Annotated in this window: 106 protein-coding genes and 2 tRNA genes (2 of these 108 cut by a window edge); 63 read left to right on the forward strand and 45 right to left on the reverse strand. The window is 63.1% G+C overall.

All coding sequences use genetic code 11. The annotated features are described in order from the left end of the window. From KVT37_RS06130 to kdsA, 5 genes are all read left to right on the forward strand, one after another. On the forward strand, positions 1-382 hold the end of the coding sequence (locus tag KVT37_RS06130; protein WP_217570628.1) for a bifunctional 2',3'-cyclic-nucleotide 2'-phosphodiesterase/3'-nucleotidase. It extends 1,607 nt beyond the left edge of the window; the window shows 382 of its 1,989 coding nt (coding positions 1,608-1,989); the start codon falls outside the window, past its left edge; it ends in the stop codon at positions 380-382. A 185-nt stretch (positions 383-567) separates the two neighbouring features. After that, positions 568-696 carry a hypothetical protein gene (locus KVT37_RS33770; protein WP_306796737.1) on the forward strand — a complete coding sequence of 43 codons (129 nt, stop codon included), beginning with the start codon at positions 568-570 and terminating at the stop codon, positions 694-696. A 102-nt stretch (positions 697-798) separates the two neighbouring features. After that, positions 799-1,089 (forward strand): Dabb family protein, encoded by a 291-nt coding sequence (locus KVT37_RS06140; protein WP_217570630.1) that lies wholly within the window; start codon positions 799-801, stop codon positions 1,087-1,089. Positions 1,090-1,157: 68 nt separating this feature from the next. Next, positions 1,158-2,033 (forward strand): VOC family protein, encoded by an 876-nt coding sequence (locus tag KVT37_RS06145; RefSeq protein WP_217570632.1) that lies wholly within the window; start codon positions 1,158-1,160, stop codon positions 2,031-2,033. Then, the gene (gene kdsA / locus KVT37_RS06150; RefSeq protein WP_217570634.1) at positions 2,030-2,875 is read left to right on the forward strand and encodes a 3-deoxy-8-phosphooctulonate synthase; all 846 of its coding nucleotides are present in this window, start codon (positions 2,030-2,032) and stop codon (positions 2,873-2,875) included. Before KVT37_RS06145 ends, kdsA begins: the two co-directional genes overlap by 4 nt. 12 nt (positions 2,876-2,887) lie before the next feature. Here the strand turns inward: kdsA and KVT37_RS06155 are convergent, their stop codons facing one another. Continuing rightward, complete coding sequence (locus KVT37_RS06155; protein ID WP_217570636.1) at positions 2,888-3,604, reverse strand: hypothetical protein; 717 nt, start codon at positions 3,602-3,604, stop codon at positions 2,888-2,890. A 108-nt stretch (positions 3,605-3,712) separates the two neighbouring features. On the opposite strand from KVT37_RS06155, the gene KVT37_RS06160 reads away from it, so the two are divergent. Next, a complete protein-coding gene (locus KVT37_RS06160; protein WP_217570638.1) occupies positions 3,713-3,919 on the forward strand; it encodes a dodecin family protein in 207 nt (68 codons plus the stop codon). Positions 3,920-3,989: 70 nt separating this feature from the next. Beyond that, the gene (locus KVT37_RS06165; RefSeq protein WP_217570640.1) at positions 3,990-4,355 is read left to right on the forward strand and encodes a PRC-barrel domain-containing protein; all 366 of its coding nucleotides are present in this window, start codon (positions 3,990-3,992) and stop codon (positions 4,353-4,355) included. A 62-nt stretch (positions 4,356-4,417) separates the two neighbouring features. Here the strand turns inward: KVT37_RS06165 and KVT37_RS33775 are convergent, their stop codons facing one another. Further along, a complete protein-coding gene (locus KVT37_RS33775) occupies positions 4,418-4,540 on the reverse strand; it encodes a hypothetical protein (protein ID WP_306796738.1) in 123 nt (40 codons plus the stop codon). A 200-nt stretch (positions 4,541-4,740) separates the two neighbouring features. Here KVT37_RS33775 and eno point away from each other — a divergent pair, with 200 nt between their 5' ends. The 14 genes from eno (at position 4,741) to KVT37_RS06235 (ending at position 16,490) form a co-directional block, all read left to right on the forward strand. Beyond that, the gene (eno, locus tag KVT37_RS06170) at positions 4,741-6,015 is read left to right on the forward strand and encodes a phosphopyruvate hydratase (protein WP_217570642.1); all 1,275 of its coding nucleotides are present in this window, start codon (positions 4,741-4,743) and stop codon (positions 6,013-6,015) included. Positions 6,016-6,170: 155 nt separating this feature from the next. Beyond that, entirely contained in the window at positions 6,171-6,494 is a 324-nt protein-coding gene (locus tag KVT37_RS06175) for a septum formation initiator family protein (RefSeq protein ID WP_217570644.1), read from the forward strand. Between the two features lie 175 nt (positions 6,495-6,669). Continuing rightward, positions 6,670-7,707 (forward strand): pyruvate dehydrogenase (acetyl-transferring) E1 component subunit alpha, encoded by a 1,038-nt coding sequence (pdhA, locus tag KVT37_RS06180; protein WP_217570646.1) that lies wholly within the window; start codon positions 6,670-6,672, stop codon positions 7,705-7,707. A 15-nt stretch (positions 7,708-7,722) separates the two neighbouring features. Continuing rightward, a complete protein-coding gene (locus KVT37_RS06185) occupies positions 7,723-9,114 on the forward strand; it encodes a pyruvate dehydrogenase complex E1 component subunit beta (RefSeq protein WP_217570648.1) in 1,392 nt (463 codons plus the stop codon). Between the two features lie 12 nt (positions 9,115-9,126). Next, entirely contained in the window at positions 9,127-9,414 is a 288-nt protein-coding gene (locus KVT37_RS06190; RefSeq protein ID WP_112129182.1) for a hypothetical protein, read from the forward strand. A 3-nt stretch (positions 9,415-9,417) separates the two neighbouring features. Further along, positions 9,418-10,779: a pyruvate dehydrogenase complex dihydrolipoamide acetyltransferase gene (locus KVT37_RS06195; protein ID WP_217570650.1), complete on the forward strand. Its 1,362-nt coding sequence runs from the start codon at positions 9,418-9,420 to the stop codon at positions 10,777-10,779. A 14-nt stretch (positions 10,780-10,793) separates the two neighbouring features. Continuing rightward, entirely contained in the window at positions 10,794-11,219 is a 426-nt protein-coding gene (locus tag KVT37_RS06200) for a hypothetical protein (RefSeq protein ID WP_217570653.1), read from the forward strand. Continuing rightward, the gene (locus KVT37_RS06205) at positions 11,216-11,854 is read left to right on the forward strand and encodes an SGNH/GDSL hydrolase family protein (RefSeq protein ID WP_217570655.1); all 639 of its coding nucleotides are present in this window, start codon (positions 11,216-11,218) and stop codon (positions 11,852-11,854) included. Before KVT37_RS06200 ends, KVT37_RS06205 begins: the two co-directional genes overlap by 4 nt. Before the next feature lie 27 nt (positions 11,855-11,881). Then, positions 11,882-13,330 carry a dihydrolipoyl dehydrogenase gene (lpdA, locus tag KVT37_RS06210; protein ID WP_217570656.1) on the forward strand — a complete coding sequence of 483 codons (1,449 nt, stop codon included), beginning with the start codon at positions 11,882-11,884 and terminating at the stop codon, positions 13,328-13,330. 102 nt (positions 13,331-13,432) lie between these two features. Further along, a complete protein-coding gene (locus KVT37_RS06215) occupies positions 13,433-13,690 on the forward strand; it encodes a GlsB/YeaQ/YmgE family stress response membrane protein (RefSeq protein ID WP_042642286.1) in 258 nt (85 codons plus the stop codon). Between the two features lie 122 nt (positions 13,691-13,812). Continuing rightward, positions 13,813-14,778, forward strand: a complete 966-nt coding sequence (gene lipA, locus KVT37_RS06220; RefSeq protein ID WP_217570658.1) for a lipoyl synthase — start codon at positions 13,813-13,815, stop codon at positions 14,776-14,778. A 6-nt stretch (positions 14,779-14,784) separates the two neighbouring features. Beyond that, positions 14,785-15,237, forward strand: a complete 453-nt coding sequence (locus KVT37_RS06225) for a type II toxin-antitoxin system RatA family toxin (RefSeq protein ID WP_217570660.1) — start codon at positions 14,785-14,787, stop codon at positions 15,235-15,237. A gap of 145 nt (positions 15,238-15,382) precedes the next feature. Then, the gene (locus KVT37_RS06230; RefSeq protein ID WP_217570662.1) at positions 15,383-16,039 is read left to right on the forward strand and encodes a GYF domain-containing protein; all 657 of its coding nucleotides are present in this window, start codon (positions 15,383-15,385) and stop codon (positions 16,037-16,039) included. 127 nt (positions 16,040-16,166) lie between these two features. Beyond that, positions 16,167-16,490 (forward strand): hypothetical protein, encoded by a 324-nt coding sequence (locus KVT37_RS06235; RefSeq protein ID WP_254633830.1) that lies wholly within the window; start codon positions 16,167-16,169, stop codon positions 16,488-16,490. Positions 16,491-16,495: 5 nt separating this feature from the next. Here KVT37_RS06235 and KVT37_RS06240 read toward each other — a convergent pair whose 3' ends face one another. Together KVT37_RS06240 and KVT37_RS06245 are read right to left on the reverse strand one after the other, a co-directional pair. Beyond that, on the reverse strand, positions 16,496-16,984 hold the full coding sequence (locus KVT37_RS06240) for a CinA family protein (RefSeq protein ID WP_217570665.1): 489 nt from the start codon (positions 16,982-16,984) through the stop codon (positions 16,496-16,498). Beyond that, complete coding sequence (locus KVT37_RS06245; protein ID WP_217570667.1) at positions 16,981-18,210, reverse strand: bifunctional 2-C-methyl-D-erythritol 4-phosphate cytidylyltransferase/2-C-methyl-D-erythritol 2,4-cyclodiphosphate synthase; 1,230 nt, start codon at positions 18,208-18,210, stop codon at positions 16,981-16,983. Before KVT37_RS06245 ends, KVT37_RS06240 begins: the two co-directional genes overlap by 4 nt. 140 nt (positions 18,211-18,350) lie before the next feature. On the opposite strand from KVT37_RS06245, the gene dusB reads away from it, so the two are divergent. The 8 genes from dusB (at position 18,351) to hflX (ending at position 28,544) form a co-directional block, all read left to right on the forward strand. Next, positions 18,351-19,379 carry a tRNA dihydrouridine synthase DusB gene (dusB, locus tag KVT37_RS06250; protein ID WP_217570669.1) on the forward strand — a complete coding sequence of 343 codons (1,029 nt, stop codon included), beginning with the start codon at positions 18,351-18,353 and terminating at the stop codon, positions 19,377-19,379. Next, positions 19,376-20,518, forward strand: a complete 1,143-nt coding sequence (locus tag KVT37_RS06255) for a nitrogen regulation protein NR(II) (protein WP_217570671.1) — start codon at positions 19,376-19,378, stop codon at positions 20,516-20,518. The genes dusB and KVT37_RS06255 overlap by 4 nt, the downstream gene beginning before the upstream one ends. Then, positions 20,515-21,975, forward strand: coding sequence for a nitrogen regulation protein NR(I) (gene ntrC, locus KVT37_RS06260; protein ID WP_217570673.1), 1,461 nt, complete (start codon positions 20,515-20,517; stop codon positions 21,973-21,975). Before KVT37_RS06255 ends, ntrC begins: the two co-directional genes overlap by 4 nt. Positions 21,976-22,122: 147 nt before the next feature. Further along, positions 22,123-24,414 carry a PAS domain-containing sensor histidine kinase gene (locus KVT37_RS06265; RefSeq protein ID WP_217570675.1) on the forward strand — a complete coding sequence of 764 codons (2,292 nt, stop codon included), beginning with the start codon at positions 22,123-22,125 and terminating at the stop codon, positions 24,412-24,414. Next, positions 24,404-25,765, forward strand: a complete 1,362-nt coding sequence (locus KVT37_RS06270; RefSeq protein ID WP_217570677.1) for a sigma-54 dependent transcriptional regulator — start codon at positions 24,404-24,406, stop codon at positions 25,763-25,765. The genes KVT37_RS06265 and KVT37_RS06270 overlap by 11 nt, the downstream gene beginning before the upstream one ends. A 138-nt stretch (positions 25,766-25,903) precedes the next feature. Next, a complete protein-coding gene (locus KVT37_RS06275) occupies positions 25,904-26,767 on the forward strand; it encodes a D-amino-acid transaminase (RefSeq protein WP_217570679.1) in 864 nt (287 codons plus the stop codon). 142 nt (positions 26,768-26,909) lie between these two features. Next, the gene (hfq, locus tag KVT37_RS06280; protein ID WP_006202172.1) at positions 26,910-27,155 is read left to right on the forward strand and encodes an RNA chaperone Hfq; all 246 of its coding nucleotides are present in this window, start codon (positions 26,910-26,912) and stop codon (positions 27,153-27,155) included. After that, positions 27,156-28,544 carry a GTPase HflX gene (gene hflX, locus KVT37_RS06285; RefSeq protein WP_217570681.1) on the forward strand — a complete coding sequence of 463 codons (1,389 nt, stop codon included), beginning with the start codon at positions 27,156-27,158 and terminating at the stop codon, positions 28,542-28,544. Positions 28,545-28,551: 7 nt separating this feature from the next. Here the strand turns inward: hflX and mazG are convergent, their stop codons facing one another. Together mazG and KVT37_RS06295 are read right to left on the reverse strand one after the other, a co-directional pair. Continuing rightward, positions 28,552-29,376 carry a nucleoside triphosphate pyrophosphohydrolase gene (gene mazG, locus KVT37_RS06290; protein ID WP_217570682.1) on the reverse strand — a complete coding sequence of 275 codons (825 nt, stop codon included), beginning with the start codon at positions 29,374-29,376 and terminating at the stop codon, positions 28,552-28,554. Between the two features lie 78 nt (positions 29,377-29,454). Further along, complete coding sequence (locus KVT37_RS06295; protein WP_217570684.1) at positions 29,455-30,639, reverse strand: amino acid aminotransferase; 1,185 nt, start codon at positions 30,637-30,639, stop codon at positions 29,455-29,457. Positions 30,640-30,767: 128 nt separating this feature from the next. On the opposite strand from KVT37_RS06295, the gene KVT37_RS06300 reads away from it, so the two are divergent. The 5 genes from KVT37_RS06300 to KVT37_RS06320 all read left to right on the forward strand — a co-directional run bounded on the left by KVT37_RS06300 (position 30,768) and on the right by KVT37_RS06320 (position 34,279). Next, on the forward strand, positions 30,768-31,286 hold the full coding sequence (locus KVT37_RS06300) for a sigma-70 family RNA polymerase sigma factor (protein WP_217570686.1): 519 nt from the start codon (positions 30,768-30,770) through the stop codon (positions 31,284-31,286). Next, positions 31,283-32,056 (forward strand): anti-sigma factor, encoded by a 774-nt coding sequence (locus KVT37_RS06305; RefSeq protein WP_217570688.1) that lies wholly within the window; start codon positions 31,283-31,285, stop codon positions 32,054-32,056. The genes KVT37_RS06300 and KVT37_RS06305 overlap by 4 nt, the downstream gene beginning before the upstream one ends. Before the next feature lie 43 nt (positions 32,057-32,099). After that, the gene (locus tag KVT37_RS06310) at positions 32,100-32,816 is read left to right on the forward strand and encodes a Bax inhibitor-1/YccA family protein (RefSeq protein ID WP_217570690.1); all 717 of its coding nucleotides are present in this window, start codon (positions 32,100-32,102) and stop codon (positions 32,814-32,816) included. A gap of 173 nt (positions 32,817-32,989) precedes the next feature. Next, a complete protein-coding gene (locus tag KVT37_RS06315; RefSeq protein ID WP_217570693.1) occupies positions 32,990-33,865 on the forward strand; it encodes an aldose 1-epimerase family protein in 876 nt (291 codons plus the stop codon). Positions 33,866-33,868: 3 nt separating this feature from the next. Then, a complete protein-coding gene (locus KVT37_RS06320; RefSeq protein ID WP_217570695.1) occupies positions 33,869-34,279 on the forward strand; it encodes a hypothetical protein in 411 nt (136 codons plus the stop codon). Positions 34,280-34,451: 172 nt separating this feature from the next. Here KVT37_RS06320 and KVT37_RS06325 read toward each other — a convergent pair whose 3' ends face one another. Then, complete coding sequence (locus KVT37_RS06325) at positions 34,452-35,195, reverse strand: outer membrane protein (RefSeq protein WP_217570697.1); 744 nt, start codon at positions 35,193-35,195, stop codon at positions 34,452-34,454. 194 nt (positions 35,196-35,389) lie between these two features. Further along, entirely contained in the window at positions 35,390-36,301 is a 912-nt protein-coding gene (locus tag KVT37_RS06330; protein WP_217570937.1) for an agmatinase, read from the reverse strand. 114 nt (positions 36,302-36,415) lie between these two features. Between KVT37_RS06330 and KVT37_RS06335 the strand changes: the two genes are divergently transcribed. The 4 genes from KVT37_RS06335 to KVT37_RS06350 all read left to right on the forward strand — a co-directional run bounded on the left by KVT37_RS06335 (position 36,416) and on the right by KVT37_RS06350 (position 38,739). Then, a complete protein-coding gene (locus tag KVT37_RS06335) occupies positions 36,416-36,979 on the forward strand; it encodes a lysozyme inhibitor LprI family protein (protein WP_217570699.1) in 564 nt (187 codons plus the stop codon). Between the two features lie 46 nt (positions 36,980-37,025). Then, positions 37,026-37,352 carry a hypothetical protein gene (locus KVT37_RS06340; protein ID WP_217570701.1) on the forward strand — a complete coding sequence of 109 codons (327 nt, stop codon included), beginning with the start codon at positions 37,026-37,028 and terminating at the stop codon, positions 37,350-37,352. A 120-nt stretch (positions 37,353-37,472) separates the two neighbouring features. Beyond that, on the forward strand, positions 37,473-37,904 hold the full coding sequence (gene nudI / locus KVT37_RS06345) for a nucleoside triphosphatase NudI (RefSeq protein ID WP_217570703.1): 432 nt from the start codon (positions 37,473-37,475) through the stop codon (positions 37,902-37,904). A 16-nt stretch (positions 37,905-37,920) separates the two neighbouring features. Continuing rightward, the gene (locus KVT37_RS06350; protein ID WP_217570705.1) at positions 37,921-38,739 is read left to right on the forward strand and encodes a DUF1835 domain-containing protein; all 819 of its coding nucleotides are present in this window, start codon (positions 37,921-37,923) and stop codon (positions 38,737-38,739) included. A gap of 574 nt (positions 38,740-39,313) precedes the next feature. Here KVT37_RS06350 and KVT37_RS06355 read toward each other — a convergent pair. The 14 genes from KVT37_RS06355 to KVT37_RS06420 form a co-directional block, all read right to left on the reverse strand. Then, positions 39,314-40,243, reverse strand: coding sequence for a hypothetical protein (locus KVT37_RS06355; RefSeq protein WP_217570707.1), 930 nt, complete (start codon positions 40,241-40,243; stop codon positions 39,314-39,316). Between the two features lie 654 nt (positions 40,244-40,897). Continuing rightward, entirely contained in the window at positions 40,898-41,521 is a 624-nt protein-coding gene (locus KVT37_RS06360; RefSeq protein ID WP_217570709.1) for a M15 family metallopeptidase, read from the reverse strand. Next, positions 41,521-42,186, reverse strand: coding sequence for a hypothetical protein (locus KVT37_RS06365; RefSeq protein WP_217570711.1), 666 nt, complete (start codon positions 42,184-42,186; stop codon positions 41,521-41,523). Before KVT37_RS06365 ends, KVT37_RS06360 begins: the two co-directional genes overlap by 1 nt. Positions 42,187-42,279: 93 nt before the next feature. Next, positions 42,280-44,031 (reverse strand): hypothetical protein, encoded by a 1,752-nt coding sequence (locus KVT37_RS06370; protein ID WP_217570713.1) that lies wholly within the window; start codon positions 44,029-44,031, stop codon positions 42,280-42,282. 84 nt (positions 44,032-44,115) lie between these two features. Continuing rightward, a complete protein-coding gene (locus KVT37_RS06375; protein ID WP_217570715.1) occupies positions 44,116-44,907 on the reverse strand; it encodes a hypothetical protein in 792 nt (263 codons plus the stop codon). A 96-nt stretch (positions 44,908-45,003) separates the two neighbouring features. Then, positions 45,004-45,216, reverse strand: coding sequence for a hypothetical protein (locus KVT37_RS06380; RefSeq protein WP_217570717.1), 213 nt, complete (start codon positions 45,214-45,216; stop codon positions 45,004-45,006). Between the two features lie 281 nt (positions 45,217-45,497). Next, complete coding sequence (locus tag KVT37_RS06385) at positions 45,498-46,319, reverse strand: MBL fold metallo-hydrolase (RefSeq protein ID WP_217570719.1); 822 nt, start codon at positions 46,317-46,319, stop codon at positions 45,498-45,500. A gap of 3 nt (positions 46,320-46,322) precedes the next feature. Next, complete coding sequence (locus KVT37_RS06390; protein ID WP_217570721.1) at positions 46,323-47,117, reverse strand: TatD family hydrolase; 795 nt, start codon at positions 47,115-47,117, stop codon at positions 46,323-46,325. Then, on the reverse strand, positions 47,117-48,658 hold the full coding sequence (gene metG / locus KVT37_RS06395; protein WP_217570723.1) for a methionine--tRNA ligase: 1,542 nt from the start codon (positions 48,656-48,658) through the stop codon (positions 47,117-47,119). The genes KVT37_RS06390 and metG overlap by 1 nt, the downstream gene beginning before the upstream one ends. Before the next feature lie 132 nt (positions 48,659-48,790). Further along, on the reverse strand, positions 48,791-49,846 hold the full coding sequence (locus tag KVT37_RS06400; protein WP_217570725.1) for a DNA polymerase III subunit delta': 1,056 nt from the start codon (positions 49,844-49,846) through the stop codon (positions 48,791-48,793). Further along, a complete protein-coding gene (gene tmk / locus KVT37_RS06405; RefSeq protein ID WP_217570727.1) occupies positions 49,843-50,517 on the reverse strand; it encodes a dTMP kinase in 675 nt (224 codons plus the stop codon). Before tmk ends, KVT37_RS06400 begins: the two co-directional genes overlap by 4 nt. Positions 50,518-50,589: 72 nt before the next feature. Beyond that, positions 50,590-51,768: a D-alanyl-D-alanine carboxypeptidase family protein gene (locus KVT37_RS06410; RefSeq protein WP_217570729.1), complete on the reverse strand. Its 1,179-nt coding sequence runs from the start codon at positions 51,766-51,768 to the stop codon at positions 50,590-50,592. Positions 51,769-51,901: 133 nt separating this feature from the next. Then, positions 51,902-53,167, reverse strand: coding sequence for a septal ring lytic transglycosylase RlpA family protein (locus tag KVT37_RS06415; RefSeq protein WP_217570731.1), 1,266 nt, complete (start codon positions 53,165-53,167; stop codon positions 51,902-51,904). A 189-nt stretch (positions 53,168-53,356) separates the two neighbouring features. Beyond that, the gene (locus KVT37_RS06420) at positions 53,357-54,013 is read right to left on the reverse strand and encodes an outer membrane protein (RefSeq protein WP_217570733.1); all 657 of its coding nucleotides are present in this window, start codon (positions 54,011-54,013) and stop codon (positions 53,357-53,359) included. Between the two features lie 350 nt (positions 54,014-54,363). On the opposite strand from KVT37_RS06420, the gene KVT37_RS33980 reads away from it, so the two are divergent. The 3 genes from KVT37_RS33980 (at position 54,364) to KVT37_RS06435 (ending at position 55,960) form a co-directional block, all read left to right on the forward strand. Then, complete coding sequence (locus KVT37_RS33980; RefSeq protein ID WP_368860634.1) at positions 54,364-54,588, forward strand: tyrosine-type recombinase/integrase; 225 nt, start codon at positions 54,364-54,366, stop codon at positions 54,586-54,588. 96 nt (positions 54,589-54,684) lie between these two features. Next, positions 54,685-54,774 (forward strand) — tRNA-Ser (locus KVT37_RS06430). 280 nt (positions 54,775-55,054) lie between these two features. Next, positions 55,055-55,960: a hypothetical protein gene (locus KVT37_RS06435; protein ID WP_217570737.1), complete on the forward strand. Its 906-nt coding sequence runs from the start codon at positions 55,055-55,057 to the stop codon at positions 55,958-55,960. A 480-nt stretch (positions 55,961-56,440) separates the two neighbouring features. Here the strand turns inward: KVT37_RS06435 and KVT37_RS06440 are convergent, their stop codons facing one another. Next, positions 56,441-58,555 carry a hypothetical protein gene (locus KVT37_RS06440; RefSeq protein ID WP_217570739.1) on the reverse strand — a complete coding sequence of 705 codons (2,115 nt, stop codon included), beginning with the start codon at positions 58,553-58,555 and terminating at the stop codon, positions 56,441-56,443. 157 nt (positions 58,556-58,712) lie between these two features. On the opposite strand from KVT37_RS06440, the gene KVT37_RS06445 reads away from it, so the two are divergent. Genes KVT37_RS06445 through KVT37_RS06470 form a run of 6 tightly spaced genes read left to right on the forward strand, consistent with a single transcriptional unit; the run spans position 58,713 to position 64,249 of the window. After that, positions 58,713-59,528 (forward strand): transketolase, encoded by an 816-nt coding sequence (locus KVT37_RS06445; protein WP_217570741.1) that lies wholly within the window; start codon positions 58,713-58,715, stop codon positions 59,526-59,528. Beyond that, a complete protein-coding gene (locus KVT37_RS06450; RefSeq protein ID WP_217570743.1) occupies positions 59,525-60,439 on the forward strand; it encodes a transketolase family protein in 915 nt (304 codons plus the stop codon). Before KVT37_RS06445 ends, KVT37_RS06450 begins: the two co-directional genes overlap by 4 nt. A gap of 7 nt (positions 60,440-60,446) precedes the next feature. After that, a complete protein-coding gene (locus KVT37_RS06455; RefSeq protein ID WP_217570744.1) occupies positions 60,447-61,127 on the forward strand; it encodes a glycosyltransferase in 681 nt (226 codons plus the stop codon). Continuing rightward, positions 61,124-62,320: a DUF4915 domain-containing protein gene (locus KVT37_RS06460; protein WP_217570747.1), complete on the forward strand. Its 1,197-nt coding sequence runs from the start codon at positions 61,124-61,126 to the stop codon at positions 62,318-62,320. The genes KVT37_RS06455 and KVT37_RS06460 overlap by 4 nt, the downstream gene beginning before the upstream one ends. Beyond that, positions 62,320-63,258: a sulfotransferase gene (locus tag KVT37_RS06465; protein WP_217570749.1), complete on the forward strand. Its 939-nt coding sequence runs from the start codon at positions 62,320-62,322 to the stop codon at positions 63,256-63,258. Before KVT37_RS06460 ends, KVT37_RS06465 begins: the two co-directional genes overlap by 1 nt. A gap of 1 nt (position 63,259) precedes the next feature. Continuing rightward, positions 63,260-64,249, forward strand: coding sequence for an NAD(P)-dependent oxidoreductase (locus tag KVT37_RS06470; protein WP_217570751.1), 990 nt, complete (start codon positions 63,260-63,262; stop codon positions 64,247-64,249). An 89-nt stretch (positions 64,250-64,338) separates the two neighbouring features. On the opposite strand, the gene KVT37_RS06475 is transcribed toward KVT37_RS06470, so the two are convergent. Then, positions 64,339-64,716, reverse strand: a complete 378-nt coding sequence (locus KVT37_RS06475; protein ID WP_217570753.1) for a phospholipid-binding protein — start codon at positions 64,714-64,716, stop codon at positions 64,339-64,341. Positions 64,717-64,800: 84 nt separating this feature from the next. Then, positions 64,801-71,706, reverse strand: a complete 6,906-nt coding sequence (locus KVT37_RS06480; protein WP_217570755.1) for a hypothetical protein — start codon at positions 71,704-71,706, stop codon at positions 64,801-64,803. A gap of 510 nt (positions 71,707-72,216) precedes the next feature. Here KVT37_RS06480 and KVT37_RS06485 point away from each other — a divergent pair. The 3 genes from KVT37_RS06485 to rimO all read left to right on the forward strand — a co-directional run bounded on the left by KVT37_RS06485 (position 72,217) and on the right by rimO (position 74,911). After that, complete coding sequence (locus KVT37_RS06485; RefSeq protein ID WP_217570757.1) at positions 72,217-72,624, forward strand: DUF930 domain-containing protein; 408 nt, start codon at positions 72,217-72,219, stop codon at positions 72,622-72,624. A 187-nt stretch (positions 72,625-72,811) separates the two neighbouring features. After that, the gene (locus KVT37_RS06490; protein ID WP_217570759.1) at positions 72,812-73,471 is read left to right on the forward strand and encodes a TerC family protein; all 660 of its coding nucleotides are present in this window, start codon (positions 72,812-72,814) and stop codon (positions 73,469-73,471) included. A 126-nt stretch (positions 73,472-73,597) separates the two neighbouring features. Then, positions 73,598-74,911, forward strand: a complete 1,314-nt coding sequence (gene rimO, locus KVT37_RS06495; protein WP_217570761.1) for a 30S ribosomal protein S12 methylthiotransferase RimO — start codon at positions 73,598-73,600, stop codon at positions 74,909-74,911. Between the two features lie 95 nt (positions 74,912-75,006). On the opposite strand, the gene KVT37_RS06500 is transcribed toward rimO, so the two are convergent. The 9 genes from KVT37_RS06500 to KVT37_RS06540 form a co-directional block, all read right to left on the reverse strand. Next, positions 75,007-75,444, reverse strand: a complete 438-nt coding sequence (locus KVT37_RS06500) for a hypothetical protein (RefSeq protein WP_217570763.1) — start codon at positions 75,442-75,444, stop codon at positions 75,007-75,009. 327 nt (positions 75,445-75,771) lie between these two features. Then, positions 75,772-76,839 carry a BMP family ABC transporter substrate-binding protein gene (locus KVT37_RS06505; protein WP_217570765.1) on the reverse strand — a complete coding sequence of 356 codons (1,068 nt, stop codon included), beginning with the start codon at positions 76,837-76,839 and terminating at the stop codon, positions 75,772-75,774. Between the two features lie 51 nt (positions 76,840-76,890). Further along, on the reverse strand, positions 76,891-77,811 hold the full coding sequence (locus KVT37_RS06510; protein ID WP_217570767.1) for an ABC transporter permease: 921 nt from the start codon (positions 77,809-77,811) through the stop codon (positions 76,891-76,893). Further along, entirely contained in the window at positions 77,811-78,935 is a 1,125-nt protein-coding gene (locus tag KVT37_RS06515; protein WP_217570769.1) for an ABC transporter permease, read from the reverse strand. The genes KVT37_RS06510 and KVT37_RS06515 overlap by 1 nt, the downstream gene beginning before the upstream one ends. Beyond that, the gene (locus tag KVT37_RS06520; RefSeq protein ID WP_217570771.1) at positions 78,932-80,509 is read right to left on the reverse strand and encodes an ABC transporter ATP-binding protein; all 1,578 of its coding nucleotides are present in this window, start codon (positions 80,507-80,509) and stop codon (positions 78,932-78,934) included. Before KVT37_RS06520 ends, KVT37_RS06515 begins: the two co-directional genes overlap by 4 nt. 271 nt (positions 80,510-80,780) lie before the next feature. Further along, entirely contained in the window at positions 80,781-81,758 is a 978-nt protein-coding gene (locus tag KVT37_RS06525) for a quinone oxidoreductase (protein ID WP_217570773.1), read from the reverse strand. Positions 81,759-81,860: 102 nt separating this feature from the next. Continuing rightward, entirely contained in the window at positions 81,861-82,679 is an 819-nt protein-coding gene (gene pcsA / locus KVT37_RS06530; RefSeq protein ID WP_308642582.1) for a phosphatidylcholine synthase, read from the reverse strand. Then, positions 82,676-83,290 (reverse strand): DUF1326 domain-containing protein, encoded by a 615-nt coding sequence (locus tag KVT37_RS06535; protein WP_217570774.1) that lies wholly within the window; start codon positions 83,288-83,290, stop codon positions 82,676-82,678. Before KVT37_RS06535 ends, pcsA begins: the two co-directional genes overlap by 4 nt. Positions 83,291-83,302: 12 nt before the next feature. Continuing rightward, positions 83,303-84,193 carry a DUF2182 domain-containing protein gene (locus tag KVT37_RS06540; protein ID WP_217570941.1) on the reverse strand — a complete coding sequence of 297 codons (891 nt, stop codon included), beginning with the start codon at positions 84,191-84,193 and terminating at the stop codon, positions 83,303-83,305. Positions 84,194-84,294: 101 nt separating this feature from the next. Here KVT37_RS06540 and KVT37_RS06545 point away from each other — a divergent pair, with 101 nt between their 5' ends. Next, entirely contained in the window at positions 84,295-85,506 is a 1,212-nt protein-coding gene (locus KVT37_RS06545; protein ID WP_217570776.1) for a UbiH/UbiF family hydroxylase, read from the forward strand. A gap of 209 nt (positions 85,507-85,715) precedes the next feature. Continuing rightward, positions 85,716-86,039 carry a heat shock protein HspQ gene (hspQ, locus tag KVT37_RS06550; RefSeq protein WP_217570778.1) on the forward strand — a complete coding sequence of 108 codons (324 nt, stop codon included), beginning with the start codon at positions 85,716-85,718 and terminating at the stop codon, positions 86,037-86,039. Between the two features lie 98 nt (positions 86,040-86,137). Here hspQ and KVT37_RS06555 read toward each other — a convergent pair whose 3' ends face one another. Then, positions 86,138-86,758, reverse strand: a complete 621-nt coding sequence (locus KVT37_RS06555; protein WP_217570780.1) for an invasion associated locus B family protein — start codon at positions 86,756-86,758, stop codon at positions 86,138-86,140. Between the two features lie 294 nt (positions 86,759-87,052). On the opposite strand from KVT37_RS06555, the gene KVT37_RS06560 reads away from it, so the two are divergent. Together KVT37_RS06560 and KVT37_RS06565 are read left to right on the forward strand one after the other, a co-directional pair. Then, a complete protein-coding gene (locus KVT37_RS06560) occupies positions 87,053-88,873 on the forward strand; it encodes an extracellular solute-binding protein (protein ID WP_217570782.1) in 1,821 nt (606 codons plus the stop codon). A 38-nt stretch (positions 88,874-88,911) separates the two neighbouring features. Beyond that, positions 88,912-89,595 carry a DsbA family oxidoreductase gene (locus KVT37_RS06565; protein WP_217570784.1) on the forward strand — a complete coding sequence of 228 codons (684 nt, stop codon included), beginning with the start codon at positions 88,912-88,914 and terminating at the stop codon, positions 89,593-89,595. A 37-nt stretch (positions 89,596-89,632) separates the two neighbouring features. Here the strand turns inward: KVT37_RS06565 and KVT37_RS06570 are convergent, their stop codons facing one another. Further along, positions 89,633-90,067 (reverse strand): hypothetical protein, encoded by a 435-nt coding sequence (locus KVT37_RS06570; RefSeq protein WP_217570786.1) that lies wholly within the window; start codon positions 90,065-90,067, stop codon positions 89,633-89,635. Between the two features lie 157 nt (positions 90,068-90,224). On the opposite strand from KVT37_RS06570, the gene KVT37_RS06575 reads away from it, so the two are divergent. The 3 genes from KVT37_RS06575 to mgtE all read left to right on the forward strand — a co-directional run bounded on the left by KVT37_RS06575 (position 90,225) and on the right by mgtE (position 94,614). Next, the gene (locus tag KVT37_RS06575) at positions 90,225-90,719 is read left to right on the forward strand and encodes a DUF6252 family protein (protein ID WP_217570788.1); all 495 of its coding nucleotides are present in this window, start codon (positions 90,225-90,227) and stop codon (positions 90,717-90,719) included. 357 nt (positions 90,720-91,076) lie between these two features. Further along, a complete protein-coding gene (locus tag KVT37_RS06580) occupies positions 91,077-92,969 on the forward strand; it encodes an ABC transporter ATP-binding protein/permease (protein ID WP_217570790.1) in 1,893 nt (630 codons plus the stop codon). A gap of 280 nt (positions 92,970-93,249) precedes the next feature. Then, positions 93,250-94,614 (forward strand): magnesium transporter, encoded by a 1,365-nt coding sequence (mgtE, locus tag KVT37_RS06585; protein ID WP_217570792.1) that lies wholly within the window; start codon positions 93,250-93,252, stop codon positions 94,612-94,614. Between the two features lie 51 nt (positions 94,615-94,665). Here mgtE and gor read toward each other — a convergent pair whose 3' ends face one another. From gor to rpiA, 3 genes are all read right to left on the reverse strand, one after another. Continuing rightward, entirely contained in the window at positions 94,666-96,054 is a 1,389-nt protein-coding gene (gene gor / locus KVT37_RS06590; protein WP_217570794.1) for a glutathione-disulfide reductase, read from the reverse strand. 119 nt (positions 96,055-96,173) lie between these two features. Next, positions 96,174-96,791 (reverse strand): DUF2059 domain-containing protein, encoded by a 618-nt coding sequence (locus KVT37_RS06595; protein WP_217570796.1) that lies wholly within the window; start codon positions 96,789-96,791, stop codon positions 96,174-96,176. Beyond that, complete coding sequence (rpiA, locus tag KVT37_RS06600) at positions 96,778-97,509, reverse strand: ribose-5-phosphate isomerase RpiA (protein WP_217570798.1); 732 nt, start codon at positions 97,507-97,509, stop codon at positions 96,778-96,780. Before rpiA ends, KVT37_RS06595 begins: the two co-directional genes overlap by 14 nt. 159 nt (positions 97,510-97,668) lie before the next feature. On the opposite strand from rpiA, the gene KVT37_RS06605 reads away from it, so the two are divergent. Then, positions 97,669-98,349, forward strand: a complete 681-nt coding sequence (locus tag KVT37_RS06605) for a phosphoglycolate phosphatase (RefSeq protein ID WP_217570800.1) — start codon at positions 97,669-97,671, stop codon at positions 98,347-98,349. 127 nt (positions 98,350-98,476) lie between these two features. Beyond that, positions 98,477-98,551, forward strand: a tRNA-Val gene (locus KVT37_RS06610). 89 nt (positions 98,552-98,640) lie between these two features. Here KVT37_RS06610 and KVT37_RS06615 read toward each other — a convergent pair. From KVT37_RS06615 to KVT37_RS06625, 3 genes are all read right to left on the reverse strand, one after another. Further along, positions 98,641-98,811: a hypothetical protein gene (locus KVT37_RS06615; RefSeq protein ID WP_181164840.1), complete on the reverse strand. Its 171-nt coding sequence runs from the start codon at positions 98,809-98,811 to the stop codon at positions 98,641-98,643. A 107-nt stretch (positions 98,812-98,918) separates the two neighbouring features. Next, entirely contained in the window at positions 98,919-100,442 is a 1,524-nt protein-coding gene (locus tag KVT37_RS06620; protein ID WP_217570802.1) for an MBL fold metallo-hydrolase, read from the reverse strand. After that, the gene (locus KVT37_RS06625) at positions 100,435-104,112 is read right to left on the reverse strand and encodes a S8 family serine peptidase (RefSeq protein WP_217570804.1); all 3,678 of its coding nucleotides are present in this window, start codon (positions 104,110-104,112) and stop codon (positions 100,435-100,437) included. Before KVT37_RS06625 ends, KVT37_RS06620 begins: the two co-directional genes overlap by 8 nt. 604 nt (positions 104,113-104,716) lie before the next feature. On the opposite strand from KVT37_RS06625, the gene KVT37_RS06630 reads away from it, so the two are divergent. Beyond that, complete coding sequence (locus KVT37_RS06630) at positions 104,717-105,400, forward strand: Crp/Fnr family transcriptional regulator (protein WP_217570806.1); 684 nt, start codon at positions 104,717-104,719, stop codon at positions 105,398-105,400. A gap of 94 nt (positions 105,401-105,494) precedes the next feature. Here the strand turns inward: KVT37_RS06630 and KVT37_RS06635 are convergent, their stop codons facing one another. Together KVT37_RS06635 and KVT37_RS06640 are read right to left on the reverse strand one after the other, a co-directional pair. Continuing rightward, positions 105,495-109,802 (reverse strand): cytochrome P450, encoded by a 4,308-nt coding sequence (locus tag KVT37_RS06635; RefSeq protein ID WP_217570816.1) that lies wholly within the window; start codon positions 109,800-109,802, stop codon positions 105,495-105,497. A gap of 119 nt (positions 109,803-109,921) precedes the next feature. Next, a complete protein-coding gene (locus KVT37_RS06640; RefSeq protein WP_217570818.1) occupies positions 109,922-111,703 on the reverse strand; it encodes an adenylate/guanylate cyclase domain-containing protein in 1,782 nt (593 codons plus the stop codon). 419 nt (positions 111,704-112,122) lie between these two features. Here KVT37_RS06640 and KVT37_RS06645 point away from each other — a divergent pair, with 419 nt between their 5' ends. From KVT37_RS06645 to KVT37_RS06655, 3 genes are all read left to right on the forward strand, one after another. Beyond that, positions 112,123-112,380 carry a PepSY domain-containing protein gene (locus tag KVT37_RS06645; protein ID WP_217570820.1) on the forward strand — a complete coding sequence of 86 codons (258 nt, stop codon included), beginning with the start codon at positions 112,123-112,125 and terminating at the stop codon, positions 112,378-112,380. A gap of 88 nt (positions 112,381-112,468) precedes the next feature. After that, positions 112,469-113,197, forward strand: a complete 729-nt coding sequence (locus tag KVT37_RS06650; protein ID WP_217570822.1) for a lysozyme inhibitor LprI family protein — start codon at positions 112,469-112,471, stop codon at positions 113,195-113,197. Positions 113,198-113,300: 103 nt separating this feature from the next. Next, positions 113,301-113,777: a hypothetical protein gene (locus KVT37_RS06655; protein WP_217570823.1), complete on the forward strand. Its 477-nt coding sequence runs from the start codon at positions 113,301-113,303 to the stop codon at positions 113,775-113,777. Here KVT37_RS06655 and KVT37_RS06660 read toward each other — a convergent pair. Continuing rightward, positions 113,769-114,518, reverse strand: the end of a protein-coding gene (locus KVT37_RS06660; protein ID WP_217570825.1) for a murein L,D-transpeptidase. The gene runs 1,137 nt beyond the window's last position; 750 of the gene's 1,887 nt are visible here — the last part of the coding sequence; the start codon falls outside the window, past its right edge — the gene reads right to left on this strand; the stop codon is at positions 113,769-113,771. The genes KVT37_RS06655 and KVT37_RS06660 overlap by 9 nt on opposite strands.

Genomic DNA, 114,518 nt, shown 5'->3' on the forward strand with positions numbered 1-114,518 from the left:
CGGCGTGGCGAATGCCGGTTCCAACCGTATCACCGATCTGAAATTCGACGGCAAAGCAATTGATCCGACGGCGAAATTCGTCGTCGCCACCAACAATTACCGCGCCGGCGGCGGCGGCAATTTCCCCGACATCAATGCCTCGAAGATCATCTACGAAGCGCCGGACACCAATCGCGACGTGATCGTGCGCTTTGTCGTCAGCCAGGGCACGATCAACCCGTCGGCGGACGACAACTGGTCGTTCACGGCGCTGCCTGGAACCAGCGTCGTCTTCGAGACCGGACCGAAGGCCAAGGATTTCATCGCCGAGGTGAAATCCCTGAAGATCGAGCCTGCCGGCGATGGCGACGCTGGCTTTGCCAGATACCGCATCACGCTTTGATCCGGGCTGCCCGGCTGTCCGATCCCGGTTTCATCACGGCGCCTCACGAGCGGGTGGCTTCGCTTCGCGGGCGGGGCACCGGCTCCGTTAACGGAAAAGTCGCCCTCTCGCAAAAAGCAGTGAACTGGAAGGATAGCAGCCGCCGCCACTCTGGTTCCGCCCGCTCGCATGCGATAGTTTTAGCCATGCGTTATGTAATCGTCATCGCCGCCGTCACCTTCTTCCTGTTCTGGGACGGCCTCTACAATCATGGCCACTATCTCGACGTGACGATACGTGAGGTGTCGCACATCGTGCGTTACGTCACCGGTTAAGGTCCCGCCGGCTTCGCATGGCGGGCGCGACATCGTTGCCGGTTGACGCCCAGGCATTGCTCCCACAAAAACACCGCTGAATCGACGATCAGGGAGGCTGGATTGATCCGGCACATCGTTTTCTTCAGCGTGCGGCGCAAGGAAGATGTCGAAGCTGTGCGCTCGGGCCTGCTGGCGCTCGGCAAGATCCCGCACTCGAAGCATTTCGAGGTGACGCTCAACACCAAGGTCGATCTGTTCTCAAACGCTATCGACTTGGTTGTCTATGCCGAATTCGAGGACGAGGCAGCCCTTACCGCTTACAAGGCGCATCCGATTTATGCCGATACGACCAGCAAGGTGAAGCCGATGCGCGAGTTGCGCTATTCGGCGGATGTCGTGGCCGCCGCCTGAACCTGCGAAGCGCTCCGTCGATAGGGTACTCTTGAACCGCCGGCCGGAATGGGGCACACCGCGCCGGCATGATCAAAACGCACGCTCATCCGCTCGACCATCTGGTGTTGCCGACCGCAAGCCTGGATTTCGTGCGGGCGCGCCTGACCGCGATCGGCTTCGTCGTCGCACCGGTGGGCGTCCATCCCTTCGGCACCGAGAACGCCTGTGTCTTTCTCGCTGACGGCACCTATCTCGAGCCGCTTGCCATCGGCAACGAACAGACAGCGGACCGCGCCATAGGCGAGGGCAATGTCTTCGTCGCGCGCGACCGTCTTTACCGCCAGACCCTTGGCGATGAAGGTTTTTCCGCTGTCGTCCTCGCAACCGCCAATGCCGATGCCGATCATGCTCGCTACGTCGAAACCGGCCTGTCGGCCGGCGAGATGCTGAGCTTCTCGCGCGCCTTCACCGACGCGAACGGCAAAAGCGACACGGCTTCCTTCAAGCTGGCCTTCATATCCGACAAAGAGGCCGATGAAGCCTTCCTGTTCGCTTGCCAGCGGAACAACGCGCCGAACATCGACCGGACCGCTCTGCAGGCGCATGCCAACGGCGTGACCGGTATTCTCGAAATCATCGCCGTCAGCGACAGGCCGGCCGCGCAGATCGGATTGATCGCAACCGCCGCCGAAGCGGATGCGAGCGGTGGCGATGCGGTGCGGTTGCCGAATGCGATCCTCAACGTTCTCTCGTCTGAGGACTACGGCTTGCGCTTTGGCCTGACGGTCGCGCCGTCGCCGGATCTGCGCTTCAGCGCCATCGTTTTCTCGGTTCGCGACAGGCCCGCCGCTAGGCGCCTGCTTGCGGACAACGCGATCCGACACAACATGAGCGGCAATGATATCGTCGTTGCGCCGGCGCCCGGGCAGGGTGCCGCCTTCATCTTCCGGGAGATCCCATGAGCAAGCCCTTGGCGCCCAATGCATCGGTAACCGTCGGCAAGGTCGTCTTCGCCAACAATGCGCCGCTGTCGCTGATCGCCGGCCCGTGCCAGCTTGAATCGCGCCAGCACGCTTTCGACATGGCCGGCGCGCTGAAGGAATTGACGCAACGGCTGGGCATCGGCCTCGTCTACAAGACGAGCTACGACAAGGCCAACCGCACCTCGCTGTCGGCGACGCGCGGCGCCGGCCTCGACGCGGCGATGCCGATCTTCGACGATTTGCGCAAGGCGTTCGGCCTTCCGGTGCTGACCGACGTCCACACCGAGGAGCAGTGCGCGATCGTCGCCCCGCATGTCGATGTCCTGCAGATCCCCGCCTTCCTGTCGCGCCAGACCGACATGCTCGTCGCCGCCGCCAAGACCGGCAAGGTCATCAATGTGAAGAAGGGCCAGTTCCTCGCGCCCTGGGACATGAAGAACGTCGTCGCCAAGATCACCGGTTCCGGCAATCCGAACGTACTCACCACGGAGCGCGGCGCCTCCTTCGGCTACAATACGCTGGTCTCGGACATGCGCGCGCTGCCGATCATGGCCGAGATCGGCGCTCCGGTGATCTTCGACGCCACCCATTCGGTGCAGCAGCCGGGCGGGCAGGGCGGCTCGTCGGGCGGCGAGCGCCGCTTCGTCGCGACTCTGGCGCGCGCGGCCGTTGCCGTCGGCGTCGCCGGCGTCTTCATCGAAACCCATCAGGATCCGGACAATTCGACATCTTCCGATGGACCGAACATGGTGCCGCTGAAGGACATGCCGGCGCTGCTGGAAAGGCTGATGGCCTTCGACCGCATCGCCAAGGGGCACTAAGTCTCGCTCATGTCATTCGCCGTGACCCGCGCCAGTCATGTCAATTGCGAAGACAGCGTAGTAATTCAGCCCGGGCATCGGAGCGCTGACGGTCAGTATCCATCGCACATTGCCATGGACCCGTTCATAGATCGGCGGCCCTTTCGAGGGTAGCGCGTCCGGCGGAATCTGGAAGGCGAGGGGAATACCGGTGCTCGACCGGACCGATGTACTAGGCACGACGATCGTTTCGCGCCATTTGAGCTCGTCCTTGTAGGTCGATTTTTGCGCTCCGCTGGTACTCACGATCGGTCCACCGACCCGATAGGTGCGGATGCACTTCAGTTGCACGGTGTAGTCGCCGCTCGGAGCCAGATCGCGGCTCGAGCGCACCGTACCTTCGAAGCGCCCTCCGGGCACCGCGGTTCCAGCCATCAGTGTCGTCGTACCGAACTTGCGAAACCGCAAGGTGTCGCGGATCGCCTTCAGCAACGCGTAGAACGCGATGGCGACGAAGACGACGGGGATGAAGACAAGCGGATTGAATTCGCGATCCGTGACGTCGAAGTTGAGCGGGAGTTCGAAATACCAGACGATCAATACGCCGATCAGGCCCATGCCGCCGGCAAAGAAATATCCGGTGGACGCATTGGCGGCGTTGGCGTCGACCACCGGCGCCGGCGCCTGCATGGTCGTCTGCCGCCGATTGCGCGTGCCGCCCATCGCCACTCCCTGACGTGACAATGCCATGCCGTGCGCCGCTGTGACAATGGCGAGGCCGCATCCGCTAAGCTTGTCGTGAAGGGTGGCCGGCTATAGGCTTGGCCCCGTAACTGAGCGTCTTGGCAGGAGGAAGCCATGTCCGTTGCCCGTGTCACCGAAATCACGTCGTCGTCCAAGAAGAGCTTTCAGGATGCCATCGAGAAGGGCATCGCGCGCGCCTCAAAGACGCTGAAGAATGTCGAGGGCGCCTGGATCCAGGACCAGAAGATCGTCGTCGAGGACGGCAAGATCGCTGCCTACCGCGTCAATATGAAGGTCACCTTCATCCTTACCGACAGCTGAGCTGCAAGCCGGAACTTTCGTCCGCGCCCCTCATTGTCACCGTATCGCAACGACAAAGAGGAGCACCACCATGACCACCCCGTCCGGGCACACCGAAGCCATTGCCGCCTCGCGCGTCATCGGCACCTCCGTCTATAATGCCGAGGGCAAGAGCATCGGCAGCATCGAGGACGTCATGCTCGACAAGATGTCGAACGGCATCATGTTCGCCGTGATCGGCTTCGGCGGCTTTCTCGGCATGGGCGAGAAGTACCACGCGGTTCCGTGGGCGACCCTCGACTATGACGAGAATCAAGGCGGCTACGTCGTGCCATTCACCAAGGAGCAGCTGCAGGCCGCGCCCGCATACTCGATCAAGGAGCTGACCGGTTCCGACGGCGAAGCCGCTCGCGATGCCTCATTCCAGTACTACCATGTGAAGCCCTACTGGCATTGATGGCTGGTGGCGCGCTGAAAACGAAAGGCCCCGGGCAAAGCCGGGGCCTTCGACGTTTTGAACTACTCCGCCGCGTAGAGCGGTGACAGCTGCATTGATCTCTGCTGGGGCTTCTGGCTGTCGCAGGACGTCAGGAACGCCGCCGCGATCAGGAACAAACTCACGATACCGCTCAACTGGGACATGGCGAAACTCCTCCTGTTTCGCCCCGCGCGAACGCGACCATAGACGAGAAGACCGCGCGGCGCGCATGACTTATGATGACAGAAATTTGCGCTTCGTGAATCCCGCCCGCGGCAATAATTGCGGGCGCGCCGATTGCCTTTTGCTCCGCTTTGGCTAAGAGGGGCGCGACGCTTCAATCGATCAATCGGGGACATCGCAAATGACCGCCATCATCGACATTGTCGGGCGTGAAATCCTGGACAGCCGTGGCAATCCGACCGTCGAGGTCGACGTGGTGCTGGAGGACGGCTCGATGGGCCGCGCCGCGGTGCCGTCGGGCGCATCGACCGGCGCGCATGAGGCGGTCGAGCTGCGTGACGGCGGGCCGCGCTATCTCGGCAAGGGCGTTCAGCGCGCCGTCGAGGCCGTGAATGGCGAGCTGTTCGAGGCGATCGGCGGCATGGAGGCCGAGAACCAGATCCATATCGACCAGACGATGATCGAGCTCGACGGCACGCCGAACAAGAGCCGTCTCGGCGCCAACGCCATCCTCGGCGTGTCGCTGGCGGTCGCCAAGGCCGCGGCCGAGGCTGCCGGCCTGCCGCTCTACCGCTACGTCGGCGGCACCAAGGCGCATATCCTGCCGGTGCCGATGATGAACATCATCAATGGCGGCGCGCATGCCGACAACCCGATCGACTTCCAGGAATTCATGATCCTGCCGATCGGCGCGCCGACGCTGCGCGACGGCGTGCGTTGGGGCTCGGAGATTTTCCACACGCTGCGCAAGAAGCTCAAGGATGCCGGCCACAACACCAATGTCGGCGACGAAGGCGGCTTCGCCCCGAACCTGAAGAGCGCGCCGTCGGCGCTCGATTTCATTATGGAATCGATCGAGAAGGCCGGCTTTAAGCCGGGCGAGGACGTTGCGCTCGGTCTCGATTGCGCCGCGACCGAGTTCTTCAAGGACGGCAACTACGTCTATGAGGGCGAGAAGAAGACCCGTGATCCGAAGGCGCAGGCCAAGTATCTCGCCAAGCTCGCCTCCGACTACCCGATCATCACCATCGAGGACGGCCTTGCCGAGGACGACTGGGAAGGCTGGAAGATCCTGACCGACCTGATCGGCAAGAAGACCCAGCTCGTCGGCGACGATCTCTTCGTCACCAACACGGCGCGGCTGCGCGACGGCATCCGCATGGGCGTCGCCAACTCGATCCTGGTCAAGGTCAACCAGATCGGTTCGCTGACCGAGACGCTCGACGCCGTCGAGACCGCGCACAAGGCCGGCTACACCGCCGTCATGTCGCACCGCTCGGGCGAGACCGAGGATTCGACCATCGCCGATCTCGCGGTCGCCACCAATTGCGGGCAGATCAAGACCGGTTCGCTGTCGCGTTCCGACCGCATGGCCAAGTACAACCAGCTCATCCGTATCGAGGAAGAGCTCGGCAAGCAGGCGCGCTACGCCGGCAAGTCGGTGGTCAAAGGCTGATCAGCCTGGTCGAACGTTTCGAAAAGGGCGGGGTTATTCCCGCCCTTTTTCGTTTCCGGACATCCCGGATCGGGCCGCCTGTAACCGTCCATTAAGCACAATCGGGCGAAATACGACTCATGGTCGCTTGCGTTCGCGGCCGCGAGGGTTCGGGTATGTGGACACGTCAGCACAAGCAGAGAAACACCGGCAGGCTGATCATTCCCTCGCTCTGCGTGCTCTTCCTGGCCTATTTCGGCTTCCACGCCTATCACGGTGAATTCGGCATCTATTCCAAATACCGGCTTGAAGCCCGCAAGGTCGAATTGCAGGCGCAACTCGATGCCGTCAAGGCGCGCCGGATCGACTTCGAGCGCCGCGTGCAGCTGATGCATGAGGGCACGCTGGAGAAGGATATGCTTGACGAGCAGGCCCGAAAGGCGCTCAATCTCTCCCAACCCGACGAAATCACCATCATGCTGCCCGTCTCGACGAAATAACCGAATTTCGGTTAATCGTTGTTATTCGCAATGATTCTAATCGCTTAGATGCATGCCAGCCATGCATTTTTCAGCATGGCGCAATGCATCCTTGCATGTTAGCTTCTCGCAAATCGGTGGGGAGGCGATCGATCTCCCTGAATGTCCGCAAAGAGACGCCAACAGGGAGTGACGCATGGCCACCGCCGCCAAAAAAGCGCCCGCCAAATCCAGATCCGACAAACAGCATAATCTGTCAGCGCCCAAGCCGGCCGATTTCACCAAGGAAGACGAGCTTTCCGCCTATAGGCATATGCTCCTGATCCGCCGCTTCGAGGAGAAGGCCGGCCAGCTCTACGGCATGGGCTTCATCGGCGGCTTCTGCCACCTCTATATCGGCCAGGAGGCCGTCGTCACCGGCATGAAGATGGCGCTGATCGAAGGCGACCAGATGATCACCGCCTATCGCGACCACGGCCACATGCTGGCAATGGAGCTGTCGCCGCGCGGCGTCATGGCCGAGCTCACCGGGCGCCGCGGCGGCCTGTCGAAGGGCAAGGGCGGCTCCATGCACATGTTCTCCAAGGAGAAGCATTTCTACGGCGGCCACGGCATCGTCGGCGCGCAGGTGTCGCTCGGCACCGGCCTCGCCTTCGCCAACCGCTACCGCGACAACAAGAATGTTTCGCTGACCTATTTCGGCGACGGCGCCGCCAATCAGGGCCAGGTCTATGAAAGCTTCAACATGGCCTCGCTGTGGAAGCTGCCGGTGATCTACATCATCGAGAACAACCGCTACGCCATGGGTACTTCCGTGTCGCGCTCGTCGGCCGAGACCGATTTCTCGCATCGCGGCGCTTCCTTCAAGATCCCCGGCATTCAGGTCGACGGCATGGATGTGCGCGCCGTGAAGTCGGCGGCCGACCTCGCCACCGAATGGTGCCGTGCCGGCAACGGCCCGCTGATCCTCGAAATGCAGACCTACCGCTACCGCGGCCACTCGATGTCCGACCCGGCAAAATACCGCTCCAAGGAAGAAGTGCAGAAGATGCGCTCCGAGCACGACCCGATCGAGCAGGTCAGGGCGCGCTTGCTCGACAAGAAATGGGCGAGCGAGGACGAGCTCAAGGCCATCGACAAGGAAGTCCGCGACATCGTCGCCGACGCCGCCGAATTCGCCCAGCACGACGCGGAGCCGGATCCGTCCGAGCTCTGGACCGACATCGTACTCTAAGGAGAGGGCAAGGACATGCCGATCGAAATTCTCATGCCCGCGCTCTCGCCGACGATGGAAGAGGGCAATCTGTCCAAATGGCTGAAGAACGAGGGCGACAAGGTTGTCGCCGGTGACGTCATCGCCGAGATCGAGACCGACAAGGCGACGATGGAAGTCGAAGCCGTCGACGAAGGCACGCTCGCCAAGATCGTGGTTCCCGCCGGCACCGAAGGCGTCAAGGTCAACGCGGTGATCGCCGTGCTCGCCGTCGACGGCGAAGACGTCGACAAGGCCGGCGAAGGCATCGGCGAGGAAGAGCCTGCCAAGGCTGAAGCCGCGCCGGCGCCGGCGCCCGCTGCCGCCAAGAACGAGGCCGCGGCGCCTGTCGCCGCCGCGCCGAAGACGGAAGTCGCCGCCGATCCGGATATTCCCGCCGGCACCGAGATGGTCTCGACCACGGTGCGCGAGGCGCTCCGTGACGCCATGGCCGAGGAAATGCGCCGCGACGGCGACGTCTTCGTCATGGGCGAGGAGGTCGCCGAGTACCAGGGCGCCTATAAGATCACGCAAGGCCTGCTGCAGGAATTCGGGCCGCGCCGCGTGGTCGACACCCCGATCACCGAGCACGGTTTTGCCGGCGTCGGTGTCGGTGCCGCGATGGCGGGCTTAAAGCCGATCGTCGAGTTCATGACCTTCAACTTCGCCATGCAGGCGATCGACCAGATCATCAACTCGGCGGCCAAGACGCTCTATATGTCCGGCGGCCAGATGGGCGCGCCGATCGTCTTCCGTGGCCCGAACGGCGCGGCGGCCCGCGTCGCGGCGCAGCACTCGCAGTGCTATGCCGCCTGGTACAGCCACATTCCGGGCCTCAAAGTGGTGATGCCTTACACGGCGGCCGACGCTAAGGGTCTGCTCAAGGCGGCGATCCGCGATCCGAACCCGGTCATCTTCCTTGAGAACGAGATCCTCTACGGCCAGTCCTTCGACGTGCCGAAGCTCGATGATTTCGTGCTGCCGATCGGCAAGGCCCGCATCCACAAGAAGGGCAAGGACGTCACCATCGTCTCCTTCGGCATCGGCATGACCTATGCGGTCAAGGCCGAGGCAGAACTGCGTGGCATGGGTATCGACGCCGAGATCATCGATTTGAGGACGGTTCGCCCGCTCGACTTCGACACCATCATCGCTTCGGTGAAGAAGACCAACCGCCTGGTGGTGGTGGAAGAGGGTTTCCCGCAGAGCTCGGTCGGCGACCATATCGCCAACCAGGTCTCGCAGCGCGCCTTCGACTTCCTCGATGCGCCGGTGATCACCATCGCCGGCAAGGACGTGCCGATGCCTTACGCGGCGAACCTCGAAAAGCTGGCCTTGCCAAATGTCGGCGAAGTAGTTGAAGCAGTCAAAGCTGTCACCTATCGCTAGGAGACAACGCGGATGCCGTCTCTCTGGGTTCTGGCCGCCGTCATTGTACCTACCGTTGCAGTGGCCTTCTTGGTGCGCTCGGTAACCGGGAAGTTCGACGCGATTTTGTTGATGCTGAGCGGTGCTGCTTCGCTCGTCCTGGCAGTTGTTGCGACCGGCTCCGCGCAGGTCGATCAAACCGGTGGCATGATGAGCCTCGAAATGAGCAAAAGCAGCTTCCATTTCGGGGTCCTGCCGCCGGTATTCATCGTCGCCACGCTGACCGTCATGCGCGGCCTGTTCAAATTCATTCAGGAGTGAGCGATGCCAATCAATATCACCATGCCGGCGCTTTCGCCCACGATGGAAGAGGGCAATCTTTCCAAGTGGCTGGTCAAGGAAGGCGATAAGGTCTCGCCGGGCGACGTGATCGCCGAGATCGAGACCGACAAGGCGACGATGGAAGTCGAAGCCGTCGATGAAGGCACGGTCGCCAAGCTGGTCGTTCCCGCCGGCACCGAAGGCGTCAAGGTCAACGCCCTGATCGCCATTCTGGCCGGCGAGGGCGAGGATGCCGGCGCCGCCGCCAAGGCCGGCGGCGACGCCGCGCCCAAGGCCGAGGCACCGAAGGCCGAGGTGCCCAAGGAAGCGCCGAAGCCGGCTGCAGCCGCTGCGGCGCCCGCACCTGCCAAGGCCGAGTCCGCTCCGGTTGCGAATGGCCACGCCGGCGGCGAACGCGTCTTCGCATCGCCATTGGCCCGTCGCATCGCCAAGGATGCCGGCGTCGATGTTTCCGCCGTGACAGGCACCGGCCCGCATGGCCGCGTCGTCAAGGCCGATGTCGAGGCGGCGATCTCTTCCGGCGGCGCGAAGGCACCTGCAGCCAAGGCTCCGGCCGGCGCGCCTCCCGCAGCTCCGGCCCCTGCGCCGAAGCCGATGTCGGACGACCAGGTGCTGAAGCTGTTCGCCGAAGGCTCCTACGAGCTCGTGCCGCACGACAACATGCGCAAGACCATTGCGCGGCGTCTGGTCGAGGCGAAATCCACCATCCCGCATTTCTACCTGACGCTGGACTGCGAGCTCGACGCGCTGCTCGCGCTGCGCACGCAGTTGAATGCCGCCGCGCCGACGAAGAAGACGGAAAAAGGCGAGGCCCCGGCCTACAAGCTCTCGGTCAACGACATGGTGATCAAGGCGATGGCCATGGCGCTGATGGCGGTGCCGGATGCGAACGCGTCGTGGACCGACAGCGCCATGGTCAAACACAAGCACGCCGATGTCGGCGTCGCCGTCTCGATCCCCGGCGGCCTGATCACGCCGATCATCCGCCACGCCGATGAAAAGACGCTGTCCACCATCTCCAACGAGATGAAGGACCTTGCCAGCCGCGCCCGCAGCCGCAAGCTGAAGCCGGAAGAGTACCAGGGCGGCACGACGGCGGTGTCCAATCTCGGCATGTTCGGCATCAAGGATTTTGCCGCCGTCATCAACCCGCCGCATGCGACGATCCTGGCGGTCGGCGCGGGCGAGCAGCGGGCGGTGGTGAAGAATGGCGAGATCAAGATCGCCAACGTGATGTCGGTGACGTTGTCCACCGATCACCGTGCCGTCGACGGGGCGCTTGGCGCCGAACTCCTCGGCGCCTTCAAGCGCATGATCGAAAACCCGATGGGCATGCTGGTCTAAGAAGGGAAAAGGCGGTGCGGAAATTCTTCACCAGCCTTTTCGCCTTCGTCCTTTCCGGTTTCGCCGGCGGGCTGGTGGTTCAGGAACTGGCCGTGCTCACCGGTGCGACGGAAGAATACATTCTGGTCTTCGCGGCGACGGTGATGATCCTCATCGTCGTGACGATCGGCTTCTTTCTGGTCCAGTTCCGCGCCGAGCCGATCCGGGCGGTCGACCGGATGGCCTGGTGGCTGCTTGCTATCTTCGCGATCATCCTGGTCGCGCTCGCCGGCTGGACGTTCTCGGTGCCGGCCGAGAACCGGGCGACCGCAAGTGACCTGTCGATTATTGCCGGGCTGATCCTGCCCGGCGTCGTGGCCATCGTCGTGCAATGGCTGTTCGTGCGCTGGCGGCTAAAACGTTCTCCAGCGGGGTTTGGTAGAAGCGGGGCAAAAGCGTGAAGACAATTCTTTGCTATGGCGACTCCCTGACCTGGGGCTATGACGCCGCCAGCCTCGGTCGTCATGCGCTGGAGGACCGCTGGCCGAGCGTGCTCGGGGCTGAGCTTGGCAGCGACGTCGAGGTCATCGCCGAGGGACTGAACGGCCGCACCACGGCCTTCGACGACCATCTGGCCGGCGCCGATCGCAACGGCGCCCGCGTCCTGCCGACGATCCTGACCAGCCATGCGCCGCTCGACCTCATCGTCATCATGCTTGGCGCCAACGACATGAAGCCGTGGATCCACGGCAATCCGGTCGCCGCCAAGCAGGGCATCCAGCGCCTGATCGATATCGTGCGCGGTCATGACTACCCGTTCGACTGGGACGCGCCGCAGATCCTCATCGTCGCGCCGCCGGCGGTGACGCGCACCGACAATGCCGAGTTCAAGGAAATGTTCGCCGGCGGCGACGACGCCTCGAAGCGGCTGGCACCGCAATATTCACTGCTTGCCGACGAGGCCGGCTGCGGCTTCTTCGACGCCGGCACGGTGGCGACCACCACGCCGCTCGACGGCGTCCATCTTGATGCCGAGAACACGCGGCGCATCGGCAAGGCGCTGGCGCCACTCGTGCGAGTGATGCTGGAACTCTAACCCTCCGAAATGATCAGGGAGAAACCCGTGGCTGAATCCTACGACGTCATCATCATCGGCTCAGGCCCCGGCGGCTATGTCACGGCGGTGCGTTCCGCGCAGCTCGGCTTCAAGACGGCGATCGTCGAGCGCGAGCATCTTGGCGGCATCTGCCTCAACTGGGGCTGTATCCCGACCAAGGCGCTGCTGCGCTCGGCCGAGATCATGCATTATTCGGATCATCTCAAGGACTACGGCCTGAAGCTCGAAGGCGGCAAGGTCAGCCCCGACACGGCTGCCGTGGTCGACCGTTCGCGAAAAGTGTCGCTTAGGCTCAACACCGGCGTCGGCTTCCTGATGAAGAAGAACAAGGTCGACGTCATCTGGGGCGAGGCCAAGCTCTCCAAGCCCGGCGAGGTCGTCGTGTCCAAGACCGCGAAGAAGGCGATGGAGCCGCAGCCGCCGGTGCCGAAAGGCGTCAAGGGCGAGGGCACCTACACGGCCAAGCACATTATTCTCGCGACCGGCGCCAGGCCGCGCGCGCTGCCCGGCATCGAGCCGGACGGCAAGCTGATCTGGACCTATTTCGAAGCCATGGTGCCGAAGGAAATGCCGAAGTCGCTGCTGGTGATGGGCTCCGGCGCCATCGGCATCGAATTCGCGTCCTTCTATCGCACCATGGGGGCGGACGTGACCGTGATCGAACTCTTGCCGGCCGTGATGCCCGTCGAGGACGCCGAAGTCTCGAAGTTCGCGCAAAAACAGTTCGAGAAGCAGGGGATGAAGATCATCCTCGAAGCCAAGGTGACCAAGGTCGAAAAGGGCGCGAACTCCGTCACCGCGCATGTCGAGATGAAGGACGGCAAGGTCGAGAAGATCACCGCCGACCGCATGATCTCGGCCGTCGGCGTGCAGGGCAACATCGAAAACCTCGGCCTGGAAACGCTCGGCGTGAAGACCGACCGCGGCTGCGTCGTCGTCGACGGCTACGGCAAGACCAACGTGCCGGGCATCTATGCCATCGGCGACGTCGCCGGCCCGCCGATGCTCGCCCACAAGGCCGAGCATGAGGGCGTCATCTGCATCGAGAAAATAGCCAATGTCCCCGGCGTGCATGCCATCGACAAGCTGAAGATCCCCGGCTGCACCTATTGCAGCCCGCAGGTCGCGTCGGTAGGCCTCACCGAAGCCAAGGCCAAGGCCGAAGGCAAGGACATCCGCGTCGGCCGCTTCCCCTTCAGCGCCAACGGCAAGGCGATCGCGCTCGGCGAAGACCAGGGTTTTATTAAGACCATCTTCGACAAGAAGACCGGGCAGCTGCTCGGCGCGCATATGGTGGGCGCCGAGGTGACCGAGCTCATCCAGGGCTTCGTCGTGGCGATGAACCTGGAGACGACCGAGGAAGAGCTGATGCACACGATCTTCCCGCACCCGACGCTGTCGGAGATGATGAAGGAGAGCGTGCTCGACGCCTATGGCCGCGCTTTGAACGCGTGATAAATTGGCTGCGCGAGACTCACACGCGGCAGCCGGAGAAACCTGACGGCAAGGCAGTACGTACCCGGATGCATTTTCACCTGATCGAGGAGGAACTGGCATATGCATTTGAATGGCGTCGGCTGGATCGCAGCCATCATCGTCGGCGGCCTGGCGGGCTGGCTGGCCGAGATGGTCATGAAGAGCAACACCGGCATCTTCATGAACATCATCATGGGCATCGTCGGCGCGATCGTGCTGAACGCGATCCTGCAGGCTCTCAACATCCAGTCGTTCGGCGTCGGCTGGGTCGCTTATTTGATCACCGGCTTCATCGGCGCCTGCCTGCTGATCTTCGTGGGGCGGCTTGTTCGCCGCTGAACGGAAGCTGTTATGCGAAAACGGCCGTGGCGGCATGCGCCGGCGCGGCCTTTTTCTTTGCCGCGAAAAGTCCTAGATGACGATGGATGGCGGCTGAAAATCAAGGCCGCGAAGGGTTTGAGATGGTCACAGTCGTAGACACGATCGCCAACCGGCCGCGCCCGCGGCATCCCGAGAAGGCGCACAGGCCCGACCAGGAAGTGCTGCGCAAGCCCGACTGGATCCGCGTCAAGGCGCCGGTCTCGAAGGGCTATGCCGAGACGCGCGAGATCGTGAAGTCGCACAAGCTGGTGACGGTGTGCGAGGAGGCCGGCTGCCCGAATATCGGCGAATGCTGGGACAAGAAGCACGCCACCTTCATGATCATGGGTGAGATCTGCACGCGCGCCTGCGCCTTCTGCAATGTCGCGACCGGCATTCCGACCGCGCTCGACCCCGATGAGCCCGCGCGGGTGGGGCACGCTGTCAAGCAAATGGGCCTGAGCCACGTCGTCATCACCTCGGTCGACCGCGACGATCTCGCCGATGGCGGCGCGCAGCATTTCGCCGACGTCATCCGCGCCATCCGCGCGGCAACGCCGTCGACAACGATCGAAATCCTGACGCCCGACTTCCTGCGCAAGGACGGCGCGCTGGAGATCGTCGTTGCCGCCAAGCCCGACGTCTTCAACCACAATCTCGAAACCGTGCCCTCGAACTACCTGACGGTCCGTCCCGGCGCTCGCTATTTCCACTCGATCCGGCTCTTGCAGCGGGTCAAGGAGATCGACCCGTCGATCTTCACCAAATCCGGCATCATGGTCGGCCTCGGCGAGGAGCGGAACGAGGTGCTGCAGTTGATGGACGATCTGCGTTCGGCCAATGTCGACTTCATGACCATCGGCCAGTACCTTCAGCCCTCGAAGAAGCACCATCCGGTGATCCGCTTCATCCCGCCCGACGAGTTCAAATCCTACGAGACGGTCGGCAAGACCAAGGGCTTCCTGCTGGTGGCGTCGAGCCCGCTGACACGCTCCTCGCACCATGCCGGCGAGGATTTCGCCAGGCTGCGCGCGGCGCGCGAGGCGCAACTCGCGAAGGCCAGCTGACCTTCAATGCCGAAATTCGAGGCGACACGCCGCGTCGCGCATACAGCAGACGAGATGTTCGCGCTGGTTGCGGACATCGAGACCTACCCGCAATTCCTGCCGCTCTGCGAATCGCTCACCGTACGCTCGCGCAAGGAGCGCGACGGCCGCACCATCCTGGTTGCCGATATGAGCATCGGCTACAAGGCGATCCGCGAGACCTTTACGACGCAGGTGCTGCTCAATCCGGCCGAACACGCCATCGACGTCAAATACATCGACGGCCCGTTCAAATATCTCAGCAACATCTGGCGCTTCGATCCCGCGGCCGGTGGCTGCGAAGTGCATTTCTTCATCGATTACGAATTCAAGAGCCGTATCCTCGGCGCTGTCATGGGCACGATGTTCGACCGCGCCTTCCGCATGTTCTCGGAAGCTTTCGAGAAGCGGGCCGATGTCATCTATGGGTCGGCGGTCTAATCGAGATTAGGCCAATATAGCAACTTTGCGGAGCTACAGGGGCCCGGGGGTTTCTCACGCTATTATTGGCTCAACTACCGCGCTAGATATTCGTTGCTTTCCGGCCGATACCCGTTAAAAATGATTGCGGGCTTAGGGGGATTTTATGACCGAACAATCTGGGGAAAATTCACGACTGCCTGCAGCCGCTGGAAACATTCCGAATTCAACTTCCAGTGCTCCGCCACATCCTCTCGATGGTTCCTGGCATTTGAACATCGAAGGCAAGAATTACGGGCCATATAGCGGGCACGAAATTAGAGAATTTGCCAGAGAGGGCCGTGTAACTGGTAGCGCACAGGTGGTTCCTGTTGGCGGGACGACTTGGAAAGCCGCCAAGGACGACCCCGTTCTCCGAGGTTTCTTTGAAACCACGAAAGTCGCGGCGCCCCCTGCGAGGGCAAGTTCAGACAGCCGGGTCAGCGCCGCCGAAGGCGCGACTATTGTCCAGGTGACGAACAATCTTGGGCCACAACCGGGCTACGGCGTTGCCGGTGTCCTTCTCGACGGCGCGGCGGCCAACAAATCGGCAGGCGTCGCTCTTATCCTTTCTCTCCTCATCTGTGGTCTTGGGCAATTCTACAATGGGCAGATAGGTAAGGGCATCTTGATGTTCGTTTTGATGATCGCGCTCTGGTTTGTGCTGCTGGGGTGGATCATATGGATTTGGTCGGCCGTCGATGCCTACAAGACCGCAAAGGCAATGAACCTCCGCTATCACATGCTTCTTGCCGGGGCCGCACCGATCTCGCCAAGAGGTTGATGTGGCGTTCGATCAGGGAGATTTGACGTCCTCGACAGGTTTGTGCCCGTCCTGTTCTGGGGAAACTGTCAGCGGTGTCAGCACCTGTCCTACTTGTGGCGCGGTTCTGTCGTTGGAATGGGCAGTTTTGGACGCGAAGCAGGCCGGACTGAGAAGGCTGGCTCCGGCTATGGCGGGAAGCGATCCAGCGTCGGTGCTGGCATGGATGCTGAGCGTCATTCCATTTCTTGTCGTGCCGCCCGCGCTCGCGATCCTGATAGTCCTCTTTACGAACAGGCCCGACCCGGAACAGAAGCGATGGCTTTATACGGTCGCCGCGATCAATATTTGTCTCAGTCTCTATCTATGGTCGTGGATCGGGGACTATTTTATCGTGATGCGGGCATCGATTGCCGACTGGCTATGGTCCATTTGGCTTCCGCACTCTAATCCGACGGGCGTCCAAGCTTAAATCGGTTAGGCAGTTCCAAGCGCGCGCAGCCCGAGTTGCAGTGCGTGGCGCACCGTCTCGTGCCGGATGAATTCGCGACCCTTGTGGCCGAACAGCTGCTGTTCGGCCACAACCGGCTGTCCGGCAAGCGCAATCCCGAACCAGACAAGGCCGATCGGCTTTTCCGCCGAGCCGCCGCCCGGGCCGGCGATGCCGGTGACGGCAAGCGAGAGGCTGGCTTGCGAATGCGCCAGCGCGCCCGCTGCCATCTCCAGCACCACCTCGCGCGACACCGCGCCATGCGCTTCGAGCGTGGCGGCGGAGACGCCGAGCATCTCCATCTTGGCTTCGTTGGAATAGGTGATGAAACCGCGATCGACCACGGCGGAGGATCCGGCGATATCGGTCAGCGCGGCGATGATCAGCCCGCCGGTGCAGCTTTCGGCGGTCGCCAGCATGATGCCGCGCTGCTGGCAGGCCTGGAGCAGGGCGTTTGCGAGTTCAGCGTTGCTCATGCCGGCACCTCGCCCGGATAGACGACGCTGGCCGTGGCGATCGCCGCTATGCCTTCGCCGCGCCCGACAAAGCCGAGCTTCTCATTGGTCGTTGCTTTGATCGAAATGCGCTCTGGCGCAATGCCGAGCATGGCCGAAAGCGCTTGCGTCATTGCCGCGCGATGCGGCCCGACGCGCGGCGCCTCGCAGATCAGCGTGATGTCGGCATTGGCGATACGGCCGCCGCGCTCGCGCACCAGCTTTGCCGCGTGCTCGACGAAGATTTTTGAGGCCGCACCCTTCCATTGCGGGTCCGATGGCGGGAAATGCGTGCCGATATCGCCGGCGCCGCAGGTGGCGAGCAGCGCGTCGGTCAGCGCATGCAGCCCGACATCGGCGTCGGAGTGGCCTGAAAGTTTTCGCTCGTAGGGAATGGCGACGCCGCAGAGCGTGACATGGTCGCCTGGCTCGAACGCATGCACGTCGTAGCCGTTGCCGGTGCGAATATCCGGGAAGCGCTGCTGAGCGCTCGAGAGCCGCTGGTCGGCCAATGCAATATCCCTTGCCCAGGTGAGTTTGACGTTGTCCGGCGATCCCGGAACGATCTTGACCGGAATATGTGCCCATTCGGCGATCGCCGCATCGTCGGTGAACTCCGCCTTGCCCAGGTGATGCGCCTTTTCATGCGCGGCAAGCAGCGGCCAGAACGGAAAGCCTTGCGGCGTCTGCGCGGCATGCAGACCGGCTCTCGACACCGTCTCGTCGATCATGCCGGTCGCTGATTCCCGCTTCAGCGTGTCCGCGACGGGCAGCGCCGGCAGCGCGCCCTGGCGCTCGCCGATGGCTTCGATGGTGCGGTCGATCAGCCCGGCGTCGACGAACGGTCGCACGGCGTCATGCACCAGCACTTTTGCGGGCGCCCGGTCCCGCAGGGCGAGCAAACCGAGCCGGACGGAGGCCTGGCGCGATGGACCGCCGATAACGGTGATGAGACGGTCGGCATGCGCTCCCGCCGAGCGCTGCAACAGTTCGGCATCGTCGGCGTGGATGGCCACGACCACCGGGCCGATCATCGGATGGGAGAGGAAGATATCCAGCGTATGCGCGATCACGGCGCGGCCGCCGATGCGCTGATATTGCTTGGGACCGTCGGCCTGTCCGGCGCGCGCGCCACGGCCGGCGGCGACGATCACCACCCCGATCCCGCCGATCGTTCTCGCCGCTTGCTTTTCGCTTGCCTCGCTCATTCCGATCGGTCCTAGTCGGGGTGATGGCCGAAGGCCAGCTTTTTCCAAAATGCGCCTTAATGTGACGTCATTGCGCGTTGCACAATGCCACACTTCTGGCTAGAGAATGTGCAACGATTGAACATGCTTGGTTTTTGTGCATGGCAGAACTGACCACATTGGCATCGCCACTTGATGTCGGCGGCGTGAGAATCCGTAATCGCGTTTTCCTGGCGCCGATGTCTGGCATCACCGACGAGCCGTTCCGGCGGCGCGCCCACGCGCATGGCGCGGGCCTGGTCGTGTCGGAAATGGTGGCGAGCGGCGAGTTGGCCAAGGGGCGGGCCGGCTGCGACCTGCGCATCCGTCACTCCGGCCTGCCGGTGCATATGGTGCAGCTTGCCGGTCGTGAAGCTGCGCACATGGGCGAGGGCGCGCGAATCGCGGCAGGCGAAGGCGCCGACATCATCGACATCAACATGGGCTGCCCGGCGAAGAAGGTGACCGGAGGCTATGCCGGTTCAGCGCTGATGCGCGATCTCGACCATGCGCTGTCGCTGATCGAGGCGGTGGTCGGCGCCGTTTCGGTGCCGGTGACGGTCAAGATGCGGCTCGGCTGGGACGAGAGCGCGCTCAATGCGCCGATGCTGGCGCGGCGTGCCGAACAGGCCGGCGTCAAGATGGTGACCGTGCATGGCCGCACGCGGTGCCAATTCTACCAGGGCAAGGCCGACTGGCGCGCGATCGCGCGCGTCAAGGACGCGGTCTCGATCCCGGTGGTGGCCAATGGCGATGTCGGCTCGCCGGAAGAGGCGGCGACGATCCTCGAACAGTCCGGCGCCGATGCCGTGATGATCGGCCGCGCGCATTACGGCGCGCCATGGGTCGCGGGCGGCATTGCGACGGCCGTGGGCGGTGCAAAGACACAAGGCATTCCGCAAACGCCCCAAGAACTAATCGATTACGTCGTCTTGCATTACGAGGACATGCTTTCGCTCTACGGCGCTGAAAGCGGGCTGCGCCAGGCGCGAAAACATCTTGGCTGGTATCTCGACCGTCATGCTCCCGATGTTTGCGCCGAGCAGCGCAAACGCATCCTCACATCCTTCGAGCCGGGCGACGTCGTCGCCGAATTGCGCCGCGTGTTTGTCGACGGCGCACAATCGACCAGCCTGCGGAGCGCGGCATGAAGGCGGACGTCCCCCAGCCGACTGGCATGGCGGATGCCGCCAACATCGTGCTCAACACCATCCGCCGCCCGGTGATCATGGTCGATCCCGATGGCTTCATCACCTTCGCCAATGCGGACGCCGAGGACTTCTTCCGCTCCAGCGCGAACATGCTTGCTCGCAACACGCTGCCCAAGCTGGTGCCGTTCGGCAGCCCGCTGCTGACGCTGGTCGACCAGGTGCGCGAGCGCCGCGCGCCGGTCAACGAATACCGCGTCGACGTCTCGTCGCCACGCCTCGGCATCGAGAAGATGGTCGACCTCTATGTCGCGCCGGTGCCGGAGTTTCCGGGTTCCGTCGTCGTCATGTTCCAGGAACGGTCGATGGCCGACAAGATCGACCGCCAGATGACGCATCGCGGCGCCGCGCGCTCCGTCACCGGTCTTGCCGCCATGCTGGCGCATGAGATCAAGAACCCGCTCTCCGGCATCCGTGGCGCCGCCCAATTGCTCGAGCTTTCCGCCTCCGATGAAGACCGCGCGCTGACCCGGCTGATTACCGACGAGACCGACCGCATCGTCTCGCTGGTCGACCGCATGGAAGTGTTTTCCGACGAGCGGCCGATCGAGCGCTATCCGGTCAACATCCATGTCGTGCTCGATCATGTGAAGGCGATTGCCAAGAACGGTTTTGCCAGACGGATCAAGATCTTGGAGGAATATGATCCATCATTGCCTCCGGTCTTCGCCAACCGCGATCAGCTGATCCAGGTCTTCCTCAATCTGGTCAAGAATGCAGCCGAGGCGATCGGCGCCGATCCGCACGGCGAGATCGTGCTCTCGACGGCGTTCCGTCCGGGCATCCGCGTCTCGGTGCCTGGAACGCAGGACCGCGTCTCGCTGCCGCTGGAATTCTGCGTGCATGACAACGGCCCAGGCGTATCGGAAGACATCCTGCCGATCCTGTTCGATCCATTCATCACCACCAAGCCGAACGGCTCCGGGCTCGGGCTCGCCCTGGTCGCCAAGATCGTCGGCGAACATGGCGGCATCATCGAATGCGATTCCACGCCGCGTGGGACGACGTTCCGCATCCTGCTTCCGGCCTGGAAGGAGACCGCGCCAGGCGCCGGTGATGAAGCTGAAGGAGACCGCACATGACCGCTCGCGGCAATATTCTCGTCGCCGACGACGATGCGGCCATCCGCACCGTGCTCAATCAGGCGCTGTCGCGCGTCGGCCATGAGGTGCGCGTCACCTCGAATGCCTCGACGCTGTGGCGTTGGGTAGCGGCGGGCGAGGGCGATCTCGTCATCACCGATGTGGTGATGCCCGATGAAAACGCCTTCGACATGCTGCCGCGCATCAAGAAGGCACGGCCCGAACTGCCGGTCATCGTCATGAGCGCGCAGAACACCTTCATGACCGCCATCCGCGCCTCCGAGACCGGCGCCTACGAATATCTGCCGAAGCCCTTCGACCTGACGGAGCTGCTCAACATCGTCAACCGGGCGCTGGCCGAGCCGAAGCGGCCGAAACTCGATGCGCGGCCGGAAGATCAGCCGGAGACGATGCCGCTGGTCGGTCGCTCTGCCGCCATGCAGGACATCTACCGCATGCTGGCGCGCATGATGCAGACCGACCTCACCGTCATGATCAGCGGCGAGTCGGGCACCGGCAAGGAGCTGGTGGCGCGTGCGCTGCACGAATACGGCCGCCGCCGTGGCGGCCCGTTCGTGGCCATCAACATGGCGGCGATCCCGCGCGACCTCATCGAATCGGAACTGTTCGGCCATGAGAAGGGCGCCTTCACCGGCGCCCAGAACCGCTCCAGCGGCCGCTTCGAGCAGGCGGAGGGGGGCACGCTGTTTCTCGACGAGATCGGCGACATGCCGATGGAAGCGCAGACCAGGCTGCTGCGCGTGCTGCAGCAGGGCGAATACACCACGGTCGGCGGCCGCACGCCGATCAAGACCGACGTGCGCATCGTCGCGGCCACCAACAAGGACCTGCGCACGCTGATCAACCAAGGCCTCTTCCGCGAAGACCTGTTCTATCGCCTCAACGTTGTGCCGCTGAGATTGCCGGCGCTGCGCGAGCGTTCCGAGGACATTCCCGACCTGGTGCGGCACTTCTTCAAGCAAGGCGCCAGCGAGGGCCTGCAGACCAAGCGCATTTCGGCCGGCGGCATCGAGCTTATGAAGCGCTATCCCTGGCCGGGCAATGTGCGCGAACTGGAAAACCTGGTGCGCCGGCTGGCCGCCCTCTACTCGCAGGACGAGATTTCGTCGGAGATCATCGACTCCGAGCTGAAAACCGGCGAGAGGCCGGTCGTGCCGGACGGCGGCGCGCTCATCCCCGACGATCTGTCGATCGGTCAGGCGGTCGAGCACTTCCTGCAGCGCTATTTTGCCTCCTTCGCCGGCGAACTGCCGCCGGCCGGGCTCTACCAGCGCATTCTGACCGAGGTCGAGTATCCGCTGGTGCTGGCGTCGATGACGGCGACGCGGGGCAACCAGATCAAGGCGGCCGAGCTTTTGGGGCTCAACCGCAACACGCTGCGCAAGAAGATCCGCGAGCTTGGCGTCAACGTCTACAAATCGACCAGGCAGCCGTAACGCCACCGCGCGAATTGGCGCCTTTTGGTGAATTGGCCCTTTTTGCCGAATTGGCGGGGGAAAGATTTCCGTCCCGGCCACACTTGTTGCATAATCGCCACAATGCGTTGCATACATCCGACGCAATGACCGACTCTGTACCACGACATGGCAGCTGAGGCTCCAATCCTGAACCAACCGCTTTTCAGCCACACCGGCACGGGTGACGCCCGGCGTTTGCTGGCGCTGCCCGGCGTGGTCGCCATCCTCGGCGCGGTGATCACGGCCGCCATCTCATTTGCGATCCTGGTCGGCGCCACCCCGATCGCGCCGACCGCCGACACGACCTGGGCCCTCATCGCGGCCAATGCCGTTTTCGTCCTGTTCCTGATCGCGCTGATCGCCCGCGAGGTGCGTCGCATCGTCCTGGCGCGGCGCCACGGCAGGGCCGCCTCGCGGTTGCATGTGCGCATCGTCGCAATGTTCGCGCTGGTTGCCGCCATTCCGGCGATCATGGTGGCGATCATCGCCTCGATCACGCTCGACATCGGCCTCGACCGCTGGTTCGAAATGCGCACCAAGACGATCGTCAACTCGTCGCTGTCGATTGCCGACGCCTATGTTCAGGAGAACGCGCGCAACCTGCAGGGCACGACTTTGTCGATGGCCTACGATCTCGATGCTTCGCGCACGCTCTACGGTCTCGACCGCGGCGGTTTCCTCGATTTGCTGAACAAGGAAGCCGTTGGCCGCGGGCTGGCGCACGCCGCCCTGATCAAGCCCGACGGCTCGTTCGTCATGAACGCCAAGACCGATGCCGATTTCGCCATGCCCGAGCCTCCGTCGGGTGCTGTCGACAGCGCGGCCGACGGCAAGCCGGTGCTGATCGAGCCGCGCACCCGCAACATCATGGGCGCCATCATCAAGCTGCGCGAGATCGAAGGGCTATACCTGTACACGATCCGGCTGGTCGATCCCGACGTGATCAAGGCGCGCCAGATAGTCAGGTCCAACACCGACGAATATCGCAATCTCGAGGATAACCGCCGGACCTCGCAGGTAGCCTTTGCGCTGCCTTATCTGTCGCTGACGCTGATCATCACCCTGTCGGCGATCTGGACCGGCATTGCGGTTGCCGACCGGATCGTGCGGCCGATTCGCCAACTGATCGGCGCCGCCGACGAGGTGGCGACCGGCAATCTCGACGTTGCCGTCCCGGTGCGCCAGTCCGATGGCGACGTCGCCTCGCTCGGCGAAACCTTCAACAACATGATCCTGGAGCTCAAATCGCAACGCAACGAGCTGCTCTCGGCCAAGGATCTTATCGACGAGCGCAGGCGTTTCTCCGAGGCGGTGCTGGCCGGCGTCACCGCCGGCGTGATCGGCGTCGACCCTTACGGCATCATCACCATCGTCAACCGCTCGGCCGAAACCATGCTGGCGATTTCGGCGAATGCGGCGCTTGGCCAGAACCTTTCGGCGGTCCTGCCCCTGGTCGGCCGCGTCTTCGAGATCGGGCGGCAGTCCGGCAAGCCGGTCTATCGCGAGCAGGTGACCTTCTTCCGCACCGGCCTGGAGCGCACGTTCAATGTCCAGGTCACTGTCGAGGCCGCAGACGACGGCGAGGAAGAGAAATCCTATGTGGTCACGGTCGACGACATCACCGATCTCGTACAGGCGCAGCGTTCGTCGGCCTGGGCGGACGTGGCGCGGCGCATCGCGCATGAGATCAAGAACCCGCTGACGCCAATCCAGCTGTCGGCCGAGCGCATCAGGCGCCGCTACGGCAAGGTCATCACCGAGGACCGCGAGGTCTTCGACCAGTGCACCGACACCATCATCCGCCAGGTCGAGGACATCGGCCGCATGGTCGATGAATTCTCCGCCTTTGCCCGCATGCCAAAGCCGGAGATGAAGACGATCGATCTGCGTGAATCGCTGCGCGAGGCGTCTTTCCTGGTCGAGGTCAGCCGCTCCGACATCGCCTTCCAGCGCGACTTCGGCAACGAACCGCTGAAGGGCACATTCGACAGCCGCCTGATGGCGCAGGCCTTCGGCAACGTCATTAAGAACGCCGCCGAGGCGATCGACGGACTTGATGCGGAAAATCGTTCGGACGGCACAATCCGGATTCAGGCTGGACGCCAAGATGGCGCCATACGAATCGACGTTATCGACAACGGCAAGGGGCTGCCGCGCGAGAATCGCCAAAGGCTTCTCGAGCCCTATATGACGACGCGGGAGAAGGGCACTGGGCTTGGCCTCGCTATCGTCAAGAAGATCGTGGAAGACCATGGCGGCCGTCTCGAATTGCATGACGCGCCAGCGGATTTCCACGGCGGCCGGGGCGCGATGATCTCGATCATCCTGCCCCCGTCGACGGTCGTAACCGCGCCGCCACGCGGTGAAGGTCGAAGCGAACACGAACGAGAAACTGAAAAGGTCGGTAATGGCGTCTGACATTCTCATCGTCGATGACGAGGAAGACATCCGCGAACTTGTCGCCGGTATCCTGAGCGACGAGGGCCACGAAACCCGCACGGCACATGATGCCGACAGCGCGCTTGCGGCAATTGCCGATCGCGCGCCGCGGCTGATTTTCCTCGACATCTGGCTGCAGGGCTCACGCCTCGACGGCCTGGCACTGCTCGACGAGATCAAGACCATGCATCCGAGCATGCCGGTGGTGATGATTTCCGGTCACGGCAACATCGAAACGGCGGTGTCGGCCATCCGGCGCGGCGCCTACGACTTCATCGAGAAGCCGTTCAAGGCCGATCGCCTGATCCTGATCGCCGAACGCGCGCTGGAAACATCCAAGCTGCGGCGCGAGGTCTCCGACCTCAAGCAGCGCAGCGGCGAGACCTTCGACCTGATCGGCATGTCGTCGGCGATGAGCCAGTTGCGGCAGACGATCGAGCGCGTCGCGCCGACCAACAGCCGCGTCATGATCGTCGGTCCGTCCGGTTCGGGCAAGGAACTGACCGCGCGCGCCATCCATGCGCTGTCGTCGCGCAAGACCGGTCCGTTCGTCACGCTGAGCGCCGCCACCATCACGCCCGAGCGCATGGAGATCGAGCTGTTCGGCACCGAATCGAACGGCACCGAGCGCAAGGTGGGCGCGCTGGAAGAGGCGCATCGCGGTATCCTCTATATCGACGAAGTCGCCGATATGCCGCGCGAAACGCAAAACAAGATCCTGCGCGTGTTGGTCGAGCAGCAATTCGAACGGGTGGGCGGCACCAAGCGCGTCAAGGTCGATGTCCGCATCATTTCCTCGACCTCGCAAAATCTCGAAGCCATGATCGCCGACGGCCGCTTCCGCGAGGACCTCTACCACCGACTGGCGGTGGTTCCGGTCATGGTGCCGGGGCTCGCCGAGCGGCGTGAGGACATTCCCTATCTCGTCGACAATTTCATGAAGCAGATCGCGCGCCAGGCCGGCATCAAGCCGCGCCGCATCGGTGACGATGCGCTGGCGGTGCTGCAGGCCCATAACTGGCCGGGCAACGTTCGCCAGTTGCGCAACAATGTCGAGCGGCTGATGATTCTCGCGCGTGGCGGGGAAGCGGATGCGCCGATCACGGCGGACCTCCTGCCTTCCGAGATCGGCGACGTGATGCCACGCACGCCCAACCAATCGGACCAGCACATCATGGCCCTGCCGTTGCGCGAGGCGCGCGAGCAATTCGAGAAGGACTATTTGATCGCCCAGATCAACCGCTTCGGCGGCAACATCTCGAAGACTGCCGAGTTCATCGGCATGGAGCGCTCGGCGCTGCACCGCAAGCTGAAGTCGCTGGGTGTCTAAGGCGATCCCGGGGGAAGCGCGCGGCGGTTTTCCGCCAGCGATCGCGCGAGAACCCCAGGCTCGACTGGTCCACGCGATTGTTCATTACGGCAGCGGCGGAATCGCCTAAGAAAGCCGGACATTTCCCTGAGGATGCCTATGCCGCGCATTGCCTATGTCAACGGGCGCTATGTCGTCCATGCTCAAGCCAGCGTGCACATCGAAGACCGCGGCTACCAGTTTGCCGACGGCGTCTATGAGGTCTGCGAGGTAGCGCGCGGCCATATCGTCGACATGCCGCGCCATCTCGCCCGGCTCAAGCGCTCGCTGAAGGAGCTGTCGATCGTCTGGCCGGTCTCGGAAGGCGTCCTGCCGATGCTGTTGCGCGAGGTGGTCAATCGCAACGGCGTGGTCAACGGCCTCGTTTATGTGCAGGTGACGCGCGGCGTTGCCAGCCGTGAGTTCGTCTTTCCGGCCGCGGGCACGAGATCGGCCCTGGTCATAACCGCCAGGAAAGCCGATCCGGCCACGGCCGCGAAACGGGCGGAGACCGGCATCAAGGTCATCACGGTCCCGGAAAATCGATGGGACCGGGTCGACATCAAGAGCACGGGCCTCCTGCCCAATGTGCTTGCCAAGCAGAAGGCCAAGGAAGCCGGCGCGCAGGAAGCCTGGTTCGTCGACGCCGACGGCAACGTCAAGGAAGGCGGCTCGTCCAATGCCTGGATCGTCACGAGGGACGGCGTCCTGGTGACCCGTCCGGCCGAGCACGGCATCCTGCGCGGCATCACCCGCACGACGCTTTTCGACGTCGCCGCCAAGCTTGGCCTCAGGATCGAGGAGCGCGGTTTTTCGGTCACTGAGGCCAAGGCAGCCAGGGAAGCGTTCATCAGTTCGGCGACGACAATCGCCATGCCGGTGGTCGAAATCGACGGCGCGCCGATCGCAAATGGCCACCCTGGCTCTATGACACTTTCGTTGCGGCAAGCATTTTTTGACGTTGCGGAAAAAAGTCCAGCCTGATAACCGCACAACTGGAATGAACCTTAACTATCTCGTTCTGCTTGCCATTGTGTTGGCAAGAGGGGGTTTGCGCGCTTGACAGGTGCCGCGTAATTTGGCGCATTGGCCGCAAACCGAAGGGGATCGGCGAAAGACAAGAAAAATGGCGGAACGATCGCAAAACCTTCAGGACCTGTTCCTGAATTCAGTTCGCAAGAGCAAAAACCCACTCACCATCTTCCTCATCAATGGCGTGAAGCTGACCGGCGTGGTCACTTCGTTCGACAATTTTTGTGTGTTGTTGCGGCGTGACGGGCACTCCCAGCTCGTCTACAAGCACGCCATTTCCACGATCATGCCGAGCCAGCCGGTTCAGATGTTCGATGGCGAGGAAAGCCAGGGCGCCTGATTGGCACGTGATAAGGACGCGGACCGCAGCGTTCGCGGAAAACAAGCACATCAACTCGGGCCGGAAGCCAAGGATCCGACCCGAGCTGTTGTCATTGTGCCGGTGCTCACCCGCCAGCCGCGCGGCGACGAGGAACCCAGCCGTCCGCGTTTGACCCGCTCGGCGGATGCCCGCCACGACGAGGCGGTCGGACTTGCCAGCGCCATCGATCTCAATCCGGTCCACACGGCGGTGGTGACGGTGGCCGACCCGCGGCCGGCGACGCTGCTCGGCAGCGGCAAGGTGGCCGAATTCGCCGACATCGTGAAGGAGCGCAAGGCGGAGCTGGTCATCGTCGACCATCCGCTGACGCCGGTGCAGCAGCGCAATCTCGAAAAGGAACTGAACGCCAAGGTGCTCGACCGCACCGGGCTGATCCTCGAGATATTCGGCGAGCGGGCGCGCACCAAGGAAGGCACGCTGCAGGTCGAGCTGGCGCATCTCAACTACCAGAAGGGCCGGCTGGTGCGCAGCTGGACCCACCTCGAGCGGCAACGCGGCGGCGCCGGCTTCCTCGGCGGCCCCGGCGAAACGCAGATCGAGTCCGATCGCCGCATCCTGCAGGACAAGATCACCAAGCTGAAGCACGAGCTGGAAACGGTGCGGCGCACGCGCGACCTGCACCGCGCCAAGCGCAAGAAGGTGCCGTTCCCGGTTGTGGCGATCGTCGGCTACACCAATGCCGGCAAGTCGACGCTGTTCAATCGGCTGACCGGGGCAGGGGTGCTGGCCGAGGACATGCTGTTCGCGACGCTCGACCCCACGCTGCGGCGCGTGCGGTTGCCGCACGGCACGCCGGTCATCCTGTCGGACACGGTGGGCTTCATCTCCGACCTGCCGACGCATCTGGTCGCCGCCTTCCGGGCGACGCTGGAAGAGGTCGTCGAGGCCGATCTGGTGCTGCATCTGCGCGACATCTCCGATCCCGACACGGCGGCCCAGGCGGAAGATGTCGAGCGCATCCTCGCCGATCTCGGCGTCGACGCCTCCGACGGCAACCGCGTGGTCGAGGTCTGGAACAAGATCGACCTGCTCGACGAAGGCAATCGGGAGCGGTTGCTTGCCGAAGGCGCAGGCGGCAAGGCGCCGCCGATCGCCATATCAGCGGTGACTGGTGAAGGGCTGGACACGCTGAAAGCGCTCATCGAGACGCGCGTGTCGGGCGAGCTGGAGACGATGACGGTGACGTTGAGCCCGGCCCAGCTCGGCCAGGTCGACTGGCTCTACCGCAACGGCGATGTCGTTTCGCGCAGCGACAATGAGGACGGCAGCGTCACGCTCTCGCTGACGGCCACGCACAGCGCAAGACAGGAAATCGAGAACCGCCTGCATCGCAAGAACGGCAGCTAAACGGCTGTTATTTTGCGCTTTTGGCCTGCTGCCAGAGCGCTTCCATCTCGTCGAGTGTTGCCTTCTCCAGCGAGCCGCCCGAAGCCTCCAGGGCTTGCTCGACATAGTGGAACCGCGAGCGGAATTTCTCATTGGTGCCGTTGAGCGCCGCTTCGGCATCGAGCTTGAGGTGGCGGCCAAGGTTGACGACGGCAAACAGCATGTCGCCAAACTCGTCCTTGATCGGTCCGGTATCGCCCCCGGCGAGCGCCTCGCGCAATTCGCCGATCTCTTCCTCTATCTTGTCGAGGATCGGCGCTGCCTCGCTCCAGTCGAAGCCGACACGTGCTGCTTTTTCCTGCAATTTCAGCGCACGCGTCAGGGCAGGGAGCGCGACCGGCACGCTGTCGAGATAGCCTTTGCCGTGATCCTCGGGATCGAGCCCGCGCGCGATGCGGGCGTCGCGCTTCTCGGCCTTTTCGGTCGCCTTGATCTTCTCCCACATGCCCTTGGCCATGCCGGCGCTGCGTGCCTTTTCGTCGCCGAAGACATGCGGATGGCGGCGGATCATTTTTGTGGTGATGGCTTCGACGACATCGCCGAAAGCGAACTCGCCGATCTCCTCAGCCATCTGCGCGTGATAGACGACCTGCAGCAAAAGGTCGCCGAGTTCCTCGCGCAGATCATCGAAGTCGCCGCGTGCGATCGCATCCGCCACCTCATAGGCTTCCTCGATCGTATAGGGCGCGATGGTCGAAAAATTCTGTTCGACATCCCAGGGGCAGCCGGTCATCGGCGCCCTGAGCGCCGCCATGATCTCGATCAGCCGGGAAATGTCCTTGGAGGGCTTCATGGGTCGAGCCTATCCCGCGGCCATTGTCCGACCAATCCTGGTCGGACGCTGAAACGAGTTGTCCACAGCAGTTGGATCTCAGTCGAGCACCGAGACGACCGCCTTGGCGAGGTCGTCCATGCCGTCCTCCGGCAGGCCGGCCACGTTGATGCGGCTGTCGCCGACCATGTAGACGGCGTGCTCGGTGCGCAGGCGTTCGACTTGCGTCTCGGTCAGCCCAAGCCTCGAAAACATGCCGCGATGGTTGGCGACGAAATCGAAGCGGTCGGAGTTCGACTGCCGCCGGAGCGCGTCGGCGAAGGCGACGCGCAGGCGAAGCATGCGCAGGCGCATCTCTTCGAGCTCCGTCTCCCAGTCCTTCCTGAGGCTGGCATCTTCCAGCACCATGCGCACGGCGGCCGCGCCGTGATCCGGCGGCATCGAATAGAGCGCCCGCGCGGCCGCCAGCATCTGGCTCATCGCCACATCCGCCTGCGCGCCGTCCTTGGCCAGGATCATCGCGGCACCCACGCGGTCGCGATAGACGGCGAAATTCTTCGAGCAGCTCGAGGCGACGACCATTTCCGGCACCCTGTCGGCCAGCAGCCGCAGACCGGCGGCGTCGGCGTCCAGGCCCTCGCCAAAGCCCTGATAGGCGATGTCGACGAAAGGCAGCAGGCCACGCTCCAAAAGCACTTCGGCGACCTTGGCCCACTGCGTGGCATCGAGGTTGGCGCCGGTCGGGTTGTGGCAGCAGCCATGCAGCAGCACGACGTCGCCGGCGTTGGCCGTCCTGAGCGCCGCCAGCATTTCGTCGAAACGCACGGCGCCCGAAGCGGCGTCGAAATAGGGATAGTCGCGAACCTGGAGACCGGCGGCGCGCATCACCGGCAGATGGTTCGGCCAGGTCGGGTCGGACAACCAGACGGTGGCTCCTGCGCGCGTGCGCTGCAGAAGCTCGGCGACTAGCCTAAGTGCGCCCGAGCCGCCCGGCGCCTGGGCTGCGCGGATGCGCGAATGGTCGGCCTTCTCGCCGAAGGCAAGCTTGATCATAGCGGCGTTGAAGCCCGTATCGCCGGCAAGGCCGAGATAGGTTTTTGTGTCCTGGCTCGCCAGTAGCCGCTTCTCGGCCTCGCGCACGGCGCGCATCACCGGCGTCCTGCCGTCGATGTCCTTGTAGACGCCGACGCCGAGGTCGACTTTGTCGGGCCTTGGGTCGTTACGGTAAAGGCCGATCAGGGCCAGGATCTTGTCGGCGGGAGCTGGCTGCAGGGTCTCGAACATCGATAACACTCCAATGGCGGCGGAGTGATACGCAAATCGATGCCCTCGCGCCAGCGACGCGTAAAAGAAAATGCCCTGCCGGGGATTAAAACCTTGCCCTGCTCCGTAAACAGGGCATGAAACGGTCGATGGCACGCTTCGATATTGTCGGGCAGTTGGGGTCGCTGCGGCGCTACGCGCGCTCGCTGACGCGCGACGGCGCCGACGCCGAGGATCTCGTCCATGACGCACTGGTGCGCGCCTATGAGCGGCGCGCGACCTTTCGCTCGGGCGGCAATCTGCGCGCCTGGCTGCTGGCGATCGCCCACAACATCTTCATCGACCGCATGCGCTCGCGCCGCTCCGAGGCGGCGCGCATCGAACAGGCCGGCCTTGTCGCCGACCAGAGCATGCCGGCCTCGCAGGACCACTCGGTGCGCCTGTCGCAGGTCCGGGAGGCGTTTCTTTCGCTGCCGGAGGAACAGCGCTCCGCCCTGCATCTCGTCGCCATCGAGGGGCTTTCCTACCAGCAGGCCGCCGAAGTCATCGGCGTGCCGCTCGGAACCTTGATGTCGCGCATCGGCCGCGCGCGTGCCGCGCTGCGCGAGATGGAGGAGGGCGCGCCAAAAGCCAAGCCTCATCTCAGGATCGTGGGAGAGGATCAATGACCGCTATTGTCGACCCCGTGACCGATGCCGACCTTGACGCCTATGTCGACGATCAGCTGGATGTCGCCCGCCGCATCGAGGTCGAGGCGCACCTCGCCGCGCGTCCGGAAACGGCGGCGCGTGTGATGTCCGACCTCAGGACGCGCGACGAACTGCGCGTCGCGCTTGCCGGCCCTGTCGGCATGGCGCGCCCAGCCACCACCGAAGCGGCGCGGCGGCTGGAAAGGGCACTCGCCAGGGGGCGTATGCTTGCCGTGCTGCAGCGTGCCGCTGCCGCGGCCGTACTTGTCGCGGCGGGTTGGCTGGCCAACGGCATTTTCGGGCCGATCGCGGTGACCAAGGTGGTCGCTTCGACGCAGCCGCCGGCCTATGTCGAGGATGCGGTCCGGGCGCACCGGACGACTTTGGTGCGCGAGACGATGCCGTCGCAGCGGGAAGCGCCGGGCTACAATGCCGACGAGATCCGCTCCGCGACCGCGATCGTCATGCCCTCGCTGCCCGACGACTGGAAGATCCGCGACGTCCAAATCTACCCCTCGCAGTTCGGGCCGAGCGTCGAGGTGGCGGTCGAGACCAGGGACCTCGGCCTTGTCTCGCTGTTCGCCATCCGGCCGGGCACGTTCGATGTGGTGAAGCCGACGATCGCGCCCTCCGATGACATCTCAACTGCGTATTTCCAGATCGGCGAGGTTGCCTATGCGGTGGTCGGCCGCGGCGACGCCGGCAATCTCGACCGGGCCGCCGAAAAGCTGGCCAAAACGCTCTACTGAAAACCAACTCTCTAACTGAGAATTTCCAACGAAGGAGAACCAAATGAACAGCCCCAATCTGGGATACCGAATGGGCGCCGGCGCCCAGGCCGGAGCCGTCTACGACGAGGGGCTGCGCAAGCACATGCTGCGCGTCTACAATTACATGGGCCTCGGTCTCGTCGTCACCGGCCTCGTCGCCTTTTTCGTGGCTTCGACACCGGCGCTCTATGTGCCGATCTTCTCCAGCCCGCTGAAATGGGTGGTGATGCTGGCGCCGCTCGCCTTCGTCATGATCTTCTCGTTCAAGATGCAGACCATGTCGGCGTCGAGCGCGCAGGCGATGTTCTGGGCTTTCTGCGCCGTCATGGGCCTGTCGCTCGCATCGGTGTTCCTGGTCTTCACCTCGACCAGCATCGCGCGCACCTTCTTCATCGCCGCCACCATGTTCGGCGCCACCAGCCTTTACGGCTACACGACAAGGCGTGACCTGACGCAGTTCTCGTCCTTCCTGATCATGGGCCTGATCGGCGTGGTGATCGCCAGCCTGGTCAACCTGTTCCTCGGCTCGACCGCGCTGCAGTTCGCCATCTCGGTGATCGGCATTGCCGTCTTCGTCGGCCTCACCGCCTGGGACACGCAGACCATCAAGGAGCAGTATGCCGAGAACTTCGACGCGGAATCGCAGCAGAAGCTTGCCGTCTTCGGCGCCTTCTCGCTCTATCTGAACTTCATCAACATCTTCCAGCTGCTCTTGAATTTCACCGGCGAGCGCGAATAGCCGGACCGTAGCGGGCAACACTGCTGACCTCGGCTGGCCGGAGGGAAACCTCCGGCCTTTTTGTATTGGGCTCCGCCACCAAAAAGCGTGGCAGACTGCATGACAGCCGCTCTTGAGTTCTCGCTCCGCCTTTTGCTAGCCTGTCATCCACACCGGCCAGCCGCGAGGACGTAATGGAACAGCTGACGCTTCACGCTGACGGCATTTCGGCGACCATCGTCGGGCAGGGGGCTGAACTGGTCTCGCTGCGCGACGCCGACGGCATCGAGCTTCTGTGGCAGGCAGGTCCCGCCTGGCGCCGTCACTCGCCGGTCTTGTTTCCGATCGTTGGCCGGCTGAAGGGCGATCAATTGCGGCATCGCGGCCAAAGCTACCCGATGACGCAGCATGGCTTTGCCCGCGACCGGCGTTTTACCTGGGCGGAGCACGGGCCGACCTCCTGCACATTGGTCCTGACCGATGACGCCGAAACGCGGACGCGCTACCCGTTCGCCTTTCGCCTGGCCATCGGCTACGACCTGAAACCCCGGCAACTCGGCGTGACCTTCGAGATCACCAACACCGGCGACGAACCGCTGCCGGCCTCGGTCGGCGCGCATCCGGCGTTCAACTGGCCGCTGCTGCCGGAACTGCCCAAGGAAGCCTATCGGCTCACCTTCGCCGACGATGAGCCGGCGCCGGTCCGGCGCCTGAAGGACGGTCTGCTCCTGCCGGTCCCGCAACCGACCCCCATCGAGGGAAGGACGCTGGCGCTTTCCGAAAAACTGTTCGACGACGACGCCGTCATCCTCGACCGGCCGGCCAGCGCCAGCGTGCGCTATGCCGCAAGCCAAGGGCCGGCGATCGAGATGTCGTGGCAGGGTTTCAACGAGCTCGGCATCTGGTCCAAGCCCGGCGGCGCGCCGTTCCTGTGCATCGAGCCCTGGTATGGCATCGCCAGTCCCGTCGATTTCGACGCCGAGTTCGCCGATAAACCGGGTGTCATGCTGATCGAGCCGGGCGCCCGGCGGGTGCTGGGCTACCGGATCGGCCTCAGCCAGGAACCGTAAGGCATGGCATATGCCATCAAGGCCGAGATCAAGGACCCGCAAGCGGAGACGTTCAATTTCGCTGCCCAGAAGACCATGTATGGCGGCAAGCATATCGCCGAAGGTGATGTCGTCTTCCTCTTCGCCAGCGAGAACGAAGGCGGGCAGGGGCTTGTCGCGCGGGGCGTGGTGACATCATCTCAGTCCATCCCGAAGCGCGCCGATCTCGAACGGCAAACGCCGCGCGTCAGCATTGCCGTCCGTCGCACCGCCCGGGTGACGAAGCGGCTGGGTCGTGATGAACTCAAGCGCTTCAAGGATTGGAAGGACGGCCGGCCCGAGACCGAGCTCAACTTCAAATTCTACCGCCAGGCGACGAACAAGATCGTTGGCATCTCCGACGCGGCGGCGGCGTTTCTCGAAGGTTTCTTCTAGAGCAATTCCAGGAAAAGTGCGTAGCGGTTTTCCGTCCGGAATTGCGCAGAACAAAGACTTGGAGCGGTTCGCCGTTTCCGTGAAACGGTGAAACGCTCTAGGGCCGCTTTGTCTGCCGAAAAAGAAAGCCCGGCGCGAGGCCAGGCCAATCCAGATCGAGGCTGTCGACGGCTCAGTTGGAGAACTTGTAGCTCAGCCGCGCCATGACGACATCGGCCCGGGCTTTGACCTTGTATGTCTCGGGATTGGCTCCCGTCGAACCGTCGTCGAACACATTGGGGCCCGTGCTGGTCTTGGAGCCGAGATCGATATGCGTGTAGTCCACGCCGAGGCTGATCTTGTCGGTGAGGGCGTAGTCTATGCCCGCGCCGATCGCGTAGCCATTGTGCCAGTCATTCTGCTCGTAAGTGACAAGGGCTTCGTTGTCTCGTGCCTTGAAGCCGACTTCACCACCGGCATAGCCGCCCTTGGCATAGATCAGGACGCGGTCGAAGGCATAGCCGATCCGGCCGACCACCGTCGCGTAATGCTGGATTCGGCCAGTCTCGGTGTCGCTGTCCGGGAAGTATGGGCTGACGATGGTCTTTCTGATCCCCGTCGCCGTCCAAGAGGCTTCACCGCCCAGCACGAATTGGTTCCACTGATACTGGGCGCCGACATGCACGCCGCCCGCTATGTTCGTATCGCTGAAATCGAAACCCTCGGTTCCCGCGGGAACCAGATCCGTAAAGAAGCCGCCGTTCGGTTGCGTGACGTCGGTGGCTTTTATGTCGCCATTGGCGACGCCGATATGCGCGCCCGCATAAAACGCGCTCCAGTCATAAGTCGATCCGGCAACCGGGCCAGCCATATCCGCGGCCGAAGCGGCGGTCGCGCTAAACCCAGCCAGCGCGGCAATTGCGATAAGTCTCTTCACTGAATTCCTCCGATCCACCCAAATCCCATCGGGAACTTAAGCATAATCGAATATTTGAAAATAAGTGTGATGATTTAGCCGCACTGTCTAAAAAATCGCAGACTCTATGCAGGCATCAAACGAAACAGTAGGTGCTAATATAATTGGTGCACCGGACTTGGCCGAATGATGAAAATGAGAAGTTAGCCGAGCTTCTAAATCTGCCGGACAATGGTGCCGATCGCGTTGACGACAAGCCGCGAAGCGGTGAGGGCGGAGAGACCGTCAATGTCGGCGGGTGGATAGAACTCGACAAGGTCGAATCCCGCGATCCTCGCTCGCTTGCCGAGGCCAGCGATCAGATCGATTGTCTGCGTGTAAGTGAGGCCGCCGGGCGTGCGCGCCGCCACGCCCGGCATGATCGACGGATCGAGGCTGTCGCAATCGAGGGTGACGACGACGCGCGCTCCCTCTGGAACATGCCGAAGAGCGGCGCCGACGCCGTGCGCATGAACCTCGCGTGCTGTGACGAAGCGGCTGCCATAGCGCCGCGCCGCCTCGATTTCGGCGAGGCGTGCGCTGCCGACGCTGCGCAGGCCGACCTGCACCATGCCGGCTACGTGTGGCATCTCGCTTGCCCGCCGCATCGGGCTCGAATAGCCGTGGCGTTCGCCATGCACCTTGTCGCGCCAGTCGATATGCGCGTCGATCTGCAGGATCCAGATTGGTCCGTGACCGGCAAAGCCGGCAAGGAACGGAATGACGACGGAATCATCGCCGCCGAGCAGGATCGGCACGGCCGGCAGCGACAGAATCTCACGTGTTTTCGCCTCGATGCGGGCCCGGTTGCCGGCGTTGTCATGCATGACGGTCGAGACATCGCCGGCGTCGACGCAACAGTCGTGCTTACCGTCGAACAGTGGGCCGCCGAGATCGAAATCCCAGTGCCCGACGAGCGGGGCATCCTCCTGGCTTGCGGCCCGGATGGCGCCGGCAGCCAGGACATAGCCGCCGCTGTCCTTGCCCAGATAGGTGGTGCCGTGACCGGCGCCGAAGATCACGGCGCGGGGCAGGCGCCCGTCGGCAAGGCGATCGGGAAAGCCGAGGAAAGCAGGCCTGGCGTTCACTTCCGTATCCTTCATTGTGTTGTGTCCCACAGATGGAACGGTTTGGGGCAGGGTAGTTGCTTCAGCGCGGAGTTTTGCGACAATTCGAGTCTCGGGCGACAAAATGGGGCTACAATGATGAAAAGTATTCTGATGTTGGCGGGCTGCGGTCTGCTCCTTACCACTCTATCGCCCGCGGCGGCCGAAGAGAAAGTCCGCGCTTCGGACAAGGCAGCACTTGCGGAATGCCTGAAATATGTCGGCGATTTTCCGGGCGACGTTCCCGGAGTGAACGATACGCCCACGCCCGCCATCCATATAGACAACGCCATCAAGCTCGCCGGACACGAGCCTGCCTCGTGCATCAACTACGTGACCGAGTTGTGCTCCTTCGAGAGCGACGACGGCCGCTCACAGCTCGGATTGATCGATTGCGCCAACCGCGAAGTCGCCGTGTGGGAGGACCGTCTCAACACGACGTATGCGGCGCTGATGGCCAAGGCCGCGCCCAAGGCACGGGACGGCTATCGCAAGATGCAGCGCAGCTGGATCGCCTACCGTGACGCGCGATGCAAGGCGGAAGCATCCGCCGAGACCGTCAACATCGATCGTCAAAGCAACATCACCGTCAGTTGCGCGCTCGACGCGACGGCCAGGCAGGCGCTGATCCTCGATGATGAGCTGTCGGATCTGCAGTGATCGGGGCGGCGATGGACATTCGAAGGCTATATCGTTTTCCGGAGGTATGATGCCAAAGTTCTCGTGGCGGGCAGGGCTCGTTTGCGGCCTGTGCGCGACGCCTGTGGCCCTGCTGCTGGCGCTCTTCTCTGCCGGTTCCGGGCATGGCGACTATGTACTGGCGCGCGCGCTCTATCCGATACCCATGCTGACGACGCTGTTGACCGACAACACCATCACCGGCCTGTCTGTGGTGATGGCTCTGACACAGTTTCCTGCCTATGGAGCACTCGTTGCTCCAGGCGGTCGCACCAGATGGCTGGCGCTTGGCCTCGTGCATGTCGTTGCAGTCGCGGCTGCCTTCAGCGGGGTTCTCGACTATTTCGAGGCGTAGTGGCAACGCGGCCGATGCTGCCATGCGATGAAGAAGACCTGACTGGAGCAGGCAGGGCAGGTCGCCTTGGGCCGGTGAGCTTGCTAGAGTGGGTGATCGTCGGAATTCGGGGAGCCCGTGATGAAGCAGAGGACCATCGTCTGTCCGCTTATCGAGAATGATGGTGCCTATCTGCTTTGCAAAATGCCGAGCGACCGCGGGGTTTTTCCCGGGCAATGGGCTTTGTCCGGCGGGGGAATGGAAGCCGGCGAGAGAATCGAGGAGGCGCTTCGCCGGGAGATCCGTGAGGAGCTTGGCGACAAGCTCGAGATCGCGCAGGTAACCCCTTGGACATTTCGCGACGATGTCCGCGTCAAGACCTACGCGGATGGATCGACCGAGGAAATCTATATGATCTACCTCATCTTCGACTGCCGCGCCGCAAACCGGGCAGTTGAGCTCAACGATGAATTCGAGGCTCATGCCTGGGTCCCGGCAGGCGAATTCGGTTCCTATGACCTGAACGCCGCGACACGGATAACTTTGGCGGCAAAGGGCCTGATCCAAGCCTGAACCATGGTGCCTGCGGATGACGAAGCCTCAAAAACCTGTTGTTCACGTGGTCTTCAACATGTCGGCTGCCGGCAGCCTGCGCCAGGCTCTCGCTGACATAGGCCTGAGGGAAACCGTCATCGGCCTGCCAGACGACTTCAGCTTTGGACCCATCGACCCTCCTTCGGCCGATCTTCGCGCCCAGTGGATGGAAGACATATTGGGCTTCGAAAAGCGTCCGGACCTCGAACAAGAGGCCGATCTTTTCTGGAGCCGCGCAACGGACAGGGACATCGCCCCAGTCGCATGGGTATGTCGGCAAAACGCGATGGAGTTTGCCGGCTTCCTCGAGTTCGTTTGGCGGATCGGCGATCATCCGTTCCGAGTGGTCGACATAACCGAGGTCGAATTCGCTCCCAGGCCCGATCGTTCGGAGTCTACGACCTGGCGAGCAGGATCGTTTGGGCTTGTGCCGTCAGACAGCATTGTCAGAGCACGGCTCTTGGAACGTCAGACGACCTTGACCGGCCAGGAGCTGCAGGCTTACCGCGATTTATGGAAAAAGCTTCGTGCCGAGAACGCAGCTTTTCGCGTGGTGTCGGACCTTGGCCTGCATTCAGAGCCGATCACGTATTTCGATAGAGCGGTGGCGTCACAAGTGACAGATGATTGGCAGAAGTGCAGTCACGTGGTCGGCAAAATCCTCGTCGCTCTCTGGGACGATGGCACATACTGCGGAGATCTCACCCTCTGGTCGCGGGTCCGGGCGCTTTCGGATGAAGGCGTGTTTGAAATGGAAGGTGACGGCGTGCGGATGCGCAACAGCTCCGTGCGGCTGGCGAGCAGGGCTTTGTGACATCGCGCTTTCGGCATCTCCGCGCCATATGAGAAAAAGTCGCATAAGATAGACTATGCTCTTTCGCTGCGAAACTTTTGCGAACGGGAATAGGACTTCCCGTTGCTTGTCTCATCTGATTTGCGGACTTGCGTCAACTGGTCCAGTCACAAGTATGTGAATAGTCCACAAGGGATTAAAAATCAGCCGCACCACGGGACAAAGCGTTTTCCCGACCCTTTTCCGCCCGAGGGGCGATTAGACCGAGGCCGCGCCTTGCAGTGAGGCCGTTTGTCGTCACGCACCGAGGGTGAAAGCTTAGCTTGAGACGTTGCGGCCTTTTGTAGCGGCTTGGAATTGGCCTCGGAGATTTTGAGCCGGGAGACATTGCGCCTCCCACTTTCGTTTGGCGCTGCGAGCCCAGCCGCGCGGCGGCTGTCGTGCGCTGACACCAGCGCACGGCGGCGGCTTTCGCCGCGCTCTATTTGGCGACGGATCGCTTGTTCGGCCCGTAGCCGCTTCTGCTCAGGAAGGGCAGGGAGCTGGGCCATGCGACCGCGCAGACTTGCCGACGCCGAGGCGCGGGCAGAGTGACCTATTTGCCGCGACGACCTTTCGACAACGGGCCGCCCGTTGATACGTCGCGAGGTAGACCGTTCGGATACAGACCGGGCAGAACTATTCGCCCGTTCCGAACGGCGTTCCCGGCTTTGCCTAGCTTTTCGTGCCATACCAAGTCCCCTGTAGAGTTGCGATAGAACCACAGCCGACCAAGCGGCGTGTCCGAAAAATACGCGTTAACCGTATCGCTGTAAACCGGCTCAGAGCCGTATGGCGGGGGAAATTCTGGTTTAGGCACTCGCCCAGCAAACCTTTCTTTGCCAAGGTCAGGAGGCGTTCTGGCAGCATCCCGATCAAGGTAATACTCGACCAGATCGGACCACGGCCATTTGTCATGTCCGTGCTTTTCACGCCAGAGCCGCACGAAGCTTCCGACGAAGTGAGAAGCACTAAACGATTGCGTCGGCAATCGGAAAGTCTCTGGAAGCCCCGTTTTTTTGTTGATGACATCGGGGAAGCTATAGCTCAATTCTTTCGGAGAAAGCCCGGCATCAACATATTTCGCAGCCAACATTTCAAAGTACTTTGCGCCGAGGGCAGGGCGCTTTGACAGCGCAAATTTGGCTTGCTTTTCTAGCGCGCCTTTATCCTTCTGCACGTATTTAACGCAGTAACGGATAGCTTGTGTGGAGACTTCTTCCCATTGAGAGAAGCCATGCCTCCACATTTTATGGTTGATCCGAGTATTCAACTCGACCTCGGGCAGCTTGCCCTTTTCATAAAACAGTAACACGTGCCAGTGAGCGCGGCCCTTTTCGGAGCCGTATTCGCCAACGGCGAGATATCGAACGGAGGCCTTGCGGCGTACTTCGACCAACCAGCGTTGCACGTGTTCATAAGTCAGGAACTGCGCGGCAGGATGATCACCGCCACCATAGGTGAGGGTGACGAACCGACTTGCCATGGCAGTTCGACTTTCGGCAATGCAGCGACCAACCCAATCTTGGGATTTCTGCTTGAGGCATTGCCAACATTTACGACACCCCAATTCGGTGCCGTCGTCCAGGCGGATCGGAGAGCCGCACATTACCGACCACCCGATTTGGGGTGTTGAGTAACTGCATTAGACGACAAGGGTGCAGGAGCGGGCGCGCGCGAATAGGGATATTCGCGCGGCCCGTCAAGCCTAGCCGCAAGCCGGTTTCCTACAGCCCACTTTGAATGGAGCGGAAACCGGCTTGCTACCGTTACGCGTAACGGATACAAGGGCAGGGGCGTTACAACCAACGCCGGGGTTAATGAGGGGTTAAACATGGAACTTACACCCGTGACAGCGATGAACACCGACACGCTGTTTTGCAAGCAATGTCAGCAGGTTAAGCCAAGGCCGAGAGGGTGGCGCAGCATCAAATGCGAGCCCTGCTACAGGACGTCAAAGACCGTCCAGAACCGGGAACGTCAGGCCCGGTTCAGAGCAAGGAAGGCAGAGGCGAACAAGGTACACGTGTTCGGCTACGTGTACCGCCACCAGATGGCCGGTTTGAATGAGTTGATCACGGCCCTCGAGCGGGACCCGGACCTACAGGCCGGGCCCGCCAAGAGCGAACGCACAGGACGCTTACGCGGCGTTCGGAACTAAGAGCCGCCATCCGCGCACTTGCCAGTGTGCGGGGTCATAGAACTCCCAATCGCCGCCCCAGTCGATTTTCATCCGACCACGGGCGGCGACGCTTTTCCCGATATGGCCCAACAGGGTCCATTGCTGGCGCGTCAAATCCCATCCGAGTTTGGAGTGGACAAGATCGAACGCCATGCCGTGCTGGTGCGGCGATTTCCCGCCGACCGCCTTAGTCGTTCCGAGCGCCCGCAATTCGTCCTGGCGGTCTTTAGACCGCACGAACTCAGCAACGAACATCGGGACGCCTAGCGCCCGCAACTGGCGCTGGAAGGCATCGTAGAAGCCAAGCAGCTGCATGTTGACGCCTTCACGATCGGCGCGCATCTGTTGCGCGGCATAGCGCTCCCCCATGAGATAGGACCGATCGCGGATACTGTTGAGAGCTTCCCGGTAGCCGCCCGAAACCATCGCGGTTTCAGGGATTGGAAGATCATCCGGGTAGGCGAGGGCGAGCAGATCGCCGGGAGGCTGTTGCCCCCGCTGGACGTACAAGTCCACGGCCGACTTAGCGGCCCGGGCGCGTGCGCCCGAGCCTTTGCCGTCGTCAAAGACAGCATCATCCATCAAGGCTTCTCACCCTTGGAAACTGCCGGGCGCTGTCCGGCGTCTCCGCCTTCCGCGCCATCGACTGACCGTCCCGGCGCAGGCTGCTCCAATCGTGCTGCCGGCTCAGTTGCGCCGGCTTGTGCGTCAGGCTGTTTCGCACGTTTCGCAGCCGCTCGCTGATGAACTCCGCCGCCTGATCCACCGGCGTCTTCGAGGGAATTGGCATTCGCGTTCCTTTCTTCGAGAAGAGCCATGCGGCGTTCGAATTCCGCATCCATGGCCGCCATTCGGCTGTTGATGTTCTGCTGCATGAGGAATTCCATCCACTCAACTTCCGGGTTCCGTTCCCGGCGATTGGCGATGGTCGTGAAGGTTTCGTCCTCGACGTTTTCGTGCCAAATGGCCTCGACCTCAGGCGAGAAGTAGACCACGGGCCCCGTGCTATCGAGCACGAGCGAGCAGCCATTCCCGAGGAACTCGACCGCCGACAGGCCGGCAGGCAGCACCGTCAAGAATTCGTCCACCACGACGCCTTCGGCATCCGTGTGGAGATAGACATGCACAGGTGCCGCCGCCCGGACATCGAGGCGGATCGTGCGAACCTTATGGTCCGAGAAAAAGATTGCCTCTTTCTCGTTGTGGACCCGCCAACGCGACAGGTCGCCAAGCTTCTGAATTTCCATTTGCGTATCCTTTCAGGAGAAAATTATTCCGAAAATCAGATCTGATCGCTCCGCCTGGCTGGCCACTTTTAGCCAGCCAAGCGGAATGATTTTCTAGTCGCCCTGATTGATGCCGACTGCCGGAACGTCGTCCGCGACACCGGACGCCTTGTTGATCCGCGTCGTATCGACGTGGGTCAGGACCTTCGCGTAATCGTCCACGCTTTCCTTGAGGCGCGGGCCGAAGACGGTATTGCCTTCGATGAGCAGATCACCCTGAGTGACGCATTCGAAGGGGTCCTGAGTGGTGACGACGAACACGGACGTGTTCATGTTCGTGCACAGGTAGAAGTCCGTCCCGAGCGTCGGATTGACCGTTTCCACGGCCCAAAGGCGCTGGCGATCCTCATCAAAGGGATCGGTCGGGCCCGGACGGTAGAACTTGCCGCCGATACGCGGAGTGTTGACGTTCCAGCGATAGTTCAACGGGGCATAGCCGAAGACGCCCGTAGGCGTAGCATGCTGAACGTCCATATACCGGTTCGGCACGGCCTCGACCTTTTCAGGGTCAAGCGTGTCGCGGAGATAGTGCGGGAAGTTCGCGCCGGTATGAGCGTTCACGCCGGGAACGACCGGGTAGTGATAGAGCGGATCGGCCTGCCGCTCGAACAACTGTTCCGGCGTGATTTCCGCAACGACCATGATAATGCCGCCCGTAGGAATGCGCGGCGTTGCCACCGACATTTCAATTTGCGTGGCACCGTTCACGACCGATTCCGTCAAGTTGGCAGCGTCCGACGCGTAACGCTTGGACATGCCAAAGATGGTCGTTTCCTCGCCCAGCAAGATCGGCTGACGGAGCGCCTGTTCCGGGATGGTCAGACCGTCCATCAACATGTTGATGAGGTAATCGTCATCCAGCTCGTTGTACTGAGTACGGAGCTGCGCGAATGCCGCAGTCTGCTTCGCCAGTTCGATGTTGGAGAGCGACACGGTGATGCCGTTCGCCGCCATTTCCGCGAAGATTTGCGGGACACCGCCCGCGTTCGGAGCCGCCGTCATCTTGACCGCGAAGCCGGACCCCGTGTTCTCGGCACTCGCATACGTGGGCGTCGTGCCACCCGTTTCGCGGACCGTGCCACTGGACCCAATACCCGTGCCGGCGCCCGACACCTTGAGGCCGATACCCTTGACCGGCAACTGAGTGTTGACGACGTTCAAAGCAACGTTGCCGTCAACAAGTGCCTGATCGAAGTTGGGCACGATGTGACGGAACTGTTCGTGTCGCCAAAAGGCCGGCGCGAGGTTCTTGGCGGTGAGGGCACGGAGCGTCAAATCTGGGGACCGGTTCTTCGCCCGGAAATTCCAGATTTCGTTATACGCTTCGTGATAGGCCGTCGTGACCGTATCGCCGGTTTTCGCGTGAAGGCCCAGATAGACCTTGATATCATCCGCCGTAGCGGAGTTGAACGTTTCACGCTGGACGAACGGCTGAACGGGACCGCCCGCATACTGTTCGACGCCCTCATAGGCACGGTTCACAGCGTCCACGCTGTCGAAGCGCGTGAAGGCCGACCACGGCACCAAATACGCCTTTACCGAGACGTAGACGGCGTTCATCAGGATTTCCGCCGTTTCCATCATTTCGAAAGAGAAGCGCATGCGGCCAGACCGCACGGCATCTTCACGTAGCAGCGGGACCGCTGCGAGAGGAACCATCTTGCCAGCGGGCAGGGAGGTGATGCCGCGAGCCGTATGGATACGGTGCGACCGCTCAACCGTTATCGGCTGAGTGGACATGCGGGAGATACGGGTATAGTCGCCGTCGATTACACGAGGGCCGTTACCGCCTTTTGAGCGAGCCATTCTTTCTACCTTTCAGCTTGGTTACGACGCGCCGAAGCGCGCCAGACAGGATTTTGCGACGACGTGCGCAGGCAGCGCACGCCACTAGAACGCGCCGGAATTCAGGGGCGGCAGACCGCCCCATGTGGAGGAAGGACGAGCGTAAGGCTCGAACCGGCTACGAGGCCGGCGAGGGCGGTAAGGCTTGCCCTTGCGGAAACGCGCAATGCGCTCCGCTAAAAGCCGGTCACCGGCCTTCGCGTAATGGTCGACGTTGTAGAGAAGGTCGCGCCCGAGGGAGATACCCCCGGCGAGTGTCGAGCCGATTTCGCTATCGCCATACGCATCTTCGAACCCCGCCATGTCTGGCGTGGTCGGATCATGGCGAAGCCACCCATTGGTGAAGCTGTCCAACCAAGGAGTGTTGGAAAGCTTGCCGTCTTTCAACGGCGGCGGAGTGTAGGACGAAATAGCGGCATTACCCTTAGAGGTCGCGCCGCCCCCCGACATCGAGCCCTCAGACGGGCCGTAGATCGGGTTTCCGGTTAACTGCCCGAGGACAGTTACCGGCGGTCCGTTTTCCCATCCCCGAGATAGGGAAGCCGGGGCATTCCGAACACCAGCGCCGGAAGCAACAGGCCCGTGCCGAGAAGGAACAGTGTGTAGAAGATTTCCGGTTTCCGCGTTGAGGTTGGCGATTTGTGCGTCAAGCAACCTACTCCGTTGAGACCGTTCGGCATCTTCGAACGGGTTGAAATTGGTGAGCCAATCACCGACGCGTGATAACGCGCCGCCGACAGGATTACCCGGAGTGGTTGTTGAGGTAAAGCCCGCCGAGCCGCCGTTGCGGATAGCGGTTAGCGGGTTGAAGCCAGCGGCTTCAGCGTCACGCACCATGCGCTTATAATCGACATGGGACGTGGTTTCCTGCTTGTCCGAGCCAAAGAGCCCGGAGACAAGAGACCCGGCAGCGCCGAGTAGAGCTTCGATGAATTAGGCCGCCTCCTGTTTGTCGATCCCGACAAGGGAGAGGGCCTTGCTGGTGATTATGTCACAACCAACCAGAACAATAGCCAGCACGCCGTTTGCGAACTGATCCGCCAAAGTGCCATCAAGGCCCCATTTGGCGACGACGTAGGTAGCAAGCGCAGTGCCCGCACGCGAGGCGAGCGGGACGACGATTGACCGAAGGATGACATTTTTCATTCATGCTCCCAATTTTCGTTTGAGGTTCGAAATTGGTTCGCATGGTTTCGAGCGTTAGGCTAAGTCGCATAAGATAGATTATGGAACTATCGTATCAGGCACTGACCCGGCAATGCCATCGCTTTGCCGCTGATCACGAACCCCGCAAAACAACTCCCACGTGGCGTCTCGGCAACCACCGCGGCATAGTCCGGCGGCGCATGCATGTGGACCGCTCTGTGCAGCACTTCGCGAATTGAAAAGTCGAGCGTCGAGATGCAACGCCAACTGAGCAGTCGTCGCTATCGCGCTGACTCATAAGGGATTTCGATCACCATGCCATCATAGGCCGGCACCACATGCTCCGGCGTCTCGGCCATCACCACGGCGTAGTCCAACGGCACATGCATGTGTGTCAGCACGGCCTTCGTCGGTGCCAGTTTCTCGATCCAGCCCAGTGCCTGGCCGAGCGACAGATGGCTGGGATGGGTGTTGTATTGCAGCGCGTCGATCACCAGCATGTCGAGGCCGCGCAGGCGCTCGGCGGTGGCGTCCGGGAAGCCGCTTATGTCGGGGCAATAGGCAAGCCCGCCGATCCGGAAGCCCAGTGAAATGATGTCGCCATGGAACTGCGGCAGCGGCTCAAGGGTGAGGGCGCCCCCCTCGCCTTCGACCACCACCGGGCTCGCGTGGTCGATGATGTGGGCCTTGACGATCGGCGGATAGGAGCTGCCGAGTGGCGTCTCGAAGCAATAGCCGAACGCCTCGCGCAACCGCCGCATCGTCGGCTCATCGGCATGGATGTCGATCCGGTGCCGCTGGTCGTGAACGTAGCCGCGCAGATCGTCGATGCCGTGGATATGGTCGGCATGCGGATGGGTGTAGACGACGGCATCGATGCGCCTGACCGAAGCCATCAGCATCTGCTCGCGGAAATCCGGCCCGGTGTCGATGACGACCGTGGTGCGCGCGCCGTTCGCGGAAATTCGCTCGACCAGGGCCGCCGTGCGCATGCGCCGGTTCTTCGGATTGGCGGGATCGCAATTGCCCCAATCGCCGGTGATGCGCGGCGTGCCGGGCGATGAGCCGCAGCCAAGAACGGTAAAGCGCAGCCGGTCGCCCATATGTCAGGTTGCCGCCATGTCCGGACGCGGCATCTTGGTGAACAGCCGGAAGAAGTTTTCGGTGGTGATATCGGCGATTTCGGCCTCGCCGACGCCGATGGTTTCGGCAAGAACCTTCGCCGTGTTCGCCACATAGGCCGGTTCGTTGCGTTTTCCGCGATACGGGATCGGCGCGAGGTAGGGCGCATCGGTCTCGACCAGCAGCCGGTCGCGCGGCACGTCGGCGGCGATGGCGCGCAGCTCGGCCGAGTTCTTGAAGGTCAGGATGCCGGAGAAGGAGACGTAGCCGCCCAGCGCCACGCCGACTTCGGCCAGCCCGCGTCCGGACGAAAAACAGTGCAGAATGAAAGGGAAGGCGCCCTTCCCTGTTTCATCCTCGAGGATCGCCGCCATGTCGTCGTCGGCATCGCGCGCATGGATGACCAGTGGCAGGCCAGTCCGGCGCGCGGCCGCGATGTGGGTGCGAAAGCCTTGCGCCTGCGCATCGCGCGGCGCCTTGTCATAGTAGTAATCCAGCCCGGCCTCGCCGATCGCCACCACCTTGGGATGGCCGGACAGCCGCACCAGCTCGTCGGCGGTCACATCGAGCTCTTCCGCAGCATTGTGCGGATGAGTGCCGACCGAGCAATAGACTTCATTAAAAGTTTCAGCGATTTCAAGTATTTGCTGAAAACGCTTCACCCGCGTCGAGATCGTGACCATGCGACCGATCCCGGCGGCAAGGGCGCGGGCGACGATGGCCGCCCGTTCCTCGGCAAAGTCCGGAAAGTCGAGATGGCAATGGCTGTCGACAAGCATCAGGCGTCCTGCTCGACATAGCGCGGGAACACGCCCTCGGGTACCGGCAGCGCCGTGCCGGGCACCAACGCGTGATCGGCATGGACGTGCTCGAAAGCGCGCTTGTCGGCTGGCACGGCCAACAGGTCGAGCAGCTTGGCCGCCGATCCGGGAACGAACGGCTGGCAAAGCACCGTCACCCGCCGCACGACTTCGGCCGCTGTCCACAGCACGGTTTCCATGCGCTCCGGATTGGTTTTCTTCAGTGCCCAAGGCTCCTGCGAGGCGAAATAGCGGTCGGCTTCGGCGACGACGCCGAAGATTGCCGCCAGCGCCAGATGGATGCCCTGCTCCGCCATCGCCCGGCGCGAAACCGCCAACGCCTCGATCGCCTGGTCGAGGATCGCGGTGTCGGCCTCGGTCAGTTCGCCGCGCTTCGGCACCGCGCCGCCGCAGTTCTTGGCAATCATCGACAGCGAGCGCTGCGCCAGATTGCCGAGACCGTTGGCGAGGTCGGCGTTGGTGCGGTTGACGATCGCCTCATGGCTGTAGCTGCCGTCCTGGCCGAAGGGCACCTCGCGCAGGAAGAAATAGCGAACCCGGTCGACGCCGTAATGCTCGACCATGGTGAACGGATCGACGACGTTGCCGACCGACTTCGACATCTTCTCGCCGCGGTTGAACAGGAAGCCGTGGGCGAAGACGCGCTTCGGCAATTCGATGCCGGCCGACATTAGGAAAGCCGGCCAGTAGACCGCGTGGAAGCGCACGATGTCCTTGCCGATGATATGCGTGGCCGGCCAGTAGCGCCATTGCTCGGCCTTGGTGTCGGGATAGCCGGCGGCGGTGATGTAGTTGGTCAAGGCGTCGACCCAGACATACATCACATGCTTGTCGTCGCCCGGCACGGGCACGCCCCAATCGAAGGTGGTGCGCGAGATCGAGATATCCTTAAGGCCGGACTTCACGAAGCTCATCACCTCGTTGCGGCGTTCCACCGGGCCGACGAAATCCGGCTGGCTTTCATAGAGTGCCAGCAGCTTGTCCTGATAGGCCGACAGCCGGAAGAAATAGCTTTCCTCCTCGTTCCACTCGACCGGCGAGCCAAGTGGCTCGCGGCGCACGCCATCCTCGCCGAGCGTGGTCTCGCTTTCTTCGAAATAGGCCTCCTGCCGCACCGAATACCAGCCGCTGTAGCGGTCGAGGTAAATGTCGCCATTGGCGGCCATCGCCTTCCAGATCGCCTGGCACGATGCATAATGGCGCGGCTCGGTCGTGCGGATGAAGTCGTCATTCGAGGCGCCGAGCGTCTCGGCCATCGAGCGGAAGATTGCCGAATTGCGGTCGGCGAGCGCCAGGGGCGTGATGCCTTCCTTCTCGGCCGTCTGCTGCATCTTGAGGCCATGTTCGTCGGTGCCGGTGAGGAACAACACATCCTTGCCGTCGAGACGCTGGAAGCGAGCGAGCGCGTCGCTGGCAATCACCGTATAGGCATGACCGATATGCGGCTTGCCGTTCGGATAGAAGATCGGAGTGGTCAGGTAAAACTTTTCGCGTGACATGAATGAACCGTCATGAATGTCTGAATGTGAGTTGTGGCGGTGGATATCGCATCGGGACGGCGATTGCCATCCCGTTGCATGCCGCCAAAGTGGCCCCGGTTATACGGGCGACGGCATGCGCCAGAGGAACCGTCACATTCGCATTGCAGAATTCAGGCGGTCGATCATGGTCAAGGCGTGCTGCTTCTTGTCGAGATTGTAGGTTTCGGCCTCAGATATCGTGTTCAGCGCCTCGTGCCAAGCCTCCGACAGGGTTTTGGCCCTGGCGAGGTCGCCGGCCAGCGCCGCTTCGCTGGCCGCGGCCGAAAGCAGGTCGAGCGCGCGGCGGTTGAAGATGTCGAACTGGATCGCCTGGTCGCGTCCCGCCACGGCCTCGGCAAGGCGGTGGGCGCCGCCAATGTCCGGCTTCCGGGCCGCCACCAGCGTGTCCAGCGCGCCGGCGATCTCCAGCCCGCCATATTGGGTGAGCAGGATGGCGTTGCGGGCGCTGCCCCCTGCCCGCTCGGCAAGTGCCGCGCGCGCGGCCGGATCGTCCGGCGGCGGCGGCTCGACATTTTCCAGCACCGCCATCAGCTCGTCGGCGGCCAAAGGCGCCAGCCGCACCATCTGGCAGCGCGAGCGGATCGTCGGCAGCAGGCTGCCCGGGGCATGCACGATCAGAATGAACAGAGTGCGCGCCGGCGGCTCTTCGAGATTCTTGAGCAAGGCATTGGCGGCGTTGATGTTCATGTCGTCGGCGGGATCGACGATGACGACGCGATAGCTGCCGTCATGCGAGGTCATCGACAGGAAGCGGCTGACCCTGCGGATCTCGTCGACGGTCAGCACCGTCTTGAAACTCTTGGTCTTGTCGTTGGCCGGACGCGTGAGGTGCAGCACCGAAGGATGCGCGCCGGTGGCGATCTGGCGAAACAACGAGGACGCCGGATCGGGAACGGCGAGCGTGTCGGGCGCCGCCTTGAAATCCGGGTGCTTCAAAAGATGCTGCGCCAGATGGAAGGCGAGCGTCGCCTTGCCGATCCCGTGCGGCCCGGCAAAAATCAGCGCATGCGGCAGCTTGCCGGCGCGGTAGGCACCCGTAAGCATCGCCGCCGCCGTCGCGTGGCCGACCAGCCGCGGCGTTTCCGCCGGCTCGGGCACGCCGTCCAGCGTGTCGTGCTGTTCCGGGGCGATGCGTTCGAAGATCATGCTGGCGCCGTCTCAATCCTTTGCGCCGGCATCCGCGCTTCCAGCGCCGCGAAGACGGCGGCGGTGACGACATTTTCCACCGTATCCGGATCGGCGGACGCATCGACGACGATGCAGCGCTCCGGCTCCGCCTTGGCGATGGCCAGGAAAGCCTCTCGCCGACGCCGGTGGATGGCCAAAGTCTCTTTCTCGAAGCGATCGGCGGCGTCACCGGCGCCACGCCGCGCGGTCGCCCGCTTCAGACCTTCAACGGGATCGATGTCGAAGATCAACGTCATGTCCGGCATCATGCCGTTGATGGCCACCGCTTCCAGCGCCTTCATGAAATCGGCATCGATGCCGCCGGTGACGCCCTGGTAGACGCGCGAGGAATCGATGAAGCGGTCGCACAAAACGATCGAGCCGCGCTCGACCGCCGGCCGGATGACCTGCTCGACATGGTCGGAGCGCGCGGCGGCGAACAGGATCGCCTCCATCTTCGGGCCGAACGGCTCGGCCGCACCGGACAGAAGCACGTGCCTCACCGCCTCGGCACCGGGCGAGCCGCCCGGTTCGCGGCTGACCAGAACCTCGTACTTCTTGGCGCGCATGCGCCGCGCCAGCCGCTCGATCTGCGTCGACTTGCCTGCTCCTTCGCCGCCCTCGAAGGTGATGAAAAATCCGCTCGCCAATCGAGACTGCCTTTGCCCGTGCTGGCCGCTGTCATAGCTCCCGTCCGACAAAAGGTCCACGAACTTGCCCGATCACAAATGTTTCTGTCGCAGCCAGCCGACAGCGAGTTCCTTGGCCGCGTCGAACGCACGCTGCGGCAGCGTGCCCACTTTCACCGATTCGGCGGCGTAGAGCGGCGTTTGCTGGCTCAGCGTGTCGCCTATCCAAACGCGCAGTTCCCCGACCGGTTGCCCCTCTTCGATCGGTGCCGACACCGGACCCTGATAGACGATCCTGGCAGTCAGCTTGTCGCGGTTGGCGATCGGCAAGAAGATGTCCACGGGACCTTTCGCTTTCAAGGCCAGGCCGGATTTGGCGCCGCCGAACACCTGCGCCTCGCCGACCACCTCGTCCTTGGCGAAAATCTCGGTCTTCTGGAAGGACCGCGAGCCCCAGTCGAGCAGCTTGCGCGCCTCCTCCGAACGTTCGCGGTCGTTCGCCAGCCCGGTGAGCGCGGCAATCACGCGGATGCCGTTGTGACTGACGGTTCCGACCAGGCCAAATCCCGCCTGCTCGCTGGCGCCGGCCACGAAGCCGTCGGCCTCGATGCCCATGGCAATCAGCGGATTGCGGTTTCGCTGCGCGATCTTGTTCCAGGTGAAATCCGGCTGGCCGTAATAGTGGAAGAACTCGGGATAGTCGCGCCACAGATGCAGCGCCAGCACCGTCAGCTCGCGCACCGTCGTCTGCTGGCCATCGGCCGGCAGGCCGGTCGAGTTGACGAACGTCGATTTCGAAAGGCCGAGCTGGCGGGCGCGATCCGTCATCTGCGCGGCGAAATTGGCTTCCGATCCCGCCATCCCCTCGGCAAGCACGATGCAGCCGTCATTGGCGGCCTGCACGGTGACGCCCTGGATCAGGTCCTCGACCCGCACCTCGGATTTGAGCTTGGCGAACATGGTCGAGGTGCCGGACGGCGCGCCGCCGGTGCGCCAGGCGTTTTCGCTGACCACGAACGTGTCGTCGAGCGTGATGCGCTTCGCCTTGATGGCGTTGAAGACCATCTCCATCGTCATCAGCTTGGCCATCGAGGCCGGCGGGATCGGCTTGTCGGGATCCTTGGCGAAGAGCACCGTGCCGGTGTCGGCATCGATCATGAACGCCTGCGTGGCCTTGGTCTCGAAAAGCTGCGCACTCGCCGGAATGGCGCAAAGCAACGCCAACACCATCCCCAGAAGGCTGGCGAAAGGCGGAAAAAGGCGCAACTGCATGAATATCGACCCGATCTGAGCAATACCGGAAGGTACCGAGCGGTTTTCCGCCCCGGAATTGCGCAAAGACTACCCCACGGCCAAGCTATCAGGGTTTTTTCCGCCGGACCAACAACGGGCAGCGCGAATTTGATCAGTTACGCACAACCAGCGCGTCCGGCGCGCCATGCGACCAGGCAGCCTTAAGCACGTCATCGATGCTGCCATGGCCGTCCGGATAGACATTGACCGCATACCAGTCATTGCCGTCGAGCTCCGTGCGCTGGATCTCGGTGCGGCCGAACGGCTTGAGCGCCGCGGCCACGCGCTTTGCCTCGGTGGCCTCGTCGAAGGAGCCGGCGGCGACATAGTCGGATCCGGGCGCCTGTTCCTGGCGGTTCGATTTCCGCCACGACTGCAGGACATCGGCCGGCGACATGCCGCCGGCATCGAGCGCGGCAAAGACATCGGCGCGCTTCACACGCTCATCCGCATAGGACAGCGAAGCCATCGCGAACGGCGAGTTCGCCGGAAGCGTGAGGTCCGGCCGTTCAGGCACGATCGGGCCGAAATCGGGCAGCGCGACATCGGCGGCGCCTCCGACCGAGTATGCCGCCGGCTGCACCGTCGGCTGCTCCGACAGGCCCGGCTGCGCGGCAAAGGCCTGCCCTGAATTGGTCAATTGGCCCGGGAACGGCACCGCGGCCGGCGGCGCCCCTGCCGAGAGGCTGGGCGACGGGCCGTTCATGGCCACCATCACGCCGGTCGGCAGGCCGTCCGACGGATCCGGCCGGTTGTTGCCGGGGTGGTACGAGGCCACCAGATACTGATCGTCATTGCCGTCGAGCGGCGCGCGGCCGACATATTCGACCTTCACCTTAGCCGTGCCGGCCGTGCCATAGTCGAGCATCTGCGCGGCGCGCTGCGAGACGTCGATGATGCGACCCTCATGGTATGGGCCGCGGTCGTTGACGCGCACGATGATTGAGCTGCCGGTTTCGAGGTTGGTGACGCGGGCATAGCTCGGCAGCGGCATGGTCGGATGCGCCGCCGTGAGTTGCATCGTGTCATAGACTTCGCCATTGGCGGTAAGCCGGCCATGGAAGGCGTCGCCATACCAAGATGCCAGCCCGACCTTGGTGAAGCCCTTCCTGTCTTCCTTCGGATAGTACCACTTGCCGCGTACCTGGTAGGGCTTGCCGAGCTGGTCGCGGCCACCGCCGCGGCGCATGAACTGGACGCGCGGGCTCGCCTTCACGCCATATTCGGTTTCGGCAAAGTATTCCTTGGAGCGAGGCTTCTTGTAGACCATGCTCTTCGGCTCGGGCTGCGAGGCGCAAGCCGCCAGAAGCAGGCCCGAGAGGGCGCACAGGGCGAAAGCAGAAGCGCGACGGAGACGCGGGCGCGCCGAAGTCTGCATGTTTTCGATTGTCCCCTACCGTGCTGCCACTCGACGGAGCCAGAGGTCCGCCAATGCCAGCAACACCTTGATCCCCAATCCCTTTGTGCACAGGAATTGCTTATCACGATGTTAACCGATTATGGCGGCAACAGGGCGAGATTATGGCGCAGGCTGTCGCCATATGGGGATTTCGCCGAAGGCAGTCGGTCAGAACTTGTAGTTCAGGCCGACGCGAACGGTGTGGAACGCCACGTCGCTCTTGAGCGTGATAGGTCCTGAAGAGAAGGCCGTCGAATTGCCGAGGTCGGTGTAAAGATACTCCGACTTGATGGTCCAGTTTGTATTGATGGCATATTCGGCGCCCGCTCCAACGGTCCAGCCGGCCCTGGTCTTGCTGGACGAGCTCATGAAGGGACCGAAGAAGGGAAATTCGGTCTTGACCTGACCGTAGGCAAGACCGCCAGTGCCATAGATCATGAAGCGGTCAATGGGCGTGTAACCTATGCGGGCACGCAGCGTTCCGAACCAATCAACCTTGGTCTTTGGAGTAAAACCGAAAAAGTCGGACACCGACGCATCGACGGCAGAGCCTTGGAAGTCGGTTTCCACGCCATAGATCATCTGACCCGACTGCCAATTGTAACCGGCCTGAATGCCGCCCAGAAAGCCGCTTGCAGTCATATCAAGTCGGGGGCCGAAACTGATCGAATCCTTGAATTTGCCGAAACCACCGCCGGCGTTCACGCCGATATATGCGCCAGACCAGTCAAAGGACGCGGCAACCGGCGCCTCCTGCATGACGTCGGCTGCGTGGGCGGCGCCGGCGGCAAGGACCAGAGCGGTTGCAACAATAAGCTGTTTCATGAGTGGCCCCTCTTTTGCCCAAAAAATAGATCCCCAAGTAACAATGGCTTGCTTCCGAAATCTGCCGGTTGTCAACGCCGCCAATTAGAAGTCACGAATATTTGTTCGCAGGAGAAGCAGGCCAAAACGCGCCTCGCGCCTCCATCAAGCTTCGCTCCAGAGCCGTGATGACTTGAATGGCACCTCAGCGAACCCTCTGCGGTCTGCAAGGCATCTATCGCCAAAAATGAAATGACCACAGATCCGCTGCCACTGAGACACAGATGACAGCGGACCATTCGGTGCAACGGGAGTGCTGTCCCGTTGAGCAGGAGACACTGCTCAACACGGATCTAAATTGGTTCGCATGGATGGGCGACTTACGGATTCGTAAGCTTTGCCGGCGCCACCGCCTACGGCATACCCATATCACGCAATTGCTGCGGAGCGGCGTTACGGTGCATGTCGCCTCGGCTAACGTCGGCCACGCCAACCCGTCAGTCACGATGAACATTTATGCACACCTTCTGCCAGGCCAGCAGGAAGCTGCGACCGCAGCGGTTGACGCGGCCCTGATAGCCGCACTACAGGAATGAAGCGCGAACCGGTCGGGAACGCTGTCGGTGCCAATTCGGTACCAACCGCTCAAAGCGACCGGTCGCGAACATCCTAAGTGGTTGAAAAACCATAACGGAGGGATGGCCGAGCGGTTTAAGGCACCGGTCTTGAAAACCGGCGTGGGCGCAAGTTCACCGTGGGTTCGAATCCCACTCCCTCCGCCAAACACCCCGACAGGCCGCAACTGGATTTGTGAACGTTTAGGATGTGGTTTCTGACCGCCCAACACTGACTCGTTGATTTTATGAAAGTCACGATGGGAATCTGACCTAGCAATCTCGCAACAATGCTCCCCAGGCGAACGGTTGCAATCGGATAACATCAGCAAGCCATCCCCTTCCCCAAGCCCTCGCCGCGTAACTGCCAAAAATGTTATCGGGCCATCCCATTGACTTTTCGAAAACAATATTAAAATTTAAACAACCTGGATCGGGGGATTTCCAGATGCGCTACACTGTAGGTGCGGCAGGGTTTTGCTTGACTGCTTTGCTGTTAGGTGGATGCGCGGTCCCACCAGATGTAAAAGATTTCTCCGGCGTTGATTCATACGAGATCGTAAAGCGCGTGCGTTGCGAAATGCGTGACGCCGTTCGACAAAAGGCCAAAGAGGAAATAGCCCGCATCAACCCGGATGTTGCCGCCAGATTGAACAGCGACGAGGACTTTCTAGCTTTTGACGCCAAGAGTCTGGCTGGATTGACAGGCTTTGCCAAGCAAGATCTCAACCGGTACAAAGACACCATCGTCGGCTATGATTTCTCTTTTGACATCACCGAGAACAACAATGCCGACGTCGACGTCGATCTGCTGCACACCTTCTCGCGCGGCACATTGGGCTTGGGCATCCATGGAGCCGACAATCGCGAACGAAATTCTTTAGAGTCGTTCAGAACCGTCGACAGTTTTTGGCGCCTGGCGACTGGAGTAAGTAATAAAGATTATTGCGGCAGTGGCGGTGCCAGACCGGTCAATTACGCTTACCCTATTACCGGGAACCTAAATCTGATTAGATATGTAAAGAAATTCCTCGATCTAAATCAGTCTGGAAATCTCGCAGACACGGCGGGAGGGAGCAACATATCATCGTATAATATCTCGCTGAAATTTACCACCGTCGTGAACGGTAAAGTCAGCCCGACGCTGACCCTTCCTACGAGGGCAAAGAGTTTCGAGCTTGCTGATGTCAAAGGAAATCTCGAGGCGAACAGGCAGGACATTCACAAAGTTACGATTGTTTTCGTGCTCGCGCCGGGAACCGACAAGAGAGCGGTTACTTTCGCGGAACAACGTGTCCAAGAAGAGCTCGATTATTTGAGAAACAGAGATGATCTCAGATCATTCAGGGAATAGCTGACCATCGATTGGAGGAGGTCCGGAAATGGCAAGGAAACCAATCAGCCCGAAGTTGATGACGGCCACATCGAGATCAATATCAGCCGAAACCATATTCGCGACGGTAAAGACAATTATCGACGCTGGACTGGAAGAAGACTTCCTTGCCAAGTGCGCAGGAAAGAGGAAGATGACAATCAAACGGTCTGATATGAATTTCATAAAAAAATATTTATCTGATTATCACAACAATCATCTTCTTGAATCCGCCTCTACTGAGATGGTCGACCGCGTTAGGGTTGCTACAGATTCCGCACAGTGTTAGCAGGAGCATCCATCGACAGGAAGGCGAATGGCGTGAATGCCCCCTCGTCGGCCTGCTGCCGCAAGCCGGCCTCGATGTTTGGTACCGAAACCGGCGATCAGGAAGCCGCTGCGTCAATTCCCGGTCGCTCACGCCCGCTCCAGATAAAAACGTCGGGTCCGATGAGGCGCAGGCTATTTGACAGCCTCTTGCACGCGCACCGCCACCAAACCGACCCCCAGCAACCTATTGTCTCCAGGCGTCACGTTCGAAGCGGGTATGGGGCCGCCCTCGGGGATCAGCTCGACCGTGGTGAAGCCCGCCTGCGACAGAAGCGTCGTTGGGATGACGATGCGCTGCTCTTCCGGCTGCATCGGTCGCGCCGCGCTTATCGTGCCTATGAGGGTTTGATTGACGCGCACTTCGACGCGCGGAATTCGACCGTTCTTGTCGGCAATCTGCATTATCCTCAGATCCAGGATGAGGCCGCGTTGACCGAGCTCGCGATTGGGCAGGAGTATGCGCTGCGTCGTGCCCCTGCCCCATCGCCCCCAGGGTTCCGGCGGATACCATCCGCGATCCAGAAGCGCTTCACCGCTGGCGGCGGCGCTGAGCCAGCGATCGAATGGCAGCAGGGGTTGCGAACATTGCGAGGCCGGCAGGCGATACAGGCGACGGACCGGGTCGTCGTTGACCAATCGCGCGCCGGATGCGGTCAGTTGACTGTCCCATGCCGCGAGTTCGCCGGCATCGTAGCCGCGACGATCGATCAGCACCGCATCGAAATTGTAGCCCGGTGACAACTGAGCAAGGACGCAGGGCCAGTTGGCCATTCCCACCAGAGCTTGCAGGCGCGACAGGCCGTCGGTTCCCTCCAACGCGCCGTAACTCCAGTGCCGGGCGCTGCCCGCAGGACTGAAGATGAAGGGCAAGAAATGATCGTAAGGCTTGAAGCCGCGGATCGCGGGCGCCTCGGGCCAGGGCGCCACCGGTAGCTGGAGGATCCGCTGCAGCCCAGCGGAATCCGCTGCGGCCAAGGTCGAGCGGATGCTTGTCATCTCGGCGCCAAACGCCGGCTGGCGCTGCAAGGCGCGCTGTTGCCGCGCAAACAGCGTCTGGCTGCCGGCGCTGTTGACAAGCACGAGCGCAACGAGACCGACCGTGGCTGTCACGCCGCCGATCGAACGGCCGAGCCGCGATTGCAGCCAGGGCACCACATGTCGCCACAACCCGAAGAATACCAGCAGGGCTGCGAAAGCAAAAAACGGCGCAATGCGGTTCTGCGCACGGATTTCCGGCGCGATCAGCAGATTGAAGATCAACCCCAGGCCAAAGGGGGCGCAATAAATCATGCAGAAGACGAGATAGGCGATAATTGCCGGCGCCAGCCCTACATAATCCGGCGGCGCTTCAGGGTCGCGGCCGCGCGGCAGCACGGCCCCAAACAGCGCGGCGAGCAGTGCGAAAGCCGACAGAACAGGACCGGGCCAAACGTCGACACCTTCGGCTGTGCCGCGTATCGCCATATAATTTCGCAGCGCATTCCGCGCGACGCCGAATTGCTGCAGCCTGAGGATCACATCCGAGATGCGCAGGCCGTATAGTGGTTGCTCGGATGCCAGCCTGGCGGTGCCGGCATTCTGCGGCGCGACCACGACAAAGAACGACAGGATCGGCACCAGCACGATCAAGGTCAGGCAGGCCGGAAGGGCCAGGGCCGGCAGATAGCGCCAGTTTCGTTCCTGCGCGGCCAAAGCGAGCCCGGTGAATGCCCAGGTCAGCAGCGCGAAAAAACTGTAGTAAATTCCTGACGTAGCGATCACAACGCAGCATGCGAGCGTGACCGGGTCCTTCACGATGCGCGTCAGCGACCGATCGCGAACAGCCCCGACGATGCGCGGCAGGATCAGGAATGCAAGCGGCGCGGCATAGTAGGCGGCCAGATAATCGTGCCCGGTCGAGCGCGAGCCAAAATAGGGAATGAAGGCAAAGGCGAACGCGCCGGCGAGGCACCACCAGCCGCGAATCTGAAAGGCGAGCAGCGCCCAGAATGCGGCGGCGAAGTTCGCCGCGACGATCAGGATAAGATAGAGATTGGCGCCGACGACGACGTCGCCGGTCAGGCGCGTCGTCACAAATTGCAGCAGGCGTTCGGTGAAGTCCGTGAACGGAAAGCCAAACAGATCCAGCCCATCGGGAAAACCGACCGCGTCCGTTCGAAAAATATGCGGCCAATCGAGAAACAGCCTGCCGTGAAGCAGCAGGAAGATACGGTCGCCCCACAGATTGGTCGGGACATCGAGCCTCATGAACGGCACGCCCGCCATGAGCCAGACAAGCAATGTTCCTAGGCAAAGAAGAGCAACAGGTCGCCTTTCAAGATCGGCAAATAACGCGCTAGGATATCGTGTCATTCGGGAGGGTATCGCATGCCGGCCATCACTACCATGAACGCTGCAGGCTGTCATGGAGACCGATCGGTTGTTCGCTGACCGACAACCTCTGAGCTCGCGGGCCCTCCGCAGGCTGATCCTCGAAGAATCACACCGCGCCCATGTCGGACACATCGGCTCGGCGCTGTCCGTGGTCGACCTCCTCGCGGCACTTTACGGTGGAGCGATACGATCGAGATCGCCGGACGATCCGGAGCGCGATCGCTTCGTCATGAGCAAGGGCCACGCCGCCCTCGCCCTCTACGCCGCCCTGTTCCTGCGTGGGTGGCTGAGCCGCGCCGAACTGGCAAGCTACTGCGCTGACGATTCCCGCCTGGGCGTGCACCCCGCACATCACCTGCCCGGTGTCGATTTCTCGACGGGCTCGCTCGGTCTTGGCCTGTCGATCGGCGCCGGGTCGGCGCTTGCCGCGCGCCTGCTCGGCAAGGATCGCCGCACCTATGTCTTGCTGTCCGATGCCGAGTGCAATGAAGGCGCGACATGGGAGGCGGCGATGTTCGCCGGGCATCACCGGCTCGCGAATTTGATCGCCATCGTCGACCTCAATGGACAGCAGGCGCTGGGCCCGACCGCCGAGATCCTTAATCAAGACCGCCTGCATGAGCGCTGGGCTAGCTGCGGCTGGGCAGTCCGGGAAGTGGACGGGCATGTGCCTGCGGCTGTTCGCGAGGCACTGACCCCGCGTCCGCTGCAGCCGCTTGTGGTGTTGGCGGAGACCATCTCGGGTCGTGGCGTGAGCTTCATGGAGCGCCAGGTGAATTGGCACTATTTGCCGATGTCGGACGAGCAATACGCGATAGCCCTTGCGGAGAGCGAGGCGCTGGCGTGAGGCGCGAGTTCATTGCCACGCTCTGCGAACTGGCCGCTTCCGATCGGCGCATAATGTTGCTGACGGCCGACCTCGGCTTCTCGGTCGTGGAGCCGTTTGCGCAGGCCTATCCGGACAGGTTCGTCAATGTCGGTGTCGCCGAACAGAATATGATCGGCGTCGCCACCGGTCTGGCGGAAGCCGGATTTCTTCCGTTCTGCTATTCGATAGCGACCTTCGCGACGCTGCGGCCTTACGAATTCATCCGCAACGGTCCGGTCGCGCACGAGCTGCCGGTGCGCATCGTCGGCGTCGGCGGCGGCTTCGACTACGGCACGGGCGGGTCGACGCATCACAGCCTCGAGGACATCGCCGTGATGCGTGCCCTGCCTGGAATGATGGTCATTGCTCCGATCGATGGAGCTCAGACCACTGCCGCGCTCAAGTGCCTGTGGTCGGCGCCGTCACCGATCTATTTCAGGCTGGGCAAGGACAGTCCGCAGGTCGCGATTTCGGGCGGTCGATTTGAGCTCGCGCGGGCTCAGACTTTGCGTGAAGGGGCTGACGTGCTCCTCATTTCAACCGGTGCGATGGTCGCAGAGACCATGAAGGCCGCAGAAGTCCTGGCAAACGCCGGCATGCAGGCAAAGGTGTTGTCCGTGCCTTGCCTTGCGCCCGTGCCGCTGGCTGATTTGCGAACCGCGTTGACGGATGCCACGGCCGTCCTGACCATCGAGGCGCATCAGCAGGCAGGAGGGCTGGGTTCCTTGGTCGCCGAGGTTCTGGCGGAAGCCCGGTTGGCGAGACCTTTCCGCCGGGTCGCGGCAAGTCAACCCGGTCTGGGCCGTAGCGGCAGCGCAGCCTGGTTGCTGGAACAGAATGGCTTGACCGCTGACGCAATTGCGGCTGCTGCCCGGACATTGCTTTCCTAGATTTGCCATGGACCCAAAAGTATCGATCATTCTTCCCATCCATAACCAGGCCGATCACGTCGTCGGCATGGTTGGAGAATATCGCGCCGCCCTGCGCGACCTTTCGGTGCCATGGGAAATCATCCTCGTCGAGAATGGATCGCGTGATGAAAGCGCCGTGCTTTGCACAGAGTTGGCGAGCCGCCATGCAAACGTGCGCGCCTTATCCGCCGACCGTGCCGGCTGGGGTCGTGCGGTCAGGGCTGGCCTGGCGGCCGCCCGTGGAGAATTTCTGTGCTACACGAATTCGGCGCGCACCGGCGCGGATGATCTGCGGCGGGCGCTGGATATCGGAATGAGCCGGCCGGACCGCGTCCTCAAAGCCGAGCGAAAGCAAGGTCGGGCGTTGCTTCGCGCGCTAGGATCCCGGTTGTACAACCTCGAGGCGCGATTGCTGTTCGGGCTGCGCCTGCGCGACATCAACGGCACGCCGAAGCTGTTTCACCGTCGCTTCGCGGCGCTGCTCGATCTGCAGCGTGACGACGACCTGATCGATCTGGAATTCTGCATGGTCTGCCGCCGCCACGGATATTCGATCGCCCCCTTTGATATGGCATCCGGTCCCAGGCATGGCGGCCGTTCGACAACCGGTTGGAAGACGGCCATGCGGCTCTACCGCGGAGCGCTGCGCATGAGATTGCAAAGTTGAGCGACGAAACCGACGCACGTTTCCAGGCCGATCATCACGCGTGGCGCGACCCGGCCAGCGTCGTGGCGCAATGGCAGGACGCGGGAGCAGTCGAGAGCATCCTGCTCGATGCGGAGGTGACTGGGCCGTGGTGGCAAATTCTGGCCGAGGCCGGGGTTACCTTGTTGGTCAGCCGCGAATATGAACATCTTTTGATGGCGCTCTCCATGGCTTCGGGAGCCCCCCGGGTGAGCTACTTGCGGCTGCCGCATCCGTCGGGCATCGCCTTCGACGCGGCATCTGGCCAAGTCCACGTCGCAAGTACACGCAATCCGAATGTGCTCTACACGTTGCGGCCTGCGGACCGGCTTCTGCCGCGCAGGGATGTCGAATCGAATTCCGTTGCCGGGCGTGTGCTGATGCCTGCGAGCGCCCGCTTCCTGCCGGGCAGCACCTATCTGCACGATCTGGCGATGATCGGCGCCGAGCTTCATGCCAGCGCGGTCGGCGAGAACGCCATCGTGGCATTCCAGGCCGGCGGCGACAGCCGGCGGGTATGGTGGCCGTCATGCATCGAGGGAGCCGCGGGAGCGGATTTCGGGCTGAACCATTTGCAGCTCAACGGCATCGCGGCCGGGCCGAGCCTTGGCGAAAGCTACTTCACCGCGTCCAAGGACGACCTCCTCGGCGCGCGGCCGGGCCAGATCGATTTTGCCGCGGAAGGGCGCGGCGTGGTTTTCAGCGGCGCGACCCGATCGCCGATGACGCGAGGACTGACCCGACCGCACTCGCCTCGTTTCGTCGGCGGCGCCCTATGGGTAGCCAACAGTGGATTCGGCAGCATCGTGAATTGCGAACAGGACGGCAGTTCGGAGATCGTCGCGCGCCTGCCGGGCTGGACCAGGGGCCTATGCACGTTCGGCGACATCGCGATCGCCGGAACCTCGAGGATCATCCCGCGATTTCGCGCCTATGCGCCCGGGCTCGACCCCGATAGATGTGTCTGCGGGCTGCACGCGGTCGACGTCAAAACCGGCCGCATTCTGGCGAGCCTGTCCTGGCCGGCCGGCAACCAGATTTTCGCGATCGAGGCGGTGCCGTCGTCGATGATCGACCGCCTTCCGTTTGACGGTCTTGAGAGGCAGCCTGATGCGGAGCGCACGCTGTTCTACGCGTGGCAAGACGCTTCCAGTGATCATGCATGGGAGAATTGATGACCGACGGCTTTCGCTTGCTGATGCTCGGCGCCATGTACGAGAATGGCGGAAACACCACGCACCGGTTCCTCGACGGACATCCGGAGATGTTCGTCTATCCGTTCGAGTCGCAGATCGGTACGCGGCTCGTCAACGACGCTTTGACGTCGCTTTTCCCGGTCAAGTACCGCTGGCCGGTATTTGCGCTCGATGCGAGCCCACTGGACGACTACAGAGCGATCATCGACGAGGAGTGCAAGGTGCGCGCCCGCACCCCGCATGTCAGCAAGTTTCGCGAAATGGCCTTCGATTTCAGCGACGACAGGCGCTGCGACCGATATATCGACCATGTGCAGGCCAGTGGCCGCGGCACCGCGAACAACGTCGCGGCATTCTTCAAATCCACCTTCGATGCCTGGAAAGACTACAACCGCAGCGGTCGCGAGAAGATCTATGTCGGTTACAGCCCGATCATCACGGTGGACTCCGAGGCGATCCTCGCCGCTGTGCCCGGCGCCCACATGCTGCACGTCGTGCGCAACCCGTTCTCCGCCTATGCCGACACGAAGAAGCGCCCCGTCCCGATGCGCCTGCCGGACTACATGCGAGCCTGGTGCCTCAACCAGTACCACGCGCTCCTTGCCCGCGCACGCCATCCGGACCGGGTCCACATCGTCAGGCTGGAAGATGTCGTGTCCGACGCGCGCAAGGCGCTGGCGCCGGTTCTGTCCGCGTTGGGCATCGGCGATCATCCCGCGCTTTCGACACCGACATGGAACGGTCAGGCCTTGCGTGAAGTCTACCCGTGGGGAACGATCCGCCGCGCCACGCCGGACGCCAATCGCGCGACGGCCGCGGAACTCTCGGCCGAGGAACATGCAAGGATCGCCGAGGCCACCTGGCAGTATCTCGACGTCTTCGACTACGGAGAATTCGCCAGAATGCGGGCCGGCTGAGATGCAGCGCGTCGTCGTGACCGGCGGCAGCGGCTTTGTCGGCGCTGGTTTGGTCAGACGGCTGCTATCTATGGATTGGCAGGTCGATCTCCTGCTGCGGCCGGCCTTCACGACCTGGCGTGTTCCCGCAGGGCAGAAGAGGCTTTCGACGCATCTGGTCGATCTGACGGACGCATCGTCGGTCGGCACGCTGCTGCAGCGACTGCGGCCCCGCTACGTGTTCCATCTGGCCGCGCATGGCGCGTATTCTTGGCAGACCGATTCCGCCAGGATTGCCAGCACCAACCTGGAGGCAACCCGCACGTTGGCGCTTGCTTCGCTCGAGGCGGGTATCGAAGCCTTCGTGCATACGGGAAGTTCCCTGGAATACGGCCGCAAGCGGCACGCCCCTTTCGAGGATGCGCCGGCCGAACCTGAAGGGGCTTATGCGATCTCGAAGGCGGCGGCGACCGCCTTCTGTCGCGATCTCGCCCGACAATCAGGGGTCCGCATTCCGACGCTTCGCCTCTATTCGGTCTACGGGCCGTGGGAAGAGCCGCGGCGCCTCGTGCCGTCACTGCTTCTTCATGCCCTGGCGGGGCAATGGCCGCCGCTTGCAAATCCCGACACGGCCCGGGATTTCGTCTGGCTCGAAGACGTGATCGACGCCTTGATCATTGCCGCTACCCGTCCGCTGACGGATCCAGGCGCCATATTCAACATCGGCACCGGCCGGCAAACCACGCTGAGGAAAATCGTCGATCTCGTGCGCGGCATGACCGGCTGCAAAGCTGAACCGCATTGGCAGAGCATGCCCGATCGGAACTGGGACACGGATGTCTGGCAGGCCGAGACCCGACGCGCGGCAGCGGAGCTGGGCTGGAGCGCGCAAACGACGTTGCGGACCGGTATGCGAAAAACGATGGAATGGCTGCGGGAAGATCGCGAACGCCTCGACTTCTATCGAACAAGCCTCGGCCTCGCCGCTCCCCCCGCTACCAGTTCAGGCTGAAGACACCGACCAATCGCCGATAACGTGGCCAGGGTCTGTGGCCGTTGGCGACATGCAAGGATCGGCGTCCTAGCTGGGACAGCCGGCCTCTATTTTGAGGAAAATGGCTGGGAGGCGGAACCGCTGGCCAAAACTTTTCCTGACGAATCCACCGCCTTCACGGTGATGTTGTAAAAATGGGTTCCGCTATCCGGGCATGGCCCTTTGTAATGGAACGCGCCGTAGGGCAGCGATGTTTGCCCCTTATAAGCAACAGTCCCGCCGCCGTGATCGTAAGATGAACTGCTGTCCGTCATCTTGATCTGCAGTTTTGTCGTTCCCGCAGGCACGCCCGACACCGTTATCGGTGGCGATTTCGGGTCAAAGCATTTCTTCGTCGGGCCCCATGCGAATGAAACGCCCATGCCGGAGGCAAATGCATTCGATGCGACGATCGCAAACCCAAGCGCAAGTAACAGTCTTTTCATAATTTCCCCAATTTCCGAATCAACGAAAGAAACGACGCAAAATAGGCCAATGCCACCTCCGTTCGAGGGGCCGTCCGCTCTCCTCTACCAGTTCAGCTTGAAGCCGACATCGCCGCCATAGCTCTGCAAACCGTCGCCGAACTTGCCGTCGAAGGCGGCGAACATGGAAGTGTTCGAGCCCCAGTTCATCTTTAGCCCCGCATTGACGGCAACCGCGTCCTCGGCTGCCGAGGCGCCCTGGATGACGAACGAGGTGCCCGGCGCCGCCTGGAAGCTCGGCTTCACCGAACGGTCCGTCTCGAATTCGTGCACCCAGGCCGCGCGGCCCCAGGCCTGCAGCGACCGGCCGTCGCCGACGCCGATCGTGGTGTCGAGTTGCAGGCCGAGCGAGACCGGCAGCGAGGTGATGACGCGGTGATCGAAGCTCAGGCCCAACGCGCCGCCATCTGGCGAAGTCTCATCGAAACCATCCATCGACAGCAGTGCGAACTGCAATCCGGCGAACGGCGTGATCGCCCCCTCGCCCACCTGCTGCCGCCAGCCGGCCTCGATGTTGGTGCCGAAACCGGCGCTCAGGAAATTGCTGCGCCAGTTCTCGGTCGTCAAACCGGCCACCGGATCGATTGGCGAGTCCGAACCGGGCACGGCCGTGGCGCGGTGGATGTTGTTGTTGTAGAGGCCGAAGGCAAGCGCGCCGTCGATATAGAACTGGTCCCATTTGCGCGCGACATAGGCGCCGGCCTGGGCACCGACGATGTTGCCCGAAGTCTGGCGGTCGTCGACGGCAAATGAACCCGCGGAGCCACCGAGCGCGAAGCCCACCAGCATGTCGGGATCACCCGTGGTCTCCATGCCGGCGGCGAGGTTGCCGCTCCTGTAGGTGGTGCCGGCACTGCCCAAAGCCGCGTCGCCGCTGATTTCGCCGCCATTGCCGCCGGCGCTCGCCCAATAGCTCCAGCGCCGCTGGTCGGGCTGCATGGCCTTGAACGGATCCTTCTTGGGTTTCGCCGGTTCGTCATAGGCCTGCGGCGTGACCGTGTGATCCGTCGGATCGGTGCCGACGCCGGTGCGCCAGAAATCGGCCTGGCGGCCCATCGAAGCAAAGAAGCTTTCATAGGCACCGAACTGCGGCTGCTCGGCACCGGAAACGCCCTCGCCCGAGAGCGAGTCGTAGACGGCGCCGAGTTGGCTGACCGTCGGAATGTAGAACAGCGCCTGGGCGATCTTCTGGAAATCCGGTGAGGTCGGGCCGCCGCTCTGAATGGCGTTGACCGCGTTCGCGACCGGTATCTGGTTCCCGGTCAGGCCCGTGGGGGCGAAGCTGATGTCGACCCCGAGATAGACGTCGTTGGCGCCTTGATATTGCAACTCGTATTGCGCGACCGCGCTTTGAACCGAACTGAGTTCCAGTCGGGTGTGGGAGACGCCGCCATCGGCATGCAGGATGTGGAACGTTTGGCTTCCGGGCTTCGCCGCGGCCGCATCCATGATGTTGAGATCGATTGCTCCGGTCAGATCGGCGGTGCCTGTGACGTCGATGAGGTCGGACTGCGGATCGAGATCGACGTCGAGCTTGTAGGCGCCGGTCGAAGCCTGGTTCCAATTGCCGACGAGATTGGTCGTCATCACATGGTTGTCGCCGCCCGGCGAGAAATAGCCGCTGTCGGCAAAGAGGTTGCCGGTGCCGAGCTTGGCGTCGGCACCGGCATTGAAGATGGCGTTGGCCGAGTTGGTGAAGCTGTTGGCGCCGGCGCCAAGGTCGAAGGAGCCGGTGACGGTGCCGTAATTGGTGACCGCCTCCTTGGCGTCGCCGGATAGGATCGCCCAACCGCCCTCCGTGCCGTTCGCGGTCGTGATCGTGCCTTTGTTGCTGATCGTGTTGTTCTTGCCGTCGACGATCCAGACACCGACGCCGATATGATTTGCGTCGGTGGCGCCGCCCGAGACCTTGCCGGTGCTGCTCTTGAGGTTGATCGCAATGTCGCCATTGCCGTCCACGGCCTTGCTCTGCGCGACGATGGCGTCCGTGCCGGCGGCGTGGGTGACGACCGACCCGTCGAGATCGACGGTGATGTTGCCGGCAGTGCCGAGATAGCTCTGCGTCGTATCCTTCTTGCCGCCGTTGCTCTGGGCGAAGATGCCGATGGAGCCGTCGCCATAGGTATCGATCGTGCCGGCATAGTTGACGTGAACGATGCCGGAATCGCCGGCATCGCCATTGCTGCCGACGGCCCAGTTCGTGACGGTGTGCACACCTGGGATCAGTTCGTTGCCGAGCGTGCCGAGGATGCCGCCGCCGCCGCCCACCGACTGGGCGAAGATGCCGGCCGAGGAAGAGCCATGGGTGATGATCGCGCCATTGCCCTCGACGGTGACATCCTTGCCCGAGCCGCCATTGCCGCCGCCCTGGCCGAAGGCAAAGCCGATGCCGAGGTTGAGCGACGGGATCGGTCCAAGTCCGTTCGCCAGCACGCGATCGACATTACCGGCGACGCCGCCGCCGCCGCCCACCGCCTGGGCGAAGATGCCATTGGATGCAGCGCCGAAGGTCTCGATCCTGCCGTTGCCGTTGTTGGTGACATGGACGATGCCGCCATCGCCGCCGCTGGTGCCCTTGCCGCCGACGCCGATCGTGCCGGTGGCTCCGATATTGCCCTTGCCGCCGATGCCGCCGCCGCCGCCCACCGACTGCGCGAAGATACCGTTCGAATTGCTGCCCCTCGTGGTGATGTTGCCGGTGTTGGTGACCTCGACGAGCCCGCCAATGCCTGACCCGCCGCCATTGCCGCCGACGGCCGCGCCGAGCGAGCTGTAGAGCTTGGTCTTGCCGAAGGCGAGGTTGGCGATCAGCGCCGCCGGGACCGGGATCAGCTCGTCCGTGCCGAGGATACCGTTGCCGCCGGCGCCGCCGCCGCCGCCCACGCTCTGCGCATAGATGCCATCGGCAAGCGAACCGTTGGTCGTGATGCTGCCGTCATTGGTGACAACCACGTGGCCGCCGTCGCCCGCCGCGCCGCCCTGGCCGCCGACCGCGACCGACATGGCGACGTTGATCAGCGCGTCCGGAGGAGCCTCCCCCTTGCCGACCAGCACATTGAGGGAATGGGCGCGGCCGCCGATGCCGCCCCCGCCGCCGATCGATTGCGCGAAGATGCCATAGGCGCTGTTGCCGGTGGTCACCGTATCGCCGGCGATGTCCGTGTCGGTGGTGATGAGGCCGGTTTCGATGTTTCCGTGGTTGTTGACGGTGACGTCCTTGCCGTCGCCCGCGAGCGCGCCATTGCCGCCGACCGCGACCGAAATATTGGTGTTCTGCGCGCCGGAGCTTGTGGCGTTGTCCCAGCAAAATACGGCACAGCTAGCATTGCCGCCGTCGCCGCCGCCGCCGCCCGCGCTCTGCGCGTAGATGCCGGCCGAGTTGTCGCCATAGGTACGGATGACCGCCCAGTTGTTGACCGTCGCGGTCGAACCGTCGCCGCCGAGCGCGCCCTGGCCGCCGACGGTGACGCCTATCGACGCAAGTGGCAGGTTGCTGTTGTTGATGCCAAGGTTGACGCCGATCGCGAAGCCGCCGTCGCCGCCGCCGCCGCCTATCGACTGGGCCCTGACGCCGTCGGCGCCGAGGCCGTAGGTGGTGATGGTGGAGTCGGCGACGATCGCGCCGTCATCGTCCTTGCCCGCATCGACGATCACCGCGCCGCCATTCCCGCCTGTGCCGCCCGTGCCGCCGACGGCGACCGATATGTTGGCCCCCGGCCCCAGCGAGCCGGAGCCCGATCCGGCGTAGCCGCCGGTGCCGCCGCCGCCGCCGACCGATTGCGCCCAGATGCCGTGGGCTTCGGTGCCGCGAGTGGTGATGTTTCCGCCATTGGTGACATGCACCGTGTCGCCGATGCTGCCATCGCCACCGCTGCCGCCGACCGCGACCGAAACGGCAACAGCCGGAATCTCTTCAGGATCGGGCGAAACAGCGAGCGAGAATGCGATCGCACCGCCGCCATTGCCGCCGCCGCCGCCGACCGATTGCGCGAAGATGCCGTAGGCCTTGATGCCCGAGGTGCTGATGTCGCCCTGGTTGCTGACCGTGACGGTGCCGCCGCTGCTGCCGTCGCCGGCATCGCCGCCGACGGCCGCCGATATCGCGCCGACCGCTAGCGCGCCGGCGATGGAAAAGCCGCCATTGCCGCCGCCGCCGCCAAGGCTCTGCGCATTGATGCCGATCGATCCGTCCGCATGGGTGATGATCGACGAGCCGTTGTTGACGGTGACGGCCTTGGCGATACCACCAGCGGCTCCCTTGCCGCCGAGAGTGACCGTCAGCGCGATGGCGCCGATCGTGCCGCCGCCGGCAAAGCCGCCATTGCCGCCACCGCCGCCGACCGACTGCGCGAGAATGCCGTGGGCCTGGAGGCCGAAAGTCTCGATCGTGCCGCCCGTGGTGTTGACGGTGACGATGTCGCCGCTGCCTCCGACATCGGCAGCGCCGCCCATGGCGAGGCCGAAGTTGAACGCGCCGCCGCCGCTCACCGCGACGGCGCCGCCGCCATCGCCGCCGCCGCCGCCGACCGACTGCGCGAAGATGCCATAGGCGCCGTCGCCCTGGGTGGTGATGTCGCCCTTGTAGTTGACGGTCACGTCCTTGCCGTCGCCACCGGGGCCGCCCTTGCCGCCGAGCGCGAAGCTGGCGCCGGCGCCGGAGGTGCCGCTCGAAACCGCGACCGCAAGGCCGCCCCTGCCACCGCCGCCGCCAACCGACTGCGCGAAGACGCCATAGGCCTTGGCGCCGGTGACGACGGTTTGGCCCAAAAGGTTGGTGGTGCGCGTGCCGGTGGAGATGTCGGAAGCGATGAGGCCGCTGAGGTTGCCCGGCGTGTTCACGTGGTTGACCTCGACCGATCCGCCGTTGCCGCCCTTGTCGCCGGAGCCGCCAATGGCGATCGCCACGGCATCACCGACGGTATAGGAGCCGCCGCCATTGCCGCCGCCACCCAGCGACTGAGCGAGAATGCCGACCGAGTTGTCGCCGGTTGTCGTCAAGTGGTTTGAGGAATTGACGATGACGTTCAGGCCGTTGCCGCCCCCGCCTCCGGAGCCGCCGATGGAGAAGAGGCCGCCGCTGGAACCGCCATCGCCGCCGCCGCCGCCGATCGACTCCGCCTGGATGGCGGTGCCGGCCGTTGCGATGATGCCGGTATTGTTGACGGTGACCGTGCCGCCATTGCTGGTTGAGGAGCCTTTGCCGCCGATGGCGACAAGGCCGCCTGAATCGCCGCCATTGCCGCCGCCGCCGCCGATCGACTGGGCATAGATGCCGCGCGCCTTCGGTCCGGTGGTGGTCAGCGTGCCGTCATTGGTCACGGTCACCGATCCGCCCGCGCCGCCCGCGCTGCCCTCGCCGCCGATGGCAACCAGGCCGCCGCTGCCGGAGCCGGTGCCGCCGCCGCCGCCCTTCGATTGCGCCACCGTCGCCTCGGCGCCGACATCCCTGGTGGTTGGGCCGAGATCTGTGACGCTCGAGTCCGTGCCGCCATATGTCGTAACGCTGGCATGGTTGTTGACGATGACGGTCTTGCCGTCGCCGCCGGAGCCGGCGTCGCCGCCGATGGCCACCAGGCCGCCTGCGCCGCCCGCATCGCCGCCGCCGCCGCCGATCGACTGCGCCAGGATGCCGAAGGCGCCGACGCCATAGGTGGTGATGTTGCCACCGACATTGTTGTTGACGGTCACGGTATCGCCGGTGCCGCCGCCGGAGCCGAGCTTGTTGCCGAGCGCGACAAGGCCGCCGGAGTCGCCGGCATTGCCGCCGCTGCCGCCGAGCGATTGCGCCCAGATGCCGTAGGACCGCGCTCCCTTGGTCTCGATGACGCCGGTGTTGGTGACGGTGACCGTGCCGCCATTGCCGCCGGCGGAGGCCGAGCCGGGCTGGCCGACGATGCCGAAGCTGTCGCCGCCTGAGCCACCGCCGCCGCCAATCGATTGCGCGAAGATGCCGACGGATTTGTCCTTGTTGGTGGTGACCTGGCCGCTGTTGGTGACGATCACCGTGCCGCCTTTTGTCGGCGGGCCGCCAGAGCCACCCTGGCTGAGGATATAACCGTTGCCGCCGGCGCCGCCCTGGCCGCCCTTGCTCATCACGAAGATGCCATCAGCGCCGACCGCGTCGGTGGTGATGGTCGCGGCCGAGTTGAGCGTAATGTCGCCGCCCTGGCCGGCCGCACCGCCCTGGCGCGCGTCCTGATTGCCGTATGAATCGCCGCCCTTTCCGCCATCGCCACCGATACTGACGATCTCGACAGCGGGCTTGCCGGCCTGGCTGGAACTGTAGCTGGTGCCTACCGGCAGCGTGTCGTTGATCGTCGGGCCGTTGCCGCCCGGCTGGCCATCGGAACCACTCACGCCGATGGTCAAGCTGCCGAGAATGCCGAAGTCGATCTCGATCCCGTAGGCATTCGAGCCGCCCGAGCCGTTGGAACCGGTCTGCCGGTCGACATAGCGCACGTCGTTGCCCTGGGTCACGGTGCCGCCGGTGCCGGACGCGCCGGCACCGCCGCCCGCTGTCGGAACGTTGAGCTGATAAGTGTTCAGCGTGGTTTGCGGCTTGCCTGAGTCGGTCTCGTTCTCGACCACAATGCCGGTATAGTAGGTGCTGCCGTTCACCGTCGTCGTGGTGTAGGACAGAACTTTGTAGGTCTTTCCGCCGGAAACAAAGGTACTGTTGACGGCGGGTGGCGAGACGATAACGGCGTTGTAGGTGGTCGTGCTGCCGGAGGTCACCTTTGTCACCACCCAGCCATTGGGCGGCGATGGGATCTGGAAGACCGTTTCGAACTGTTGGGTGCCGGGGTTGTACACCGTGTCGCCGACTGCCACAGCGAGCGCGCTGCCAATGGGCAGCAAAAGCATCGAGCCGGTCAGTATCGCGAACACGCTGGACCGGGCCGACCGCCGCAGAGCGCTCAGCCCGATTGCCGGCACACCGATAGCCTTCATTGCCGCAATTCCCCCCCCCGGGCCGTCCTGCCCGCCCCCGTGCTCACATGGCGTGACCCAGGGGAACCGCGTTGTCAACTTCGCTCCAACTGCCAAGACCCGGGTAACTTCACGGGTTTGTTGCCTCCGGCAAGTAATCCGGCTTAGGTCTGGCTGTTATAAAAAGTATTGAACCATTTGGATTTTCTGAATTTTCCGGCCAGCGAAGCCACGGAGTCGACGTGCCCGCCAGCCTGCCATACGACGCCACAGCGCCGTTCCATGAAGGTGGGACGCAGGGTGTCAGGGGCTGACTTTTTCTGGGCATATCGCGGCTTCGTCAAAGGAGATGCATGGACGCGGGCACCTCCGCGTCGATCCGCGCCTTCGCGTGCATTAGCGATTCTACAAGTCGCAGCCACCAAGAGTTGTGCGCCGCGTGCATCGTTTGATGGACGGAAGCGATCTTGGCCGCGTGCGGGACAGTCAACCGTTGGTGAAACAGCGTTTATTTGATTTCTCTGACAAAATATGCTGCTTGTCGCGCCCATGAAAAAGCTCTGCCTGATGGTCCTGGCGTCGCTGGCGCCGGCCTTGCCGGCCAAGGCGATGGACAATGCGTTGCGTGCCGGCCTGATGAAACTCGATCCCGAAACCCGCCTCGAGCAGCGGTGCGACGCCGAGGTGCTAGACCGGATCAGCCACGACGATCACAACTACAAGGCCGATCGCGTCGTGGCCTACGCCTTCGCCACCCCGCAGATGAGCGCCGACGCCATCAAGAGCTCCGGTGCGGCCTTTCGCAGCAAGGGCCAATGGTACCGTCTGAAGTTCAAATGCCAGACCGCGCCCGACCACATGGAAGTGCTGCAGTTCCGCTACAAGATCGGCGACGAGATCCCGGAATCCGACTGGGCCAAATATAATCTCTACGATTGACCGGCGATCCCGGCCAATAGCGCCCGGTCGACACAACAGCCGTAAAATATCCTGGATATCCAGTGGAGCGGAATGCCCTGAAAGGGCTGGTTCCGGCCTGTTCTCTTGACGCGCGGGAACCATACACGTTAGGGCGTCAGCATAGTCGACGATCGAGACTCCGCGAACAGCAAAGGGCCTCCAGCCGATGGATATTTTCAGCGCCGCAAGCCTGACCGCCCTGCTCCAGGTCATCGCCATCGACCTGGTGCTTGCCGGCGACAATGCCATCGTCATCGGCCTCGCGGCGGCGGGACTGCCCGCGGATCAGCGCAAGAAGGCAATCCTCATCGGTGTGCTCGCCGCGACAGTGCTTCGCATCCTCTTTGCCGCGATCACGGTGAAGCTGCTCGCCATTGTCGGCCTGCTGCTGGCCGGCGGCATCCTGCTGCTTTGGGTGTGCTGGAAAATGTATCGTGAATTGCGCACCTCCCATGCCGACGAGCATGAGGCTACGGAGGCGCTGGCCAATTCCGACCTCGACAGCGACAAGGCAATCGCGGGCAAGGCGCGGCGCAAGACGCTTGGGCAGGCAGCGCTGCAGATCGTCGTTGCCGATGTGTCCATGTCGCTCGACAATGTACTGGCCGTGGCCGGTGCGGCGCGCGATCATTTCCCGGTGCTGGTCATCGGCCTCGTGCTGTCGATTGCGCTGATGGGCCTCGCGGCGAGCTTTATCGCCAGGCTCCTGCACCGCTATCGGTGGATCGCCTATATCGGCCTGGCGATCATCCTCTATGTCGCGCTCGACATGGTCTATCGCGGCGCGGTCGAAGTCTGGCCGCACGTCAATGCCGCGGTAAGCTGAGGCAATTCCATCCGGTACAGTGATTTGCGCCGGGGAATGCGTTTTGCCGCAGGACGGGCCAGCCCATACCAATGCCTCAATTAGTGTGGTATTGCGCCGCCGATCCCCAAAAGCCCGGAACACCTTATGTCCGCCCCACGCGTCAGTTTCGTCAGTCTTGGATGCCCGAAGGCGCTCGTCGATTCCGAGCGCATCATCACGCGGCTCCGCGCCGAAGGCTACGAGATCGCGCGCAAGCATGACGGCGCCGACCTTGTCGTGGTCAACACCTGCGGCTTCCTCGATTCCGCCCGTGACGAGTCGCTCAACGCCATCGGCTCGGCGCTTTCGGAAAATGGCCGCGTCATCGTCACCGGCTGCCTCGGCGCCGAGCCGGATGTCATCCGCGAAAAGCATCCCAATGTGCTGGCGATCACCGGGCCGCAGGCCTATGAGAGCGTCATGGCCGCGGTGCACGAGGCGGCTCCGCCGAGCCACGATCCCTATATCGACCTGCTGCCGCCGCAGGGCGTGAAGCTGACGCCGCGCCATTACGCCTATCTGAAGATTTCCGAAGGCTGCAACAACCGCTGCACCTTCTGCATCATTCCCGCGCTGCGCGGCGATCTGGTCTCGCGCCCGGCTGCGGATGTGCTGCGCGAAGCCGAGAAGCTCGCCAAGGCCGGCGTCAAGGAAATCCTCGTCATCTCGCAGGACACCAGCGCTTACGGCATCGACATCAAGTATCAGACCTCGATGTTCGGCGACCGTGAAGTGCGGGCGAAATTCCTCGACCTCGCGGAAGAACTCGGCAAGCTCGGCATCTGGATACGCATGCATTACGTGTATCCCTATCCGCATGTCGCCGACGTCATCCCACTGATGGCGGAAGGAAAGATCCTTCCCTATCTCGACATCCCCTTCCAGCACGCCTCGCCGCAGGTGCTGAAGAACATGCGCCGTCCCGCGCATGGCGAAAAGACCCTGGAGCGCATCCGCGGCTGGCGCGAGGTCTGTCCGGATCTTGCTATCCGTTCGACCTTCATCGTCGGTTTCCCCGGCGAGACGGAAGACGATTTCCAGATGCTGCTCGACTGGCTGGACGAAGCGAAAATCGACCGCGCCGGCTGCTTCAAATACGAGCCGGTTAAGGGCGCGCGCTCCAACGACCTCGGGCTGGAACAGGTGCCGCAGGAGATCAAGGAAGCGCGCTGGCACCGCTTCATGCAGCGCCAGCAGAAGATCTCGGCTGCACAGCTCGCCAAGAAGGTCGGCAAGCGCCTGCCGGTGCTGATCGATGAGGCGCATGGCGCGTCCGCCAAGGGCCGCACCAAATACGATGCGCCCGAGATCGACGGCTCGGTGCACATCCAGTCGCGGCGTCCGTTGCGCGCCGGCGAGATCGTCACGGTCAAGATCGACCGCGCTGACGCCTACGATCTCTACGGCTCGGCGGTCTGATACCGGAGCGAAAGCAGACGTCTTGAATGCAAAAAAGGGCGCCCTGCGGCGCCCTTTGGTTCTTTTTGACAGCCTTCGGCTTCGGCAGCGCCTCGTCAGAACTTCACCGCTTCGATTGCTGACAACGAACGGTCGATGACCTGATCGAGGGTCTCGTCGAGGCGCGTGCCCGTTTCGACCGCCGACAGCCGAGCGGCAAACCCAAGATGGTAGTCGACGAACCACTCCGGGCGCGGCTCCGGCTCAGGCGGAAACGGTCCCCACCACGGCGGCAGCTTCGGGATCTTCGGCCGCGTGGGGCACCAGTCGTCGAGATCGCTCACCAGCGCCTTCATGTCGAGCCCGCCTCGCTCGGCCACCCACAAGTAGCGGACAAATTCCTCGGCCACCGCGGCGCCCAGTTCATGCGGTGGCAGCGGTTGCGGATTGAGTGCGACCCGCGCAAGCACACCCTGTGGCCCGCGCGGGATGACGTCGTAGATGGCGGGAAAGCGTTTCCCGATGATTGCCAGAAGCTTCTTATTCAACTGCATAAGACCCCCTTCTGCAGGCGCTCTGTCACGCCAGCTGGTTTCGTCTAAGTTGCGCAATCAGCATGGAAGTAGAGGGCGTCGGCGTATGTGAAAGCGGTTACGGAAACTGCAAGTATATTGCATTGGCTTCGCAAACGCGCCGAATTCTTAAAATATGAAGCGAAGTTGATCTTAAATACTCGATACGCAAGGTCGTCGAACGATCTTTAGCCGACTGGCAAAAGCCAGGTCCAGCTCCCGTCCAGCGCGCAAAAGTCTGCCAATCGATCTTGCAAACGAAAGAGGGCGCCACGAGGCGCCCTCTCCGGTCCGAAACGTCGTCGCCGCTTATTGCGGCAGCTTGTCGTCGATGCCCTTGACGTAGAAATTCATGCCGAGCAGCGTGCCGTCGTCGGCGACTTCGCCGTCCTTCAGCCACGGCGAGCCGTCCTGCTTGGACACCGGGCCGGTGAAGGGGTTCCAGCCGCCGGCGATCTTCTTCGAGGTGGCTTCCGCCATCGCCTTCACGTCGTCGGGCATGTTGGTGAAGGGCGCGAGCTTGACCGCGCCGTCCTTGATGCCGAGCCAGACATTGTCCGGCTTCCAGCTGCCGTCCAGCGCGGCCTGGACGCGGCTGATATAGTACGGGCCCCATTCGTCGGTCAGCGAAGTCAGCTGCGCGTTCGGCGCGAACTTGATCATATCGGACGACTGGCCGAAGCCGTGCAGCTTGCGCTCCTCAGCCACCTGCAGCGCGGCGGTCGAGTCGGTGTGCTGGACGATGATGTCGGCGCCCTGGTCGAACAGCGCCTTGGCGGCGTCGGCTTCCTTGCCCGGATCGAACCAGGAATTCACCCACACGATCTTCACCTTGAAGTCGGGATTGACCGACTGCGCGCCGAGGATGAAGGAATTGATGCCCATCACCACTTCCGGGATCGGGAAGGAGACGATGTAGCCGGCGAGGCCCTTCTTCGATTCCTTTGCCGCGATCTGGCCGAGCACGTAGCGGCCCTCATAGAAGCGGGCGTTGTAGATGCCGAGATTGTCGCCGGTCTTGAAGCCGGTGGCATGCTCGAACATCACCTTGGGGAACTTCTTGGCGACCTTCACTTCGGCGTCCATGAAGCCGAAGGAGGTGCCGAAGATGATCTTGCACTTCTCGCGCGCGAGACGCTCGAAGGCGCGGTCGGCGTCGGGGCCTTCCGACACGTTTTCGAGATAAGCGGTCTCGACTTTGTCGCCGAGCGCCTTCTCGACCTCGAGGCGACCCTGGTCGTGCTGATAGGAATAGCCGAAATCGCCGATCGGGCCTGTATAGACCCAGCAGGCCTTGAGCTTGCCGGCTGCCTCGGCGGTCGCCGCCAGCGACAGGGCCGCGGCTGTGGTCATCAACGCAATAAGCAGTTTTTTCATTGTGTTACCTCTCTGAGTTAAGCCTTGGAGCTTCCCGTCTTTTTGTTGTCGTCAACGATCCGGAACGAATGGCTGCCCCAACGAAGCCGGCGTGTTCATCATCGTTAGCCGCTTGTTGCGCGAGATTAGAACGAGAACCACGATGGTTGCCAGATAGGGCAGTGAAGAAAGAAACTGCGACGGCACCGGAATGCCAAAAGCCTGTGCATGAAGCTGGCCGATCCACACCGCGCCGAAGATATAGGCGCCGGCCAGCACCCGCCACGGGCGCCAGGAGGCGAACACCACCAGCGCCAGCGCGATCCAGCCGCGCCCCGCGCTCATGTTCTCGACCCATTGCGGCGTGTAGACCAGTGACAGATGTCCGCCGGCAAGACCGGCGCAAGCGCCGCCGAACATCACGGCGAGATAGCGGTAGCGGATGACCTTGATGCCGAGCGCGTGCGCGGATGTGTGGCTGTCGCCGATCGAGCGCAGCGTCAAGCCGGTGCGCGTCTTGAACAGGAACCACATGACGGCCGCGGTCAGCGCGATCGAGATGTAGAAGACCGGATCCTGGCCGAAGATCAGCTTGCCCACCACCGGGATCGAGCTCAGTCCGGGGATTTCGAGATTGGGCAGTCTGACGCCCGGCTGGCCGACGAAGCTGGTGCCGATCATGCCCGAGAGGCCGAGGCCGAGCAGCGTCAGCGACAGGCCGGTCGCCACCTGGTTGGTCGCAAGCGACAGCGTCATGACGGCAAAGAGCAGCGAGAACAGCGCCCCGACGATGATTGCGGCAAGCAGGCCGATCCAAGGCGACCCGGTGAGGTAGCCGGCGCCGAAGCCGCCGACTGCGCCCATGATCATCATGCCCTCGACGCCCAGATTGAGCACGCCGGAGCGCTCGACCACAAGCTCGCCGATCGCCGCGATCAAAAGCGGCGTCGCCGCGGTCGCGATGGTCAAAAGGATGTTGACGGTGATGTCCATCAGCGGGCCTCCCCGAGCTTGGGCGCTGCTTCGAGTTTCGCCGTGCCCTTCGTCAGCGCCATGCCGATCAGGCGAATGCGGTAGTGGATGAGCGTGTCGCAGCCGAGCACGAAGAACAGAAGCATGCCCTGGAAGACGCGCGCAACCTTGTCGGAAATGCCGAGCGCGCTCTGCACCGCCTCGCCGCCGAGATAGGTCAGCGCCAGCACGAGACCCGCGGCGACGATGCCCAGCGGATTGAGCCTGCCGAGGAAGGCGACGATGATGGCGGTGAAGCCGTAGCCGGGCGAGATCACCGGCTGCAACTGGCCGATGGCGCCGGACACTTCCGAAATGCCCGCCAGGCCGGCCAGCGCGCCGGACAGAAGGAAGGTGAAGAACACCATCCTGTTGAAGCCGAAGCCGGCGAAGCGCCCTGCCCGTGGGCTGGAACCCAGCACGCGCACTTCAAAACCTTTCAGCATGCGGCTCATCATCAGCCAGATCGCGACGGCGGCAACCAGCGCGAACACGAAGCCCCAATTGGCGCGGCCGGCATCGGGCATCAGCTGAGGCAGCACCGCCCAGTCGCCGAACTGGATAGTCTGCGGAAAACCGTGGCCCTGCGGATCGCGCCACGGGCCGCGCACCAGCCAATCGAGGAAGAGCTGCGCGACATAGACCAGCATCAGGCTGGTGAGGATTTCGTTGGTGCTGAAGCGCGTCTTCAAAAACGCCGGGATCGATGCGTAGAAGGCGCCGCCGACCATGCCAAGCAACAGCATCAGCGGGATCACCAGTGGGCCTTCGAATTGCGGGAACAGCACTGGGATGATCGAGCCGAAGATCGCGCCGAAAATGAACTGGCCCTCGGCGCCGATATTCCAGATATTGGCCTTGTAGCAGACCGACAGGCCGACCGCGATCAGGATGAGGGGCGCCGCCTTGATGGCCAGCTCGTGCAATTGCCAGACTTCGCTGATCGGCTGGATGAAATAGATGTTGAATGCATCCAGCGGATTGACGCCGAGCAATGCGAACATGATGGCGCCGGCAATGATCGTCAACGCGAAGGCGATGAAGGGCGACAGCATGGAGAACAGCGCCGAGCGCTGCGGGCGTTTGACCAGTTCGATGCGCATCATGCCACCTCCATTCCGTGTTCGGCGTGGCCCGGCTCGGCGCCGCCCATCAACAGGCCGATCTTCTCGAAAGTCGCCTCGGCGATCGGCAGCGGTTTCGACAGTTCGCCATTGTGCATGACGGCGATCGCGTCCGACAGTTCGAACAATTCATCGAGGTCCTGGCTGATGACCAGCACCGCGGAACCGCTGCGGGCAAGCTCGATCAGCGCCTGGCGGATATGCGCGGCAGCGCCGGCGTCGACGCCCCAGGTCGGCTGGTTGACGATCATGACGCTCGGCTTGCGGTCGAGCTCGCGGCCGACGATGAATTTCTGCAAATTGCCGCCAGACAGCGCGGCCGCCTCCGGATCGGGGGCGCTCTTGCGCACGTCCATGGCCGTGATGATGCGCTGGGCGGCGCTGTAGACGGAGCCGTTCTTGACCATACCGCCCGAGCCGACGAAAGCCTTGCCGTCGGTGGCGTGGCGCGAGAGCAGCAGGTTCTCCGAGAGCTTCATGCGCGGCGCCGCGCCGTGGCCGAGGCGCTCTTCCGGCACGAAGGCAGCCCCCATCAGGCGCCGTCCGGTAATGGAGATTGCGCCGGCATCCTTGCCACGGATGCGCACGGAACCGGCATCCTGCTGCAGCACCTCGCCGGAGACGGATTCGAAGAACTCGCCCTGGCCGTTGCCGGCAACACCGGCAATGCCGATCACTTCGCCGGCGCGCACGGTGAGGTTGATGTTCTTGAGCGGGATGGCGAAGGGCGTCGCCGGCTTGCGGCTGAGGCCGCGGATCTCCAGCAGCGCCGGCGCTGTCTCGATGCCTTCCGCCGGCGCGCGCACCACAGCCTTCACCTCGCTGCCGACCATCATGCGGGCAAGCGACGCGGCCGTCTCCTCACGCGGATTGCAATGGCCGACAACCTTGCCGTGGCGCAGCACGGTGGCGCGGTCGCAGATGCGCTTGACCTCTTCCAGCCGGTGCGAAATGTAGAGGATCGATTTGCCTTCCGAGCGCAGCCGTTCCAGCGTTTCGAACAGCTTGTCGGCTTCCTGCGGCGTCAGCACCGAGGTCGGCTCGTCGAGGATGATGAGCTGCGGCGTCTGCAGGAGGCAGCGGATGATCTCGATGCGCTGGCGTTCGCCGACGGAGAGGTCGCCGACCAGCGAGTCCGGATCGAGCGGCAGGCCATAGCTGAAGGACAGCGCCCTCGCCTTTGCGGCAATGGTGCTGATCGGCGAGCCGTCATTGAGCGAAAGCGCGATGTTCTCGGCAGCCGTCAGCGCCTCGAACAGCGAGAAGTGCTGGAACACCATGCCGATGCCCAGCTTCTTGGCCACGCCCGGGCTGGTGATCTTGACCGGCTTGCCGTCCCAGAAGATCTCGCCCGAATTCGGCTCGAGCGATCCGAACAGCATCTTGACCAGCGTCGACTTGCCGGCGCCGTTTTCGCCGAGCAACGCATGGATTTCGCCTTTGGCGATATTGAGATCGATGTGATCGCACGCCGTCAGCGTGCCAAAAATCTTCGTAAGGCCACGAACCTCAAGCAGGTTCGCCCTGTCATGATTTGCACTCACAGTGCCTCCCATCCAGTATCCCGGATATGTTCTGTGTTCCCGAGGTCATGGTATGCGCGGCCGGCTCCCGTCGGAAAGCGGCACCCAACTTGAAAGAGCTTCAAGAATTCCAGCGGAAACTCAAGGGCTAAGATAGACCTCTTGAGAATGACGGCAAATCCGCAGCGCTTTTCAGGCTTGCCGTGCCTCCGGGCACGGCAAGCCGCTGAAAAACAAGGCAAGCCGGCTTGAGCATGATGCCGAAAAGTGTGAAGCGGCTTTTGGGCGACATCATGCTCCAGGTTTAAGGAATGAGGACGGTCGTTCCGGTTGTCTTGCGGGCTTCGAGATCCGCCTGCGCCTTCGCCGCGTCCTTCAGCGCATAGCGCTGGTTGATCATGATCTTCACGGCGCCGCTCCTGACCACGTCGAAAAGCGCTTCCGCCGACTTCACCATGTCCTCCCGCCTGGCGTTGTAGACGAAGAGCGTCGGGCGCGTGGCAAACAGCGAGCCTTTCTGCGCCAGGATCGACATGGAGAAAGGCGGGATCGGCCCGGAAGACTGGCCGAAGCTGGCGAAGGTGCCGAGCGGCCGCAGGCAGTCAAGCGACGCGGGAAAGGTGTCCGCGCCGACCGAGTCGTAGACGACATCGCATTTGCGGCCCTGCGTCAGGGCCGAAACCGCGGCGACGAAATCCTGTTCCTTGTAGTTGATGACATGGTCGAAGCCATGCGCCCTCGCGAGCTCGATCTTGTCCTTGGAGCTCGCGGTGCCGATCACCGTCGCGCCGAGATGCTTCGCCCATTGGCCGAGGATGAGGCCGACGCCGCCTGCCGCCGCATGGTAGAGGATCGTGTCGCCGGCTTTCACTGGAAAGGTGCGGCGCAGGAGATATTCGGCCGTCATGCCTTTCAGCATCATTGCTGCGGCCTGCTCGTCACTGATGCCGTCAGGCACTTTCACCACACGGTCGGCGGCGATCACCCGTTGCTCGCTATAGGCGCCGACATTGACCGCGTAGGCAACGCGATCGCCCGGCTTCAGCCAGTCGACGCCGGCGCCCAGCGCCAGCACCACGCCGGCCGCCTCGCCGCCCGGGATCAGCGGAAAGCCGCCGGGCGGCGGATAAAGCCCGGAACGGTGGTAGACGTCGATGAAGTTGAGGCCGATCGCCGTGTGCCGGATGAGGATCTGTCCTTCGCCCGGCTGGCCGGGATCGGCATCCTCGTAGGTCAGCACTTCGGGGCCGCCATGGGCGTGGATGCGGATTGCCTTGGACATCGCTCGACTCTCTTGGGTTGGGAGCATGATCCAGACCGACCATGCGCCGATAAACAGCTAGGTCAGAATGGCGATTCAACCAACTCTTATCCTGATCCAGGCTCAGGACTTCCTGGCGCCCAGCTTGGGAAACATCTGCATGATGCCCCCGATGCTGGCGAGATAGAGGCCCGTGATCGTGATGCCGATCTTGGTGAAGTCGCTGACCTGCTCGCCGAGCACGCCGATCTTGTCGTAGAAGGCGGCAAGTGCTGCCTGCGCCAGCGCCAGCGCGCCGAAGGCGCACCACAAAAGCGTCATACCGAGATTGACCGGCCGCAACCTCACCACACGCACCGGATGGATGAAATTGATCGGCACGAAGGTCAAAATGCCGGCAACCACCACCACGGCGAAAGACACCCATTGCCCCGGCTCGATGACGAACAGCGTGAACACCACCATGTTCCAGACGACCGGGAACCCTTTGAAGAAGTTCTCCTTCGTCTTCATGCCCGTGTCGGCGTAATAGATCGCGCTGGAGACGACGATGATGGCCGCCGACAAGAAGGACAGGTTTTCGCCCATGAAGCCGCGCTGATAGAGCGCGAAGGCCGGGATGAGCACGTAGGTGACATAGTCGATGATGTTGTCGAGCAACTCCCCCGACCATGTCGGCAGGATTTCCTTGACCTCGAGCTTGCGGGCGATCGGCCCGTCGATGCCGTCGACGAACAATGCCAGCCCCAACCACCAGAACATCGAGGTCCAGCGCTCTTCGCTCGCCGCCACCAGTGACAGGAAGGCCAGGAACGAACCCGACGCTGTAAGCAGATGCACCGAAAAAGCGCGCGCCTGCGGCCACGTCACCTTTTTCTTCGGCAACGGAAGCCGCTCCGCTATCTTCTTGGCCGCTTTGCGGGCCGCTGTGTTCTTGCTCACGGTCCCCGCCAGTCCAGCTTGCAGATCTCGGCCGAGCGGCCGGCGAAATTCCAGTTGCGGCCGAAGGCGCGCATCTTGCTCTTGTCGGACTTCGCCACGATGATTTCCGGCGCGATCCAATATTCGGAATTGGTGATCACCGTATCCTTCTCGCGGTCCTTGCCGGGAACCGGCGTCACCGCGCCGTCGATAATCCGCGGTATCTGGAAGACGCGCGTCTTGTCGCGCGTCTCATAGGTGATCGGCACCTGCTCGGCGCCCAGGAACTTCCCGACGAGGATCGACAGGAGCGAGGTGGTGCCGCCGGCCTTGCCGGTGAAGATCTTGGTCAGCGCCTTGACCGCATAGACCGAGGCGCGCTTGTCGATGAACAGGCCGGCGGTCCAGTTGCCGCGGCTCATATAGCCGGGGATTTCCATGATCAGGCCGAGATTGAGGCCCGAAAGGTCGACCTCGCCGAAATGGCCGGCATCGATACGGAAGCCCGCCCAGGTCTGGCAGTAGCCTTCCGTCGGCGGATGGCTGCCGAGCGACAGCACACAGGGACAGAAAACCGTGCAATTGCAGGAGAGTACCAGCTCCCCTTTCATCGCCCAGCTTTGGTCGGTCATCGAACTCTCCCCTTACGCCGAAACTAATAGCAGGGCAGCCGCCCACACAAGCAGTATCGCACCGGCAACCCGGCTGGCCACCCTGCCGGTGGTCTGTTTCTCGATCAGGGTGAACAGGCCGATCAGCGCCATCCAGAAGACGTTCATTGCGCCGACGGCAAACATCACCAGCATCAGCGCCCAGCAGCAACCGAGGCACCAGACACCCTGCTCCAGCCCTAAACGGAAGATGCGGCCCGGTTTCGCGCTCCAATTGGCGAACAGGATCGAGAACGGGTTGCGGCATTTCTCCAGGCATGCCTGTTTCAGGCCGCTGAATTGATAGAGGCCGGCGACGAGCAGACCGGCGGCGGCGGCAAGCCCGATGGCGGGATCAAGCAGCCGGCCGGAACCGGCAAAGGCGTAGACCGCGAGCGTCAGCACGGTGAAAGCGGCGGATGCGCCGAGCCATGTGGTGAGGTATCCGGCGACGAGCACCAGCGGATGAACGACCGGCTCGCCCTTGAACCTCGCCGTGTCGGCGATTTCGCAATAGGTGCGGATCAACGGCGCCGCCGACGGCAGCATCGTCGCCACGGCCATCAGGAACCACATCAGCACGAGCGCCGGCGCTTGCAGGCCGGTTGAGCCGGCCAGCGGCGCCGGCGCAAGGCAAAGCGCGAAGAACCGGTCCAGGAAATCCGGTAGCGGCAGGCTCGGCAAATTCTTCAGCAGCATATCGCCGGGAGCCCCGACAAGCCGGCTTTCAGCGCCGCGGATCGCCATTGCGCCGAGAAGGACCCAGGCAAAGGCGATGCCGATCCCGATCGTCAGCATCACAGCGAGGCGCGGACTGCGCGCCACGCCCGCCGTGGCGCGGCCGGCGCGGTCGAGATGGCTGAAATCGTGCTGCTCGCCGCTCATGGCCATCGAATGGGCTGAATCGCCGCGTTGATCAAGCCGGCCGGTCTGACCTATATCCACATAAAGGCCCGACGGGTCGCCTCTCATCGTGGAAGCCTGGCGTGGAGCACAACGAAAAAGCCCGCATCCTGGTTGCCGGCAGCGGCCCGGCGGGCCTGATCGCCGCGCTCGGCTTCGCAGAGGCCGGCTTTGATGTGACGCTGGTCGGCCCGGATGCCAACAGCGCCGACGGCCGCACCACGGCGCTCATGAATCCGGCCCTGAAAGTCCTGGATCGGCTGGGCATACTTGCCGAACTGAAGCCGCAGGCGGCGGCGCTCAAGGTGATGCGCATCGTCGACGCCACCCGGCGACTGATCCGCAGCCCGACCGTCACCTTTCGCGCCAGCGAGATCAGCGAGGAACAGTTCGGGCTCAACCTGCCGAACAAGGTTCTTGTCCCGATCCTCGCCAGGGCCGTTTCAGCTCACGGTGGCATCCAATGGCTGAAATCCATCGTCGAATCGTGGCGGCTTGACGCCGATCAGGCCCATGCAAGGCTGGCCGACGGCAGCGAAGTCTCCGCGTCCCTGGCGGTCGCCGCAGACGGGCGCCTGTCTCCGGCACGGGAAGCCGCCGGTATTCGCGCCTCGGCGCGGCCTTATCCGCAATCGGCGCTCGTTCTCAATTTCGGCCATCGCAGCGAGCACGGCTTCGTTTCGACCGAATTCCACACCGAGACGGGACCGTTCACGCAGGTGCCGCTGCCAGGCAAGCGTTCGAGCCTTGTCTGGGTGGTGAAACCGGAAACGGCACAGGAGCTTGCGGCGCTCGACGACGCAACCTTGTCGGCGCGTGTCGAGGAGCAGATGCAGTCGATGCTCGGCCGGGTCACGGTCGAGCCCGGCCGCCAAGTCTATCCTTTGTCCGCGGCCTCGCCCGGCCGCTTCGCGCAAAACCGCGTCGCGCTCGTCGGCGAGGCGGCGCATGTGTTTCCGCCGATCGGGGCGCAAGGCCTCAACCTCGGCATCAGGGATATCGACGAACTGATTGGAATCGCCTCCGAAAACCGAGACGATCCCGGGGCGCGCAAGGCGCTCGCCGCCTATGACACCAGGCGCAGGCCCGATATATGGGCACGCAGCGGCGCGGTGAACCTGCTCAACATGTCGCTGCTGTCCGACATGCTGCCGGCCCAGCTGGCGCGCAGCGCCGGCCTCAATGCGCTGGGCAGCTTCGCGCCATTGCGCGCCTTCTTCATGCGCGAGGGATTGCGGCCAGGCAGCGGTTTTCGTGCCATTACCGGCGGCCTGCGCAAACCGGCTGGGCATTAGAGTTCACACACTGCGTCTTCCACGCCGCTGCGAAACCTTACGCGCGGCGCATCCGTGACTTGCGGCATGGGTCGCGGCATTGAATTGAGGCGGCACCTGCGCCAAATAGGCAACAGCCCGAAAGTCGGGGTCGATTTTTGTCGGCGTAACGCGTAATTTCAAGGTGTTAGGGGCGCTTTGCTTAGCAAGGACGCCCGATGGTGAGTGCGATGAAAACGGCCAAGTTCTCGATCGGGCAAGTGGTTCGCCATCGGCTCTTTCCGTTCCGTGGCGTGATCTTCGACGTCGATCCCGAATTCGCCAACACCGAGGAGTGGTACGAAGCTATTCCCGCCGACGTGCGTCCGCGCAAGGACCAGCCTTTCTACCATCTTCTCGCGGAGAATTCGGAGACCGAATACATCGCCTACGTGTCCGAGCAGAATCTGCTCGAGGACCAGTCGGGCGAACCGGTGCGGCATCCGCAGATCGGCGAGATGTTCGACAAGCTGCCGGACGGCCGATACGAGCCGAAGCGCCAGTCGAAGCACTGAGGGCAAACCCAGCGCGAACCGGTGGCCCATATGGCGGCGACAACAAAAAAGCGGGGCGAATTGCCCCGCTTTTTGTTTTCCGGACGGCGCTTGCGCGATCAGTTCGCGGTCTTGGCCTTGTCCTGCTCGTCCTTGAGCTTCTTGGCGAAGTCCTGGTTGTTCTTGGCGACGAAGTCCTGCAGCTTCTTCTGCCGGTCCTCGATGTCCGACTGCTGCAGCGGCGGGCCGTCATAGGCGCCGCTGAAGCCGCTGAGCGCGATCTTGATCGGGTTCGGCTGGTTCTGGAAGTTGATCGACGTGAGCGTGATCCCCTGCCCCTTCTTGAAGGAGGCGATGAGCTGGTCGCTCAGCGGCACTTCCGCCACGCAGCGATCCGGGAAACAGATCACATAGTCGAGCTTCTGCGCCTTGCCGGCATCGATCTGCAGCGCAATGCCCGGGGGCACGAGGCGGCCGGTCGGAACCGTGACCTGGAAGACCTTTCGGTTCACCTTGCCCTTGAGCTCGATCAGGCTGACGCCGGTGACGAGCTGGCCGTTGCCTGCGGTGACGATGTTCTGCACGTTGCAGATGTCGACGTCTTCCTGCTTGGTGCAGGCCTTGAACCAGCCCTGAGGAATCTGCGGCTGCTGCTGAGCCGAGGCGGTGAAAAGCCCGGCGCCCAGAACGCCGACCACGCCTGCGGCCAGCACCGAAAGGCGGTACGCGTTGATCGTCATATGGTGCACTTTCCTCTCAAATGATCCGGGGACCGGCTTCTTCGTGCCGTGTGGTCCAGCTACCTGTTGCCCAAATGAGGCAACAGGATGACTTCGGAGCGCGTGTTACACTGCCAGCGGCGCCGAATCCAGCCCGGTTTCCGCGATTTCTTCGTGGTTTCGTGTCTCCAGGGTGAGCCTCGATTGACGATGCGCCGGTCGAACCCGATTCCCATTGGCGCGCCGATTCAATCGGGGGACGAAATGCTCTAGGGTGCATGGCGAATCACAAACCCGCCCGGCTAGGAGACGGTCATGGACCGCGTTCTCGTTCGGCTGATCGCCGCGACCTCGTTTCTGGCTCTCTCGCTCCTTCCGGCGCAGTCGGAGCCGAAGCACGGCATAGCCATGCAAGGCGAGCCGGCGCTGCCGCCCGATTATCAGCATTTCGACTACGTCAATCCCGATGCGCCGAAAGGCGGAAGCGTCACCTACTGCGTCGTCGGCTCCTTCGACAACCTCAATCCGTTCATCCTGAAAAGCCTTCGCACCACCGCGCGCGGCATGATCGACACCGTTTACGGCAATCTCGTCTTCGAGCCGCTGATGCAGCGCAATTACGACGAGCCTTTCAGCCTTTACGGACTGCTGGCTGACAGCGCCGACATGGATCCCGAGCGCAAGAGCATCGAGTTTCACCTCAACCCCAACGCAAAATGGTCGGATGGCCAGCCGGTGACGCCGGAGGACGTGCTGTTCACCTATGACGTCTTCGCCGACAAGGGCCGACCGCCCTACAGCGACCGCATGAGCATGATCGCCAAGCTGGAAAAGACCGGCGACCACAGCGTGAAATTCACCTTCAACGACAAGGCCAATCGCGAATTCCCGCTGATCGTTGCGCTGACGCCTATCGTCCCGAAGCATGCCTTCGACAAGGATACGTTCGACAAGACCACGCTGAAGCCGCTGATCGGCAGCGGGCCCTACACCGTGGACAAGGTGCAGCCGGGCCAGCGCATCGTCTTCAAGCGCAATGCGGATTACTGGGGCAAGGAGGTGCCCTCGAAGCGCGGCTTCGACAATTTCGATCAGATCACCGTCGAGTATTTCCTCAACGCCAATGCCAAGACGGAGGCGTTCAAGAAGGGTATCTGCGCCCTCGACGACGAGAGCGATCCGGTCAAGCGCGAGCGCGACATCGACTTTCCGGCCTTCCGCAGGGGCGATGTCAAGGAAGAGTATTTCAACACCGGCATCCCCCCGGTGGTGACGGGCTTCCTGTTCAACACCAGGCTGCCGAAATTCGCCAACCCCGTCGCGCGGCGCGCGCTCGGCATGCTCTATGACTTCGAATGGGCGAACAAGAACCTGTTCGGCGGCAAGTTCAACCGCACCATGAGCTATTGGCAGAATTCCGAGCTTTCCGCGCTCGGCCACCCGGCCGGCGATCGCGAAAGGGCGCTGCTTGCTCCCTACCCCGGCCGCGTGCCCGCCGACGTCATGGACGGCACCTGGCGGCCGCCGGTTACCGACGGCTCGGGCCAGGATCGCAAGGTGCTCAAGGCTGCCTTCGAATTGCTGAAGAGCGCGGGCTTTCGCGTGCAGGACGGCAAGATGCTCGATCCGCAAGGAAACCCCTTCGGCTTTGAAATCCTGACCTCATCGCAGGATGAAGAGCGGTTGGCGGCCATCTATCAGCGCACGCTGGAAAAGATCGGCATCGGCGTCGGCATCCGCATCCTCGACGGCGACCAGATCCAGTCGCGCAAGCAGCGTTACGACTTCGAAGTGCTGATCGGCACCAGCGGCTTCAGCAACTCGTTGTCGCCCGGCAGCGAGCAGCTCGGCCGCTGGGGATCTGCGGCCGCGAAGGCGGAAGGGTCGTTCAATCTCGCCGGCGTTGCCGATCCGGCGATCGACTCGGCGATCGACGCGATGCTGAACGCCCGCATCAAGGAAGACTATGTCGCCGCGGTTCGCGTGCTCGACCGGCTGCTGATCTCGGGCAACTATATCGTGCCGATGCAATACAACACACAGCAGTGGCTGGCCTACTGGAGCTATCTGGAACATCCGCAAAAGACTCCCATATTCGGTTATCAGCTGCCGACCTGGTGGCGGAAGCCCAACTGACACAAATCCCGACAGACGCAATCAACAAGGAGACGAGCATGAGCGCCGAGAACTCCATCACCGTCGATGTGGTGTCCGATGTCGTCTGTCCCTGGTGCTTCATCGGCCAGAAGCGGCTGGACAAGGCGATTGCCTCCGCAAACGACATCGCGGTGCATGTGCGGTGGCGGCCCTTCCAGCTCGATCCGACCATCCCGGCGGGCGGCATGGATCGTCGTCAGTACATGCTCGGCAAGTTCGGCAGCGAGGAGCGCATCCACCAGATCCATGCGCGCATCGAACCACTCGGCGAAGCCGAGGGAATCCATTTTGCCTTTGGCGCCATCAAGGTCGCGCCAAACACGCTCGACGCGCACCGGGTCATCCGCTGGGCGGGCGCCGCCGGCGAGGATGTGCAGAACCGGCTGGTGCGCCGCCTCTTCCAGCTGAATTTCGAGGAGGGTGTGAACATCGGCGACCACGCCGTGCTGGCAAAGGCAGCCGGTGAGGCCGGCATGGATGCATCGGTGGTCGAGACGCTGCTGCCGACCGACGCCGACGTCGAGGCCGTCCGCAACGAGATCGCCACCGCCTCGCGCATGGGCATCACCGGCGTGCCCTGCTTCCTGCTTGAAGGCAAATACGCCGTGATGGGCGCGCAGGATGCCGGCACACTTACCGACGCCATTCGTCAGGTCGCTCAGGCCAAGGCGCGCGGCGAACTGGAAACCGCCGCGGGCTGAGCGTCGCTTCCGCGCAGTTCCGCTTGGAATTGCGCTTCTACTTCGCGGTCACCTTGGCCTTGCTCAGGAAGAAGCCGTGGCCATTGCTGCCCGTGCAGCTCAGTCCCTTCGTCGACGACTGGCAGGAAAATGGCCCCTTGCTCCAGCTGTTGCCGTAGCCAAGCTTGGTCACGTCGCTGCAACAACCCTGCTCGCCGGGATTCTTGATCAGTGTCGCCGGGCCCTTGGGACCTAGTATCACCGTGACGTAGCTCGGTTCGACGCGTGAGCAGGAAAGCTCCGGCCCGCCGTCTCGCGGCTGGTAGGTACTGGTACCGCCCTTTGGCGTATAGATGCAGCCGATATTGCCGGACGGCGTGTTGAACTCGATCTGGCCTTCCGCGCTTGCCGGAATGCTCTGGCTGCCGGCATGCGCCGCCGACAGACAGATGAAAACAGTGAACGACGCGGCAGCAATTATCCGTGCAGGCATGTCATCCCCCTTCGACATCAACCATCGCTGGGCAGGTTCGACCCGGCAGACGGCGTTGTCAAATCCTGTCCGCCGTCAAAACACGATCTGGTGAATCGCCTGGAACATGGCGTTGAGCTAGAATCCGTAAGGGTTTGGCTGATTTGAGGGGGACCGTATGTCGGTCAGGCATCGCGCATTGCTGCTGCTATCCTTGCCTTTTGCCCTGGGGCTGCCGCTGGCATTGCAGCGCGTGTCCGCCGAGGAAGCCGTCATGTCGGCGACCATCGAAGGCAAACCATGGACGGCGTCTTTCACCCTGGCCCAGACGATGCAGATGGCCGGCAAGCCGATGCTGAACCTGTCGGGAACCGAACAGGGCTCGCCGACCATGACCTTCAATTCGATGCTGGTGCTGAAGGATCCGAACGACCTTGCCGGCAGCTATCCGCTCAAGGCCGGATCCGCGAACAGCGCCAACTTCAACATTCTCGATTCCGGCGCCATGGTCGGCCATGTCCGTTTCGCCAGCGGTGAGATCGTCATCGACAAATACAACGCCGCCGCAAAGACCATCTCCGGTCATTTCAGCGCCGCTGGAAAAGACGAATCGGGCAAGTCCGAAGAGCTGATCGACGGTAAATTTTCGGGCATTCCGGTCACCGCGCAGTAGCCATTTCGGCAAATCGGCACCTGTTTTTCGTTCACATCCCCGTGTTTTTTGCTTCCCTAAGGGAAACTCGCCGTCGGCTGGCTCAATTGCCCTTAACGCTCTGGAATAAAAGCCGAAATCAGCGCAATCGACGGCCCTTCGGCACAGGATTTCTGTTGCCCTCGTGCCACGGCGGGTAACCCTGTTCACATTCTCAGGCAGAAAATTAATGGAAAATGATCAATTGGTGTTACCCTGTGTAACAAAACTAAGAAAGGTTTGGGCGGGATCGTGATTGGCGTCGGTAGACCGCGACGTAGAGTACCGGAGCAAACATCCAACGAGGCAAAGACCTCGTCGCTGACGCCGGTATCGTCGATGCGTACATTCTGGGGGTTGATGCGAGCCTACTGGTTTTCGGACCGGTGGAAGGAAGCCTGGACCCTCACCCTGGTCATCGCGCTGCTGACCGCTCTTTCGAGCAAGGCGGGCGTTTGGTTTGCCGTGGCTGCGGGCGAACTGGGCAATTCGATCGCTTTCCTGCACGATGCGGCCAACACCCATCCGCTGCAGACCATCCTGACCAATGCAGGCATACTGGTGCTGCTGGTGGTATTGAAGGACGCCGGCTTCACCGGCGTGCGCAATCTCGTCTCGACGACTTTGCATCGCAAATGGCGCGGCTGGCTGAACAACCAGTTCAATCAGGCCCTGCTCGACGGCAACCATACCCATTTCCACGCCCAGCATGGTTCGGTGGCCGGCGGCATCGTCGCCCCCGATAATATCGACCAGCGCATCCAGGAATCGATCAAGGACATGACGGGCGGCGCCATCGGGCTTGCCATGGGCGTGCTTGGCGTGGCGACTTCACTCTATTTCATCGGCGAAAACCTGATCGGGTCCTCGGTCGAGGTCAAGGGCCTGGAATTCCTGGGCGGCTACGGCACCGCGGTGCTGGCTTTCCTTGCAGTCGCTGTTTACGTGCCGCTGAACACCTGGATCGCGGTCAAGCTCGGGCGCCTGCTCGAGCGGCTCAATGTCCGCATGCAGCAGGCGGAGGGCAGCTACCGCAGCGAACTGATTACATTCCTGCGCCGCAGCTTCCACGTTGCCGCCTCGCATGGCGAGGGCGTGCAGAAGTCGATGCATGACAGGCTCTATGTCGATATCGACAAGACTTGGAGCCGGCTCAATGTCGTCAACACCAGCTACACCTCGTTCGAGCTGATCTACAATTTCGTCGGCGCCCGTATCGTTGCCTACGCGCCAGGCCTCTTGTCGTTCATCCACAACCGACTGGACTACAAAGGCTACATCACCGGCTCCGAAATGGTCGCGCAGCTGATCAGCCAATGCTCGTGGTTCATCCATGTCATGCCGGCGATTGCGACGCTTAGAGCCAACAGCCAGCGCGTGACCGAACTCGCCAACGCCATCGAGAACGTCCAGCATCCGCGTGAATTCTATCAGCAGACCGGCCGTTCGGACTTCAGCTACGCCACCCAGAATCCGGTGTTCGGTCTCACCATCCAGAAGCTGGAACTCGCGCACCAGGGCGAGGACGCCACGCCTTTCCTCAGCACCGCTAATTTGCGCTTCCGCCGCGGCGAATGGACCTTCCTCAAGGGCGAGTCCGGCTGCGGCAAGACCTCGCTGATCAAGGCGATCAACGGCCTGTGGCCCTATGGCCGTGGCACCATCGTGTTCCCGGAAGGCGTCACGAGCTTCTATGCCGCGCAGGAGGTCAAGCTGCAGCAGGTCTCGCTGAAGCAGCTCGTTTGCCTGCCGGGCTCCGAGAACGATCACAGCGACACGCAAGTGGCCGCGGCGCTGCACAAGGCCGGTCTCGGCGACTTCATCGAACACCTCGCCGAGGAGAGCCGCGAAGGTAAGATCTGGGACCAGGTGCTTTCGGGTGGCCAGAAGCAGAAGCTGGTGGTCGCGCGCATCATCCTGCAACAGCCCGGGCTTCTCTTCCTCGACGAGGCGACAGGCGCGCTCGACCCTGAAGGCAAGATCGCCTTCCACCAGGCGATCAAGGACAATTGTCCGAACGTCACCGTCATCAGCGTCATGCACGAAGCGGTGCCGCCGCGCTCGCTCTCCGGCGAGGAATTCTACCACAGCGTGGTCGCGATCGCCGACGGCGTCGCCACCAAGAAGCCGATCGCCCCCAGCCTGCCGCGCGAGCTCACCACCATCCTCGCTCAGCCGCCGCGGCCGACCGAGGACAAATGGCTGCGCTTCCGCCGGATGAAGCAGAAATAGCAGTCATACCAAGCCTTTGGCCGGACGCCGTGGCTCCGCTTGGGCGCCTTTCGATCACAGTCTCGCGATCCAGCCTCGCCGCATCCATTTTCGGCGTCCTTCGCGATTGACTCGGCAAAAACCGCACCTATGTTGCGCGCGCTCGCCAAATTCAAACTCGAACCCCGCGAGCAGAAAGGTCAACCCGCCATGCCTGGCGACAGTCACAGTCGAACGCAACCGCCGTCCGCCTTGACGTGACCTGACGGCTCACGTCCTGCCGGACGGCAAGGAGTGAGCCATGAACGAATTCGCACCCGTATTGGACGACGAAGCCATCGCCGTCGCCCGTGTTCTTGCCAACGATCACGTCGCCGACGTCGTCGAAGCCCTCAACCACGAATCCCGTGAGACGGCCATCGAGCTGCTCTGCGCCGTGCCGTTCGAGCGCCTGGTCGAGATCTTCGACCAGCCCGAACTCGAAGCAGCACCCGAGCTCGCGGAAGCCTTGCCGCGGCCGAAGGCGAGCAAGCTCTTGACCGCCATGTCGGTCGACCGCGCGGCCGACATCTTGCGCGAGCTGGACGAACCGGCCCGCTCGGAGCTGCTCGGCGCCTTGGCCCCACCGCTGCGCGCGACGCTGCTTTCGATCCTGGGATATCCGCAGGGCAGCGCCGCCTCGATCATGACGACGGAGTTCGTCAGCGTGCCTTCCGACTGGACCGTCGGTCGCACGCTCGACTACGTACGCAAGGTCGAGCGCACGCGCGAAACCATCTACGCCATCTACATCGTCGATCCCAAGACGCAGCTCCTGCTGCGCGCGACCGGGCTGCGCCGGCTGATCACCGGCAATGCGGAGGATTCGATCCTGTCGGTGGCGCCGGATCGCATGCCAGTGACGGTGACGCCGCTCACCGATCGCGAGACGCTGGCGCAGACCATCTCCAAATACGATCTGCTCGCTGTGCCGGTCGTCGACCATGGCAGGATCCTCGGCATCGTCACCGTCGACGACATCATCGACACGATGATCGAGGAGACGACCGAGGACGTGCATCGCTTCGGCGGCATGGAGGCGCTCGACGAGCCCTATATGAAGATGAGCTTCCTCGCCATGATCCAGAAGCGCGCCGGCTGGCTCTGCGCGCTGTTCCTGAGCGAAATGCTGACCGCCAACGCCATGCAGAGCTATGAGGGCGAACTGGAGAAGGCGATCGTGCTGACGCTGTTCATCCCGTTGATCATGAGCTCCGGCGGCAATTCCGGCTCGCAGGCGACATCGCTCGTCATCCGCGCCCTGGCGCTGCGCGAGATCGGCCTCGGCGACTGGTGGCGGGTGGCATTGCGCGAGTTGCCGACCGGCCTGGTGCTCGGTTCGATCCTCGGCCTCGTCGGCATCTGCCGCATCGCGCTCTGGCAGTATTTCGGCTTCTACGACTACGGTCCGCACTGGATGCTGATCGCGGCGACGGTGGGGGCGGCGCTGATCGGCATCGTCACCTTCGGCTCGCTGTCGGGATCGATGCTGCCCTTCGCGCTGAAGCGCATCGGTTTCGACCCGGCGAGCGCGTCGGCGCCGTTCGTCGCCACGCTGGTCGACGTCACCGGGCTGGTCATCTATTTCTCGGTGGCGCTGGTGATCCTGCGCGGCACGCTGCTTTAGCTGGAAACGTCTTTGGGGTCGTTGGCATCACCAGCGGCCCCAAAGTTACAATCAGACGCGCTCGCCGTTCTTCACGCGATAGGTCGGCTTGTACATCGTCACCAGTTCCTCGGCCGCGGTCGGATGCACGGCCATGGTGCGGTCGAAATCATCCTTGGTCAGCCCTGCCTTCAGCGGGATGCCGAGAAGCTGCGCCATCTCACCGGCATCCGGTCCCAGGATATGGGCGCCGAGCACCTTCCTCGTCGAGCCGTCGACCACCAGCTTCATCAGCATCTCCTCGTCGCGGCCGGACAGCGTGTGCCGCATCGGGCGGAAGGATGCGCGGTAGATCTCGACGTCGGAGAAGCGCTTGATCGCGTCGTCTTCCGACAGGCCGACGGTGCCGATCTCCGGCTGTGAGAACACCGCCGTCGGAATGGTGTCGTGGTCCGGCGCGGTCGGGTTGTTCTTGAAGGCGGTCTCGATGAAGCACATCGCCTCGTGGATCGCGACCGGCGTCAGTTGCACACGATGCGTGACGTCGCCGATCGCCCAGATGTTGTCGAGATTGGTGCGCGAATACTGGTCGACCACGATCGCGCCCGTCTTGCTGAGTTCGATGCCGACGCCCTCCAGGCCCATATTCTCGGTGTTGGGGATACGCCCGATCGCCAGCATCACCTGGTCGACCGTCAGCGTCTGGCCGGAGGACAAGAGCACGTCCAGCCTGCCCTCGGGGGTCTTGCGCACCCACTCCGAAACCGCGGGACAGAGGATCTTGATCCCCTTCTTCTCCATCGTCTCGTGCAGCGAACGGCGCAAATCCATGTCGAAGCGGCTGAGGATCTCCTGACCGCGATAGACCAGCGTGGTATCGACACCCAAACCATGGAAGATGTTGGCGAATTCGACGGCGATGTAGCCGCCGCCCTCGATCATGATCGCCTTCGGCAATTGCTTGAGATCGAAAGCCTCGTTGGAGAAGATGCAGTATTCGTGGCCCGACAGCGCCGGATGCGGCGCCGGCCTGCCGCCGGTGGCGATCAGGATCTGGTCGGCGCTGACGGTGCGGTCCTCGGCTTGCAGATAGATGCTGTGCGGATCGACCAGCACGGCGCGCGAGTGAAAGGCCTCGCCGCCGGCGCCTTCGACATTTTTCTTATAGATCGCCTCGAGCCGCGCGATCTCCTTGTCCTTGCTGGCGACCAGCGTCGGCCAGTCGAACGTCGCCTCGGGCACCGTCCAGCCATAGCCGGCTGCATCGGTGAAATGTTCGGGGAATTGCGAAGCATAGACATAGAGCTTCTTCGGCACGCAGCCGCGGATGACGCAGGTGCCGCCATAGCGGTATTCCTCGGCGATGGCGACGCGCTTGCCGAGCGCCGCGGCCACCCGGGCAGCCCTTACCCCGCCCGAGCCGCCGCCGATGACGAACAGATCATAGTCATAACCGGCCATCGCGATGGGCTCCTGCGGATGAGAAAGACTGGGCACAGGTAGGCTGCAAAACGGCAAAAGAAAAGCCCGGGCAAACCCGGGCTTTGTGGTCCAGCGGCGATCGGCCGATTTAAGGCCGGTCAGTTCGCCGAATTGTCGGCGGGAGCCGAGCCATCGGCCGGAGCCGAGTTGTCAGCCGGGGCCGAATTGTCGGCGGGTGCGGTCGCGTCCGGAGCCGGCGCTGCCGGCGCCGCGGCCTTGGCGGCGGCGGCAAGCGTCTGGCCGACCTGTTGGGCGAGATCGCGGGCAACGCCGTTCTGCCAGATGTCGGCCGCCTTTACGAGGTCGCGCGTCACCGCGGGGCCGCTGTCCAGCAGCTTTTTGCCGGAATCGGAGCTGTAGAAGGCTGCGATATCGTTGAGCTCCTTCTCGGAGAACACCTTGGCGTAGGCGAGTGCTGCCTCCTTTTCGAGGTCGGCGCGCCGCGAGGCCATGCCGATCGCCTTCTCGCTCACGGTCTTGCCGATCAGCTCCTGCATGTCGGGGTTCTTCTGGATCAGCTGCGACTCCAACGCGGCGGCTGCCTGCGGCAGGATGCCGTCGAACGAGTCCGTGGCATGGATCGCGGCGACGGCCGCGCGCGCGGCCTTCAGGTGCGATTCGCTGACATCCTGCGCAAACACCGGTGAGGACAACGCAAGGACGGCCGAGGCCGCCATAAGCATCGAAAGGCGGCGAACTCGTTTATGCAACATCATGGTCGATAGAACTCCCTGGTTTTCGGGCGGCATGGACGGTTTGGATACCGTCGCCGCCGGCGATGATGGCCGTTGACGCCAGCCCGATGAAAAGACCGTGCTCGACGACGCCTGGAATGGCGAAGAGAGCATTCGAAAGCGCTCTTGTATCCGGAATGCGGCCAAAAGATGCATCGAGGATAAAGTGGCCGCCGTCTGTAACAAATGGCTGGCCGCCCGTCATCCTCAATGTAACCGGGCCGGAAAGGCCGAGGCCGGCAGCGGCTGCGCCGATCGCGATCTCGGTCGCGCGCAACCCGAATTTGTTGACCTCGATCGGCAGCGGGAAGCGGCCGAGCGCCTCGACCATCTTGGACTTGTCGGCGATCACGATCATGCGATCGGAGGCCGCTGCAACGATCTTTTCGCGCAGCAGCGCGCCGCCGCCGCCCTTGATCAGGGTCAGATCAGGATCGACCTCGTCGGCGCCGTCGATGGTGAGGTCGAGCTCGGGCGTCTCTTCCAGCGTCGACAGCGGCACGCCGAGCTCGCGGCAAAGTGCGGCGGTGCGTTCCGAGGTCGGCACGCCGATGACCTTGAGGCCGGTTGCGACCTTCTCGGCCAGCAGCCGCACGAACTCTTCAGCCGTGGTGCCGGTGCCGATGCCGAGCCGCATGCCGTCGCCGACATGGGCAAGCGCTGCCCGCGCGGCTTCGACCTTCAACTGCCTTGCATCCATGCGGAGCCTCGATTTCGCCGGTTTCGCGCGCCTCCTAGCATTTTTGCCTGTCCCGTCAAAGGCCATCGAAAGGCTCGGCTGTGGACCGATCGAGGCTTCTTGCTTGAACCCGGCCCAGCCTGTATCGGCTGCGGCAACTCAACCGTTGCAGGACTGCCCATGACCCGCCCGATCATCGTGTTCGACCTCGACGGGACGCTGGTCGACACCGCGCCTGACCTTCTCGACAGCCTCAATCACAGCCTTGCGGCGAGCGATCTCGCCGCCGTCGACGAAGCCGGCTTCAGGCGCTTCGTCGGCCATGGCGGTCGCGTCATGATCGAGCGCGCGCATGCCGCGCAAAACAAGGCACTGGTGGCCGAAGAGCACGATCGGCTGCTGAACCTGTTCCTCGACCACTACACGCTGAACATTCCCGGCAAGTCGCGCCCCTATCCCGGCGTCATCGCCGCGCTCGACCGCTTTCAGGCCGCCGGCTACCTGATGGCGGTCTGCACCAACAAATACGAAGCCAATTCCGTGGCCCTCATCGGCGCTCTAGGCCTGTCGCAATATTTTGCCGCGATCTGCGGCCAGGACACTTTTGCGTTCCGCAAGCCCGACCCGCGCCACCTCACCGAGACGATCCGGCTGGCCGGCGGCGATCCGGAAAGCGCTTTGATGGTCGGCGATTCGCAGACCGACATCGACACCGCCAAGGCGGCCGGCATTCCGGTGGTCGCGGTCGATTTCGGTTACACCGACCGCCATGTGCGCGAATTCGAGCCGACCCTGGTGATCTCGCATTTCGACACGCTGACGCCGGACCTCGCCGAGCGGCTGATCGCGGCGGCGCGCTGAGCCGGCGCCAAATCGCGCCGACAGAAAATCTGCGAAATCAAACGCGGAATAACCTCGGCACATCGCCTTGACTTCGCGCACCCGCCTACCTTATATCGCGGCTCGCTTCGGCCTTCGGGCCCAAGGCGGGCGATTAGCTCAGCGGGAGAGCACACCCTTCACACGGGTGGGGTCGCAGGTTCAATCCCTGCATCGCCCACCATCCAACTTCCTGAATATGTTGGATGATCCAGCCGCCCAAGCACTGAAGCATCGCTGCATATGTGGTTGAGCACAGACGCAAACCGCGTGCTAAATCAGCCCCCGTCTCACATTCATGCGCGTCACCGCCGTCACCAGGATGGCCCCAGTCATGAAATAGAGCGTGGCGATGATGTGGCCTTGGTGGAAGTGCAGCCCGGCAAACAAAAGGGCCGTGACCACGGCAAGGAAGGCGATGACGCGCGAGAATGCATCGGGCATGGGGCGACCTTGTGCAATGTGTTGACCGGCCGCCCTCATTCAGCCGATCGCTGCATAGATCGGTTTCCGATTTTTCGCAATCGGCCCGATGGCGAAGTCCGCGCTTCTCAGACCAGGTCCACCTCGACCCACAGCCCGCCCGGCCCCCGGGCCGCATCGCGCGGCACGCTGCGCACCGCCTGGATCGAACCCGACGGGGCGGCGAAGGCCGGCTTCCCGTTCTTGTCGGCCAGCCATGGATCGTCGGCACGGATGACGCGGCCCTTGGTCTTCGTCTCGAGCGCCGTCAGGATACCGTCATAAGGCATCTCGCCCCAATGCACTTTCACCGCGTCGACCTTGTTGGTCGGGATGAACGCCGACAAATCGGCGCTCGTCAGCAGATCGAAACCCTGTTTCTGCGGCGTGGCGTTCTGACTGCCGTGATGGGCGACCTTGAGATAGACGGTGCGCGCCAGAAGATCGGCCGAGGTGACGGTACCCTGCCCCACCGGCCATTTCAGGTCCTTCCAGCTCAGCCAGTTGCCGATCTGGGCGTCGCCCGGAAACAGGAACACCCGGCCGCTGTCGATGAATTCGAAGGCAAGCACCAGGCTGGTGTTGTTGACGCCGCGGTCGAGCTGCAGCGCAAGGTCGGCGGCGATCCCCATCCAGTCGGCGTCGATGCGCCGCCAGGACTGGTCGCGGTCTTCCATCGCGGCCGCTGCCGACACCGGTCCCGCATAATGCTTACGCACATAGGCGCCGACATCGATGGCCGGGTCGCTGCCCTTGTCGCCGTTCAGCGCCGCGGAAAGCGGCGTGCCGACATTGCGTTCGAACGGGCTGAGCTCGTCGACATAACCGGTGTCGGCCGCCTCGTTCATCTTGAGGCCGCTCGCCAGCGCCCGCGCGAACGGGCCGCCGCTGGCCAGCGGGAACATCTCGCTCGCCTTCTCCTCCAGCCGCAGCGCCGCCTTGTCGCGCGGCGGGCCGAGCACATAGATGCGAAGGTTGGGCAGCGCGTCGATCGACACCGGCGGCCCGCCGGGCTCGAAATAGGTCGGCGACGGCTTTTGCGAAAGCTTGGCCGCCGCGTCGCGCGCCGAGCGCACCCGCTCGCCGGCGGCGCCGAACTGGAAGCCGAGCACGGATTGCAGGCCGTCACGGACACCGGCCATGTAGGAGCTCAGCCCCTGCATTCCGTCTAGCTTCTGCCCCACGCCCTGCAGCGCCGAGAGCGCCTGGCCCTTGAACTTGTCCAGTTCCGTGGCCTCAGCGTCGGCGGGATTTTCGGTCCACGCCATCCAGACATCGCCAACGACAAAATCCTTGAAAAGGTCCTTGGCGGTCAGAAAGCCGGAGACATGGTCCCAATGTTCGTGCGTGACGACGAGAATATCGATCTTGCCGCCGGTCTCCTTCTTCAGGTCGGCGACAATGTCGGCGACCAGCGCCGGGCCGCCCGTGATCGAAACATGGACGCCGCAATCGATCAGCATGCGGAACGCCTTACCATCCGGCTGCTTGAACGTAAGCAAATGGCAATCGCCGATGCCCTGGCAGTAGTGCCGCACGGTGAAGCCCGCTGCCGGCGCCGCAGCGGCGGCCGCTTTTGCCGGCCTTGTCCTCGTCGCTGGCTTCTTAGACATGGTCGTCGTCTCCGTCGCTGGCGTGCAGCAAGGCAAAGGGCTCCGACACTTCGCCGCCGAAATAGAGCGCCCTGAGCGGCGACAGATAATTCGCCGCCATCGTGCCGGCCTGCCGCTTCTGCCGGTCGGCGCTGCCGGTGTTCTTGATGATCGAGTAGCGGATCTCCTCAAAGCCCTCGCGCGGGTCGATGATGATCGTGGCGCCGCCGCGGAACCAGAAGAAGCCGTCGCCCTTGTTCATGCCTTGCGGCATCGGCGTGCCATCGAATGCGATGGGAATGCGCTGCTGGATGACGGCGATGACCTCGACGCGGAACGAGCCGTCCGGCTCGACGCGGCGCGTCGGGCGCACGCTGTAGATGTCGAAGGTCGTCTCGCCCTTCTTCGGCGCATGCATGACCGTGCCGTCCTCATTGTAGCGCGGCAGATCGGGCAGCAGGCCGAATTGCTTGTAAAGGTCCGGCCTGGAGGCGAAGGTCTTGTGCATCGCCTTCCACAGCGTGTAGCGGTTCTTGTCGTTGAGCGCGAAGATCTCGGCCCGCTTGAGTTTCTGGTTCCAGCCGAGATCGATCTTGCCGAGCAATCCCTTCAGCCAGTCCGGCGACGGATCCAGCGGCGCGCTCCAGGCGAGCGTCTCTTCCGAGATGGTGCGAACGTCGCGCGGCAACAGCTTCCATTTGCGGAACGATTCCAGGAAGGCCAGGCGGTAGTGGAGCGGGTCGTCAGGATAGGCATCGCGGTCGGCGGTGATCAGCGCGCGCAGATATTCGCCGAAGGTGATGTCGACGGCCGGGCAATAGTCGAGCGCGCGGATGCACATGGTCAGCATCTGCCTGGCGGTCTTGGCGACCTCGTCGGTCAGCCGCTCGACCAGGCTCGGATGCAAGGTTCCCGCCGGCAGGATGCCCGAGCCGCCGGTGGCAAGCTGGATCAGGTCGTCGGTCCGCCGGTCGGCGATCGCCAAGAAGGCCTGATAGACCGCGAAGACCAGGATCGAGCCGCGGTCATGGGCCTCGAAGGTCTTGTCGTAGTCGAGATCGGCCATGCCGGCACCGGCATATTCGCGCAACGGCCCGGCCCTGCCGCTGCCCTCGCCGAACTGCTTGGCGATGCCGGAAAGCAGCGATGCGGCCGACAATTCGCCCCTTGCCTTGCCGATTTCGAAGCTGACCAGCTCCTTCAGCGTAAAATGCTGGAACAGCGCGACGATATCGGCAAAGGCCTCGTGGAAGGCAGGCACGTCCGGGTTGGACGCTTCCTGGAAGCGGCGATGCAGGCCGTCGAGCAGCGCATGCGACATCTCATGCGCGACGATGTCGCTGGACAGGCACGAAAACACCGTCGTTCCGGGCGTGGTGACGTCGCCCTCGTTGCTGGTCGCCGGGAAATAGCCGAACAGCAGCGCCTTCTTTTCCGGGCTGTAATAGGCATTCTCGGCGCGCAGCGCATGCGGGTAGATACGCAGGCGCGGCACATAATGCGCCTTCACCGTCATGTCGCCGCTACGGCCGGGAGCCTCGGCGTAATGCGGCGCCCACAATGCCCGCCGGCCAAGCGCGCGCTCGAAATGGCCGATCGTGGTCATGGCGACCGCGTAGACCATCTGCTGGTGGAATTTCGGATTGCCTTCCGAAGGCGGCAGCCCGTCCTGTGCCAGAAGCACTTTGTCGTTGAGGTCGACCGGGTCGTAGACTCGGTCGGATGCGGGGTCGACATCGACCACTTCAAGATATTCGCCGATCGGGCCGGGCAGCAACGGCCGGTCGGTCGCCGGCTCGTCGTCCCACGGCACGGACAGCGTCGCCTGATAGACCGAGACCGAGTCCAGCCGTTTGGCGACCGACGGGTCGAGCGCATAGATGCGCAGGCGCCGTTGCGGCGGCGGCAGCGGCCGCGGCTTGCGCCTGATGGCCGGCGCGGGGCTGACAACCGGCGCGGGGGCGGTTGCGATGGCGCCCGGCCGCCCGAGCAAACCTTCCAGAAAGGCCTTGAGCGGCTTCGACGGATTGCCCTGGTCGAGCGCCGCTTCGAGGTAGCGGTTGCGGGCCGCGGCCGAAACATTGTCCGGATCGCCGTCCGGGTCGGCGATCGCCTGTTCTATGGCAACCGTGTGCTGCGCCATCTGCGTCAATTCCAGCGCAAACATCATCCGTTGCCGCGATATCGCGGGGGTCGGCGCCGCCAACGAATTGCCGCCGGTCAACAGGTCCAGCCAACTCCATGTGTAGGTGGCCGGTGCGAGCTTGGTCAGGCTTGCCGCCGCTGGCGGCGGGAAATCCAGCGCGTCGAGAGCACGCAGCACACCCTGCCCGATCTTCTCCTTTGTCTCGGCCGCATTCATTTTGGCCGTCGATTTCAGGGCCTTGGTGAACAACGCCTTGCGCACCGCCTCGATGCGCATCCACGGCTGAGGATAGTTCTTCACCACGTCCCAATGCTCGGCCAGCCAGAGTGCGGCGGCTGCGGCCACCTGCGGGGTCGCGGCCGACGTGCCGCTGCCGTCCATGTCGACGACCTTGCGGCAATCGATCTCGGCCCAGGGCACGTTCGGTGTAAAGGCTCCCAGCGCCGTGGCCATCTTCGAGGGCGGCCCGTAATTGCCTTGCATGGTGCCGAGACTAAGCCCGGCATAGGCTCGCCCGTCACCCATCACGCCGCAGGCGGCCAGCACCCGGTTGTAACGCGCGGGGTAGACGATGCTGCTCGGCGTCAGGGTAAAATTGTTGCCCGCCGCGGTGGCCATGACCACGCCGTGCTCATAGGCAAGGTTGACGGCGTCGACCAGCGCCTGCGAGGCGAGACCGCCCATGCTCATCGACAACACCTGCGCGCCCTGCTGGCGCGCATAGTCGATGCCTTGCACCATGGTGCCGGTGGTCAGCCGCACCACCCAGTCGGCGATGCGCACCGGCAGGATTTTCGCCAGCGGCGCGCCGCCGACGAAATCGCTGAAGCCCGGCCAGTGTGGCGACGTGCCGTCGAGCTTGTTGCCGGCAAGCAGGCTGAGCGTGCCGGTGCCATGGCCGCGGTTGCTGGTCAGCGTGCCGGCCGGAGCATGGTCGGTCGCATTGTTCGGGCCGGTTCCATCGTCGACGAAGTTACGCTGTTGCGCCTTGAGAAGCGCGGACGGAAGCGTCTGGTGGCCGGGGTCGAAACCGGTGTCGAGATGGGCGATGGTGATGTTGGCCTGCTTGGCGCCCACCCTCTCGCGAGCGGCCTTGAACTGGCTGAAGTCCGGGGAGGCGTTCCAGGCGACCTTGCCCGATACCGTCGCTTGCCCACCGCTCGGGTCCTGATCGTCGAAAGTACATGCGGGAGCCGCGCTTGCCGCCATGCCGCGATCGCCGCCGCTGTCCTTGTAGTCCCACGACTGCAGTATATCGGGCTCGATCGCGAGCACTTCGGCGCCCGCGGCCGCCAGCGCTGGGTTCTGCGCGACGACATCGTGGGCATGATCCCAGGGATTGTCCGAATCGGCGGCCTCTGCGGCCAGCCGCAGCCAGGTGGCGCCACGGTCCGCCGCCGCGGCCGGACTTCTACTGCCAGTGCCAGGCGGGAGGGAAAGAATAGGTTCGGCTTCGATCCCGCCGATCCGGGGCGACCCGCCTCGCACCGACAACCCCGCGCCGTCGCCACGAACCTTTATAAGGAGTCCCTTCGCGGTTGCCATGGCGTGTCCCTCCCCCCAAAGGGAACCGTGGCGCCGACCGTTCGCTCCAGTCAAGCCAGGGTTCCAGCCATGCTTCGACCGGTCTCTTTGCCGACTAGGCAATCATGCCAAAGTCTTTCGAAGCAAAGATCGATCGAGGCATGAGCCACACATTGCTAAAATAACAATCGCTCCGCCCGATGCGTATATCTGTGAGCACCTTCACATACGCCAGACAGGGTTTGCGCGCAGATTGTTGCAACGGCGGCATCGACGGCGTGCACTGATCTACAGTGTCCGAAGACGGCTTCCGGACTGCAATGGATGCGGTTTCTCAAGAAGGAATTTTGATCACCTAGCCATTTTCAGATTTGCTGTCTGCGCGCATGGGGCACCTCCCACCCAAGCGCGCGGACGGCGTTCTCGAAGGATCGGCCCGTGCCCGCCAGTGCGCCCGGTCTCCTTACAGTTTGCCGGCTTATCCATTTTCGGCGCGACAGGAGTGACATCGGAACGTCCGTCACCCACCCGCCGAACTCGGTCAGCCACCGTAGAAGGAGACGACACTTTGATCGAGCACGCACTTATCCTACAATTTCCGCTCAACGAGAGGCGGAATCGTATCATGGCTACAAACGGCGCGGACGACAGGAACCTGCCGCGCCTGGCGCGCATTGATCCGCGCCAGTTCGACCTGCTGTTCGGCGGCTGCAAGCTGGAGCGCTATGCCGCCGGCCAGCACCTGTTCGTCCAGGAGGATGCGTCGGACCGCATCTATGGCGTCATGAGCGGCACCGTCGAGATTTCGATCTACTCGCCGGGCGGGCAGAAGCTGGTGGCCAATATCGAGCTGTCGCGCAGCCTTGTCGGTGAGATCGGAGCGCTGGACGGGCGTCCGCGCACGGCCACCGCCATCTGCCTCACGGCATGCGAGCTGGTTTCGCTGAGCCGCACGCAACTCTTTGACCGCATCGAGAAGAACCCGCCACTCGCGCGCGCGATGATCGAACTGCTGTGCGCGCGCCTGCGCTGGGTCAGTGGCGAGCTTGGCGACCAGGCCTTTTTCGGCATCGAGGCCCGGCTGGCGAAACGGCTGGTGTTCCTGAGCGGCGTCATGGCCGACTCCGCCGGCTGGATTCCGATCTCGCAGTCGGAGCTCGGCGAATTCCTCGGCGCGACGCGCGAATCGGTCAACAAGACGCTCAACGACTGGCGCAACCGCCAGATGATCGCCATCAAGCGGGGCGGGCTGCGCATCACCAACGCCGCCGCGCTGAACCAGATCGCCGACTCTCAGGACGACGACTAGGCTCTGCGACTTCGCCGTAGCTTCCATTCGGAACAGCGCTGAAAGAACGAAGCGGTTCGCCACGAAACGGCGAACCGCTTTTTAGCGCCTCTGATCAGAGCCGTGAGATCAGGTAGCGCAGCGACGAGCGGCTCGGCATGAAGAAATAGCCGCCGCCCTTGGTGGTGACGAACTGCGGTATGTCCTTGATCACGGTCACCTTTTCCCATGACGGGATCGAAAACCGGCCGCCGCTCCTGCGCGAGCCGATCGTCGGATCCTTCTCGTCGACAAGCCCCTGGAACGAGCTCGACGAGACCCAGGTCTGCTGGATGAACTCGTACTGGCGCTCGATATCGGCGTTGAGGCACATGAAGAGCAGGCCCTTCTCGGTCCTGCCGCCCTTCTCCTTCTTCTCATAGGTGCGGCCGACGCGCAGGATGCGGTGGCGCTTGCCGATTCTGATCTGTGTTTCGCGATCCTCGCCGAGCGAATCGCGCGGGTTCGAGCGGCGGATATGTGACCCGAGCGGACAGGCATGCCCTTGCGGGTCCTCCGCGCCGAGCGCGAAATCATTGTCGGCGCCGCGACGCAGGCGGCCGTTCGGGTTGCGCACCAGCGAGCTGCCGTCCTGCCAGCGGCCGAGCATCTTTGCCGCAATCCAGCGCGGCGTGACGGCCGGGTCGCCGGTCTCGCCGGCGGCCTGCATGGCGGCCTTGCGGCAATAATCGTCGAACAATTCGACATGCTGCTCGAACTGGCGCACGACCAGGAAAGAGCCATTGCGGCCGAAATCGCGCGGCGGTGGCGGTTGCCCCGGGACCTGACGGTTACGCCGCACCTGCGACAGGATGCCGGTGCGGTCCTGCGCGGCCTGGACCGACGGGGAGGCCGGATAGAAGCCATGCTCGTCGCGATAACCGAACAGGAACTCGCCCGGCGCGACCAGATGCATCGGGGCCACGCCTCTGTTGGCGCGCGCCGTGCCTCTGACGATCGGTTGCGAGACGCCATCGACGAAGCCGAAATGCTCGTATGCGCGAAGGCGTCCCGGCTTGCCATGGCTCGCGCCGTCGTCGTTCTTCCCAGGCTCCTCGGCGGCCGCGCCATCCTTTTTCGGCTCCCGCTTGACGATCAGCGGCAACTCGGCAACCAGGAACATCCCCGCGCCCGCCGTCTGCCGCTTCACTGCGGCGACCTCGGTTTTCAGCGTGGCCGGTGCCTCGGCATAGCAGACGATGATGGCATCGACCCGCGTGTCGGGTGAGCCCCACTGCCATGTCGATGGGCCGTCGGGGCCGGTATCGTCGAGGATGCGGCTGCGCTCCGGCGTGCCCATGCCCTGGCGGAAGGCGACCGGAAACGTGTCGAGCGGATTGTCATCGACACCGCCTTCCAGTCCGAGCCGGCGCAGGCCGCAGGGGCCGAAGGCCACGGTCATGGCTCGCCCGGCGGGCACGCCGTCGCCGAAACTTGTCTTCGCGACGACGAAGTCCAGCCATGCCTTGCGCTTCGTTGCCGACAGACTGTCCGGCACCTGGATTGCAAGCATATGCCCATGACCGAGCGCGCCGAACGGCCCGAAGAAGATCGATTGGATTTCTCCGGACTCGAGCTCCTCGAGAGGGGTGGGTGTAGGCGCAGCCGGGCCGGCCGCATCCACCGGCCGCGCCTGCGGGCGCGGCAAGGAGCCGAACAGGCTCAGCCAATCGCGTGCCTCGTTGCCGGTGGCGGCCGCGATGCCGCGCCTGATCCGCGAATTGATGCGAATGCGCGTGGTGTTGAGATCCGGATAGGCGGTATACCAGAAAAGCGTCGGCACTTGCTGGCGCCGCGCCCAGCGCTTGAAGCGGTCACCGTCGCGCGCCCCGTCGAGGAACAGCCAGCGCGTGCGCGGATAACCCAGTGTGTTGCTCCAAACGCCAGTCAAGCCTTCGGATGCCTTGGCGATGAAGTCCTCCAGATAGCTTTCCCAGCTGCCACCATAGTTGGAGAAGAACACCAGCCTGTCGGTACCGGGCAAAAGCACCCATCGGGCGAAATGAATGGTGTTGATGTTGGCGAGGAAACCCGGCTTGAACACTTTCTGCGCCGCTATCGAGATCAGGTAGAAGGAAAATCTGAGCGCCAGCCGCCGCAACACGCCCGCCTTCATCGTCGAGATCGCCGTGAGATGATTTTGGGCGGCGAGATCCTCGTGGGCGAGGATCTTGTCCAGCGCCTTTGGCTCGATCGAGGTGCTCTGCGGCTGATCCTTGTCATCGAGGCGCTGCAACGCCCGCAAGCCCAGAAACGCCAGCAGCGCCGCAAAAATCAGCAATCCGGCAAAAGCCAGTACAAGCGAGGTTATGGCCACTGCAACGCCGGTAAGCGTGACGTTGCTTAGATCGACAAGCCTGCCGAACACCAGATGGTAGGTCATATACCAGGAAGCGGCCAGAATGATTGCCACCGTGGCGAAAACCGGCGGCACCAGCAGCGTCGTCGTGAAAGCGCGCTTCCAATTGCCGGGCGACCTTTCCAACAGGCTTTCAGCGGGCTCGAATGCCCAGCCGAACTGTCCGAGGCACTGGACATGCCGGCGCGCTTCGGCAAGCACGTCCGGGGCATTGCCATTGCCGACGCGCGGCTTCTCGACGATCTCGCGCACGCTGTCGGCAAGCTTGGCCTCCGCGAGGATGCGGCGTACGGAATGTCCGGGTGTGCCGGCGAAAACCAATCCGGCGGTGCTGCCGAAAGAAGGCGATATCTCGATGTTGTGCTTCTTGAGGAAGTCCTCCAGGATTCCACCATCCGGCAGACCGCACACATCCCTGAAGATCGGCCGCAGCCGGTGGCCGATCGCCTGCCCGATGGCGGCAATGACGTCATCGGCGCTGCCGTCACCGGAGATTTCGAACACCAGCGCACCGGACTCCAGACCGGATTTCTCGTCCTTGCCGGTGGCGGCCACGGCCAGGCTGGTGAAATGGATGGTGCCGACCTTGTCGAGCGCTTCGCGGATCTCCCCGGCGGGCGGATTGCCGAGGTCCGCGATCTTGCCGCGCACGACATCAAGCGGCATCGGGCGGGTGATCGGACAGACCACCGTCACCATCGACTGGTCGGTGGTGCGGCAAAGCGCGGAGCGCTCGAAATCGACCTTGAGGTTTGCCGGATAGGCGCCGACATCGGCCATCTTGCCGGCCCTGCCCCGGGCGCGGGCAAGCTTCGGCTTGCTGAACAGCGCGCGAATGCATTCGCCGATCTGGATGCGGGCGATCTCGGCGCCGATGCAAAGATGGATGCCGTGGCCGAAAACCATGTAGTCGCGATGCGGACGCGAGGTATCGAACTCGTTCGGCCGCTGCACGATCTCCGGATCGAACATGGCCGAAAGCGTCGCCGGCATCACCACCGTTCCGGCCTTCACCAGGCGCTCGCGGCGCGTGCCCTTGCCGATCACCGCGTCACGCCTGGTGTAGCGCCAGGGCCCGATCCAGATCGGCTTGAAGCGCATGGCTTCCATGATCGCCCGGTCGAGCTTACCGGTATCGCCGGCCGCGATTGCCTCATCCACGGCTTGCCGCGCATCGGTTCGCGTCAGGATCACATCCAGGCAATTGCCGCCGGCAAGCACATTGGTCGGCACGAAGCCGGCGACCATGCCGAGCATGATGGAATGAATGTCGGGCAGCGACAGCCGCCCCTGGTCCATCAGCGCGACGAGGCGCGCCAGCGGCCGATCATCCTTGCCCGCCTTTTCCCTGACGGCAGCGATCGAGCGGTCTATGACCTTGATCAGCCGGTCGCCGGCGACCACGGCAAGCTGGCGTGTCGTGGGGTTTGCCGTCGGGTCGGAAAAGAACAGCGCGCTGAGCGCGATCGACCAGTCGGCGAACTCGGTCTCATCGTCGATCTCGAGGCCGAAATAATCGCGGCAGATCCGCACCGGCACGATCTTCATCAATCCGGCAATGGCATCGAAGCCAGGGCTGGCGCGGGTCATGATCTCGCGCGAGTGGCGCTCGGCGATCGGCCTGACCGCGGCTTCGACTTCCGCCGGCGGGAATGCGCTCAGCACCGCCGATTTCATCTGCCGGTACGCGGCGCCGTCCTGCATGCCGAGGATGAAATTCGAGCCGCGGGCCAATTCGGCCATTTCCGGCCCGTAGGGCGTCTCGAACTCGTCGCCGCGCTCCAATATGTCGCGAACATCCGCGCCCTTGGTGACGAGCAGGAAGTTGCCGAAACCCACGTTCGGCTTGAAACGGCGCAGCAGCGCCAGCAGCCAGCGCGGATCACCGAGAAGAAAGCCGGCGATACGCGAGGCGATGCCGCCTTTCGATCGCAGGCGATTGATGTCGAACGGTGGCATCTCGGCGACGGGACGCTGGCTCTTTTGTGCGAGCCGGACAGCGGCGAAGTACTTCAAGGTGATCATGCGCGTTCAAGCCCCCCGGCTGTCCAGGTCAATGCAATGCCGGCATCTATCTGGCCTAGGTTTGCATCGGTCCGGCGTATGTGAATTCGTTCACAGTCACTTGTTGTCGGCCCCCGAGATCATGCGGCGGACTTGGCCCGATCGAAATTGGCGATCAGGAAATTGTTCCTGGCCGGGTCGACGAACGGTATCCAGCGTATCCTCTGCTCGGAAAAATCAGGATGCCTGGTCATGAAAATGTCGAGCTCGCGCGCCGCCTCGTCGCGCCGGCCGCTCCTCATCAGCGCGCCTATCTTCAGGAACCTGGCGTAAAAATAGCTTGGCGACAGGTTGAGCGAGCGCTCGGCGGTAGCGATCGCGGCCGGCCAGTCCTCGACGAAGCAGTAGGCCGCGGTCAGTTCCCCCAGATTGTGGAAGCGATAGAGGTCGAACGGGCTCAACCGCTCGGTATCGAGGAAGAACGGTATCGCGCCGGTCGCGTCGCCAAGCAAAAGGTGCGCGCTGCCCATGGCCGAGCGGGCAAAGGCGAAGCTCGGATTGATGTGGATCGCCTCGGCGAGGTGCTCGGCCGCCAATGCCGGCAAGCCGCGCATGATGTCGGCAGCGCCGAGATAGGCGTGCGGGCGCGCATCGAGGCTGTCCATCAAAAGCGCCTTGCGCGCCAGCGTCTCCACTTTCTCCAGATCGTCGCTATCGCCGAAACGCAGCCAGGCCCGCCAGAAGTACCACCATGCGAGCTCGTTCAGCACGGCGCTCGAATTCGGATCGTCGCGGTAGCCCTTGTCGAAGAAGTCGAGGGCGATTTCGGTATCGCGGCGCGTGCGTCTGTTCATATGCCAGCGGCCACGCCTGACCAGTTGCCAGGTCTCGAGGCTTTCCCAGGGCACCTGGAAAGTGCGCGCCTGCTCGGCGCGATCGACCTCCTTGTCGAGGATGGAAACGATCTCGCTGCCGATTTGGTCGCGCAGGCTGAAGATGTCGACGAGATCGCGGTCGAAGCGCTGCGACCAGACCAGGCGCCCGTTCGACGTGTCGGTGAGCGACGCGTTGAGACGGATCTGCCTGTCTGAGCGCGCCAACGTGCCGCTGACGATGTAGCGCGCGCCAAGCGCATTGCCGATGAGCCTCGTGCCCAGGCTGTCGTCGCGAAACTGGAAGCTGGAACCCTTGGCGATGACCGAAAGCCAGCGCGTGTTGGAAAGGCCGTAGATGATGTCCTCGGCGATACCGTCCGCCATATAGCCGACGTCGGGTTCGCTTCCGTTGCCCTGGAAGGGCAGCACCGCGATTGCCGGCGGACCCTTGGGAACCGGCCTGTAATGGCCAGGCGCGCTGGGGATGGAAGCGAAGGAAGCCGCTGTGGCAGGCCCGTTGCCGCCGCGGCCGGCGATCAGGACATGCACCGGCAGGGCGATGTTCTTCAGGCTGAACTCGCCGAGATCGGTGAACACCGCCGCGGTCTTGTCCCTCACATGGTGCCACGTCGTCGCCGAGATCGCGACGCCGTCATGCGGCGCGAATTCCTGCAGCCGGGCGGCGATGTTCACGTCGTCGCCATAGAGACGGCCTTCGCGCACAATGACGTCGCCGGTGTTGATCCCGGCGCGAAACGGCATGCGCATATCCTCGGCGACCGCCGCATTCAGCGCCACGATCCGGGCCTGGAAATCGAAGGCCGCCCGCAAGGCTTCGATCGGATTGCCGAATTCGGCCATGATGCTGTCGCCGGCGTCGCCGAACGTGCGCCCGCCAAAAGCACCGCAACTGCCGGCGATGATGTCGCGCCTCTCCTCGAAGGCGGCGACGGCCAACTCGTCATCGATGCCCATCAGTCGAGAGAATCCAACGGCGTCGATTGAAATGATTGTCGCAAGCTGACGGGTGTAATTCCGTTCAGCCATGATCGAGCCCCCAGTCCCCGCTTCCAGTCCAGAACAGGCGGCTAGCGCTCGAAAAAACACTTCGCCGACCGCCGACGACAAATCCTCGGCGGGCCCGGCGCACTGTTGCCACCCTGTTATGACCAGAATTCTATCAGGGTCTTGCCGAAAGCTCTACCACGAAGAGCTAATATAACGAACTCGCCATCCGGCGCATGGTTAGTCATTCGTTACGTCAGGAGACACATTCACATCGCGCGGTTACCATTTGAAATAACTTGGCTTTTCGTCACCAGTCAATACTGGACCTGCTCCCGCTGGCGAGGAGAGGCCGCATCGAGGCAAGCGCAGCAAAAATGCGTTATTTCGGCGCTGCGGAACCAACCCGCCTACGTGCGAGTTTCTGACGGCACTCACGCCGACGAGATTTGAGGGCTCTCATGCGCACTGTCGTTCTGGCAACCGGTATCGCTTTCCTCCTTGTCAGTGGACAAGCCTTTGCGGCAGATGACCAGCCATTGCCGCCGCAAAACGCCAAGAAACTCTCGGAGATCGTCGCCAAGGTCGAGCAGCGCACCGACTTCCGTTATGTGAAGGAAGTCGACTGGGACAGCGGCGGCTACACCGTCACCTATTACACGACCGACAAGGCCAAGGTCCAAATCACCTACGACCCTGTGACGGGGGAGCCCAAATAGGGCTGCATCCGCCTGCCCGCTTCGGCCATTCCGCCGGGCTTGCATCCGGCATAGGCTTGTTCTTCGAGAACGCCGGGCGGAGGACAACATGCGGCTTCATATCTGGACAATTGCCTTGCTTGTGGCCGTACCGATGGCGGGAATGTCCGGCCTGGCGCGTGCAGAAGGTCCGTCCTTCGATTGCCGCAAGGCGCAACTGCCCGCCGAGAAGGCGATCTGCGCCGACCCGCAAATGTCGGCCATCGATGCTTTGGTCACCAAAGCGTATGCCGGGTTCGCGCCGGCCTTCGGCGGCGACAAGCGCAAGATCGCCAGGGGACTGGTCGCCGACCGGAATGCCTGCAGGAGCGATGCGGCCTGCATCGTCAGCGCGCAGAACAATGCGCTGCAGACCTACGGCAATGCGCCGTCATGGGTGGAAGACTACAACATCGCGCTGATCGGCAAGAAGGCGCTCGACCTCGCGGCAAAGACGCCGAAGCCGGCCGACCAGCCCCTGCCCGCCTCGATCGGAACATGCGGCTTCACCCATATCAGGGCGCTGACGACCAGGCTGGGCGACGACCCGCTGGACACGGCCAGCCCGGAAGCCGGCAGCGCCGCGACATTCACCAATGGCGGTACGGCGGTCTCCTATGACCGGGAGCCGGGACTGGCGAGTTCAAGGGTTGGCGATCCGGTCGTCATGTGCCTGATCGTGATCCCGCGCGACTGCCCCAAAGACGATCTGCGCGGCAGGGTCTACTACGCCGTCGACCTCGCCGCCAAAGGTACATGGGCGCTGCCCGACTCCGAGCATCTGTGCGGCGGCGCCTGAAGGCCGTTGCGCCGCGCGCTCCGGAGTCCAACGCGAGGCCCGCCCTTGCATCCCCACAACTTTGGTGGCTGACTGCCCGTCATGATTGCGGGCACGGGGGTGCATGGCAATGATCGGTTACGTCCTGAAGCGCATCCTGATGGTGCTCGTCGGCTATCTGGTCGCGGTGCTGGCCGGGTTGATCGCGGTGGTGGTGATCTACGCGATATTGAGCTCGCTGCCCAACGCGCCGGGTTACTTCGGGCTTATGGAATTCACGCCTATCGCCGTGCTCGTGGTGCCGCCGCTCGGCATGTTCGTCTACTTCCTGACGATCGTCCTGACGGGAATGCAGACGCTGGTCTTCGCCCTGATCGCCGAGTTCTTTTCGTTGCGAAGTTTTTGGCTGCACATGCTGTTCGGCGCTGCCGCCGCGACCGCCGGCTTCATGCTGATCTGGCCCGACGCCGCCGACGATCCGGAACGCTGGGCCGACATGGGCATCATCGCCGGCGCCGGCCTGGTGGCCGGCCTGATCTACTGGCTGATCGCCGGACGCGACGCCGGCTTCCGCCGGCCGCTCGTCAACCGCTTAGCTTGACGGCGTGCGCACCGCTTCGGTCGCGTCGAGCGCCTGCATCAGCTTGGAATCGCGGTCATAGACGTCGTCGAAATATTCGACCTTGCCGGACATGTCCGGCCATGCGGTGAAATAGGCGACATAGACCGGGATGACGCGCGTGACATTCTCGGTCGAATGCCCGTGCTTCAGCTTCTCGGCGATATCGTCGACGGTGGTACCGAGAACGGCGGCAGCCATGCCGCGCGGATCCTGCAGCCGTACGCAGCCATGGCTGAGCGCACGCATGTCGCGGGCGAAGAACGACTTCTGCGGCGTGTCATGCATGTAGATGGCATGCTTGTTGGGGAAGAGGATCTTCAACTCGCCCAGTGCGTTGGCCTCGCTCGGCTGCTGGCGCACGCTGAAGGGAATGTTGGCGCCATAGGCACCCCAATTGACCGCCGATGACGGGATCTTCTTGCCGCGCGAATCCGTCACCTCGTAGCCGGCGCGGTCGAGATAGCCGGGATCGCTGCGCAGCCTCGGCAGCATCTCGTTGACGATGATCGACTGCGGCACGCCCCAATAGGGATGGAAGTCGACCTGCTTGATCTGGTTGTAGAAGAAGGCGGTCTGGTTGGTGACCCGACCGATGACGACACGGGTCTTCAGCTTCTCCTCGCCATTGTCGATATAGCTGGCGGTAAAGGCGGGCTGGTTGATGAAGACGCGCGGACTGCCGAGATCGGACGGCATCCAGCGCAGTTCCTCGAGCGCAAC

It is taken from the genome of Mesorhizobium sp. GbtcB19, from assembly GCF_019091085.1.
Taxonomy (GTDB): Bacteria; Pseudomonadota; Alphaproteobacteria; order Rhizobiales; family Rhizobiaceae; genus Mesorhizobium.

Coding starts and splice junctions, on each gene's coding strand:
- KVT37_RS33770 (WP_306796737.1), top strand. CDS start 568: ATGCGTTATGTAATCGTCATCGCCGCCGTCACCTTCTTCCTGTTCTGG.
- KVT37_RS06145 (WP_217570632.1), top strand. CDS start 1,158: ATGATCAAAACGCACGCTCATCCGCTCGACCATCTGGTGTTGCCGACC.
- kdsA (WP_217570634.1), top strand. CDS start 2,030: ATGAGCAAGCCCTTGGCGCCCAATGCATCGGTAACCGTCGGCAAGGTC.
- KVT37_RS06155 (WP_217570636.1), bottom strand. CDS start 3,604: ATGGCATTGTCACGTCAGGGAGTGGCGATGGGCGGCACGCGCAATCGG.
- KVT37_RS06160 (WP_217570638.1), top strand. CDS start 3,713: ATGTCCGTTGCCCGTGTCACCGAAATCACGTCGTCGTCCAAGAAGAGC.
- KVT37_RS06165 (WP_217570640.1), top strand. CDS start 3,990: ATGACCACCCCGTCCGGGCACACCGAAGCCATTGCCGCCTCGCGCGTC.
- KVT37_RS33775 (WP_306796738.1), bottom strand. CDS start 4,540: ATGTCCCAGTTGAGCGGTATCGTGAGTTTGTTCCTGATCGCGGCGGCG.
- eno (WP_217570642.1), top strand. CDS start 4,741: ATGACCGCCATCATCGACATTGTCGGGCGTGAAATCCTGGACAGCCGT.
- KVT37_RS06175 (WP_217570644.1), top strand. CDS start 6,171: ATGTGGACACGTCAGCACAAGCAGAGAAACACCGGCAGGCTGATCATT.
- pdhA (WP_217570646.1), top strand. CDS start 6,670: ATGGCCACCGCCGCCAAAAAAGCGCCCGCCAAATCCAGATCCGACAAA.
- KVT37_RS06185 (WP_217570648.1), top strand. CDS start 7,723: ATGCCGATCGAAATTCTCATGCCCGCGCTCTCGCCGACGATGGAAGAG.
- KVT37_RS06190 (WP_112129182.1), top strand. CDS start 9,127: ATGCCGTCTCTCTGGGTTCTGGCCGCCGTCATTGTACCTACCGTTGCA.
- KVT37_RS06195 (WP_217570650.1), top strand. CDS start 9,418: ATGCCAATCAATATCACCATGCCGGCGCTTTCGCCCACGATGGAAGAG.
- KVT37_RS06215 (WP_042642286.1), top strand. CDS start 13,433: ATGCATTTGAATGGCGTCGGCTGGATCGCAGCCATCATCGTCGGCGGC.
- lipA (WP_217570658.1), top strand. CDS start 13,813: ATGGTCACAGTCGTAGACACGATCGCCAACCGGCCGCGCCCGCGGCAT.
- KVT37_RS06225 (WP_217570660.1), top strand. CDS start 14,785: ATGCCGAAATTCGAGGCGACACGCCGCGTCGCGCATACAGCAGACGAG.
- KVT37_RS06230 (WP_217570662.1), top strand. CDS start 15,383: ATGACCGAACAATCTGGGGAAAATTCACGACTGCCTGCAGCCGCTGGA.
- KVT37_RS06240 (WP_217570665.1), bottom strand. CDS start 16,984: ATGAGCAACGCTGAACTCGCAAACGCCCTGCTCCAGGCCTGCCAGCAG.
- KVT37_RS06245 (WP_217570667.1), bottom strand. CDS start 18,210: ATGAGCGAGGCAAGCGAAAAGCAAGCGGCGAGAACGATCGGCGGGATC.
- dusB (WP_217570669.1), top strand. CDS start 18,351: ATGGCAGAACTGACCACATTGGCATCGCCACTTGATGTCGGCGGCGTG.
- KVT37_RS06255 (WP_217570671.1), top strand. CDS start 19,376: ATGAAGGCGGACGTCCCCCAGCCGACTGGCATGGCGGATGCCGCCAAC.
- ntrC (WP_217570673.1), top strand. CDS start 20,515: ATGACCGCTCGCGGCAATATTCTCGTCGCCGACGACGATGCGGCCATC.
- KVT37_RS06265 (WP_217570675.1), top strand. CDS start 22,123: ATGGCAGCTGAGGCTCCAATCCTGAACCAACCGCTTTTCAGCCACACC.
- KVT37_RS06270 (WP_217570677.1), top strand. CDS start 24,404: ATGGCGTCTGACATTCTCATCGTCGATGACGAGGAAGACATCCGCGAA.
- KVT37_RS06275 (WP_217570679.1), top strand. CDS start 25,904: ATGCCGCGCATTGCCTATGTCAACGGGCGCTATGTCGTCCATGCTCAA.
- hfq (WP_006202172.1), top strand. CDS start 26,910: ATGGCGGAACGATCGCAAAACCTTCAGGACCTGTTCCTGAATTCAGTT.
- mazG (WP_217570682.1), bottom strand. CDS start 29,376: ATGAAGCCCTCCAAGGACATTTCCCGGCTGATCGAGATCATGGCGGCG.
- KVT37_RS06295 (WP_217570684.1), bottom strand. CDS start 30,639: ATGTTCGAGACCCTGCAGCCAGCTCCCGCCGACAAGATCCTGGCCCTG.
- KVT37_RS06300 (WP_217570686.1), top strand. CDS start 30,768: ATGGCACGCTTCGATATTGTCGGGCAGTTGGGGTCGCTGCGGCGCTAC.
- KVT37_RS06305 (WP_217570688.1), top strand. CDS start 31,283: ATGACCGCTATTGTCGACCCCGTGACCGATGCCGACCTTGACGCCTAT.
- KVT37_RS06310 (WP_217570690.1), top strand. CDS start 32,100: ATGAACAGCCCCAATCTGGGATACCGAATGGGCGCCGGCGCCCAGGCC.
- KVT37_RS06315 (WP_217570693.1), top strand. CDS start 32,990: ATGGAACAGCTGACGCTTCACGCTGACGGCATTTCGGCGACCATCGTC.
- KVT37_RS06320 (WP_217570695.1), top strand. CDS start 33,869: ATGGCATATGCCATCAAGGCCGAGATCAAGGACCCGCAAGCGGAGACG.
- KVT37_RS06335 (WP_217570699.1), top strand. CDS start 36,416: ATGATGAAAAGTATTCTGATGTTGGCGGGCTGCGGTCTGCTCCTTACC.
- KVT37_RS06340 (WP_217570701.1), top strand. CDS start 37,026: ATGATGCCAAAGTTCTCGTGGCGGGCAGGGCTCGTTTGCGGCCTGTGC.
- nudI (WP_217570703.1), top strand. CDS start 37,473: ATGAAGCAGAGGACCATCGTCTGTCCGCTTATCGAGAATGATGGTGCC.
- KVT37_RS06350 (WP_217570705.1), top strand. CDS start 37,921: ATGACGAAGCCTCAAAAACCTGTTGTTCACGTGGTCTTCAACATGTCG.
- KVT37_RS06355 (WP_217570707.1), bottom strand. CDS start 40,243: ATGGCAAGTCGGTTCGTCACCCTCACCTATGGTGGCGGTGATCATCCT.
- KVT37_RS06360 (WP_217570709.1), bottom strand. CDS start 41,521: ATGGATGATGCTGTCTTTGACGACGGCAAAGGCTCGGGCGCACGCGCC.
- KVT37_RS06365 (WP_217570711.1), bottom strand. CDS start 42,186: ATGGAAATTCAGAAGCTTGGCGACCTGTCGCGTTGGCGGGTCCACAAC.
- KVT37_RS06370 (WP_217570713.1), bottom strand. CDS start 44,031: ATGGCTCGCTCAAAAGGCGGTAACGGCCCTCGTGTAATCGACGGCGAC.
- KVT37_RS06375 (WP_217570715.1), bottom strand. CDS start 44,907: ATGGTGCGTGACGCTGAAGCCGCTGGCTTCAACCCGCTAACCGCTATC.
- KVT37_RS06380 (WP_217570717.1), bottom strand. CDS start 45,216: ATGAAAAATGTCATCCTTCGGTCAATCGTCGTCCCGCTCGCCTCGCGT.
- KVT37_RS06385 (WP_217570719.1), bottom strand. CDS start 46,319: ATGGGCGACCGGCTGCGCTTTACCGTTCTTGGCTGCGGCTCATCGCCC.
- KVT37_RS06390 (WP_217570721.1), bottom strand. CDS start 47,117: ATGCTTGTCGACAGCCATTGCCATCTCGACTTTCCGGACTTTGCCGAG.
- metG (WP_217570723.1), bottom strand. CDS start 48,658: ATGTCACGCGAAAAGTTTTACCTGACCACTCCGATCTTCTATCCGAAC.
- KVT37_RS06400 (WP_217570725.1), bottom strand. CDS start 49,846: ATGATCTTCGAACGCATCGCCCCGGAACAGCACGACACGCTGGACGGC.
- KVT37_RS06410 (WP_217570729.1), bottom strand. CDS start 51,768: ATGCAGTTGCGCCTTTTTCCGCCTTTCGCCAGCCTTCTGGGGATGGTG.
- KVT37_RS06415 (WP_217570731.1), bottom strand. CDS start 53,167: ATGCAGACTTCGGCGCGCCCGCGTCTCCGTCGCGCTTCTGCTTTCGCC.
- KVT37_RS06420 (WP_217570733.1), bottom strand. CDS start 54,013: ATGAAACAGCTTATTGTTGCAACCGCTCTGGTCCTTGCCGCCGGCGCC.
- KVT37_RS33980 (WP_368860634.1), top strand. CDS start 54,364: ATGGGCGACTTACGGATTCGTAAGCTTTGCCGGCGCCACCGCCTACGG.
- KVT37_RS06435 (WP_217570737.1), top strand. CDS start 55,055: ATGCGCTACACTGTAGGTGCGGCAGGGTTTTGCTTGACTGCTTTGCTG.
- KVT37_RS06440 (WP_217570739.1), bottom strand. CDS start 58,555: ATGAGGCTCGATGTCCCGACCAATCTGTGGGGCGACCGTATCTTCCTG.
- KVT37_RS06445 (WP_217570741.1), top strand. CDS start 58,713: ATGGAGACCGATCGGTTGTTCGCTGACCGACAACCTCTGAGCTCGCGG.
- KVT37_RS06455 (WP_217570744.1), top strand. CDS start 60,447: ATGGACCCAAAAGTATCGATCATTCTTCCCATCCATAACCAGGCCGAT.
- KVT37_RS06465 (WP_217570749.1), top strand. CDS start 62,320: ATGACCGACGGCTTTCGCTTGCTGATGCTCGGCGCCATGTACGAGAAT.
- KVT37_RS06470 (WP_217570751.1), top strand. CDS start 63,260: ATGCAGCGCGTCGTCGTGACCGGCGGCAGCGGCTTTGTCGGCGCTGGT.
- KVT37_RS06475 (WP_217570753.1), bottom strand. CDS start 64,716: ATGAAAAGACTGTTACTTGCGCTTGGGTTTGCGATCGTCGCATCGAAT.
- KVT37_RS06480 (WP_217570755.1), bottom strand. CDS start 71,706: ATGAAGGCTATCGGTGTGCCGGCAATCGGGCTGAGCGCTCTGCGGCGG.
- KVT37_RS06485 (WP_217570757.1), top strand. CDS start 72,217: ATGCTGCTTGTCGCGCCCATGAAAAAGCTCTGCCTGATGGTCCTGGCG.
- KVT37_RS06490 (WP_217570759.1), top strand. CDS start 72,812: ATGGATATTTTCAGCGCCGCAAGCCTGACCGCCCTGCTCCAGGTCATC.
- rimO (WP_217570761.1), top strand. CDS start 73,598: ATGTCCGCCCCACGCGTCAGTTTCGTCAGTCTTGGATGCCCGAAGGCG.
- KVT37_RS06500 (WP_217570763.1), bottom strand. CDS start 75,444: ATGCAGTTGAATAAGAAGCTTCTGGCAATCATCGGGAAACGCTTTCCC.
- KVT37_RS06505 (WP_217570765.1), bottom strand. CDS start 76,839: ATGAAAAAACTGCTTATTGCGTTGATGACCACAGCCGCGGCCCTGTCG.
- KVT37_RS06510 (WP_217570767.1), bottom strand. CDS start 77,811: ATGGACATCACCGTCAACATCCTTTTGACCATCGCGACCGCGGCGACG.
- KVT37_RS06515 (WP_217570769.1), bottom strand. CDS start 78,935: ATGATGCGCATCGAACTGGTCAAACGCCCGCAGCGCTCGGCGCTGTTC.
- KVT37_RS06520 (WP_217570771.1), bottom strand. CDS start 80,509: ATGGGAGGCACTGTGAGTGCAAATCATGACAGGGCGAACCTGCTTGAG.
- KVT37_RS06525 (WP_217570773.1), bottom strand. CDS start 81,758: ATGTCCAAGGCAATCCGCATCCACGCCCATGGCGGCCCCGAAGTGCTG.
- KVT37_RS06535 (WP_217570774.1), bottom strand. CDS start 83,290: ATGACCGACCAAAGCTGGGCGATGAAAGGGGAGCTGGTACTCTCCTGC.
- KVT37_RS06540 (WP_217570941.1), bottom strand. CDS start 84,193: ATGAGCGGCGAGCAGCACGATTTCAGCCATCTCGACCGCGCCGGCCGC.
- hspQ (WP_217570778.1), top strand. CDS start 85,716: ATGAAAACGGCCAAGTTCTCGATCGGGCAAGTGGTTCGCCATCGGCTC.
- KVT37_RS06555 (WP_217570780.1), bottom strand. CDS start 86,758: ATGACGATCAACGCGTACCGCCTTTCGGTGCTGGCCGCAGGCGTGGTC.
- KVT37_RS06560 (WP_217570782.1), top strand. CDS start 87,053: ATGGACCGCGTTCTCGTTCGGCTGATCGCCGCGACCTCGTTTCTGGCT.
- KVT37_RS06565 (WP_217570784.1), top strand. CDS start 88,912: ATGAGCGCCGAGAACTCCATCACCGTCGATGTGGTGTCCGATGTCGTC.
- KVT37_RS06570 (WP_217570786.1), bottom strand. CDS start 90,067: ATGCCTGCACGGATAATTGCTGCCGCGTCGTTCACTGTTTTCATCTGT.
- KVT37_RS06575 (WP_217570788.1), top strand. CDS start 90,225: ATGTCGGTCAGGCATCGCGCATTGCTGCTGCTATCCTTGCCTTTTGCC.
- KVT37_RS06580 (WP_217570790.1), top strand. CDS start 91,077: ATGCGTACATTCTGGGGGTTGATGCGAGCCTACTGGTTTTCGGACCGG.
- mgtE (WP_217570792.1), top strand. CDS start 93,250: ATGAACGAATTCGCACCCGTATTGGACGACGAAGCCATCGCCGTCGCC.
- gor (WP_217570794.1), bottom strand. CDS start 96,054: ATGGCCGGTTATGACTATGATCTGTTCGTCATCGGCGGCGGCTCGGGC.
- KVT37_RS06595 (WP_217570796.1), bottom strand. CDS start 96,791: ATGATGTTGCATAAACGAGTTCGCCGCCTTTCGATGCTTATGGCGGCC.
- rpiA (WP_217570798.1), bottom strand. CDS start 97,509: ATGGATGCAAGGCAGTTGAAGGTCGAAGCCGCGCGGGCAGCGCTTGCC.
- KVT37_RS06605 (WP_217570800.1), top strand. CDS start 97,669: ATGACCCGCCCGATCATCGTGTTCGACCTCGACGGGACGCTGGTCGAC.
- KVT37_RS06615 (WP_181164840.1), bottom strand. CDS start 98,811: ATGCCCGATGCATTCTCGCGCGTCATCGCCTTCCTTGCCGTGGTCACG.
- KVT37_RS06620 (WP_217570802.1), bottom strand. CDS start 100,442: ATGTCTAAGAAGCCAGCGACGAGGACAAGGCCGGCAAAAGCGGCCGCC.
- KVT37_RS06625 (WP_217570804.1), bottom strand. CDS start 104,112: ATGGCAACCGCGAAGGGACTCCTTATAAAGGTTCGTGGCGACGGCGCG.
- KVT37_RS06630 (WP_217570806.1), top strand. CDS start 104,717: ATGGCTACAAACGGCGCGGACGACAGGAACCTGCCGCGCCTGGCGCGC.
- KVT37_RS06635 (WP_217570816.1), bottom strand. CDS start 109,802: ATGATCACCTTGAAGTACTTCGCCGCTGTCCGGCTCGCACAAAAGAGC.
- KVT37_RS06640 (WP_217570818.1), bottom strand. CDS start 111,703: ATGGCTGAACGGAATTACACCCGTCAGCTTGCGACAATCATTTCAATC.
- KVT37_RS06645 (WP_217570820.1), top strand. CDS start 112,123: ATGCGCACTGTCGTTCTGGCAACCGGTATCGCTTTCCTCCTTGTCAGT.
- KVT37_RS06650 (WP_217570822.1), top strand. CDS start 112,469: ATGCGGCTTCATATCTGGACAATTGCCTTGCTTGTGGCCGTACCGATG.
- KVT37_RS06655 (WP_217570823.1), top strand. CDS start 113,301: ATGGCAATGATCGGTTACGTCCTGAAGCGCATCCTGATGGTGCTCGTC.